The sequence below is a fragment of the Ensifer sp. 1H6 genome (assembly GCF_001976035.1).
GTDB lineage: Bacteria > Pseudomonadota > Alphaproteobacteria > Rhizobiales > Rhizobiaceae > Ensifer > Ensifer canadensis.
In genome coordinates this window covers 228,076-343,418 of sequence record NZ_MOAI01000001.1, presented here as the reverse complement: position 1 = coordinate 343,418, position 115,343 = coordinate 228,076, and the positions used below count along the sequence as shown (strand labels likewise).

99 protein-coding genes and 4 pseudogenes (2 of these 103 only partly in view) are annotated in these 115,343 nt (G+C 61.4%); 58 read left to right on the top strand and 45 right to left on the bottom strand.

Annotated features, from left to right (window positions below; genetic code table 11):
* On the top strand, positions 1-280 hold the end of the coding sequence (locus BKP54_RS01520; RefSeq protein WP_057207045.1) for a mandelate racemase/muconate lactonizing enzyme family protein. The gene continues 857 nt to the left of window position 1, outside the view; the window shows 280 of its 1,137 coding nt (coding positions 858-1,137); its start codon lies beyond the left edge, outside the window; its stop codon occupies positions 278-280.
* Positions 281-418: 138 nt separating this feature from the next.
* On the opposite strand, the gene BKP54_RS01515 is transcribed toward BKP54_RS01520, so the two are convergent.
* Positions 419-1,345: a helix-turn-helix domain-containing protein gene (locus BKP54_RS01515; RefSeq protein WP_025430400.1), complete on the bottom strand. Its 927-nt coding sequence runs from the start codon at positions 1,343-1,345 to the stop codon at positions 419-421.
* A 202-nt stretch (positions 1,346-1,547) separates the two neighbouring features.
* Here BKP54_RS01515 and BKP54_RS01510 point away from each other — a divergent pair, with 202 nt between their 5' ends.
* The 6 genes from BKP54_RS01510 (at position 1,548) to BKP54_RS01485 (ending at position 8,459) form a co-directional block, all read left to right on the top strand.
* Positions 1,548-2,429: a sugar ABC transporter permease gene (locus BKP54_RS01510; RefSeq protein WP_025430399.1), complete on the top strand. Its 882-nt coding sequence runs from the start codon at positions 1,548-1,550 to the stop codon at positions 2,427-2,429.
* A gap of 6 nt (positions 2,430-2,435) precedes the next feature.
* Entirely contained in the window at positions 2,436-3,320 is an 885-nt protein-coding gene (locus BKP54_RS01505) for a carbohydrate ABC transporter permease (RefSeq protein WP_025430398.1), read from the top strand.
* 2 nt (positions 3,321-3,322) lie between these two features.
* Positions 3,323-4,417: a sn-glycerol-3-phosphate ABC transporter ATP-binding protein UgpC gene (gene ugpC / locus BKP54_RS01500; RefSeq protein WP_025430397.1), complete on the top strand. Its 1,095-nt coding sequence runs from the start codon at positions 3,323-3,325 to the stop codon at positions 4,415-4,417.
* A 40-nt stretch (positions 4,418-4,457) separates the two neighbouring features.
* Positions 4,458-5,723, top strand: a complete 1,266-nt coding sequence (locus tag BKP54_RS01495; RefSeq protein ID WP_057207048.1) for an ABC transporter substrate-binding protein — start codon at positions 4,458-4,460, stop codon at positions 5,721-5,723.
* A gap of 73 nt (positions 5,724-5,796) precedes the next feature.
* Positions 5,797-7,362 carry a glycoside hydrolase family 28 protein gene (locus tag BKP54_RS01490; RefSeq protein ID WP_084814072.1) on the top strand — a complete coding sequence of 522 codons (1,566 nt, stop codon included), beginning with the start codon at positions 5,797-5,799 and terminating at the stop codon, positions 7,360-7,362.
* Positions 7,359-8,459 carry a glycoside hydrolase family 88 protein gene (locus BKP54_RS01485; protein WP_025430394.1) on the top strand — a complete coding sequence of 367 codons (1,101 nt, stop codon included), beginning with the start codon at positions 7,359-7,361 and terminating at the stop codon, positions 8,457-8,459. The genes BKP54_RS01490 and BKP54_RS01485 overlap by 4 nt, the downstream gene beginning before the upstream one ends.
* Before the next feature lie 10 nt (positions 8,460-8,469).
* Here BKP54_RS01485 and BKP54_RS01480 read toward each other — a convergent pair whose 3' ends face one another.
* Positions 8,470-9,486, bottom strand: a complete 1,017-nt coding sequence (locus BKP54_RS01480; RefSeq protein WP_025430393.1) for a LacI family DNA-binding transcriptional regulator — start codon at positions 9,484-9,486, stop codon at positions 8,470-8,472.
* Positions 9,487-9,622: 136 nt separating this feature from the next.
* Between BKP54_RS01480 and BKP54_RS01475 the strand changes: the two genes are divergently transcribed.
* From BKP54_RS01475 to BKP54_RS01450, 6 genes are all read left to right on the top strand, one after another.
* A complete protein-coding gene (locus tag BKP54_RS01475; RefSeq protein WP_128090347.1) occupies positions 9,623-10,657 on the top strand; it encodes a Gfo/Idh/MocA family oxidoreductase in 1,035 nt (344 codons plus the stop codon).
* 9 nt (positions 10,658-10,666) lie between these two features.
* A complete protein-coding gene (locus BKP54_RS01470; protein WP_084814071.1) occupies positions 10,667-11,569 on the top strand; it encodes a sugar phosphate isomerase/epimerase in 903 nt (300 codons plus the stop codon).
* A gap of 59 nt (positions 11,570-11,628) precedes the next feature.
* A complete protein-coding gene (locus BKP54_RS01465; protein WP_025430390.1) occupies positions 11,629-12,861 on the top strand; it encodes a sugar ABC transporter substrate-binding protein in 1,233 nt (410 codons plus the stop codon).
* A 306-nt stretch (positions 12,862-13,167) separates the two neighbouring features.
* On the top strand, positions 13,168-14,070 hold the full coding sequence (locus tag BKP54_RS01460; protein WP_025430389.1) for a sugar ABC transporter permease: 903 nt from the start codon (positions 13,168-13,170) through the stop codon (positions 14,068-14,070).
* On the top strand, positions 14,067-14,894 hold the full coding sequence (locus BKP54_RS01455) for a carbohydrate ABC transporter permease (protein ID WP_025430388.1): 828 nt from the start codon (positions 14,067-14,069) through the stop codon (positions 14,892-14,894). The genes BKP54_RS01460 and BKP54_RS01455 overlap by 4 nt, the downstream gene beginning before the upstream one ends.
* Positions 14,891-15,961: an ABC transporter ATP-binding protein gene (locus tag BKP54_RS01450; RefSeq protein WP_025430387.1), complete on the top strand. Its 1,071-nt coding sequence runs from the start codon at positions 14,891-14,893 to the stop codon at positions 15,959-15,961. Before BKP54_RS01455 ends, BKP54_RS01450 begins: the two co-directional genes overlap by 4 nt.
* A 76-nt stretch (positions 15,962-16,037) precedes the next feature.
* Here BKP54_RS01450 and BKP54_RS01445 read toward each other — a convergent pair whose 3' ends face one another.
* From BKP54_RS01445 to BKP54_RS01420, 6 genes are all read right to left on the bottom strand, one after another.
* The gene (locus tag BKP54_RS01445; RefSeq protein WP_057207066.1) at positions 16,038-16,919 is read right to left on the bottom strand and encodes a dihydrodipicolinate synthase family protein; all 882 of its coding nucleotides are present in this window, start codon (positions 16,917-16,919) and stop codon (positions 16,038-16,040) included.
* Positions 16,920-16,946: 27 nt separating this feature from the next.
* The gene (locus tag BKP54_RS01440) at positions 16,947-18,566 is read right to left on the bottom strand and encodes an ABC transporter ATP-binding protein (protein WP_057226011.1); all 1,620 of its coding nucleotides are present in this window, start codon (positions 18,564-18,566) and stop codon (positions 16,947-16,949) included.
* Entirely contained in the window at positions 18,559-19,482 is a 924-nt protein-coding gene (locus BKP54_RS01435; protein WP_025430384.1) for an ABC transporter permease, read from the bottom strand. The genes BKP54_RS01440 and BKP54_RS01435 overlap by 8 nt, the downstream gene beginning before the upstream one ends.
* An 11-nt stretch (positions 19,483-19,493) precedes the next feature.
* Positions 19,494-20,405, bottom strand: coding sequence for an ABC transporter permease (locus tag BKP54_RS01430; protein WP_084814070.1), 912 nt, complete (start codon positions 20,403-20,405; stop codon positions 19,494-19,496).
* Between the two features lie 91 nt (positions 20,406-20,496).
* Positions 20,497-21,996, bottom strand: a complete 1,500-nt coding sequence (locus BKP54_RS01425; protein WP_057216823.1) for an ABC transporter substrate-binding protein — start codon at positions 21,994-21,996, stop codon at positions 20,497-20,499.
* A gap of 27 nt (positions 21,997-22,023) precedes the next feature.
* Positions 22,024-22,908 carry a DMT family transporter gene (locus BKP54_RS01420; RefSeq protein WP_084814069.1) on the bottom strand — a complete coding sequence of 295 codons (885 nt, stop codon included), beginning with the start codon at positions 22,906-22,908 and terminating at the stop codon, positions 22,024-22,026.
* A gap of 237 nt (positions 22,909-23,145) precedes the next feature.
* Between BKP54_RS01420 and BKP54_RS01415 the strand changes: the two genes are divergently transcribed.
* From BKP54_RS01415 to BKP54_RS01405, 3 genes are read left to right on the top strand one after another with little or no spacing between them, the layout of a single operon-like run.
* Positions 23,146-24,342, top strand: a complete 1,197-nt coding sequence (locus BKP54_RS01415) for an exo-alpha-sialidase (protein ID WP_084814068.1) — start codon at positions 23,146-23,148, stop codon at positions 24,340-24,342.
* A complete protein-coding gene (pdxA, locus tag BKP54_RS01410) occupies positions 24,339-25,295 on the top strand; it encodes a 4-hydroxythreonine-4-phosphate dehydrogenase PdxA (RefSeq protein WP_084814067.1) in 957 nt (318 codons plus the stop codon). The genes BKP54_RS01415 and pdxA overlap by 4 nt, the downstream gene beginning before the upstream one ends.
* 7 nt (positions 25,296-25,302) lie before the next feature.
* Positions 25,303-26,421, top strand: coding sequence for an iron-containing alcohol dehydrogenase (locus BKP54_RS01405; protein WP_084814066.1), 1,119 nt, complete (start codon positions 25,303-25,305; stop codon positions 26,419-26,421).
* A gap of 173 nt (positions 26,422-26,594) precedes the next feature.
* Here the strand turns inward: BKP54_RS01405 and BKP54_RS01400 are convergent, their stop codons facing one another.
* The 11 genes from BKP54_RS01400 to BKP54_RS01350 all read right to left on the bottom strand — a co-directional run bounded on the left by BKP54_RS01400 (position 26,595) and on the right by BKP54_RS01350 (position 39,411).
* Positions 26,595-27,296: a FadR/GntR family transcriptional regulator gene (locus BKP54_RS01400; protein WP_025430377.1), complete on the bottom strand. Its 702-nt coding sequence runs from the start codon at positions 27,294-27,296 to the stop codon at positions 26,595-26,597.
* 2 nt (positions 27,297-27,298) lie between these two features.
* On the bottom strand, positions 27,299-28,327 hold the full coding sequence (locus tag BKP54_RS01395) for a four-carbon acid sugar kinase family protein (protein WP_084814065.1): 1,029 nt from the start codon (positions 28,325-28,327) through the stop codon (positions 27,299-27,301).
* A gap of 293 nt (positions 28,328-28,620) precedes the next feature.
* Positions 28,621-29,967: an adenylate/guanylate cyclase domain-containing protein gene (locus tag BKP54_RS01390; protein ID WP_057216838.1), complete on the bottom strand. Its 1,347-nt coding sequence runs from the start codon at positions 29,965-29,967 to the stop codon at positions 28,621-28,623.
* Between the two features lie 200 nt (positions 29,968-30,167).
* On the bottom strand, positions 30,168-31,082 hold the full coding sequence (locus tag BKP54_RS01385; RefSeq protein WP_084814064.1) for a LysR family transcriptional regulator: 915 nt from the start codon (positions 31,080-31,082) through the stop codon (positions 30,168-30,170).
* Positions 31,083-31,152: 70 nt separating this feature from the next.
* Positions 31,153-32,697 (bottom strand): ABC transporter ATP-binding protein, encoded by a 1,545-nt coding sequence (locus BKP54_RS01380; RefSeq protein ID WP_084814063.1) that lies wholly within the window; start codon positions 32,695-32,697, stop codon positions 31,153-31,155.
* Between the two features lie 5 nt (positions 32,698-32,702).
* Entirely contained in the window at positions 32,703-33,635 is a 933-nt protein-coding gene (locus BKP54_RS01375) for an ABC transporter permease (RefSeq protein ID WP_057221098.1), read from the bottom strand.
* Positions 33,636-33,685: 50 nt separating this feature from the next.
* On the bottom strand, positions 33,686-34,780 hold the full coding sequence (locus BKP54_RS01370) for an ABC transporter permease (RefSeq protein ID WP_084814062.1): 1,095 nt from the start codon (positions 34,778-34,780) through the stop codon (positions 33,686-33,688).
* Positions 34,781-34,855: 75 nt separating this feature from the next.
* Positions 34,856-35,782, bottom strand: coding sequence for a BMP family protein (locus BKP54_RS01365; protein ID WP_041693040.1), 927 nt, complete (start codon positions 35,780-35,782; stop codon positions 34,856-34,858).
* A gap of 118 nt (positions 35,783-35,900) precedes the next feature.
* The gene (locus BKP54_RS01360; RefSeq protein WP_084814061.1) at positions 35,901-37,211 is read right to left on the bottom strand and encodes an amidohydrolase family protein; all 1,311 of its coding nucleotides are present in this window, start codon (positions 37,209-37,211) and stop codon (positions 35,901-35,903) included.
* Between the two features lie 176 nt (positions 37,212-37,387).
* Complete coding sequence (locus BKP54_RS01355) at positions 37,388-38,158, bottom strand: aldolase (protein WP_128090346.1); 771 nt, start codon at positions 38,156-38,158, stop codon at positions 37,388-37,390.
* A 356-nt stretch (positions 38,159-38,514) separates the two neighbouring features.
* Positions 38,515-39,411 (bottom strand): LysR substrate-binding domain-containing protein, encoded by an 897-nt coding sequence (locus BKP54_RS01350; protein WP_084814060.1) that lies wholly within the window; start codon positions 39,409-39,411, stop codon positions 38,515-38,517.
* A 160-nt stretch (positions 39,412-39,571) separates the two neighbouring features.
* Between BKP54_RS01350 and BKP54_RS01345 the strand changes: the two genes are divergently transcribed.
* The 10 genes from BKP54_RS01345 (at position 39,572) to BKP54_RS01300 (ending at position 51,055) form a co-directional block, all read left to right on the top strand.
* Positions 39,572-40,957, top strand: coding sequence for a nucleobase:cation symporter-2 family protein (locus BKP54_RS01345; protein WP_025430367.1), 1,386 nt, complete (start codon positions 39,572-39,574; stop codon positions 40,955-40,957).
* 73 nt (positions 40,958-41,030) lie between these two features.
* A complete protein-coding gene (locus BKP54_RS01340) occupies positions 41,031-41,894 on the top strand; it encodes a xanthine dehydrogenase family protein subunit M (protein ID WP_057216850.1) in 864 nt (287 codons plus the stop codon).
* The gene (locus tag BKP54_RS01335) at positions 41,891-42,373 is read left to right on the top strand and encodes a (2Fe-2S)-binding protein (protein WP_025430365.1); all 483 of its coding nucleotides are present in this window, start codon (positions 41,891-41,893) and stop codon (positions 42,371-42,373) included. Before BKP54_RS01340 ends, BKP54_RS01335 begins: the two co-directional genes overlap by 4 nt.
* Positions 42,370-44,676, top strand: a complete 2,307-nt coding sequence (locus tag BKP54_RS01330; RefSeq protein ID WP_057221094.1) for a xanthine dehydrogenase family protein molybdopterin-binding subunit — start codon at positions 42,370-42,372, stop codon at positions 44,674-44,676. The genes BKP54_RS01335 and BKP54_RS01330 overlap by 4 nt, the downstream gene beginning before the upstream one ends.
* Positions 44,673-45,806 carry a GTP-binding protein gene (locus BKP54_RS01325; protein ID WP_084814059.1) on the top strand — a complete coding sequence of 378 codons (1,134 nt, stop codon included), beginning with the start codon at positions 44,673-44,675 and terminating at the stop codon, positions 45,804-45,806. The genes BKP54_RS01330 and BKP54_RS01325 overlap by 4 nt, the downstream gene beginning before the upstream one ends.
* 402 nt (positions 45,807-46,208) lie before the next feature.
* Complete coding sequence (locus BKP54_RS01320; protein WP_025430362.1) at positions 46,209-47,132, top strand: amidohydrolase family protein; 924 nt, start codon at positions 46,209-46,211, stop codon at positions 47,130-47,132.
* An 18-nt stretch (positions 47,133-47,150) separates the two neighbouring features.
* On the top strand, positions 47,151-48,095 hold the full coding sequence (locus tag BKP54_RS01315) for an amidohydrolase family protein (protein WP_025430361.1): 945 nt from the start codon (positions 47,151-47,153) through the stop codon (positions 48,093-48,095).
* Between the two features lie 61 nt (positions 48,096-48,156).
* Complete coding sequence (locus BKP54_RS01310) at positions 48,157-49,530, top strand: UbiD family decarboxylase (protein ID WP_025430360.1); 1,374 nt, start codon at positions 48,157-48,159, stop codon at positions 49,528-49,530.
* Between the two features lie 3 nt (positions 49,531-49,533).
* Positions 49,534-50,121: a UbiX family flavin prenyltransferase gene (locus BKP54_RS01305; protein WP_025430359.1), complete on the top strand. Its 588-nt coding sequence runs from the start codon at positions 49,534-49,536 to the stop codon at positions 50,119-50,121.
* 1 nt (position 50,122) lies between these two features.
* Positions 50,123-51,055: an XdhC family protein gene (locus tag BKP54_RS01300; protein WP_084814058.1), complete on the top strand. Its 933-nt coding sequence runs from the start codon at positions 50,123-50,125 to the stop codon at positions 51,053-51,055.
* Positions 51,056-51,099: 44 nt separating this feature from the next.
* On the opposite strand, the gene BKP54_RS01295 is transcribed toward BKP54_RS01300, so the two are convergent.
* Positions 51,100-52,104, bottom strand: a complete 1,005-nt coding sequence (locus BKP54_RS01295; protein WP_025430357.1) for a substrate-binding domain-containing protein — start codon at positions 52,102-52,104, stop codon at positions 51,100-51,102.
* Between the two features lie 133 nt (positions 52,105-52,237).
* Between BKP54_RS01295 and BKP54_RS01290 the strand changes: the two genes are divergently transcribed.
* The 4 genes and pseudogenes from BKP54_RS01290 (at position 52,238) to BKP54_RS01280 (ending at position 55,702) form a co-directional block, all read left to right on the top strand.
* Positions 52,238-53,602 (top strand): uracil-xanthine permease family protein, encoded by a 1,365-nt coding sequence (locus BKP54_RS01290; protein WP_084814057.1) that lies wholly within the window; start codon positions 52,238-52,240, stop codon positions 53,600-53,602.
* A gap of 86 nt (positions 53,603-53,688) precedes the next feature.
* Positions 53,689-54,186 (top strand): annotated as a pseudogene (locus BKP54_RS37050) (amidohydrolase family protein); the annotation flags it as partial.
* Between the two features lie 74 nt (positions 54,187-54,260).
* Positions 54,261-54,998, top strand: coding sequence for an amidohydrolase family protein (locus BKP54_RS37045; RefSeq protein WP_280951604.1), 738 nt, complete (start codon positions 54,261-54,263; stop codon positions 54,996-54,998).
* A complete protein-coding gene (locus tag BKP54_RS01280) occupies positions 54,995-55,702 on the top strand; it encodes a sulfite exporter TauE/SafE family protein (protein ID WP_084814056.1) in 708 nt (235 codons plus the stop codon). Before BKP54_RS37045 ends, BKP54_RS01280 begins: the two co-directional genes overlap by 4 nt.
* A 453-nt stretch (positions 55,703-56,155) precedes the next feature.
* Here the strand turns inward: BKP54_RS01280 and BKP54_RS01275 are convergent, their stop codons facing one another.
* The 3 genes from BKP54_RS01275 to BKP54_RS37240 all read right to left on the bottom strand — a co-directional run bounded on the left by BKP54_RS01275 (position 56,156) and on the right by BKP54_RS37240 (position 58,205).
* Complete coding sequence (locus tag BKP54_RS01275) at positions 56,156-56,860, bottom strand: GntR family transcriptional regulator (protein ID WP_025430353.1); 705 nt, start codon at positions 56,858-56,860, stop codon at positions 56,156-56,158.
* 188 nt (positions 56,861-57,048) lie between these two features.
* On the bottom strand, positions 57,049-57,912 hold the full coding sequence (locus BKP54_RS01270) for an MFS transporter (protein WP_348626714.1): 864 nt from the start codon (positions 57,910-57,912) through the stop codon (positions 57,049-57,051).
* Positions 57,807-58,205 carry a hypothetical protein gene (locus BKP54_RS37240; protein ID WP_348626713.1) on the bottom strand — a complete coding sequence of 133 codons (399 nt, stop codon included), beginning with the start codon at positions 58,203-58,205 and terminating at the stop codon, positions 57,807-57,809. The genes BKP54_RS01270 and BKP54_RS37240 overlap by 106 nt, the downstream gene beginning before the upstream one ends.
* Between BKP54_RS37240 and BKP54_RS35995 the strand changes: the two genes are divergently transcribed.
* Entirely contained in the window at positions 58,195-58,410 is a 216-nt protein-coding gene (locus BKP54_RS35995; protein ID WP_198956819.1) for a hypothetical protein, read from the top strand. The genes BKP54_RS37240 and BKP54_RS35995 overlap by 11 nt on opposite strands.
* A gap of 106 nt (positions 58,411-58,516) precedes the next feature.
* Here the strand turns inward: BKP54_RS35995 and BKP54_RS01265 are convergent, their stop codons facing one another.
* From BKP54_RS01265 to BKP54_RS01250, 4 genes and pseudogenes are all read right to left on the bottom strand, one after another.
* Positions 58,517-60,256, bottom strand: a complete 1,740-nt coding sequence (locus BKP54_RS01265) for an ABC transporter ATP-binding protein (protein WP_084814055.1) — start codon at positions 60,254-60,256, stop codon at positions 58,517-58,519.
* 1 nt (position 60,257) lies between these two features.
* Positions 60,258-61,154 (bottom strand): ABC transporter permease, encoded by an 897-nt coding sequence (locus BKP54_RS01260; RefSeq protein ID WP_084814054.1) that lies wholly within the window; start codon positions 61,152-61,154, stop codon positions 60,258-60,260.
* A pseudogene (locus BKP54_RS01255) lies at positions 61,154-62,118 on the bottom strand (ABC transporter permease). Before BKP54_RS01255 ends, BKP54_RS01260 begins: the two are co-directional and overlap by 1 nt.
* 160 nt (positions 62,119-62,278) lie before the next feature.
* Complete coding sequence (locus BKP54_RS01250) at positions 62,279-63,853, bottom strand: ABC transporter substrate-binding protein (protein WP_084814053.1); 1,575 nt, start codon at positions 63,851-63,853, stop codon at positions 62,279-62,281.
* Positions 63,854-64,018: 165 nt separating this feature from the next.
* Here BKP54_RS01250 and BKP54_RS01245 point away from each other — a divergent pair, with 165 nt between their 5' ends.
* The 11 genes from BKP54_RS01245 to BKP54_RS01195 all read left to right on the top strand — a co-directional run bounded on the left by BKP54_RS01245 (position 64,019) and on the right by BKP54_RS01195 (position 77,260).
* On the top strand, positions 64,019-65,395 hold the full coding sequence (locus BKP54_RS01245) for an amidohydrolase family protein (protein ID WP_084814052.1): 1,377 nt from the start codon (positions 64,019-64,021) through the stop codon (positions 65,393-65,395).
* Between the two features lie 26 nt (positions 65,396-65,421).
* Positions 65,422-66,618, top strand: coding sequence for an amidohydrolase (locus tag BKP54_RS01240; protein WP_084814051.1), 1,197 nt, complete (start codon positions 65,422-65,424; stop codon positions 66,616-66,618).
* Between the two features lie 214 nt (positions 66,619-66,832).
* Positions 66,833-67,549: a GntR family transcriptional regulator gene (locus BKP54_RS01235; protein ID WP_025430345.1), complete on the top strand. Its 717-nt coding sequence runs from the start codon at positions 66,833-66,835 to the stop codon at positions 67,547-67,549.
* Positions 67,550-68,309: 760 nt separating this feature from the next.
* Positions 68,310-68,966: a flavin reductase family protein gene (locus tag BKP54_RS01230; RefSeq protein ID WP_057216884.1), complete on the top strand. Its 657-nt coding sequence runs from the start codon at positions 68,310-68,312 to the stop codon at positions 68,964-68,966.
* Entirely contained in the window at positions 68,966-69,781 is an 816-nt protein-coding gene (locus BKP54_RS01225) for an aspartate/glutamate racemase family protein (RefSeq protein WP_082523568.1), read from the top strand. The genes BKP54_RS01230 and BKP54_RS01225 overlap by 1 nt, the downstream gene beginning before the upstream one ends.
* 102 nt (positions 69,782-69,883) lie before the next feature.
* Positions 69,884-71,281: an amidohydrolase family protein gene (locus BKP54_RS01220; protein WP_244496045.1), complete on the top strand. Its 1,398-nt coding sequence runs from the start codon at positions 69,884-69,886 to the stop codon at positions 71,279-71,281.
* Between the two features lie 553 nt (positions 71,282-71,834).
* Positions 71,835-73,412, top strand: coding sequence for a nickel ABC transporter substrate-binding protein (locus BKP54_RS01215; RefSeq protein WP_025430341.1), 1,578 nt, complete (start codon positions 71,835-71,837; stop codon positions 73,410-73,412).
* A 12-nt stretch (positions 73,413-73,424) separates the two neighbouring features.
* Positions 73,425-74,360, top strand: coding sequence for an ABC transporter permease (locus BKP54_RS01210; protein ID WP_025430340.1), 936 nt, complete (start codon positions 73,425-73,427; stop codon positions 74,358-74,360).
* Positions 74,351-75,259 carry an ABC transporter permease gene (locus tag BKP54_RS01205; protein ID WP_084814050.1) on the top strand — a complete coding sequence of 303 codons (909 nt, stop codon included), beginning with the start codon at positions 74,351-74,353 and terminating at the stop codon, positions 75,257-75,259. Before BKP54_RS01210 ends, BKP54_RS01205 begins: the two co-directional genes overlap by 10 nt.
* Entirely contained in the window at positions 75,252-76,247 is a 996-nt protein-coding gene (locus tag BKP54_RS01200) for an ABC transporter ATP-binding protein (protein ID WP_084814049.1), read from the top strand. Before BKP54_RS01205 ends, BKP54_RS01200 begins: the two co-directional genes overlap by 8 nt.
* Positions 76,244-77,260: an ABC transporter ATP-binding protein gene (locus BKP54_RS01195; RefSeq protein WP_025430337.1), complete on the top strand. Its 1,017-nt coding sequence runs from the start codon at positions 76,244-76,246 to the stop codon at positions 77,258-77,260. The genes BKP54_RS01200 and BKP54_RS01195 overlap by 4 nt, the downstream gene beginning before the upstream one ends.
* Positions 77,261-77,438: 178 nt before the next feature.
* Here the strand turns inward: BKP54_RS01195 and BKP54_RS01190 are convergent, their stop codons facing one another.
* Positions 77,439-78,371 (bottom strand): LysR family transcriptional regulator, encoded by a 933-nt coding sequence (locus tag BKP54_RS01190; RefSeq protein ID WP_025430336.1) that lies wholly within the window; start codon positions 78,369-78,371, stop codon positions 77,439-77,441.
* A 91-nt stretch (positions 78,372-78,462) separates the two neighbouring features.
* On the opposite strand from BKP54_RS01190, the gene speB reads away from it, so the two are divergent.
* The 5 genes from speB (at position 78,463) to betA (ending at position 84,428) form a co-directional block, all read left to right on the top strand.
* Complete coding sequence (gene speB, locus BKP54_RS01185; protein ID WP_084814048.1) at positions 78,463-79,434, top strand: agmatinase; 972 nt, start codon at positions 78,463-78,465, stop codon at positions 79,432-79,434.
* A 27-nt stretch (positions 79,435-79,461) separates the two neighbouring features.
* Positions 79,462-80,970 carry an aldehyde dehydrogenase family protein gene (locus tag BKP54_RS01180; RefSeq protein ID WP_057207132.1) on the top strand — a complete coding sequence of 503 codons (1,509 nt, stop codon included), beginning with the start codon at positions 79,462-79,464 and terminating at the stop codon, positions 80,968-80,970.
* Between the two features lie 120 nt (positions 80,971-81,090).
* Entirely contained in the window at positions 81,091-81,261 is a 171-nt protein-coding gene (locus BKP54_RS34825; RefSeq protein ID WP_107027011.1) for a hypothetical protein, read from the top strand.
* Position 81,262: 1 nt separating this feature from the next.
* On the top strand, positions 81,263-82,726 hold the full coding sequence (locus BKP54_RS01175; RefSeq protein ID WP_084814047.1) for a cytosine permease: 1,464 nt from the start codon (positions 81,263-81,265) through the stop codon (positions 82,724-82,726).
* A 16-nt stretch (positions 82,727-82,742) separates the two neighbouring features.
* The gene (gene betA, locus BKP54_RS36325) at positions 82,743-84,428 is read left to right on the top strand and encodes a choline dehydrogenase (RefSeq protein WP_057221077.1); all 1,686 of its coding nucleotides are present in this window, start codon (positions 82,743-82,745) and stop codon (positions 84,426-84,428) included.
* A gap of 203 nt (positions 84,429-84,631) precedes the next feature.
* On the opposite strand, the pseudogene BKP54_RS36320 reads toward betA, so the two are convergent.
* Positions 84,632-85,966, bottom strand: a pseudogene (locus BKP54_RS36320) (PLP-dependent aminotransferase family protein); the annotation flags it as partial.
* Positions 85,967-86,267: 301 nt separating this feature from the next.
* Here BKP54_RS36320 and BKP54_RS01160 point away from each other — a divergent pair.
* From BKP54_RS01160 to BKP54_RS01135, 6 genes are all read left to right on the top strand, one after another.
* Positions 86,268-87,386: an ABC transporter substrate-binding protein gene (locus tag BKP54_RS01160; RefSeq protein ID WP_084814045.1), complete on the top strand. Its 1,119-nt coding sequence runs from the start codon at positions 86,268-86,270 to the stop codon at positions 87,384-87,386.
* Between the two features lie 71 nt (positions 87,387-87,457).
* A complete protein-coding gene (locus BKP54_RS01155; RefSeq protein WP_057221074.1) occupies positions 87,458-88,342 on the top strand; it encodes an ABC transporter permease subunit in 885 nt (294 codons plus the stop codon).
* Positions 88,339-89,127: an ABC transporter permease subunit gene (locus BKP54_RS01150; RefSeq protein ID WP_025430328.1), complete on the top strand. Its 789-nt coding sequence runs from the start codon at positions 88,339-88,341 to the stop codon at positions 89,125-89,127. Before BKP54_RS01155 ends, BKP54_RS01150 begins: the two co-directional genes overlap by 4 nt.
* A gap of 2 nt (positions 89,128-89,129) precedes the next feature.
* The gene (locus tag BKP54_RS01145; protein ID WP_084814044.1) at positions 89,130-90,188 is read left to right on the top strand and encodes an ABC transporter ATP-binding protein; all 1,059 of its coding nucleotides are present in this window, start codon (positions 89,130-89,132) and stop codon (positions 90,186-90,188) included.
* 63 nt (positions 90,189-90,251) lie between these two features.
* Positions 90,252-91,274, top strand: a complete 1,023-nt coding sequence (locus tag BKP54_RS01140; RefSeq protein ID WP_084814043.1) for a TIM barrel protein — start codon at positions 90,252-90,254, stop codon at positions 91,272-91,274.
* A complete protein-coding gene (locus BKP54_RS01135) occupies positions 91,271-92,062 on the top strand; it encodes an inositol monophosphatase family protein (RefSeq protein ID WP_084814042.1) in 792 nt (263 codons plus the stop codon). Before BKP54_RS01140 ends, BKP54_RS01135 begins: the two co-directional genes overlap by 4 nt.
* A gap of 137 nt (positions 92,063-92,199) precedes the next feature.
* Here the strand turns inward: BKP54_RS01135 and BKP54_RS01130 are convergent, their stop codons facing one another.
* Together BKP54_RS01130 and BKP54_RS01125 are read right to left on the bottom strand one after the other, a co-directional pair.
* Positions 92,200-92,574 (bottom strand): VOC family protein, encoded by a 375-nt coding sequence (locus tag BKP54_RS01130; RefSeq protein ID WP_025430324.1) that lies wholly within the window; start codon positions 92,572-92,574, stop codon positions 92,200-92,202.
* 346 nt (positions 92,575-92,920) lie between these two features.
* On the bottom strand, positions 92,921-93,625 hold the full coding sequence (locus BKP54_RS01125) for an SDR family oxidoreductase (RefSeq protein WP_025430323.1): 705 nt from the start codon (positions 93,623-93,625) through the stop codon (positions 92,921-92,923).
* 107 nt (positions 93,626-93,732) lie between these two features.
* On the opposite strand from BKP54_RS01125, the gene gcvA reads away from it, so the two are divergent.
* On the top strand, positions 93,733-94,632 hold the full coding sequence (gene gcvA, locus BKP54_RS01120) for a transcriptional regulator GcvA (protein ID WP_084814041.1): 900 nt from the start codon (positions 93,733-93,735) through the stop codon (positions 94,630-94,632).
* 234 nt (positions 94,633-94,866) lie between these two features.
* Here the strand turns inward: gcvA and BKP54_RS01115 are convergent, their stop codons facing one another.
* The 6 genes from BKP54_RS01115 to BKP54_RS01080 all read right to left on the bottom strand — a co-directional run bounded on the left by BKP54_RS01115 (position 94,867) and on the right by BKP54_RS01080 (position 101,327).
* The gene (locus BKP54_RS01115; protein WP_051509330.1) at positions 94,867-95,736 is read right to left on the bottom strand and encodes a DMT family transporter; all 870 of its coding nucleotides are present in this window, start codon (positions 95,734-95,736) and stop codon (positions 94,867-94,869) included.
* Between the two features lie 830 nt (positions 95,737-96,566).
* A complete protein-coding gene (locus tag BKP54_RS01105; protein WP_025430319.1) occupies positions 96,567-96,812 on the bottom strand; it encodes a DUF982 domain-containing protein in 246 nt (81 codons plus the stop codon).
* Between the two features lie 126 nt (positions 96,813-96,938).
* Positions 96,939-97,241, bottom strand: a complete 303-nt coding sequence (locus BKP54_RS01100; protein ID WP_025430318.1) for a DUF982 domain-containing protein — start codon at positions 97,239-97,241, stop codon at positions 96,939-96,941.
* A gap of 817 nt (positions 97,242-98,058) precedes the next feature.
* Entirely contained in the window at positions 98,059-98,322 is a 264-nt protein-coding gene (locus tag BKP54_RS01095; protein ID WP_025430317.1) for a hypothetical protein, read from the bottom strand.
* A gap of 346 nt (positions 98,323-98,668) precedes the next feature.
* Positions 98,669-99,037, bottom strand: a complete 369-nt coding sequence (locus BKP54_RS01090) for a hypothetical protein (RefSeq protein ID WP_025430316.1) — start codon at positions 99,035-99,037, stop codon at positions 98,669-98,671.
* Positions 99,038-100,364: 1,327 nt separating this feature from the next.
* Positions 100,365-101,327, bottom strand: coding sequence for a LysR family transcriptional regulator (locus tag BKP54_RS01080; protein WP_084814038.1), 963 nt, complete (start codon positions 101,325-101,327; stop codon positions 100,365-100,367).
* A 139-nt stretch (positions 101,328-101,466) separates the two neighbouring features.
* Here BKP54_RS01080 and BKP54_RS01075 point away from each other — a divergent pair, with 139 nt between their 5' ends.
* The 3 genes from BKP54_RS01075 (at position 101,467) to BKP54_RS34820 (ending at position 103,731) form a co-directional block, all read left to right on the top strand.
* Positions 101,467-102,069, top strand: coding sequence for an NAD(P)H-dependent oxidoreductase (locus tag BKP54_RS01075; RefSeq protein WP_084814037.1), 603 nt, complete (start codon positions 101,467-101,469; stop codon positions 102,067-102,069).
* A 61-nt stretch (positions 102,070-102,130) separates the two neighbouring features.
* Positions 102,131-103,150 (top strand): NmrA family NAD(P)-binding protein, encoded by a 1,020-nt coding sequence (locus tag BKP54_RS01070; RefSeq protein WP_158071664.1) that lies wholly within the window; start codon positions 102,131-102,133, stop codon positions 103,148-103,150.
* Positions 103,135-103,731, top strand: coding sequence for a DUF1629 domain-containing protein (locus tag BKP54_RS34820; RefSeq protein ID WP_128090344.1), 597 nt, complete (start codon positions 103,135-103,137; stop codon positions 103,729-103,731). Before BKP54_RS01070 ends, BKP54_RS34820 begins: the two co-directional genes overlap by 16 nt.
* A 384-nt stretch (positions 103,732-104,115) precedes the next feature.
* Here the strand turns inward: BKP54_RS34820 and BKP54_RS01060 are convergent, their stop codons facing one another.
* Both BKP54_RS01060 and BKP54_RS01055 read right to left on the bottom strand, forming a co-directional pair.
* Positions 104,116-104,790 carry a DUF1275 family protein gene (locus BKP54_RS01060; protein WP_025430309.1) on the bottom strand — a complete coding sequence of 225 codons (675 nt, stop codon included), beginning with the start codon at positions 104,788-104,790 and terminating at the stop codon, positions 104,116-104,118.
* Between the two features lie 256 nt (positions 104,791-105,046).
* Positions 105,047-105,739 (bottom strand): hydrolase, encoded by a 693-nt coding sequence (locus BKP54_RS01055; RefSeq protein WP_084814034.1) that lies wholly within the window; start codon positions 105,737-105,739, stop codon positions 105,047-105,049.
* A gap of 162 nt (positions 105,740-105,901) precedes the next feature.
* Between BKP54_RS01055 and BKP54_RS01050 the strand changes: the two are divergent.
* Positions 105,902-106,210, top strand: a pseudogene (locus BKP54_RS01050) (LysR family transcriptional regulator); the annotation flags it as partial.
* Between the two features lie 1,118 nt (positions 106,211-107,328).
* On the opposite strand, the gene BKP54_RS01045 reads toward BKP54_RS01050, so the two are convergent.
* From BKP54_RS01045 to BKP54_RS01020, 6 genes are all read right to left on the bottom strand, one after another.
* Positions 107,329-108,018: a helix-turn-helix domain-containing protein gene (locus BKP54_RS01045; RefSeq protein ID WP_245317755.1), complete on the bottom strand. Its 690-nt coding sequence runs from the start codon at positions 108,016-108,018 to the stop codon at positions 107,329-107,331.
* Between the two features lie 304 nt (positions 108,019-108,322).
* Positions 108,323-109,585 (bottom strand): patatin-like phospholipase family protein, encoded by a 1,263-nt coding sequence (locus BKP54_RS01040; RefSeq protein WP_245317754.1) that lies wholly within the window; start codon positions 109,583-109,585, stop codon positions 108,323-108,325.
* A gap of 980 nt (positions 109,586-110,565) precedes the next feature.
* Positions 110,566-111,756, bottom strand: a complete 1,191-nt coding sequence (locus BKP54_RS01035; protein WP_057207155.1) for a serine hydrolase — start codon at positions 111,754-111,756, stop codon at positions 110,566-110,568.
* A 28-nt stretch (positions 111,757-111,784) separates the two neighbouring features.
* Entirely contained in the window at positions 111,785-112,705 is a 921-nt protein-coding gene (locus tag BKP54_RS01030) for a MurR/RpiR family transcriptional regulator (RefSeq protein ID WP_239637612.1), read from the bottom strand.
* 5 nt (positions 112,706-112,710) lie between these two features.
* Entirely contained in the window at positions 112,711-114,078 is a 1,368-nt protein-coding gene (locus tag BKP54_RS01025; RefSeq protein ID WP_245317753.1) for an amidase, read from the bottom strand.
* A gap of 75 nt (positions 114,079-114,153) precedes the next feature.
* Positions 114,154-115,343, bottom strand: partial view of an ABC transporter ATP-binding protein gene (locus BKP54_RS01020; protein WP_128090343.1) — the 3' portion only. Its footprint extends 466 nt past the window's final position; only the last 1,190 of its 1,656 coding nucleotides appear in the window; its start codon lies off the right edge, out of view — the gene reads right to left on this strand; its stop codon occupies positions 114,154-114,156.

Here is a 115,343-nt window from a genome sequence, read left to right as displayed (position 1 = left end):
GACACTTCATGGTATCCGCGTCGTGCCACATGTCTGGGGGACAGGCGTGCAGATCGCCGCGGCACTGCAATTCATGGCAACGATGGTGCCCGATCCGGTCCGCGCCAATCCGATCGAGCCGATCCTGGAATTCGACCGAACGGAGAATCCATTCCGGCAGGCGGTGCTTAAGACACCACTGGAGGCGGTCAATGGCGTCGTCACTATTCCAGATGGTCCAGGTCTCGGGATCGAGATCAATCGTGATGCCCTCGTCGAATTCAAGATGCTCCAATCGTGAAACGAACGAGCGCAGTCTTCCAGCACGCGTACCGCGTTTGCAAAGCGGCGCTTTAGACGCAGCGTGGCCGTGAACTAGGCTGACTCCGATGGATCTAAGGGGTCCTGGCCCGCTAGCTTCATAATTTCGATCGTCCGTTTATCGCTTCTCGATCGTGCGGGCGGTTGCAAGGCGTATTTCCTGCTCCGGTTCGTCGAGTTGCATCAAGTCGCCATGCCGGCTCTGATGAACCTTGTTCAGGTGGTCGCGGGGGCTGAGCCCAAGTGTGCGCTTGAACATGCGCGAGAAGTAATAGGGGTCTGCATAGCCGACCTCCGCAGCCGCTGCCGCAACCGAAAGCCCTCCTTCCAGAAAATGCATCGCGCGCTCCATTCGCTTGAGCTCCTGGTATTTGCGTGGCGTGCGGCCGACGCGCTTCTGGAATTCGCGCAGAAAATAATCGTAGTTGTAGGGTGCGGCATCGACCGCCCTCATGGCGATGTCGGTTTCAAGCGGATTGGCCGAGATCATCGTTGCTGCCTTCATCACCGCAAGGTCAATCGCATCCGCGCCCTCCGGCTGGTAGGTCGCGTGGTCGCGCCACCCGAGAAACGCATCCTCGATGAAGGCGATGAGAAGGACCATGAAAAGATGGTGCTGGCCGAGCGATACCGAGGAAGGGGGCGCGCTCTGACGGTAGTGACGGGCAATCGGTTCCAGAAACGGCCAGCGGCTCAGTTGCAGTTTGGGCCTGAGTTGCATCTGCTCGATGAGATTGTGACGACCATAGATGTCGAGCGTAAAGTGCTGCGCCACGCCTATATAGGTTTCGCGCCCTTCATTCCAGCCGATGAAGTGTTGGCCGCCGCTGATCAGCATGGCGTCGCCCCGCTCCATCACGCGTGGTTCGCCGTCGATCAGATAATGACCGCGGCCCTCAAGGCAGATGACGAGATCGTCGACCGGATTGGATTTGTCGATCCGCCAGGTTTGCGAATGCTCCATGCGGATCGCCGCGCGCGTCAGGTTGAGCGTCAACGCCGCGGCGGGAATCGCCGATAGAATACCACCTTCGATTTCGTCCATCTTTTTCCTTCCCTTTGTGAATTCATTCTGATCTGAAAATAGCCCAATGTCACCGAATAAACCGTGTCTTCTGGGGAGGAGATCGGTTCGTGGTATAGAAACGTGGCATTCCGCCCATTCTTCCTGCACCGAATTGGGAGCCAGATTTGTACAAAATTGCATCTATGCAGGCTGCGCTCAAGGGCTGCCCGGGAGGGATGTCATGAAGATGCAGCGCCTTATGGGGCTGGGCTATCTCGCCCCGTATATCATCGGCCTTCTGGTCTTCACGGCGATCCCTTTCATCGGGTCGCTGTACCTGAGCTTCACCAGCTATGACCTTATGAGCGAACCTCGGTGGACAGGGATTGCCAATTACGAACGGCTCTTCACTCGCGATCGCACCTTCACGAAGTCGCTGAACGTCACGCTGCTTTATGTGTTCCTGACGGTACCGTTGAAGCTTGCCTTCGCGCTCTTCATCGCCGCGATCCTAAACTACAAGCTGATGTTCATCGGTCTCTTCCGAACCGCCTTCTACGTTCCCTCCATCCTCGGCGGCTCAATCGCCATTGCCGTTTTGTGGCGCTACATCTTCGCCACGGAGGGGCTTGCCAACATGGCGCTGACGACGGTCGGTTTTTCTCCGGTTGACTGGTTTGGTGATCCGACGAACGCGCTGTTCACCATCACGCTATTGCGATGCTGGCAGTTCGGATCAGCCATGGTGATTTTCCTCGCCGCTCTGCAGTCGATTGACAAGTCGCTTTACGAGGCAGCAGCCATCGACGGCGCGGGCAAGGTGCGCACCTTCTTCTTCATCACGTTGCCACTGCTGACCCCGGTCATTTTCTTCAACCTCATCATGCAGATGGTTCAAGCATTCCAGGAGTTCAACGGACCTTACATCATCACACAGGGTGGTCCGCTGAAGGCGACGTATCTGCTGCCGCTCTACATCTACGACGAGGCCTTCAAGAAGTTCAACATGGGCTATGCCTCGGCCATAGCATGGGTGCTCTTCACCATCGTCACCGCCCTGACCCTCGTTGCCTTCTGGTCATCGAAGAAATGGGTCTTTTACGCAGGCGACAAGAGGAGCTGACCGCAAATGACCGATCTCGCAACCTTCAACGATCTCCAGGCCGCTCGCAGGGCAAGGCTCCGTCTCGTCTCGACGGCGGTCCGCTATGTTCTGCTCTTCGCAGTCGGCTTCGTCATGCTCTATCCGCTCATCTGGCTGGTTGGAGCGAGCTTAAAGACAAATTCCGAAATCTTCGCAGGTGCAGGCTTCCTGCCGGAGAACCCGACTGCCGAAGGTTACATCAAGGGCTGGCAGACATCGACACCCTATACGTTCGGCCGGTTCTTCTGGAATTCCTTCCTGATCATCCTGCCAAAGGTGATCGGGACGGCCATCTCCTGCACGCTGGCGGCCTATGCGTTCGCCCGGTTCGATTTCCCATTCAAGAAGATCCTTTTCGGCTCGGTCATTGCAATCCTGCTGTTGCCCAATGTCGTCACCCGCATTCCTCAATATATCCTGTTCCGTGATCTTGGCTGGCTCGACAGCTTTCTGCCGCTCTGGGTGCCGTCAGCGCTCGCTGGCGACGCCTTCTTCGTTTTCATGTTGGTGCAATTCCTGCGCTCATTGCCAACAGACATGGAGGAGGCGGCACGGGTGGATGGTGCCAATAGCATCCAGACGCTGATCTATATCGTGGTCCCGATGCTCGCCCCGGCACTGATTTCGGTGTGCCTGTTCCAGTTCATGTGGACCATGAACGATTTCCTCGGGCCGCTGATCTATCTGTCCTCGGTGGACAAGTATCCGGTCAGCCTCGCCCTCAAGCTTTCGATCGACACGACCGAAGCTTTCGAATGGAACCGCATCCTCGCGATGTCGGTGCTCACGATCGCCCCTGCTCTGATCGTGTTCTTTGCTGCGCAACGTTACTTCATTGAAGGGATCTCCTCCGGGGGGATCAAGGGCTGAACATGGCTAAGGTTCAACTGAAAAATCTCGAAAAGGTCTATGGCAACGCCTTCAAGGCGGTCCATGGCATCAATCTCGACATCAACGACGGCGAGTTCATGGTTTTCGTCGGCCCGTCGGGCTGCGCCAAATCGACGACGCTGCGCATGGTGGCGGGGCTCGAGGAGATTTCCGGCGGGGAAGTCCTCATTGGGGACCGGCGCGTCAACGATCTGCCGCCGGGCAAGCGCTCAATTGCCATGGTCTTCCAGAACTACGCTCTCTACCCTCATATGAAGGTTCGCGGAAACCTGGCCTTCGGGCTCAAGATCGCCGGCAAGCCGAAGGCGGAGATCGAGGCCGCGATTAAGCAGGTGGCCGAGATCCTCGAAATCGAGCCGCTTCTCGACCGCCTTCCCAAGCAGCTTTCAGGCGGTCAGGCCCAGCGCGTGGCTCTCGGTCGCGCGCTCATCAAGAAGCCGGGCGTCTTCCTGTTCGATGAGCCACTATCCAATCTCGACGCCAAGTTGCGAGCCTCGATGCGCGTCCGCATAACCGACCTGCATCGCCAGCTCAAAGCGGAGGGCTTGTCGTCGACGGTCATCTACGTGACGCATGATCAGACCGAGGCCATGACGATGGGGGATCGCATATGCGTAATGCAGGCGGGTCACATCATGCAGGTGGCCACGCCCAAGGAACTCTACGATCGCCCGGCGAACCTGTTCGTGGCCGGCTTCATCGGCAGTCCGGAAATGAACCTTGTCGACGCCCGGCTCGACGGATCGTCCTTTTCGATCGGCAGCCAGACCTTGCCGCTCGGACCACACCTTGAAGGCCGGCTTTCGGCCCGCCCGACAGAAGCCGTGATCGGCACCCGACCACAGCATCTATCGCTGGCGGCGGACGGGCCGGCGCTCACCGCGAAGCTCACTAATGCTGAGTTCATGGGGCACGAGGTCTATCTCCACGCTGATCTCGAGGGTCGCAAGGTGGTGAGCGTCGTCGGCGCAGCCGAGTTCGAGGCACTGGGAGGGTCGGAGATCATCCGCCTTCGTCCCGATCCGGAACGATTGCACATTTTCGACAAGACTGACGGTCGCAACGTGTCGCTTTGAGGAGGCGGCGTTGGGCCATACACCAAGAAGGAGGAGAACCATGAAGACTGCGAAAACCTTGCTTGCATTGACCGGCGTCGCCTATGGCGCGCTCACGTTCGGTGCCACCGCTGGCGCCGCCGAACTGCGCATGGCGTGGTGGGGCGGTGATAGTCGTCACGTAGCCACTCAAAAGGCGACAGCTGCCTGCGGCCAGAAATACGGCCACACGGTCAAGGGCGAGTTCACCGGCTTCGACGGCTACCTCGAAAAACTGACGACGCAAATGGCCGGCAGGACCGAAGCTGATATCGTTCAGGTCAACTGGCCGTGGCTGCCGCTGTTTTCCAAGAATGGCGAGGGGTTCGCCGACCTTCGCACGCTGAAGGCAATCGACCTGTCCAACTGGACGGAAGGCGATCTCGCGGCCGGTTCGATGAATGGGGTCCTGCAGGGGCTATCCGTCTCGACGACGGGTCGTGTCTTCTTCTTCAACGCGACGACCTTCGAAAAGGCAGGCGTCGAAATTCCGAAGACCTGGGACGAGTTCTTCGCCGCAACCGCGACCATCAAGGACAAGCTCGGCAAGGACCACTACACCTTCAACGCGGTGAAGGAGACTGCCCAATTGCTGGTGACCCTTGCCGTCGTGCAGAAGACTGGCGAGGATCTCGTCGATCAGACGAGCAACCGCGTAGCATGGACGCCAGAGGAACTCGCCGAAGGCATCTCCTTCCTCGGCAAGCTGGTGGAAACCGGCGCGATCCGCTCGCAGAAGGAGGAGGCCGCCGACGGCAACGTCAATCTGTTTGAAAAGCCCTCCTGGGCCGAAGGCAAGGTCGCCGGCTCCTACGAATGGGATTCAACTTACTCCAAGTATGCCGACCCGTTGAAGGATGGTCAGGTTCTCAAGCCTGTACCAATGCTGAAGCTTTCGGATGCGGTTACCGAAGGCGTCTATCGCAAGCCTTCCATGGTGTTTTCGATCTCCAAGAACTCGAAGAACCAGGATGCGGCGGCGCAGATCGTCAACTGCCTCCTGAACGAGCCGGAAGGCATCGATGCTCTAGGCACCTCGCGCGGTCTTCCCGCGTCGAAAGCGGCCGCCGCCAGGTTGGGTGACAAGGGCGAACCCGAGGTTCGCGCCGCCAATGCGATCGTCATGGCCGCCACGGGGCCGATGGTTTCGCCCTTCAATGAACACCCAGAAATTCGTGCCGCTTTCATCGATACGCTTGAGGAGTACGCCTATGGCCAGATCAGCGCAGAAGATGGCGCCAAACAGATCATCGACACGGTGAACGACGTCCTGGCCGAGTTCGACTGACCATTGATACTGCCCGCCGCGGATGCCGCGGCGGGTCCTCCGTCTCTTGGCGGCACGCAACACGAGGCACGACATGACCCGACCTTCCATCATCGCGCGCTCGGCGCGAACGGCGGCGCTATGCCTGCCGCAGCCCGGAGCCCTCTACCGTTTGAAATCGAGGACGGTCTGGCGGCTTTCATCCCCGGATGAGACCGGCGTTCTGCAACACGGAGAAGCCCAAACGGTCGTCACCCTTCTGCACGGGCTTCGTCCGGCTACCCGTTATCTTTTCGAGGTGGAGGGATTTCAGCCGCTGTCGTTTCAGACTGCGCCCTGCGCAGGTGTCGTGGAAGCAACCGATTTCGGACTCGTCGCCGATATTGCGCCTGACGATATTGAAGGCGCGCGCAGCAATGCTGCGGCCCTTTGTGAAGCGGTCGCAGCCGTTCCAACCGGAGGTACGCTCCATCTCGGTCCAGGCCTGTGGACGTCCTTTCCACTTAGGCTCAAAAGTCAAATGACTTTGCACCTTGCCGAAGGGGCGACCCTCCAAGCGCCTTCGGTGCGCGCGGGCTGGCCTGTTCTCCCTTCCCACGATCACAACGGCAGCATGCTTGGAAGTTGGGAAGGTCTGCCGGCGGCCTGCTTTAATGCCCCGGTAAACGCGGTGCAGGCGGATAACCTGGTGATCGAGGGCAGGGGCGTCTTCGACGGATCTGGCGACAGGGGCGATTGGTGGAGTTGGCCGAAAGAGACGCGTGATGGTGCGCGTCGCCCGCGTGGCCTGCATCTTATCAACTGCCGTGATGTGACACTGCTCGGTTTTACGATCCGCAATGCACCGTCCTGGACGATCCATCCGCAAGGCTGCGCTCGGCTGACCGCTGCCGGACTAACCATCGTTGCCCCAGCTGACAGCCCGAACACCGATGGGTTCAACCCTGAGAGCTGTCGTGAGGTCGTGATTGCGGGCGTGCGCTTTTCAGTCGGCGACGATTGCATTGCCGTCAAGGCAGGAAAACGCGGCCCGAACGGCGAGGCTGATCACCTTGCCGAAACGCGCGGCGTCCGTGTCAGTCACTGCCTGATGGAGCGTGGCCACGGCGGCTTGGTAATTGGCTCGGAGATGTCCGGCGGCGTCGATGACGTCTCCGTCGAGGATTGCGAGATGATCGGCACCGATCGCGGCCTGCGGCTGAAGACCCGTCGCGGTCGCGGCGGGTCGATCACCAATATCGCAATGCGCCGCGTACTGCTCGATGGCGTCGAAACCGCGCTGTCGGCCAACGCTCACTATCATTGCGACGCGGATGGCCACGATGACTGGGTGCAGTCCCGTGAGCCGGCGGTCGTCAATTCTGGAACGCCGCTCATCGACGGCGTCACCATAGAAGACGTCGAGATCCGCGGGCTCGCACATGCGGCAGGCGCGTTTCTCGGACTGCCCGAAGCCCCGATCCGCAACGTCCGTATCCGCCGCCTTAAAATCACCTCGAGCAATCCCGCAGCCGTCGCAACGCCACCCATCATGGCCGACCGCGTGCGAGCCATGCGCCATGAGACGATTGTCAGCGAGCGGGCAGAGGTCGATTGCGACGATCCCTCCTTGTTGAGCGCCGCCCCCGTGTCCCTTCCTTTCGATGAGATGCTCTCGTGAACCCGACAGAATATTTCGACGAATTCGCCAAGCGCTACAACCACTACAAGGGCGGTAGCTGGTGCTACGAGGATGGATGCGTCTATCGCGGCCTCAGTCTTCTTTTTGATGCAACAGGCGACACGCGCTGGAAGGCGCATCTTCATCGTCTCGCCGATCAGCAGATCGGGGCCGATGGCGCGCTTGCGGGCTACCACCCCCAGGAATACAACATCGACAATATCCTGGCCGGGCGCGCCCTATTCCCGCTGGCTGAAGGTGCCGACGAAGTGCGCTACCGATTGGCCGCCGATCGACTGGCTAGGCAGTTGGAAACGCACCCACGCATTTCCGCCGGTAACTACTGGCACAAGAAGCGCTATCCGCACCAGGTCTGGTTGGACGGGCTGTATATGGGGCTGCCCTTTCAGATCGAATATGCGACGATGACCGGCCGCAAGGACCTGATCGCCGATGCGTTGCAGCAGTTTTCAACGGCTTTAGCACTCACGGCGACTACACGCGGCCTCTATGTTCATGGCTATGACGACAGCCGCCAGCAGCGCTGGTCTGACCCTGTGACAGGCAAGTCTCCCGCTGTCTGGGCACGGGCCGTGGGCTGGCTGGCAATGGCAGTGGTCGATGCTCTGGCGACACTTCCTGTTGACCAGGCGACCGCCTCGTTGCGCCAGCGCGCCCGCTTGCTGCTAAAGGAGATCATGGCCCGTCAGGCAGCCTCCTCCGGCCTTTGGCATCAGGTGCTCGACGCGCCGGATCTGAAGGGCAACTACCTCGAAAGCTCTGCCTCGGTCATGTTTGCCTATTCGCTTTTGCGCGCCGCTCGTCTTGGTCTAGTCGAGGCGGACACTGCTGCGGGGGCGGCTGCGGCCGGGCAGCGCGCCCTTGACGCGCTGTTGAATACCCGGCTCGTTGCCGATGCCGAAGGGATCACCCGCTTCACGACCATTGTCCATGTCGCCGGTCTTGGAGGTTTCGAGGGCAACTATCGCGATGGTTCACCGAGCTACTATCTCACCGAACCCATCGTTTCGGATGACGCCAAAGGTGTGGGGCCCTTGATGATGGCATATGCGGAAAGCCTGATGGCCGCTTCGTGAAGCCGCTTGATCAGTCGCTTTCACCAGGAACGAGATCCATGGGCCACAGGCATCGCGCGGATCTCTCGCGGTATATCTCGGCGAAGGCCGGCATCGTCGCAAGCAGGGATTCGGCAAGTGCAATGCCAAGGTCCCGTAGCGACAGGCTGAACGATGTCAGTCGTGGCGACAGAAACTGCGAATGCGGGCTTTGACGCCCGATGATCGCCAGGTCGCGCCCGGGTTTTATTCCGGCTTCGACCAGTCCGCGATAAAGCCCGACGGTAATGGCCTCGTTGATGAGGACGATTGCCGTCGGACGTGTCTCAAGCGCACTCAGTTCCCGGGCGATCTGGTAACCCCCGGCCTCGTTGGGTGTCGAGCGAAAGATGTGACGTGCGTCGAGGTTGAGGCCGTGCCGGGCGAGGGTGGCGCGGCATTGTTCTTCGAACACATAGCCAAGGTTCATGTCGTCGTGCGGACGGGTGACGGCGATATGCTTGTGCCCGCGGGCAACCAGCCGGTCGATGGATGCCTCGGCCATGCCTTCGAAATCGAGGTCCAGCCAGGGCTGGCCGACATCGGTCAGACTTCGTCCGAGCGTGATGAAGGGGATCTTGCGCTTTGCCAGCAGTTCGAAGCGGGCATCGTGGCGCCGGGTGGCCGACAGGATGATGCCGTCGGCAAAGCCGCGGGCGACGACGCGTTTCAGATAGTCGTTCGGGTCCTCTTGCGAGGAGCAGAGCAAGGCGACCAGATCGAGCTTGTGACGAGCAAAGACCGTCTGCACACCGTCGAAGACGCTCATGAAGAAGGTGTCGCCCTGGCCGGTGATTTCGGACCCCGTCTGCATCATGAAGCCGATGACGCCGGTCGTGCCCTTCCTCAGCGCACGGCCCGATTGGTTGGCGACATAGCCAAGGGATTCCGCCGCTTCTAGAACCCGCTTGCGCGTCTCTTCGTTGACGTCGGGCTTGCCATTCAGCGCGCGGGAGACTGTGCCGATCGAAATGTCGAGATGTTCGGCAAGTTGGCGAATCCCCTTCATTTTTCCGCGTTCCTCCCCAGACCCGCGACTGGCCATTTTCACACCTCTTGACACAAAAACCCTTTGCCGCATAGTATCGTAAACGTTTACGGAAGCCAACTGAGGAGTTTCGGCTTTCGTTCCTGGAGGAAATCACGTGAGACACAAGGCCGTTTTGTGCGGGTGCGGAGCTATGGCCAAAGGCTGGCTGAAGGCTCTGACGGAGAGCGACTTTCTGAGGGGGAAGGTGGAGGTTGTGGGCCTCGTCGATCTCGATCAGGCGACCGCGCAAGCGCTCGCTGCCGAGTTCAAGCTTCACGACATCATCATCGGTACAGACCTGCCGGCAGTCCTGCGCGAGAGTAGGGCCGATCTGCTGTTTGACGTCGTCGTTCCGGCCGCTCGGCGCGCGGTCGTGGCGGCCGGTCTGGCCCATGGTTGCCACGTGCTCAGCGAAAAACCGATGGCCGCCACGCTCGATGAGGCGCGCGAACTGCGCCGGCTCGCAACTGACGCTTCACGTGTTCACGCGATCGTCCAGAACCGCCGTTTCATCGACGGCGTCCGCCGGATCCGCCGCCTCATCCAATCCGGCAGCCTCGGTGAACTGACGGCGTTGCATTGCGATTTCTTCCTCGGTCCACACTTCGGCGGCTTCCGCGAGCAGATGGACAACGTCCTGCTGCTCGACATGGCCATCCACACCTTCGACGCGGCGCGCTTCATGTCAGGCAAGGATCCTCTTGCCGTCTATTGCCACGAATACAATCCGCAAGGCTCCTGGTACCGCCACGGCGCTGCAGCCAATGCGATCTTTGAATTCTCCGACAATGTCGCCTTCACCTATCGCGGATCCTGGTGCGCGCAGGGCGCCAATACCAGCTGGGAAAGTGCGTGGCGGATCACCGGCTCCAAGGGAACGCTCATCTGGGATGGCGGCGAACGCTTCGAAGCCAATGTCGTCAGCGGTCGCGAAGGTTTCCTGCGGGCGGTCGAGCCGATCACGGTTCCCGAGGCTGAAGACGGTGCCGACACGCACGGCCATGTAAGCGTCATCGAGCGCTTCATCGGCGCGATCGACACGGGAACCGTGCCGGAAACGGACGGTAGCGACAACATCAAGAGCCTTGCCATGGTCTTCGGCGCGATCGACAGCGCCCGTGATGGCAAACGCGTCACCATTGCAGCCTAGGAGCCTATCTTGACGAACCCTGCAAAATCCATCCGCATCGGCACCATGATCTCGGCCACCAAGGGTGGCGCCGACAAACGCATCGACCAGATCGCCGAAATGGGCTTCGAAAGCTTCGAACCCTTCTTCTGGCAGACGACCAATGGTCAGGACCTTGCCGAGCTCGGCAAACGTTGCGTGGAGGCGATCGGCGGCCGCGACATCACCATCTCGACGCTCGGCATGTTCGGAAACCCGCTTGAGACCACCGCGATCGACGAACAGACATTGCAGGGTTGGCGAGACTGCATCGACAATGCCCATCATTTCGGCGCTACTTGCGTTGCCGGCTTCACCGGCCGCATCCGCGGCAAGCCGTTGACCGACACTCTGCCGCGCTACAGGGAAATCTGGTCCGAACTGTCAAAGCGCGCGGCCGACAAGGGTGTGAAGATTGCCTTCGAGAATTGCGCCATGGACGGCAACTGGCAGACCGGTGACTGGAACATCGCCCATAATCCGGATGCCTGGGAACTGATCTTCAACGAGACGCCGGACGACCACATCGGGATCGAGTGGGAGCCCTGCCATCAGATGGTCTATCTGATCGATCCACTGCCGCAGATCCGCAAATGGGCGACAAAGATCTTCCACGTGCACGGCAAGGACGCGACCATCCGCTGGGACGTCATCCGCGAACACGGCATCTTCGGCAAGGAGAAATTCGTCTTCATGCGCACGCCGGGCTTCGGCGACACCAATTGGACCGACGTGATTTCCGAGCTTCGGCTGGCCGGCTGGTCCGGCTCGATCGACATCGAGGGCTGGCACGATCCGGTCTACCGCGACGCATTGGAGATGACCGGCCAGGTCCATGGCCTGAACTATCTCAAGGCTTGCCGGGGCGGCGACTTCGTCGCCGATCCGGTCTGAGGTGTGCATATCGGCCGGCATGGAGGATGCCGGCTGCGGGATGACCAAAGGAGGAGAAAATGGCTATCCGCGGATCCGCAATCCTGGGCGTTCTCGCCCTTGCAGGTGTCTCTTTGTTCGGGCTCTCGGCCAAAGCCGAAGACGTCACGATCAACGTCTGGTCGCTCGATCGCGACATCCAGCCGGCACCGAACCTGATATCGGACTTCAACAAGTTGAACGCCGGCATCAAGGTCGAATATCGCCAGATCCAGTTCGATGATGTCGTCAGCGAGGCGATGCGAGCCTATTCGACCGGCCAGGCGCCGGACATCATCGCCATCGATAATCCCGAGCATGCGCTGTTTTCGTCGCGCGGCGCCTTCCTTGATCTCACCGACATGATCGCCAAGTCGACGGTGGTCAAGACGTCGAACTATTTCCCCGGGCCGCTCGCTTCCACCATGTGGGACGGCAAGAACTACGGCCTGCCGAAGGCAACCAATACGATTGCGCTCTACTACAACAAGGACATGTTCAAGGCGAAAGGCCTTGATCCGGACAAGCCGCCCCAGACCTGGGACGAATTGGTCGATGCGGCGCGCAAGCTGACGGATCCCGCTGCCAACGTCTATGGTCTCGCCTTCTCGGCCAAGGCGAACGAGGAAGGGACATTCCAGTTCCTGCCCTGGGCGCAGATGGCTGGCGGCAGCTACGAGCACATCAACTCGGACGGCGCGGTCAAGGCGCTCGAGGTCTGGAAGACGATCATCACCGAGAAACTGGCCTCGCCGGATACGTTGACTCGCGGCCAATGGGATTCGACCGGCACCTTCAATTCAGGCAACGCCGCCATGGCGATCTCCGGGCCATGGGAGCTCGACCGCATGGTGAGCGAAGCGAAGTTCGATTGGGGCGTGGCACTGCTACCGGTCCCTGAAGTTGGTGCGGAGCGCTCTTCGGCCATGGGCGACTTCAACTGGGCGATTTTCTCCAACACGCAACATCCGGCCGAAGCCTTCAAGGTGCTCGAATATTTCGCCTCCCAGGATAACCGAATGTTCAAGGACTTCGGGCAACTGCCGGCCCGCTCCGACATCGCCATTCCTGAAACCGGCGTGCCGCTCAAGGACGCCGCCCTCAAGGTGTTCAACGAGCAGCTCAAATACGCAAAGCCGCGCGGTCCGCACCCGGAATGGCCGAAGATTTCCAAGGCGATCCAGGATGCGATCCAGGCGGCCCTGACCGGGCAGATGGCGCCGAAGGAAGCGCTCGATCAGGCGGCCGAAAAAATAAAGGCGGTGCTTGGTTAAAGCATATCCAGGAAAAGTGCGAAGCGGTTTTCCGTCGGGGAATGCGTGAAAACAAAGAGCTGGAGCGGTTCTGTGGCGCGTCAAAGCCGGAAACGCTCTAACCTCTTGAATGGGGCGAACGTGCTTCTGGGCGTGCCTTGAAGTGCGTTCGCCACCCCGATCAAGCAATGCTCCATCGTACTTAGGCGCTGGAGCGGAAAGCCAGGAAATTTGTGCCGGCTGTCGGCATCAGTTCGGTCGTTCTAGTTTTGCAGGTCGAGACGCGTGCCGCCGATGTCGGCTGCCATCTCGGCGGCGGAGGAGCCCATGAAACGATTATTGTCCAGCATGATCGACGGTCGCGGTTTCGATATCGGCCTCGTCAGCCTGCCGCTTGCGTTCCTGCTCACTCTGTCCGGGCTGCCGCTGCTCTACAATATCATCATGAGCTTCCAGGAAGTCGACATGTTCAGCCTTGGCAGTTTCTGGCGCCCTTTCGTCGGCCTCAAGAACTACCGGGATTTGTTCGCCCAGCCGGAAACTTGGCCGATCCTTGCCAACACGGCGACCTTCGTCATCGCCTCGATTGCCGGCCAGTTCCTCGTCGGATTTGGCCTGGCATTGTTCTTCTGGACGAACTTTCCGGGCGCCTCGTGGCTGCGCGGCCTCTTTCTGGTCTCCTGGGTGATGCCGGGACTTGTCGTTGGCGCGATCTGGAACTGGATCCTCTCCGGCGACTTCGGCGTGCTCAACTTCATCCTGCGTGAAACCGGTCTCATCAGTGGCAATATCTTCTGGCGCTCGGACCCCGATTTTTCCCTCTGGGCCGTGATCATCGCCAATATCTGGCTCGGCACCTCGTTCAACATGATCCTGATGTCAGTTGGCCTTTCGGCAATTCCGCGCGATCTCTACGAGGCGTCCGAACTCGATGGCGCCAATGTCTGGCAACGCTTCTGGACGATTACGCTGCCGATGATGCGTTCGTCCATCGGCGCGATCATCGCGCTGGGGCTGATTTTCACCCTGCAGCAGTTCGATCTTTTCGCGGCAATCACCTCGGGAGGGCCGAACAATGCCTCGAACGTCACGCAATATTGGGCCTGGGACCTCTCTTTCCGGCAGTACGACTTCGCCAAGGGCGCGACCATTTCGGTGATCATGATCGTCTTCGTAATGATCGCCTCGGTCGTCTACGTGCGCTCGACACGGCATGAGGTGCGCGGATGAATACCGTATCCCGCGACCGGTTGATGCTGGCAATCGCAATCGTTCTGGCCGGCATCTATCTGTTCCCGCTCTACTGGATGTACATCACCACGATCAAATCCGGTTCAGAGATGTTCGCCACCCCGCCGACCTTTTGGCCGACGGATCCTCAATGGCACATTTTCGGCGACGTCTGGCTAAGTCGGAACATGGGCCGCTATATCTGGAATTCGCTGGTTATCGCCTGCGGCGCCGTCGCGGTCATCACCGTGCTCGGTGTCGGCTGTGCCTATGTCCTGGCGCGCTATCGCAACATATGGGTCGATATCGGCCTTTTCCTTGTCCTCATGCTGCAGGTGCTTCCGGCATCGCTGATGGTGACGCCGATTTTCGTCGGCTTTTCTCAGGTCGGGTTGCTCAACTATCCCAGGCTTGCGGTCATCCTGGCGATTGCCGCCAAGAGCATGCCGTTTTTCGTGGTTCTGGTGCGCGCGACCTTCATGAGCGTGCCGCAGGAACTGGAGGAGGCCGCGCTTGTCGACGGCAATTCGCGCGTCGGTGCCTTCTTCAACATCGTCCTGCCGCTCGCGCGCAATGGTATTCTCGTCAGCGCCATCCTGATCTTCATGCAGGCCTTCGGTGAGTTCGTCTATTCGAAATCCATGATCCAGGCTGTCGAACTGCAGCCGGCAAGCGTCGGGCTGAATTCCTTCATGGGGCCGAACACCAACGAATGGAACAACATCATGGCCTATGCGGCGATCTACGTGACCCCGATCCTCGCCATCTTCGTCCTCCTGCAACGCCGCATCGTCTCTGGCCTTACCTCGGGAGCGCTCAAATGACCGCCCAGATCGAACTGACCAACGTCAACAAATACTATGGTGCCTACCACGCGCTGAAGGACATCGAGCTTTCGATCCGCAAGGGCAGCTTTACAGCGCTGGTCGGTCCATCTGGCTGCGGAAAGTCGACGCTGCTGCGGTCCCTCGCAGGGCTCGAGAGCATATCGTCCGGCACCTTGAGGATCGCCGGCGAGGTGATGAACGCCGTGCCGCCGCGCAAGCGCGATGTGGCGATGGTGTTTCAGTCCTACGCGCTCTATCCGCATATGACGGTCGAGGAGAACCTGACCTACAGCCTGCGCATCCGGGGAGTTGCGAAGGCCGAACGCAAGAAGGCCGCAAACGAAGTCGCAGCCGTCACCGGGCTCACCCATCTGCTCGGGCGCTATCCGCGGGAGCTTTCGGGCGGCCAGCGCCAGCGCGTGGCGATGAGCCGGGCAATCATCCGCCATCCCAAGGCGTTTTTGTTCGACGAGCCGCTTTCGAACCTCGATGCAGCACTGCGCGTTCATATGCGCAAGGAAATCCGTGCGCTGCACGATCGGTTGGGCGCCACATCCGTCTACGTCACCCATGACCAGATCGAGGCCATGACGATGGCTGACCACGTCGTCATCATGCGCGATGGCGTCATCGAACAACAGGGGAGCCCGCTTGAACTCTACGATCGGCCGGTCAACAAATTCGTCGCCGGGTTCATCGGATCCCCGGCAATGAATTTCATACCCGCCGTGGGGGGCCAGGATGGACGCTCGGTCATCCTCGACGTCGGTGTCAAACAGGCGATCGTCCTCGATCGGCCTGTGCAACCGGGGCAGGCCCTCACCGTTGGATTGCGTCCAGAGCACATCGAGATTGCCGAGCCCGATAAAGGCGCTCTCTCTGTCCCGGTCGCGCTGCTCGAATCGACAGGGGCGACGTGTTTCCTGACGATGGCAACGACGCCGGAGCTTTCGGTGGTCTTCAATGGTCGATCGAGTGTGACTGCGGGCGACAAGGTCGGCCTGACCTTCGCGCCCGCCAACATTCACCTCTTCGACGCGCAAACCGAACGGCGGTTGCCCTAGCGCCTATGCGGCGAGGGCATGGCTCCGGCCGCTCGGGGGAAACGCTTATGCGTGTGGTGCTGTTTCGGCACCCGCTTCAAAGGAGCCCATACCGGTGCAGGATCTCCTCGATCTGGTCGTCCTGGGTCTTGTTGGGCAGCAGGGCCGGCTCGCGGCTGGCACCAACGGAGCTGTCCTGTAGAAAGAGCGATCGCTTCACCATCGCAGGCGCAAAGCCAAGCGCGTAGAGATCCGTGCGGAAGGCCGAATAAATCGCCTGCTGTCTTTCGGCTTCGGCAATGTCGCCTGAATTGAAGGCGTTCAAAATTCCCGCCAGCACGTGCGGCATGGCATTGCCGAGGCCCGATATGCAGCCGGCCGCACCGTTTTGCAGCGCCCACAGCACCAGATGATCAGGGCCTGAGTAGACTTCGAAACCCTCAACGTCCCTGGCCACTTCGAGATAGGCTTCGAGCGTCTCTTTTGCTCCGCCGGAATCCTTGATGCCGGCGATGTTGCCGTGCCCGGAAAGCCTGCGCGCGGTCTCCGGCTCGATATGGTTCTGGGTGCGGGCCGGAATATCGTAGAGATAGATGGGGGTTTCGACCGCGTCCGCAACGGTCGAGAAGTGACGGATCAGACCATCCTGGGTGCAGGCGATGAAGAACGGGGTTATCACGGCAATACCATCGACGCCGATGCGATCGAATTCGCGTGCGAGTTTCAGCGTTTCGAAGGTTGCGGGCATGCCGGCATTGACGATGACCTTGACGCGGCCGGCGACCTCATCGACGACCTCCTCGGTCAGGCGCACTTTCTCGTCGTAGGTCAGGGCGCTGAAATCACCGTTCGTACCGGCGCACATGATGTTGTTGCCGGCGTCCACCTGTCGGCGGACCTGAGCGCGCGTCGCGTCGTAGTTGATCGTCTCATCGTCGTTGAAGCAGGTAACGAGCGCGACAAAGGCTTGCTTGGACATTGTTATCTCCAGTGATGGGAGCGCTCTCTAGGAGGCGCATTCGAGGCGGGCGGCGCGATTGGCCGCCTGGACGTCGGGATCCGGATCAAGTCCGGCAGCCAGAAGCGCGCGCGTATAGTCTTGGCGTGGGGTCTCGAAGACCTCACGCACGGTGCCGAGTTCGACGACATTGCCCTTCTGCATCACCATGACGTGGTCGGCGAAGTCGCGAACGACCGGAAGATCGTGGGCGATGAAGATGAAGGCAATGCCAATGTCCTTGCGAAGCTTGTCAAGGAGGGCAATGACCTGGGCCTGAACCGAGACATCGAGCGCCGAGACGGCCTCGTCGCAGATGATCAATTGCGGCTCGAGCGCCAGCGCTCGGGCAATGGCGATGCGCTGGCGCTGACCGCCGGAAAACTGATGTGGATATCGCCCCATATGTTCCGGCCCAAGGCCGACCTGAACCAGAAGCTCGGCGACGCGCTCTCGCCATTTCGCCTTCGGCAGGATGTCCGGATGGATCACCCATGCCTCGGAGATCAGCTGGTAGACGGTCATGCGCGGATTGAGCGACTGGGTGGGGTCCTGAAACACCATCTGCAGGTCGCGCCGCAATTTGTAGAGTTCCGCCGGCGACAGCTGGAAAAGGTCACGGCCCTTCCATAGCGCGCTGCCGCTGTCGGGCTCGTCCAGCCTCAGCAGGATGCGGGCGAGCGTGGATTTTCCCGAGCCGCTTTCGCCGACGACGGCCATGGTCTCGCCTGGCATGAGGTCGAAGGAGATGCCTTTCAGAGCTTCGAAGCTGCCATAGTGCTTGCGGACGTCGCGAACCGACAGGACGGGCTCGCCGCGCGCGCCCGGCGAATGCATCTTGCCCTTTCCGGGGGCAGCGGCGATCAGCTTACGGGTGTAGGGATGTTGCGGGTTCTTGTAGACATCGCGAACCGTTCCCGCCTCGACCAGTTCGCCCTTTTCCATCACCACGACGCGGTCGGCAACCTCGGCGACGACGCCAAGGTCATGCGTGATGATCAGGACTGCCATGCCGGTTTCCTGCTGCAACTCCTCCAGAAGCGCCAGCACCTCGGCCTGAACAGTCACGTCGAGCGCCGTCGTCGGCTCGTCGGCGATCAGCAGATCGGGGCGGAGTGCAAGCGCCATGGCGATCATGACGCGCTGGCGCTGACCGCCGGAGAACTCGTGCGGATATTTGTCGAGCGATTTCTCCGGGTCGGGAATGCCGACGCGGGTCAACAGCCGCAGAGCTTCCGCCTGTGCCTCGGTGCTTCCCGTGCCGTGGGTCGTCAGTGCCTCACGGATCTGCCAGCCGACCGAATAAACCGGGTTCAGGTGGCTGAGCGGATCCTGAAAGATCATTGCGATGCGGCGACCGTTCACTTCGCGGCGCTTGTGTGTCGGCATCGTCAAGAGGTCGACGCCGTCAAGCAGGATCTCGCCCGAGCTGATACGGCCGGGCGGCATGTCGATCAGGTTCATGATCGCCGACGACGATACGGACTTGCCTGATCCGCTTTCGCCCAGGATCGCCAGCGTCTCGCCGCGATCGAGGTGATACGAGATGTTGCGGACCGCTTTGACCACACCCATCACGGTGTGAAATTCGACCGAGAGGTTGCGGACTTCCAGCAGATGGTCAGCCATTCTTGCGACCTTTCATTTCCAGGCGCCAGCGCTGGACGGGATCAAGGGCGATGCGCATCCAGTTCGAAAGCAAGTTGAGCGACATGGTCGTCAGGATGATTGCAAGGCCGGGCCAGAAGGACAGCCACCAAGCATTGGTGAGATATTGCCTACCTTGAGAAATCATCAGACCCCAGGTGATTTCGGGCGGCTGAATGCCGATGCCGAGGAAGGAAAGCGCGCTTTCCGCCAGCATCACATAGGCAAAGTCGAGGGTCGCCAGCGTCGTCAGCGTTGGGAGGACCACGGGCAGGATGTGCCGGAAGAGGATGCGCTTGCTGGAGGCGCCCATGACGCGCGCAGCTTGCACGAACATGCGCTCGCGGATCTCCAGCACCTCCGCGCGGGTGGTGCGCAGATAGACCGGAATGCGTGTGATCGCGAGAACCAACATCAGGTTCAGGATCGACGAGCCGAGGACATAGAGCACGATAACCGCGATCAGCAGCGACGGGAACGACATGATGACGTCGGCCAGCCGCATGATGACCTGGTTGACGCGCTCGGAGGAAAAACCAGCGATCAGACCGAGCGTGGTGCCGACGATCGCGGAGATCGCGACGGCGCCTGCGGCAACCATCAGCGTGTTTTGCGTTGCCACAATGATGCGGGCAAACAGCGGACGTCCAAGCGCATCCGCCCCCATCCACCAGACCCAGCCGCGTTCCCATTCGAACGGCGCTGCATTTCGGCCGCGCAGGTTTTGCTTCGTCGCAAGGTCGCCAAGCCAGCTCGGCCCGACGATCGCCAGAATGAGGACTGTGATCAGAAAGATTGCAGCGCACAGGGCGAACTTGTCCGCCCACAGCATGCGCGCCATGCGAACAGCAAAGGTCGGTTCCTGGGTTATCGCCGTATCTGTCGTCTGTAAGGTCATGGCTGAACTCTTCAATGACGGATGCGTGGATCGAGAAGCGTATAGGCAAGGTCGATCAACAGGTTCATGACGAAAATCGCCAGCGCGGTCACGAGAATGGCGGCCAAAACGACGTTGAAGTCACGCTGCAGGATGCTGTCGATCATCAGCTTGCCGACGCCGGGAAAACCAAAGATGGTTTCGACGATGACCGCACCGTTCAGGAGGCTCGCGGCCTGGTCGCCGATGACGGTGATGACGGGAAGCATGGCGTTTCGCAGCGCGTGGATGAAGATGATCGGTCCGGACTTCACGCCCTTGGCGCGTGCCGTCTTCACGTAGGCAGACGAAAGCGCGCTGATCATCGAACCGCGAACGACCTGGACGATGATCCCGAACGGGCGGACGAACAGCACGCCGATGGGCAAAATCCAGTGCAGGAGCGAGCCGGTGCCGGATGTCGGAAGCCAGGCAAGGTTCACCGAGAAGACGACGATCGCGACAATGGCAAGCCAGAAGTCCGGGACGGCCGCGCCGATCAGCGATATCACCGAGGAGAGGCGATCGAAAAAACCGCCGGCGCGGAACGCGGCCAGTGAGCCGACGACGATGGCAGCGCCCGTCACCAGCGACATGGTGATAGTGGCAAGCCAGAGCGTCCACACGAAAGCTTCCAGAACCACATCGAGTGCCGGCCGTGCCTTGCGCAGCGACTCGCCGAAATCGCCGGTTACGATGTCGCCAACGTAGCGGGCAAACTGAACCATGATCGGATCGTTAAGGCCGTGGATCTCGCGAAACTGGTCCTTCATCTCCGCCGAGGCTTCGACGGGAAGGAACAGGGCGGCGGGATCTCCCGTCAGGCGCGAGAGGAAAAAGACCATCACGATCAGCCCGATAAGGGAAATCAGGCTGGCCAGGGCCCGTTTGCGAATGAAGCTCATCTTTGTGCCTCTCGATTGCATAGGGCGGCGGGATCCTCCCGCCGCCTTGATTGCGTCTGTCACTGGCGGATTTCATCATCGCCAGAACGGATCACTTGATGCCGATCTCCGAGAGCTGAAGCATCGAGTTGGTCGCCATGGTGGGCTTGAAGTCCAGGCGTTCGGAAACGCGCGAGAATCCAACCATGTGGAAGAGCAGCACGTCAGCCACCACTTCATCATGCACATAGGCAATGGTTTCAGACCAGAGCTTGGCGCGTTCTTCGCCGACAGCCGCCGAGGCGCGCTTGATCAGATCGTCGACCTTGGGGTCTGAAAAGCCCGACTGCGTGCCCTCGGTCGCGTATTTGAAGAACATCGAGAAGGACGGGTCACCCTTGGAGTTGTCATGCATGGCAGCAACGAGCTGCGGCCCGCGACCTTCCTTGAACGGCTTGGAATAGTAGCCTTCATGTTCGGCCACTTCGACGAACTTGAGATCGATCTTGAAGCCGACTTCCTGCAACTGCGCCTGGATGGCTTCCATGATCTCGGTCACGTTCGGGAAGTTTGCCGAGCGTGCGATGATGGTGATCGGTGTATCGACCTTCACGCCTGCGGCCTTGGCTTCCTCCAGAAGTTTTTTCGCGGCTTCTGGATCGAAGGGGAAGACCTTCACGTCGGGGTTCCAGCCGAGCGTCGGGGGCGGCACGATCGCGGTGGCGAGCAGCGCGCTATCGGGAACCAGAGTACCCAGGAACGCCTGACGGTCGATGGCCATGTTAAGGGCACGACGAACGCGCACATCGTTCAGAGGCTCGATATTGTGATCAATGCGCAGATAGACGGTCTCGCTGTCGAGATAGGAGAAGTCGGTCTTCGGGTTGGTTGCGTCGAGCTGCGAGATCGAGGGCGAGAGATCGGCTTCGCCGGCCTGAACCATTGCGGCTCGGACTGACGGATCTGCGCGGAACAGGTAGGTTGCTTCCGTGACCTGCGGCTTCTGGCCCCAATAGTCATCGCGCCCGGTCAGGACGATCTGCTGGCCCGGCGTCCAGTTGGTCAGTTTGTAGGGGCCGGTGCCGATCGGCTCGCGGATGAACTCAAGTGGCGTTTCTTCCGGAACGATCGTGACGAGCGACATCAGCAGCGGCAGGATCGGCTGAACCGGATCCGCGCTGAAATCGATCGTGTGATCGTCGACGACATTGGCAGTAACCGTCATCCCGCCGAAGTATCGACGAGACTCACAGGCATTCTTGTCGCTCATGATGCGGTCGAAGCTGTGCTTGACGTCCTTGGCGTCAAAGGTCGTGCCATCAGAGAATTTCACCCCCTGGCGAAGATGGAAACGCCAGCTTCCGTCTTCATTCTGCTCCCACTTTTCGGCAAGGCGCGGCACGACGCCCTTGTCGCCGCGAACGTCGAGCTCGGTCAGGGTCTCGCTGACATTCTGCATGATGACGCGGCCGATGTTCGAGCGGGTTGCCATGCAGGGCTCGAGCAGATCGGCCTCCTCGGCCAGCACGATCTTGATCGGTCCCGATGCGGCAAAAGCAGGCGACATGGCGGAGCCCAACAGGAGCGCCCCCAGGATAAGCGTTTTCTTCATTGCATTTTCCTCCCTAGAAAGTCTCGTTCAGTCCGGCGTCTTGCCAGACCTGAATTTTCCGGAACGCGCGGCGATCAATGCGGCGCAGCATATGAGTGCGCCGCCGCCGATGGTGGTCAGCGCGACGGTTTCGCCGAACAGGGCAAATCCGCCGAAGGCCACAAGCGGCAGGCGTAGAAAGTCAACCGGTGCCACGACAGTCGCCGGCGCCAGCGAAAAGGCATGGGTCATCAGCCCCATGCATGCGGTGCCGACCACGCCCTGAAGCGCAAGCAACCCCATTTCCCTTGGGCCAGGAATGGCGAAAAACGGGATGGCGAGCAGCAGGGCGATCGGCACGGTCAAGAGAAGGTTCCACACGACGAGCGTCGACGTGGCGTCGCCTTTCGACATGGATTTCAAAATTAGCTGGATCGCTGATTGAAGCACGGCGCCCGCAAGCGCCAGCGAGATCGCCAGCGTGAAGCCCGTCGCGGACGGGCCGATCACCAGCATGGCTCCGGCAAAACCAAGGGCGACCGCTGCAATCATCGCCGGGCCCGGACGTTCGCCCAACGTCAACGCTGCACCCAGCACGACAAAAATCGGAGAGGTGAAGGCGATGGCGGTGACGTCGGCGAGCGGTCCCCAACTGAAGGCGGCGAACAGCGCGATCATCGCCAATAGTTTGAAGCCGGCGCGCAGGGCGTGCTGGCGCACCGGATGCGTGGTGCGAAGAACGGATGGGCGAAGCGCAATCCAGGGAAGAAGGATGAGTGCGCCGAAGAACGCCCGGAAAAATCCGATGACGAACGGGTGCACGGCGCCGCTCAGCGCACGCACGATCACGGCATCTGTCGCGGCGAGCGTTGCTGCTCCTGCTGCAAAGACGACGGCCGTCGTAGCCTGGTGGCGACTGCTGGCGCTGTACATGAAGGTCCTCCGTCCCCGGCATCCTTGCGCCGTGTTGTCATGACCATCTATCTTTCGGCAAAGTTTGTCAAATCGTTTTCTTATGTAAAATTATTGATCGCGGCTATTGTTTACAAATAACAAGCAATATCAGATAGTTGCGTATGATAGCATGGTTGATGTGAGAAATTAAATGACATTAAAGAACTTGACAACTTTGGAATTTGGATGATTTTCGAACCTGACAGGAGGGCCTAAATGCATCCCGATGAAATCGCTCGCAACATGAACGGCGTGCTTCGATCCGTGTCCCCGGGGCGCGGCGAAGCCTTGTTGCCTTCGCCAATGATCCAGAACCATGCGGCATTCCTGCACTTGCTCGATGACGGTGCGCTCGTTTGCACCTGGTTCGGCGGCACGCTGGAGGGCAAGTCGGATATCTCGATCTTCGCGTCTGTACTGACGCAAGGCTCGACCGCCTGGGGACCGCCGCAGCGACTGAGTGACGATCCTTCACATTCGGAACAGAACCCGGTGTTGTTTTCCGCGCCGGACGGCACTCTCTGGCTGTTTCATACCTCCCAACCATCAGGAAATCAGGATGAATGCCGGATCCGCATGACTGAGGTGGTGCGCGATCCCGCCGACCCACTGAAGCTCGCAGCGCCAAAGGGGCGCTACCTCGACCTGCCGCGCGGGTGTTTTGTCCGCGCCCCTGTCGTCGTGCGCGACGATGGTGCGTGGCTGCTGCCGATTTTCCGATGCGTGCAACGCCCCGGCCAGAAATGGAACGGCAGCCATGACACGGCCGCAGTGGGTGTCTCCCATGATGCAGGCAGGACGTGGCGGCTCGAAAATATTGAACAGTCCACCGGCTGTGTGCACATGTCGCCGGTCGCACTCGGAGGGGAGCGCTACGCCGCCTTCTTTCGGCGCCGTCAGGCCGACTTTGTCTACCGGAGCGAGAGCGTCGACGGGGGGCGGTCCTGGTCCGTGCCTCATGCCACGGAAGTGCCGAACAACAATTCGTCGCTAGCGGCAATCCGCCTGCGCGACGGCCGCATCGCCATGATCTGCAATCCGGTGAACGCGCTTCTGTCGTCCGACCGACGCGCCTCGCTCTATGACGAATTGGGCGAAGATGATGGCCGGCCCGATGCGGATCCAAGCGGAGGCTGTGTTCCCGTCTGGGGGGTGCCGCGCGCACCCGTTGCACTTTGCCTCTCCAACGACGGGGGGCATTCCTTTGCGCTTCGCCAGTCGATCGAAGATGGCCCGGGAACCTGCCTGTCCAATGACTCGACCGATGGCCGCAACCATGAAATGTCCTATCCCTGGCTGCTTGAAGGTCCCGACGGCGCAATGCATCTCGCCTACACCTATCATCGGCGCGCGATCAAATATGTCCGCCTGGCTCCCGGTTGGGACAGTGCGGCTCGACGGAGTGTTTCATGAGCAATATCATCGGCATAACCATGGGCGATCCCTGTGGGGTCGGCCCCGAGATCTCGGTGCGGGCCCTGGCTGAAATGTCCAGCACAGATCGCGCGCAGACGCGCATCTATGGCAATCTGACGACACTGGAGGCCGCTCGATCTGCGCTCGGCCTGGACATCGACCTCACTCCTCATGTCGTTGATCTGCCGATCGAGGGTGCACCGCTGCCCTGGGGGCAACTGAGCCCGGTCGCCGGCGATGCCGCATTCCGTTTTATCGAGAAAGCGGTGCGCGACGCCGAATCCGGTGCGATCGGCTGCATCGTCACCGCACCGATCAACAAGGAAGCGTTGAACCTCGCAGGCCATCACTATGATGGCCATACCGGCATGCTGCGTAGCCTCACCGGGTCGAAGGCTGCCTACATGCTGCTCGCTTCCGAACGACTGAAAGTTATCCATGTGTCGACGCATGTCTCGCTGCAGGAGGCAATCAGAAGGGCGACGACAGAGCGAGTTCTGGCAACGATCAGGGCCGGGGACGCTCATCTCAAGCGCACCGGCTATGCCGCGCCCAGGATCGCTGTTGCCGGCATCAATCCGCATTGCGGCGAAAATGGCCTGTTCGGCACCGAGGATGACGACCAGATTGCGCCTGCGGTTGCGGCCGCGCGCGCCGAGGGTATCGACGCCTACGGGCCGATTTCGGCGGACACGGTTTTCTATCGTGCCTATTCCGGCGCTTTTGATCTGATCGTCGCGCAATATCACGATCAGGGACACATCCCGATCAAGCTGGTCGCCTTCGATACCGCGGTCAACGTCTCGGTCGATCTGCCGATCGATCGTACCTCGGTCGACCATGGCACGGCCTTCGACATCGCCGGAAAGGGCATCGCCGACCACGGCAATATGAACTCCGCCATCGCCTACGCGCGCAAGCTCGTGGCCGGCAGCGCCAAGCAAGGATGACCAGGCCATGACAATTGCTCAAATCACCCTTCATCAACCACGCCGGCTAATAGTCGGCGCAGGTACGGTCGGAGAGGTCGGTGCCTGGGCTGCCGAAGCCGGCTCCGCACTCGTGATCGCAACGCCGATCACGGCAGGCTTTGCAGATCGATTGCGGCTTTCCGGCCGCGTCACTGTCTTCGATGCGATACCCGGAGAGCCCGACATCGCAACGCTGGACGCAGCGCTCGAGGCCGCAAGGCGGTGCAAGCCGGACCTGATTGTCGGTCTTGGCGGCGGATCGGTGCTCGACGTCGCAAAGCTGGTTGCAGCGCTTTGGGATTCGGATCAAACGCTCGTCGATGTCGCTGGCCCCAATCGCGTCGCCGGCCGCAACACTCGCCTGGTTCAAGTCGCGACGACGGCTGGAACCGGCTCTGAAGCGGGCATTCGCTCGCTGATTACCGATCCCGGCAAAGGTAACAAGATCGCAGTGGAAAGCCCGCACATGATCGCGGACTTTGCCGTTCTCGATCCGGAGTTGACCTATTCCGTACCGCCGGCCGTCACAGCGGCGACGGGTGTCGATGCGATGGCCCATTGTGTCGAGGCCTTCACCAATCGTCGGGCGCATCCGATGATCGATGGGTTTGCGCGAATGGGCTTCCATCTTGTCGGCAAATATCTGGCACGCGCGGTCAAGGACGGGACAGATACCGAGGCCCGCGAAGGGCTGATGCTTGCCTCCTATTACGGCGGCATATGCCTTGGGCCGGTAAACACGGCCGCTGGCCACGCCATCGCCTATCCGCTGGGAACCAGGCTCCGCCTGCCGCACGGGCTGGCCAACGCCATCATCTTCCCACATGTACTTGCCTTCAATCGTTCCGTTGCAGCAGAAAAGACGGATGAGGTCGCACAGGCGCTGGGACTGGGCGAGGCTCTTTCGGCGCCGGAACTTCTGAGCGCTGCTCGCGGATTTTGCAGTGATCTCGGCATCGAGATGTCGCTTTCAGCTCACGGCGCGACGTCGAAAGATCTGCCGCTCTATGCCAGCGAGGCGCATGCCAACCGTCGCCTGATGGACAACAATCCTGTTGATATGAGTGTCGACGAGGTGCTGGAGGTCTACAGGGCGGCTTTCTAACGCATGTCGCGGAAATGTGCGCAGCGGCGAGAACGACATGCGCAACAAACAAGTGCCTAACGCGCAGTAGGCGAACCTGAGAGGCTACTGCGCTTTAGGCGCCTTGGGCCATTGCCCAATTTCAAGCGCCTCGGCCAAAGGTCGGGGCGCTTCGCGTTGCGAGTGTCGCCGATTTACCGGGTCGTCTGAAACAACCGCTCGCGCGAGCCGGTCAAGTGATCGTGCATCAACTGCTTTGCCTGCGTGCCGTCACCGGCAGCGATCGCATCGCAGATTGCTTCGTGCTCGGCGAAAACACGCGTGAGGCCGGTTGTCTCGCGCTTGACTGACGCGCCATGGAATTTCATGCCGACGGCAATATGGTCCTTGAGGGCTTCCATCGCGGTCGAGAAATAGCTGTTCTGGGCAGCGCGCGCGATCGCCAGATGGAATTGGAAGTCCGCGTCCTCGCGATGCGACTGTCGGTTGGTCGCGTCCCGCATCAACTCCAGCGCCTGGCGAATGGCGCCAAGACTGGCGTCATCATGGCGTGCCGCTGCTGCGGCTGCTGCTGCCGGCTCGACCGTCAGCCGGAACTCGTAGCAGTTCAGCAGATCCGCGACATTCTCCAGTTGTCCGAAGCCAAGTGGCTCCTTCATGCCGACGGCACGAACAAAACTGCCAGCGCCCCGGCGAGAATAGATCAGGCCCTGGTCACGGATGCGGCGAAGCGCCTCGCGGATGACCGGTCGGGACACTTCGAATTCGGCGGCGAGGTCGTGCTCCGTCGGCAAGCGTTCATCGGGCTTGTAGGCCCCCGATTTAATGGCGCGATGCATCCGCTCGAAGACGAGGTCGGCCAGGCTCTTGCGTGTCGTTCCGTTCTCCAGTCCCATTGTCATCCCATGTTGCGGAGCATTCTGCCCGCAATCTCCCTCAGCGTCCCCGCGTGACCGAATCCTCCGGATTTCGCGATGATGCAATGTCCGTTGGCGAAGGCCAAGCCCAGACCTGGCATGCACTCACCCATTAGCCGGAAACGTTTAATCCCCATCTTGTCCAGCACGGCTTGTGCAGTGGCACCACCGGAAAGAAGCAACGTCGAGGCGGCCTGTGTCAAAGCTGGAAAGACGCTTTCCGCTAGAAGACGGGAGACTTCCTGGGAGGTAATTGCGACATCTCCGTCAACTGCCTGCACAAGAGTGATCAAGCTGCCATCCGAAGACGTGTCGCTCAGGCGGCCATTTGGTGCCGGCAGATAACGCGACTCGAGCGTGGCACGCAATTCTTCAATCTGCGCTAGCGTGATCGGATCACGCGAGCCGATGACAAAAAGTCCGGGCCCTTCTGGGATCTCGGCAGCTAGCGCCTTTGCGTCGCCGGTCATTTGGCGTGCCAGTGCCTCGGCCAATCCGCGCGCACCGATCAGCAGGTCCACTCCCGATTCCTGGGCCGATTGAAGCGAGCGGCTCATTTCTTCCGCGGTCGCGATATCCGGGATCGTCATGTTCCCCGCGTGCCTGCCAAGTTTTTCGGCAATCGATATCGGCGTATCCACCCCAAAGCCCTGTACATGGCCGGCCCTTACCATCCGTCCGAAATCCGGAATGGCGGGAGCAACCAGCGCTGAGCGAAAAGGGATAATGTCGAGCTCGGCAGCGATGTGGCCCTTGAGGCGCGAGTCGATCTTCTTGAAAAGGCGCGAGCCCGGCGGCAACGCGGCAAGCGCCGCAGCAGTTGCTTGCTGCGCTGATACGACATCCATTTCCCGCGAGCCAATATTGACGGACATGACCTGCGGGTGCTCGCTCAACGCCCCGGGGATGGCTTCGACGGTAAGCGCAATCTCAGTATGCAGGCCCCTGCTGGCGAATGGGGCGGCTGCATCCAGGGCGCCGGTCAGATCATCGGCGACAATGGCCAGCATGAAACAAGCTCCAAGAATTTGTTGTTATCTTAATTCCTTCGTTTTTGATTGAAATGTCAAGGAGTTTTGGCTTGCTAATTACAAATAGTTCCTGATAGACCCGGCAGTTTGAAGGCCGTCGAGGAATGACGCGGTGACACGAAATCTAAAGCAGCGTTCGTCAGGTGATCGCGGTCCAGATGGAACCCAGATCAAGAATGCAGTGGCCGGCAGTGGCGCGTGCCAATCGATCTTTGGCGAGTCTTTGCCCGAACGATAGATGAGCTTGTCAGGACCACCGCGAGAGGGATTGATTATCCAATCCCGACGTCTGGCGCTGTAAACGGCGAGGACTGGAGGGAAGGCCTCTGGAGGGGTGTCTTTGCACCGCCGGCTACGGGGGAAGGGACACTGCTATCCACCTCGGTCTGCAAGTACCAGATGTCAATCGGCAACCGCCGGCCAGCGAGCGCAACCTCATTCTGTACCGTCCACAGTGCAGATGGCGCAGGTTTGCGCAATTGTTTGACCAGCGCCGATGAGACAACAAGCGGTGAGCCCAGAACCTTCGTAAGGGCTTCAAGTCGCTGGGCGACATTGACCGCATCCCCTATGACTGTGAATTCGCTATGACACCCGCTGTCCAGGACGCCACCGACGACGGAGCCATAGTGCAAGCCTATGCCAGCGCTTAGGGCAGGATACCCGCCAACCAAATTCTGGTGCTTCCAGTCATTCAACGCATCGACCAGGTCGAGAGCGCAAGCGAGCGCACGGTCTGCGTCATCCTTCATTGCTGTAGGTTGGCCGAACACGGCCATCACGCCGTCTCCGATGAACTTGTCGACGGTTCCGCCGTGGTCGAAAATGATCCCCGAAACGAGATGACGGTATTGAGCCAGCACCGCTGCCAATTGGCGAGCGGGTGCTGTCTCGGCAAAACTGGTGAAGTCACGCAGGTCGACAAACATGATCACGGCATTGCGCCGTTCGAGTTCGAGAGCCGAACTTCCTTCCTGAAGGTCGGCGACAACGAGTGGCGAGAAGAACCGCGACAGATTGAGGCGTCGCCTGTCTGCCAACAGAGCCTCCTTCCGCGTCTTATCGTGATCCTTGGCGAGGAGATAAATTGCAAAGGCGGTGAAGCCATAACTCACCGTCAGACCAAGATCCTGATTGAAAAAGTACGCAACGAACGAGACAGCGTCAGCCGTGTGATGCCTGGCGGCGGTAACCGCGAGCATGCCGATCCAGGCAACAAGGACGATGCCTGAAAAGACAAGAACCAGCCGACGGTCAAGCTTGAGGCCAACATGATTGAGGAGAATGAAAGCGACGACGAGGCTGCTCGTCGTAACATTGTGGTTCTCTGTGACCGGGCCGCCAAGGATATGGGCATAGAGGATCAACGCGACCAGCAGTGCGTCAAGAACGACAAATAGCGTTTTCAGCCAGGATCGTCCGGGCAGGAAGCGGGCGCTCATCACAGATGCGATGCTGATAACCAGATAGCAAATAATGACGGCGAAATGGGTCCCTTCAGCCTCTGCACCCCCGCCCAGCAAGAGATTAGCGAGAAGTATGGCGAAGGCGACGAACCGCAGAAGGATTGAACGGGTTTCCCGCTCGAAGTCCCAGTCAGCGCTGAGTGAAGATCTCATGTTTTCCTCTGGACATGCGGGCAGGCTTCGGGACCTCTCACGGTCAGCCGAGCTCGCATGCTCTCGGTACCATGAAGGGTAACGCGACCCTTATGGGGCCTCCAACGATGGTAAGGTCAAGAGCTTGTGGGATCGCGCCAGGGGCTTTGCATCTGTCGTGCGCATGCATTGCATTGCGGGTTGGGAGACTTGCCGTGGTTTCAATCGCGGACAGAGGATCCAGTACGGTCAGCAGCCCAAGCGACGAAGGCCGCTTTGAGATGCTCGGCCGCGGGCGAAAGGCTGTGCTGGCGCCGCTGCAATAGCGAGACATCTCGCATCACCTCCGGTTCGATCAGGTCGATGGTCGTGACGTGTACGGCGGATGCGAGTTGGCTGGAATTCTCCGGCAGGACGGCGACGCCCATGCCGGCGGCGATCATGCTGATGGCGGTCGTTGAGAAGCGCACTTCGTACTTCGGCCGGAAATTCGGAGCGACGCGGATGAGGTTATGCTCAACGATGCTGCGCAATGGATTGGCGGCGGCCAGCGTGATAAGCGATTCGTCTTTCATCTCCTCCCACCGCACGGACTTCCGTTTGGCGAAACGGTGGTCCTCCCGGCACACAAGCATCAGCTTGTCGCGCAAAAGCGGGGTGGCCGTGATCTCCGGATCCTCTTCAGACAGTGTGCCAACGGCGATGTCGACCTCGTTGCGCTTGAGCGCCGGGCTGATCGCCTCCTCGGGCATGTCGCGGATGCTGACGGAAATCTCCGGATACATGCGCAGGAACCGGGCGATGATCGGCGGCACGATGGTTGCGGCGAGCACGATGGCCGCAGCGACGGTGACCTGGCCGCGCTTCAGCGAGGCATTGTCGCGCACGTCGCCGACGGCGAGCTCCAGGTCCTTCAATATCTTGCGGGCCTGCGGCAGGAATTCCTGCCCGACGAGCGTCAGCGACACCATGCGCGTGTGGCGGTCGAACAGGCGCACACCGATTTCCGACTCCAGGTCCCGGATGAGGATGCTGACCGCCGACTGGGTGAGGTGAAGGTTCCTTGCGGCGATGTTGAACTGGCCGAGTTCGGCCACCGCGATGAAGGCCCTGAGTTGCCGCAGGGTTATATTCATGGACGCGACGCCCTCCTTCGAACATGCCGGTTGTGCGGTTTACATCAAACGATGGCGCGGCCTCTCCTGTCTAGCCCGCAGGTGTCGGTTGCTCAAGGCGATCCGCAGCTTTCCCTGCCATCAGCAGTCCCAGCTCCTCGAGGCGAGAACGGTCCGGCGGCAGTTCCCCAAGGATTTCGCCGTGGCACATCACGAGGATCCGATCGCAGATCGCGAAGAGTTCTTCGAGTTCCGTCGAGATCAGCAGGATCGCTCTGCCGCTGTCGCGCTGCTTCAGCATCTCCTCCATGACGAATTCCATCGCGCCGATGTCGATGCCACGGGCGAGCTGGTTGACGAGAATAAAATCGGGATTGCGCGCCAGTTCACGCGCGACCACCAGCTTCTGCTGGTTGCCGCCGGAAAGGTCGCCGATCCGCTGGTTCTCATCGCGGGACTTGATGCGGAAGCGCTTGATGAGATCGCGGGTATGCGTGCCGATCGTGCGCCGATTGAGCATGCCGCGGGCGGCAAAGGGCGGTTGGTCGTATCGCTGGAGGATGGTGTTCTCGCTGAGCGAGAGCGAAAGCACGATGCCATGCTTGTGCCGATCTTCCGGGATGTGGGAAAACCCACAAGCATTGATGCGGGCGGGGTCCAGGCCGGTAATGTCCTTGCCGTTGAGTACGACGCGGCCCGAATCCACCGGCAACAGGCCCGCAAGCGCCAGTGACAATTCGCTCTGGCCGTTACCGGAAACGCCGGCGATGCCGACGATCTCGCCGGCGTGCACATCAAGGCTGATGCCGCGCACGGCCGGAAGCCCGGTTTCGCTACGACAGCTGAGGTTTTCGACCGACAGCACGAGCCGACCGGCGGCGGCAGCGTCGCGGACCAGCTCCATGCCAACGTCGCGCCCCACCATCATGCGGGCAAGGCCTCGCGCATCCGTGTCGTCGACGCCGACGGTATTGACTACGCGCCCGTCGCGCATGACGCTGATACGGTCGCTGACCCGCATCACCTCGTCGAGCTTGTGCGAGATGAAGACGACAGTCTTCCCGTCGGCGGCCAGGTCACGCATCAGGCCAAGCAGGCGGTCGGTCTCCTGCGGCGTCAGCACAGCGGTGGGCTCGTCGAGGATGAGGAGATCGATGCCGTTGAACAGAGCCTTCAGGATTTCGACGCGCTGCTGCTCGCCGACGGAGAGATCTTCGATGAGGGCGTCAGGGCGGACGTCGAGCGCATAGCGATCGCTGAGCTCGCGGATTTTCGCATGGATCTTGTCCATGTCGTTGATGATCCGGAACGCTGATCCCTGGCCGAGGATATAGTTTTCCGCGACGGTGAGGTTCGGCACGAGCATGAAGTGCTGGTGTACCATGCCGATGCGCTGGCGGATCGCCTCGCGCGGGCTGTTGAAGCGAACGGGCGCGCCTTTGTAGACGATCTCGCCCGCGTCGGGTCGCACCATGCCGCAGATCATACTCATCAGCACGCTCTTGCCGGCGCCGTTTTCACCGAGCAGCGCGTGGATCTCACCCTCCTCGATTTGCAGCGACACGCCGTCGCTGGCGATGATGGGGCCGAATCGCTTGTGGATATTATCGATGCGCAGGAATGGTTTGGGGGACATGTCCGTTACCTCATCTCGTAGGGCTGGCCGAGCTTGCTCGGCGCGGCGCCCTTGCCGCGAACCACGACCAGCGTGATGATCGTCATGATGTAGGGAAGGGCTTGCAGGACCTGGTAAGGCACCACGATTGACGCCTGTGCCTGGAGCATCAGTTGCAGGGCATAGAAGAGGCCAAACAGCAGCGAGACGAAGAAGGCCCCCATTGGCGACCACCTCGCAAAGACCACGACGGCAAGCGCGATGAAGCCGCGCCCGGAGGTGATGCCCTCGACGAACTGGTTGGAATGACCGAGCGTCAGGAATGCGCCGCCGAGACCTGCAAGACCTGTGCCGACCATCACTGCGGCGTACCGGTAGGTCGCGACGTTGCGGCCGGCGACGTCGACGGCCTTGGGGTGTTCACCCACAGCACGCAGTGTCAGTCCGAAGGAGGTTCGATTGAGCACGAGGGTGGCGAGGATTGCGACAAGGATCGTGCTGTAGACGATGAAGTTCTGCCGGAAGAAGGCTTCTCCCAGGAAGGGCAGATCGCTGAGCCAGGGGATATGGACCGGCTGGGCGATCTCGATGCCCTTGCCGGTCGAGACATAATAGGTGCGGAACAGGAAGGCGGTGAGGCCCATGCCAAGCAGGTTGAGTGCCGCGCCTACCACGATCTGGTCTGCCTTGATGGTAATTGTGAAGAAGGCGAAAACCAGCCCGAACAGCATGCCGCCGCCGACGCCGGCAAGAAGGCCGAGCGGGATGCTGCCGGTGGCGAAGGCGGCCGCGAAACCGCAGAACGCGCCGACCAGCATCGTGCCTTCCAACCCGATGTTGAGCACCCCCGCCCGTTCGGAAAAGACCTCACCGATCGAGGCGAAGATGAGGGGCGTCGCGAGCCTCCAGGCCGCGCCCATCAGCGCCGCGAGGAAGGTGAAAAACATCATGTCGTCCATGGTTGCGGACCTCTCTTGATCATCTTCATCCCTTGCGGGGAGCGGTTTGGCTAACGCAGGCTCGTCAGCACACCGCGGAACTTGGCGAAGGCCACGACTGACAGGATGACGATGCCCTGAATGACGAGGACGAGAACCTGCGGGACCTGCGATGTAATCTGGAGGACCTCAGAGCCGGACCGTAGCATCGCGAAGAGCCCGCCCGACAGGATCGCGGCCAGGGGATTGTTGTTGGCGAGCAACGCCACGGCGATGCCTTCGAAGCCGTAGCCCGGTGAGATGTTCTGATAGAGCCGGTGGGTGACACCCGCGACCTCGAAGGCGCCGGCAAGCCCGGCCATCGCGCCGCTGATACAGATGGCGATCATCACGTTGCGGCGCACGTCCATGCCTGCATAACGCGCCGCATCCGGGTTGAGGCCGACGACGCGCAAGGCAAAACCGCGGCTGCTGCGTTGCAGGAAAATATAGAGTGCGACCGCCAGCACGATGGCGACGAGGATACCGATATGGAGGCGCATGTCCGAGACGATGCGCGGCGTCCAGGCCTCGCGCACCAGCCGGGCCGATTGCGGATAGGCGGCGCTTGCGTCCCTCATCGGCCCGGTGACGAGATAGCTCGTCAGGATGAGGGCGATGTAGTTGAGCATGATCGTGGTGACGATCTCGCTCGCCTGGAAGCGTACCTTGAGATAGCCGGCGATGCCGGCCCAGGCGGCGCCTGCCAACGCGCCCGCCAGCATGACGAGCGGGGCATGGATCCAGACAGAGAGGCCATCGATGCTGGTGCCGACGAAGGTGGCGGCGATCGCACCGACATAAAGCTGCCCCTCAGCGCCGATGTTCCAGATGCTGCACCGGAAGGCGACACAAAGCCCTGCGCCGATCAGGATGAGCGGCGTCGCCTTCAGCAGGATTTCGCCGATCGAGCGCGCATCCTGGAAGGAGCCCATGATCATCACCGTAACCACGTCGGTCCCAGTGAAGCCGTTCAGCCACAAAAGCGCCGCGCCGAACGAAAGGGCGACAAGGACCGCGGCGATCGGGGTCGCAGCGCTGATACCCGCCTGCGAGAGCGTCCGGTAGAGAGCGTGGGCTGCTTGAGGATACACGTGATCACGCGCTCCCTGGTTTACCTGTTCCATGGATCGGTCCCGATAATTGTGTGGCATTGAATGGTTCGCTGCGACCAGGCATGGCCGGTCGCAGCGAAAGGCCCGTCACTGAGTGTCTGTCTTGATCTCACCGGCGGCGATCTTGTCGCTGATCGCTTTCACTTCAGCGCGGATGTCTTCCGGCACCGAGACCGGGCCGTCATCGCGGAAGGTGAAGGAGATGACCTTCGGGTCCTTCAGCCCGAAGACGACGTTTTGCGTGGGCGGGCTGCCTTCGTGAATTGAGCGCACAACTTCCACCACGCCCTGCGCATAATCGGCGACGTAGAGGCCGAGAATGTTGTTGGGCGCAACCTCGGTAAAGTCGCTGAAGATCGAGAAAGAGCGCACGTCCGGCCCGGATTCCGAAATCGCCTGGTAGCCGCCGACGGTGGCCCCCGAGGCGTTCGGCACGACGAAATCGGCACCCTGCGAGATCATGCTAAGCGCGGCCTCCTTGGCGGCCGTCGTATCGGTGAAGTTGCCGATATAGGCCTCGCTGATCGGGAAGTCCGGGTTCACACTCTTGGCGCCGTTTTTAAAGCCGGCGAAGGCCTGCTGGATCGGTGGGATCTCCATGCCGCCGACGAGGCCCGCTTTTTGGCCCATCTTCGCGGCGATGACGCCCATCAGGTAGAAGGGCTGGCTCGTATCGGTGTTGAGGCCGATGACATTGCCTTCATGGATACTGCTCGACGAGATCAGGAAATAGGTGTCCGGATAATCGAGTGCGACTTCGAGTGCTGCGTCCTGGAATTCAAATCCGTGGCCCAGGATTACCTTGTAGCCCTGGCTCGCGTAGTCGCGAAAGGCCTTTTCGAAGGATGCCGGATTCTGTTGCAACTCGACATAGCTGATCTTGGCGCCGAGCTGGTCTTCAACGCCCTTCAGCGCATTGTAGCCGATCCGGTTCCATCCCTCTTCCGAAACGCTACCGGGCACGAGAAGGCCCATCTTGAAGTCTTCGGCATGCGCAATGTCCGGCCGGATCATTCCGGCGAGGGCCAATCCGAAAATGGACGCAAGCAGCGAGCGACGTGAAAATGCAGTTTTCTTCATTTCATTCCTCCCATTAGATTGTCGTTTCAATCCCCCCGGAGTCGCCGATCGGTTATGCGTCCTCCTTCAAGCGGCTGTTTTCGACGCGCATGAGCGCGGTCGTCGTTTCTGAGACGAGGCGTCCCCTTGAGAAGACAAAGGCCTGATCCGGCCCGCCGGCAATCAGCGTGTCGGTGTCGAGGCAATCTGTGACCACGAAGTCGGCCCGGGCGCCTGCGCGCAGCCCATAGTCCTTGCCTAGCCCCATCAGACGGGCTGGCGCCGTGGTGATCATGCGGTGGGCCGCGGCAAGCTCGTCGCCGCGCAGGTGCCCCGCAAGCAGCGTCCAGCGGGCGATTTCGAGCATGTCGCCCGAGCCGGTCGGCACGAACGGATCCTGGATATTGTCCGAGGCCGTGGCGATTGTGATGCCGGCGCGATGCAGTTCGGCGACCCGGGTCAGCCCGCGCGGCGGCAGCATCTCGTAATCACGCCCCTGCAGGTAGAGGTTTGCGGCCGGAAGGGTAACGACACCGACGTCGAGGGCAAGGATGCGCTCGACGATGCTTTCGAATTTCCGGCGAGGCAGGGCGCTCAAGACCGAGACATGGCTGAACACGGTGCGTCCCTGCATGCCGAAGCGCTCCACCCGGTCGAGGGCGGCATCAATGAGGTGGACACTGGCGTTGAGGTGCTCGTCGAGATGCAGATCAACCGGCTTGCCCGCCTTGACGGCGGCCGAAAACAGGATGTCGAGATAACGTGGCGGGTCCTCGGAAACGGCCGGCGTTCCGCCGACGGCATCGGCGAGCGCCACCGCGCCGTCGATGTTTTGGCCCAGCCAGTCGAAGTCCTGGCCCGGGTGCGGCGTCATGAACGCAACGAGCTGGAGGGTGATGCGGTCTTTCGCGCCATCGCGGATGCCCGCCAGCGTCTCGATGCCGTGGAAACCGGCATCCTTGTCGACGTTGATATGGCTGCGAATGGCCGTCGTGCCGCGGGACAGGCATCGCTCAACCGTGCGCGTTGCCCGCTTGTGAATGTCGTCGGGACCAGCGGTGCGAGCATACTTGGCAAAAGCCTCGCGGGCGCCCTGGAGCGTTCCTGATGGATTGGGCGTGAACCGCAGCACGCCGGTCTTGTCGAGATGCTGGTGCGCATCGACGAAGCCCGGCGAAACCAGCATGCCGCTGATGTCGACGCAGGCGCTGCAAGAGATCGTGTTGAGAAAGGGTTCGACGACAACGAACCGCCCGTCGGCGCCCACGATGATGTCGCTGATCGATTGCGTGCCATCGTCATGGATGATGGTGCCGCCAGTGAGCGCAAAGGACTGACCGGCGGCCAGGTTTGCGAGCGACGCAATTGAATTGTCCCGTGCCATTCGTCCCCACCTTTTTGTTGTGAGGCGAAACTAAACACGCACCGTTAATTTAAACAAATTCATTATTTCAATGTTTTAATGAATAATTCGTAACAATCGGGGGCGCCTTGCCCGTTCGCTTCGCGGTCGGGGTCGCACGCCCACCTATCCAGGCCAAGACGTGCGACGTCCGATGTTCAATGTCGATATTGCGGTTCTTCCGCGTTCAGCTGTCGACGGATGGCGGCGAGATGCGCACGCGCGGAGGCGGCATCTCCCTCCCGTATCTGCCGATAAGCGGCTTCAGCGATTGCCGGATCGACGGGGCAGACCGTGCGGCCCGTGGACATCGCAAGGACCTGCACTTGCGCCGCCCGTTCGAGGTAGTAAAGGTCATCCCAGGCCTCGGCGATGGTCGGTGCGAGCACCAGCACGCCGTGATGTTTCATGAACAGGATGTCCGCATCGCCCAATGTTCCGGCAATGCGAGCGCCTTCGCGGTGATCGAGCGCAAGGCCGTTGTAATTTTCGTCGACGGCGGTGCGGCCATAAAACTTCAATGCCGTCTGCCCCGCCCAGATCAGCGGCGGACCGTCCGTCATCGACAGAGCCGTCGCATAGGGCATGTGCGTGTGGAAGACGACCTTGGCGCGCGGCAGGCGCCGGTGGATCTCGGCGTGGATGTAGAAGGCGGTAGCCTCCGGCTCGCCTTCACCCTCGACGACGGTGCCATTTAGATCGCAGATCAAGAGTTTCGAGGCGGTCAGCTCGCGGAAGGCGTAGCCATAGGGGTTGACGATGAAGAGATCGTCGTGCCCCGGCACAACTGCGGAAAAGTGGTTACAGATGCCTTCCTCAAAGCCATTGCGCGCCGCCATGCGGAAACAGGCGGCGAGCTCTTCCCTGGCGGTTCGGATGGTGTCTGTGGAAAGGTCGGGGGGGGGTCGGTCGGCCGGAGGCCTCAGAATGGTCGGCGCGGTCTTTCAGGGAGTGGGCCATGGGTGCTCCTGATCGGGTGTGGCTGGGAGCGGCGGCTGGCCGAGGTGCGATGGTGCGTCGGAAGCCGCGCGCAGAAAAAGACTACAAAGTCCTCTGCGCCCTGCCTGCCCACGCAATGCGCAGTCCAGCAGCGATACCAGATAGCGCTGAATATTTTGTCCGGTCAACCACGGTATTTGTGCAGCGCCGGATGATGAATTGCTGGACTGCAATGGATTTGCTTCAAGCATGTCGCGCAACAGCGTGCAGCGGTTTTGCGATAACGACATGCGCAAAAACAAGAGCTTAAAGCGCGGAAAGCGAATCTGAAAGATCGCGACGCGCTTTAGTGCACGGCCTTCAGAAGGAAGTCGCGGAAGCGTCGGGCGGCAGGCGAGAGCGAGCGGGCCTGTTTCTGGATGAGGCTGACCTCGCGCCGGATGAGTGGTTCGGTCGGCGTGCGCACGATCAGCCCCATCGATGTCGCCAGCCGCACGACCGCCGAGGTCATGATCGCGACGCCGAGGCCGGCTTCGACCATGCCGATAATGGTCAACGGCAGCGCCACCTCCTGCATCGTCTTGTCGAGCGGCAGCACAATGCCGTTACGGGCCAACTCGCTTTCCAGACGGTCACGAATGGGGTTGCCGCGCTGCGGGCCGATCAGCTTGCGCTCAGCAAGATCGGTCCAGCGAAGCTCAGGGCGTTTCACCAGAGCATCTTCACAATGCAGTACCACCAAGAATTCGTCAGTCGTCAGCCGGGTGCCGACCAGGTCGGTGTCTTCCTCCGGCACCGTGCCGACGCCGAGGTCGGCAGTTCCGTTGGCGACATAGTCCAGCACCGCCTTTTCGGCAACGTCATGCAGGGCGACGGTGATTTCGGGGTAGAGCTTGCTGAAGGCATTGATCAGCGGGGGCAGCAGCAGCGCGGCCTGCACGGTGCCTGCCGCAATCGAGACCTTGCCGCGTCGAAGCGCGTTGAGCTCCCGTGAGCTTTCCACCATGCCCTCGATGTCCGCCACGGCGCGCGACGCGACCGGCAGAATGTCGATGCCGGCCTGGGTGAGGCGCAGGAGACGGGTATGTCGGTCGAAGAGGCGGAGATTGAGATTGGTTTCAAGTTGCCGCACCAATGTGCTGACCGCCGACTGTGATGAGCCGAGCTTGTCGGCGGCCAGCGTGAACTGCCCGAGATTGGCCACCGTGACGAAGGCCCGAAGCTGTTTCAGCGTAATGTCCATGCTGTCTCATTCATTCAGTTACTAGATGAATAAATATAATTATGCCGATTGTTTGCTGATTTGGCCAGCCGCATGATCCTCCTCGTACGGCGTGCGGTGACATAATCACGAGGCCACGAAGCCCCACCGCGCCGGAAGCTATTCGCTGGGAGGAAAGCGAATGTCCAATCCTGCAACGACGGATCCCGTCGAAAAGATGTATCCGATCCCGAGCCTTTTTGCTCTGGGCCTGCAACACGTTCTCGTCATGTATGCCGGCGCAGTTGCCGTGCCGCTCATCATCGGCAGCGCCTTGCATCTGCCGAAGGAACAGATCGCCATGCTGGTCAGCGCAGACCTGTTCTGTTGCGGTCTGGTGACCATCATCCAGGCGGTCGGCATCGGCAATGTCGGCATTCGCCTGCCGATCATGATGGGCATCGCTTTTACCGCGGTTCCCTCGATCATCGCGACGGGCACCAACCCGGAGCTTGGGATGCCCGGCGTCATCGGCGCCGTGATTGGATCCGGCGTCTTCACGCTTCTGGCAGCACCCTATTTCGGTCGATGGGTGCGGTTCTTCCCGCCGATCGTCACCGGAACGGTCATGCTGATCATCGGGCTGTCGCTGATGCGCGTCGGCGTGAACTGGGCGGCCGGCGGGCAGCCGATGATCAAGGGGCCGGACGGAATGATCCCCAACCCGGCCTACGGTGCGCCTTTCGCGCTAGCCGTCGCAACGATCGTGCTCGTCGCGATCCTGCTCATGACGCGGTATCTCAAGGGCTTCCTGTCCAATCTCGCCGTGCTGCTCGGCATCGGCGTCGGTTTCGCCATCGCGATTGCCGCCGGCAAGGTCAGCTTCAGCGGTGTGGGGGATGCCGATTGGGTCCGGATCATTCATCCGCTCGCATTCGGCTGGCCAATATTCGAGTTCTGGTCGATCTTCTCGCTCTGTGCGGTCATGACGGTGATGATGGTCGAATCGACCGGGCAGATCCTTGCGGTCGGCGACATGACGGGCCGCAAGATTTCCCAGGCGGATCTGGCGCGCGGCCTGAGGACAGATGGTGTCGGCAACATCATCGGCGGCATCCTCAACACCTTCACCTATACGACCTACGCGCAGAATGTCGGCTTGTTGCAGATCACCGGCGTCATGAGCCGCTGGGTGGTGGCGACGGGCGGCGTCATCCTGATCCTGCTCGGCTCGCTGCCCAAGGTCGCCTTCATCAGCGCATCCATCCCGAGTTATGTGGTGGGCGGTGCGGCTATCGTGATGTTCGGCATGGTTTCGGCCACCGGCGTCAAGATCCTGAGCAAGGTGGATTTCACCAACAACCGGCGCAATCTCTATATCGTGGCGGTCAGCGTCGGTCTCGCCATGGTGCCCGTGGTCGCCGACAAGATCTTCGACCAGCTGCCGCAGGCGCTCGAAAAGTTCCTGCATAGCGGTGTTCTCGTCGGCACCTTTGCCGCGGCACTTCTCAACATCCTCTTCAACGGCATTCCCGCCAAGGAGCCGGAGGAGCCTGAACTTAAGAACGCTGCGCCCGACGCGATTTGAAGAGCACCCGACACATGTCCGGCGGCATCGCGTCGCCGGAACCCCGCCGGAACCCCGAACGAAGGGAAATCCCATGAGACGCTTTGAATACCATCGGGCGGAAACGCTGGAGCATGCCGCTCGTCTACTCACCGAGCTCGGCGACGACAGCTTTTTGTTCGCCGGCGGTACGGACCTTCTGGTTGAGATCAGGGAGAGGCTGCGGCGCGTGCGCAATGTCGTCGATATCAAGCAAATCCCCGGCCTTTCCGAAATCACCTATGACGAAACGCGGGGCCTGACCTTCGGCGCGCTGGTGACGGTCGGTCGCCTCGAGCGTCTGCCGTTGGTGGGCGCGCGCTATCCGAACCTTAGGGCCGCGTTCGCTTCGCTGGGCTCCATCCAGGTGCGCAACCGCGCCACTGTTGTCGGCAATATCTGTCGCGCCTCACCCTCGGCAGATACGATTCCGCCGCTAATCGCCGACGGGGCCTTCGTGCACATCTACAGCCGCACGAACATGCGTGTGATCCCGCTTTCGGAATTTTTCACAGGCCCTGGCAAGAGCGTGCTCGCCAAGGGCGAGATCGTCACCGGCATTACCGTGCCGCCGGCGCTCGAAAACAGCGGCAAGGCCTATCTGAAACACGGCCGCCGAAAAGCGATGGAGCTCTCCACGGTCGGCGTCGCCGTCAGCCTGACCATGGAGGATGGCGTGTGCAACGACATCCGCATCGCGCTTGGTGCCGTGGGTGCAACGGTACTGCGTGCGCGACAGGCCGAAAGCGTGCTGCGCGGCACGGCGCTCGACGCTGCAACAGTCAAGAGTGCCGCCGCGAAGGCGATGGAGGAGTGCACGCCGATCAGCAATGTGCGCGCCAGCGCCGATTACCGCCGCGACATGGTCGGCGTGCTGACCGGCCGCGCCATCAAACAGGCATTGGAGGCTTTCGCATGAAACGGATCGTCGAACTCACCATCAACGGCGAGCCGCGCGACATGGCGGTTGATCCCTGCCGCTCGCTCCTGGACGCGCTTCGCGACGACGTCGGTCTCACCGGCACCAAGAAGGGCTGCGACGTCGGCGACTGTGGCGCCTGCACCGTGCTCGTAGACGGCGAGCCGGTCAACGCCTGCTTGATGCTTGCCGTCGAAGCGGAGGGCCGCGCGATCGAGACGGTCGAGGGGCTTCAGCCGGGCGTCGATACGCTGCATCCCCTGCAGGATGCCTTCATGCGGCACGGAGCCTCGCAATGCGGCTTCTGCACACCGGGCATCCTGATGATGGCCAAGAAGCTGCTCGACGACAATCCGCGGCCCACCGACGAAGACATACGCTTCGGGCTCAGCGGCAATATCTGCCGCTGCACCGGCTACACCAAGATTTTCGACGCGATCAAATCCGCCGCGCGCGAGATGGAGGCAGCAAGATCATGAACATGACGACCCCAATCGAAAAGCGCGACTTCAAGATCGTCGGCAAGAGTGTTCGCCGCGACGACGTGCTCGAAAAAGTGACGGGCGAGGCGCAGTATACCGGCGACGTCAAACTGCCCGGCATGCTGCACGGCAAGATCAAGCGTGCGGCAATCGCCCATGCTCGCATCAAGAGCATCGATATCAGCAAGGCGCTCGCCTATCCCGGCGTCAAGGCCGTGTTGACGCATGAGACCGTGCCGCGGGTTCTGCATTACGGCTCGCCACACCCGCGTTCGGCCTCCTGCACCAAGGACCAGTATATCCTCGACGACCGTGTGCGGTTCTGGGGCGAGGGCGTCGCCGCCGTCGCCGCGATCAGCGAGGAGATCGCCGACGAGGCGCTGGACCTGATCGAAGTCGAATACGAGCCGTTGCCGGCGGTGTTCGAGCCAGAGGAGGCCGCACAGCCTGGCGCACCACTGATCCACGAGGTCGGGCCTGGCGGTAACCTGGTGCTCGATCCGGTGCGCGTCAGCCGCGGCGATGTGGAAGCCGGTTTTGCCGAGGCGGATTTCGTGCTCGAAGGCGTCTTTTCCGGCGGGCGACCACATCCGGCCTACATGGAGCCCAATGTCTGCATTGCCGACTGGGACGGTTCGAACAAGCTCACCTTCTGGACCTCGACGCAGACCTCGTTCATGGTGCGCGGCATTCTTGCCGAAGTCCTCGGCCTGCCGCTCACCAAGGTGCGCGTCATCGTCGACCATATGGGCGGCGGCTTCGGCGCCAAGCAGGACCTCTTCCAGCACGAATTCCTCTGCGCGCTGCTCGCCAAGGAAACGCGCAGGCCGGTGAAGATGGAATTTACCCGGCACGAGACCTTCGTTGCCGGCCGCGCCCGCCATCCCTGCAAGATCTGGCTGAAACAGGGTTTCCGTAACGACGGCACCATCGTCGCGCGCGACATGAAGCTCGTCTACGACTCCGGCGCCTACGGCTCGCACGGGCCGGGAGTGACAATCGTCGGCACCACTGCTGCCACCTCGCTCTATCGCTGCGAGAATGTGCGGCTGGAGGGACGTTGCGTCTACACCAACACGCCGATCAACGGCGCCTTCCGCGGCTATGGCGTTGTGCAGAGCTATTATGCGCTCGACATCCAGATGGACGAGGCGGCCGAGCGTCTGGGCCTGGACCCGGCCGAGCTGAAGCTGAGAAACGCGGTGCGTGCGGGCGACATTGCGCCCTCCGGCCACCCGATCATCGGCCACGGGCTGGAAATGTGCATCAAGCACGGCGTCGACGTGGTCGACTGGAAAGCATTGCGCAATCGCGACCGCACGCCGGACCCGAAGCGCCCGCACATCCGCAAGGGCTGGGGCATCGGTTGCGAGATGCACGGGTCGTCTGCATACCCGGGCATCAAGGAACAGGGCAATGCCACCGTGAAGGTCAACGAGGACGGGACCGTGACCCTCCTGACCGGCGCTGCAGGCCTTGGCACCGGTGCCCATACCGCGCTGGCACAGATTGTCGCGGAGGAACTTGGCGTGCGCTTCGAGGATGTCGGCATCATCCACGGCGATACCGACGTGGTGCCGTGGGATATCGGCGCGTTTGCCAGTCACACGACCTATCTCGTCGGCACAGCTGCGAAGATGGCCGCCAGCAAGGTCCGCGCTGCTGTTCTGGAGCGGGCGGCAATGAAGCTGCAGGTTTTGCCCGCCGACGTCGATCTCAGTGAAGGAAAGGTCTTCCTGATCACGGATCCCACCAGCGTTATGACAGTGGCCGAGGCGATGGGTCCCTCGCGCGGCATTCCTGCAGCCAATATCGTTGCAAACGGTACCTATGAGCCGACCAAATCCTACTCCTTCGCCGCGCATTTCACCGAAGTGGACGTGGATACCGATACTGGCATCGTCGAGGTCAAACGTGTCGTGCCGGTGCATGACGTCGGTCGCGTCATCCACCCCATCGCCGCGCAAGGTCAGATCGAGGGCGGCATCCAGCAGGGTATCGGCCATACGCTCACGGAGGACTACGTGATCGACAAGACGACCGGCCGGTCCCTTAACGCCGGCCTCGTCGACTACAAGATGCCGCTGTCGATGGACATGCCGGAGATCGAGACGATCATCCTCGAGGCGGCCCCTGATCCGGGCGGCCCGTGGGGGGCAAAGGGCGTCGGCGAGGACCCGATCATCGCGATCGGTCCGGCCATCGCCAACGCCATCCATGACGCCATCGGCGTTCGCTTCCGCCACTATCCGATCACTCCGGAAGACATTCTGAAAGCCTTGAGGGAGAAGGGCGCATGAACATCCATATCGAAGCTGCGAACCAGCAGAAGCTCCCGATCACGATCCTGACAGGGTTCCTGGGATCGGGAAAGACGACGCTGCTCAACTACATCCTCACCGAACGGCACGGCCACCGCATCGCGGTGATCGAGAACGAATTCGGCGAGGTGGACGTCGACAGCGACCTGGTGCTTGCCTCGGACGAGGAAATTTTCCAGATGCAGAACGGCTGCATCTGCTGCTTCGTCGACGTGCGCAACGACCTGATCGACGTGATGAAGAAGCTCCTCAGCCACAAGGACAAGTTCGACCACATCATCGTCGAAACCTCCGGACTTGCCGATCCGACGCCTGTGGTCACCGCCTTCTTCGTTGACCGCACCGTCGCCGACGAGGTGGAGCTGGATGCGGTGGTGACGCTGGTGGATGCTAAACATATCGACCAGCACCTCTACGATCCGGTGCTGGACGGCAGCGACAACCAGGCGGTCAACCAGATTGTCGCGGCCGATCGGATCATCGTCAACAAGATCGACCTTGCCGGCGAAGAGGCGCTTGGTTCGCTGGAGAGCTCGCTGCGCAAGCTCAACCAGACGGCGCCGATCCTGCGGTCGAGCTACGGCGTCGTCGAACTCTCCAACATCCTCGGCATCAACGGCTTCCGGCCGTCCTATGTGCGCGACCGTGCGGAAATCCTCGACATCGACCTGGACGAAGACCACGACGCGCATCACCACATCCACGCGGACTGCCACGATCCAGCCTGCGACCACCCCGACCATGACCACCACCACCACCACCATGATCATGGCCATGCGCACGAGCCCGTTCGCCGCCCGCACCAGCACGACGCGACGGTGAAATCCCATTCCTTCGTCTATCCGGACCCCTTCGACCGCGAAAAGCTTGCGACCTTTCTGAAGGGCTATCTCGGTGCGCACGGCGACGACATCTTCCGCACCAAGGGCATCGTTTCGGTCGCCGATGATGATCGCTTCTTCGTCCTCCAGGCGGTGCACAAGCTGGTCGATTTCCGCCCGGACCACGCATGGGGCGAGGACAAGCGGAAGTCGAAATTCGTCTTCATCGGCCGCAATCTCGACCGTGACGGCATAGACAGAAACTTGCGTGCATGCCTGGCGATCTAGCGGCACTTCTCCCGCCGCGAACACCGCTTGCGCAAGTCCCTCTGTCTGAACCGCCCGCGCGCCCTCCAGCGCGCGGGCGGTCGCTGCCGTTGGCGGAAAAAAAGCATTTAAAAACAATACGTTAGATTGATTTTTTTATTGACATAAAGCCCGTCACGTGGTTTCCTCGACAGCGAGTAGAAGCACCGACAATTGCTCACCGTCTGTTGGAAGATGAGGCCGCGATGTCGATGCTCACGAAGAATGGAATACCCGTTGGTTGCAGCCGCGCTGCTGCATCCGCACCAGCTTTCCTTCCCCGTCATCGGCATTTCCTGAGATCGCGGATCCACGCCCGCTTCGGCCGGCCTGGTTCACTGCGCGGCCCCGCATCGACCGGACCCTCTACGACAGGAGAACGCAATGATAATTGATCTAAGCTGCTACCCCACCGATTTGGTGGATCTGGCTTGGCGCCATGACGGGGCGCCGTTCACCGGTGAGCGGCTGCTGCAGATGATGGACGGCCCCTATTACGTCAACGGCAAGCCGCGCCGTATCGACAAGGCCTTCATCCAGCCGCCGCAGGGCAACACCATTTATACCCACGAGGTCATGGACCTGGAAGGCAAGGCCGCCATCCGCCAGTACATGGCCTATACGGAAAAGATGGTGACGGAGCATCCCGACCGTTTCCTCGGCTGCTTCGTCTACAACCCGCGCTACGGCACGGCAAATGGTGCCGAAGAGATCGAACGCTACGCCAAGGAGTTCGATTTCAAGATGGTGCAGCTCCAGGCGAACATGCACGCCTACCGCCCGGACCGCGCGCTCGATTGGCTGCGCCCGGCCATGAAGAAATGCGCCGATCTCGGCCTGATGGTGAAGGTGCATACCGGGGACGGTCCGTATTCAATCCCGACGGAGTTCTACCCGATCATCCGTGAGTTCCCGGAAGTGAACTTCATCCTGGCGCATTTTGGCGTCCAGACCGGCGGCGTCTATGTGTTCGAGCCGATGCAGATGGCGCTCGACACGCCGAGCGTCTACGTGGAATCCGGCTGGTGCCTTCAGTCGCGTATCGTCGAATTCGCCAAGGTCCTGCCCAAGCACAAGATCCTCTTCGGTTCCGATACGCCGCCGAACGAGCCGGGCATGTGGATCAACCTTCTGGAAGTGCTGTGCCACGAGCCGCCGCAGGGCCTCAACCTCGATGAGGATACGCTCGAAGATTATCTCGGCAACAACGTCGCCCGGATGATCGGGCTGGAAGCGACGAAACCACCGGCCACCGTCGAGGAAGCCGAGGCGTATCTGCGCCAGCACGGCGTAGCACTTGCCGCGTAAATTTGAACGGAGTGAACAATGATCATCGATACCCATCTTCACCCGACCAACCTCGTCGACGAGGCGTGGCGTCATACCGGCGAGCCCTTCACTGGCGAGCGCATGCTCAAGCTGATGGACGGCCCCTATATGATCAACGGCAAGCCGCGCCGGATCGACATGGGCTTCATCCAGCCGCCGCCGGGCAATACCGGCTACCGCGACGGCAACCGCAAGGGCCGCGACGGCATTCGCGACTACATGGCCTATTGCGCCGAGCTTTGCCAGAAATACCCGGACCGCTTCATCGGCAACTTCAACTACAACCCGCGCTGGGGGCCTGAAAACGGCGCAGCGGAGCTGGAATTCCATGTCAAGGAATACGGCTTCAAGATGCTTAAGCTGCACGCCAACATGCACGGCTATCGCCCCGACCGCGCGCTCGATTGGCTGCGTCCAGCAATGAAGAAGTGCGCCGAACTCGGCGTGGTTGTGCTGATCCACACCGGCGACGGGCCCTACACGATCCCCACGATGTTCTACCCGATCATTCGCGAATTCCCGATGGTCAACTTCATCATCGGCCATTTCGGAATTCAGACGGGCGGCAACTATTCGTTCGAGTCGTTCTGGATGGCCATGGACACGCCCAATGTCTATTGCGAATCCGGCTGGTGCTTCCAGTCGCGCATCGTCGAGTTTGCCCAGCAACTGCCGAAGAACAAGATTGTCTTCGGGACGGACAGCCCACCGAACGATCCGGGCATGTGGCTGCGCGAACTCGAGGTGCTTTGCAAGGACCCGCCGCACGGCATCAACCTCTCCGAGGACGATCTGGAAGGCTATCTCGGCAACAATATCGCAAAGCTCGTAGGCATCGACCCATCGCCGCCGCCACGCGACCTGAGGGACGCCCAGGCGCGCCTGAAGGACAGTTATGCCGGTGTCGATCGTGCCACCGGCCGGCATCTGGAATTCGCCTGATTTGACGACAGCGGCGCCCTTTGGGGGCGCCGCCACCCATCCGCAGCATCGAGGCCGAGACATGACCAAGTATCACAAGCAAGACGTTCGCCGTTTCCTGGCCGACTACCGGGAAGACCATGGCCAGGACGTCATCACCATCGACCGGCCCGTCTCGGACGATCAGGACGTGACCGCGCTGATCTGGACCCTTGCCAACAAGGGCCAGCATCCGATGCTGCACCTCACGAATGTCAGCGGCATCGGAGCTGAGGTGCTCTCGAACATCTTCGCCTCGCGTGACCGCATCGCCCGTCTTCTGGGCTCTACCGCCGACGCCCTGCATGAAGCCTATCAGGCGCGCGCCAACCGGCCGTTCACGCCGGAGCTTCTGGAAAGTGGCCCGGTCACTGACGAGATCATTTCAGGCGATGCCGTCGATCTCCACGCGCTGCCCATGCTCAAGCACTTCGACACGGACCGCGCGAAATACATCACCAGCGGTATCATCATCGGCGAGCATCCCAAGACCGGTGCCGGCAATCTTAGCTACCACCGCGCGATGATCCATTCGAAGAATTCGCTCGCGACCTCGCTGCATTCACGTGGCCATCTCTGGCGGTTGATGAACATGGCGAAGGAGAGGGGCGAGCCCATGCCGGTCGCCATGGTGATCGGCGGCCATCCGCTGTTCATGCTCGCCGCCTCTGCCCGTCTTGCCTTTGGCGAGGATGAGCGCGATGTGGCGGGCGGCCTGATGGGCGAACCCCTGCAGGTGGTCCGCACGCCGAAATATGGTATCCGCGTTCCCGCCCATGCCGAAATCGTGCTGGAGGGTGTGCTGGATCCTGAAGCCCATGTGGAAGAGGGGCCGTTCGGCGAATTCACCGGCTATTCCTCCGACCGCTCGACGAACAATCTCTTCACCGTCGAAACCATTATGCGTCGGCGTGATGCCATCCTCGTCAGCGTTGCGGGCGGCAATTCCGCCGAACACCTCAATCTCGGCCGTGTGCCGCGTGAGGCGGAAGTGGTGGAAAAGCTGAGGGCTCGCTTCCCTTCGATCACGGCAGTGCATTACCCGTCCTCTGGCACTCATTTCCACGCCTATATCGCGATGAACCAGATGCGCGAGGGTGAGGCCCGACAGGTGATGCTCGGCCTCCTCGGCTGGGACCAGTATCTCAAGACCGTCGTCGTCGTGGATGCAGATGTAGACATCACCCGCGACAGCGAAGTGCTCTGGGCGCTTGCCACCCATTTCCAACCGCACAAGGACGTCGTCATCATCGAGGGCCTGCCGGGCAATGCGCTCGATCCCTCGGCAAGCGGCATCGGCACGACCTCGCGCATGGGCCTCGATGCCACGCGCGGGCCGAATTTCCACGGCGTGCGCGCCCGCATCAGCGACGAGGCATCCGCCCGTGCTGCAGCGCTCCTCGAAAGTGTGGGGTAGGCGATGACGACGCGGCCCAGACGTATGATCGTCGGTATTTCGGGTGCTTCCGGCGTGGTCTACGGCAAGCGCATCCTCGAAGTGCTGCGCGACCTCGACATCGAAACGCACCTGATCATGTCGCGTGCGGCCTGCATCACGCTTGCGGCCGAGGCGGATTTTTCGAAGCAGGATCTCGAGGCGCTCGCCACGACCACCCATTCCAACAAGGATATCGGAGCCGTCTGTTCCTCCGGCTCCTACAAGACGCTCGGCATGATCGTCGCGCCCTGTTCGGTAAAGACGCTGGCAGAGATCGCGACCGGCACGACCGACAACCTGCTCTCGCGCGCCGCCGACGTGGTGCTGAAGGAGCGCCGCCGCCTCGTGCTGATGCTGCGCGAGACGCCGCTCCATCTCGGCCACATCCGTAACATGGCGCAGGTCACGGAGATGGGCGGTATCATCTATCCGCCGGTGCCGGCCTTCTACGCCAAGCCCCAAAGTCTCGGCGAGATGGTCGACCATACGGTTGGCCGCGTGCTCGACCTCTTCGACCTCGACCCTGGCATCGTACGGCGCTGGCAGGGAACGCAGGCAGGGGACGAATAGCATGACCGCCCGCATTGCTCCCGACCTGGAACCGATCGCGCAAGTTCCCCGCGCCGCTTTCCTGTCGGACGATGCGATCGACATCCTGCGCTTTGCCGCAAAGTCTCTTGAAGACGGCTACGTTGCCGCCCTGGTTACGCTCGTTCAAATCCACGGCGGTGCGGCCCGCGCTATCGGCGCGCAAATGGCGGTGCGGCAAGACGGCCTCTATTGCGGGTTTGTTTCCGGCGGCTGCACCGAGGCGGCGGTTGCGGCTGAGGCCGTGATCGCCCTGCAAAATGGCACGGACCGAAATCTCCGGTTCGGCGAAGGTTCGCCCTTCCTCGACATCGTGCTGCCCTGCGGCGGTGGCATCACGCTCGCGATCCACGTCATCCGCGATGCAGCCGTTCTGCTCCGGACACTTGCGGCCTTACAGCAGCGCACGCCCGTTCGCCTGCGCTACCATCCCCGCCAACGGACGCTCGTCTTCGAGCCGGGCGAGGGGGCGACCGGTTGGGAAGGGGATTGCTTCGTGCGCGCCTACCGCCCACGGCAGAGGCTTCTCGTCGCCGGTACGCCGATGGAAGCCGGCGCCGTGGCACGCGTCGCAGCCGCGTCCGGCTACGAGATCATTGCCGCCGAGTGGGGCCGGATGCCTCCGCAGGATCAATTGGACGGGGATACCGCGGTCGCGCTCCTGTTCCACGATATCGACCGGGAATTGGCATTGCTCGAGCGTGCCTTGGCATCGCCGGTCTTCTACATCGGAGCACTCGGAAGCCGGCGCACCCATGCCAAGCGCTGCACGGTCCTACGGCAGCGCGGTTACGGTGAGGCCGACCTTGCCCGCATCAGGGCTCCAATCGGAATCTTCGACAAGGCAAGGGACGCGAATTCGCTTGCCCTTTCGGTCGTTGCAGATGTCGCGAAATCACGCGTTGCGTCCGAGTAGTCAGGGAAATGTCCGGTGCCCCTCCAGGATTGCAATGTACAAACCTACACCGGTGACGCCCCCGACGAAGCTCGCGGCACCAGCGTTGGTGGCGACACAACGCCTGGTTCGTGGTCGTGGTGGCCCAGACGGGCCAGGAGCAGATCGACCGCCGCCGCCGCCACCTGATCGAGATGAAGATTAACCGCCGTGAGGGGCGGGGTGGCCAACTTGGCACGCATGCCGTCATAACGGGTCGCAAGGCGGAGGTCCTGGGGAACCTTGCGTCCGACGGAGCGTGCCGCGTCCAGAACGCCGGTCGCAAAGGCGTCGACCGGCACGCATAGGGCAGAAATGGTGGGGTCCGCCCGCAGGAGAGCTTCGGCGGCCACGGCCGCTGCCTGTTCGCCCCCCCGTTCGTCAACGCGAACGGCAAGGGGTGAGAGCCCGGCTTTCGCCATGCGCTCCGCATAGATTGTTTCCATCTCGATATAGGAATTGCGTCTTTGCACGCCGGTTATCAGCCCGACGCGACCGCCGCCTGCGAGCAGGTGATCGAGCATTAGGTGGGCCGTTGCCCCACTCTGCAGATCCACGAAGGGAAGGTCGTCCCGACCGGGCGCGCGTCCGATGGACACGACATCGACGCCCCGATCGAAGAAGAAATCCAGCACCGGATCATTGAGTTCCGGCTCGACGACGATGGCGCCATCCACTTCAAGCGCGTCCAGGCTGTCGCTCGGACCAAGTGGAGGCACGAGGCACAGCGCGATGCCGCGCGAAAAGGCTGCGACGGCGGCGGCCGCGGCGATCTCCATCAGGAAACCCAGGCGCGAGGGACCAGCAGCAACCGCGAATGGCATCGATGAGACGAGCGCGATCGATCCGGCCCTTCCGGTTCGCAAGCGTTGCGCACGGTGGTTGGGCCTGTAGCCAATTGCGTGTGCGAGTGCCTCGATGCGCTTGCGTGTTTCCGGCTCAACATAGCGGCGCCCGCTAAACGCGTGCGACACGGTGGTGACAGACACGCCCGCCGCCTTGGCTAGGTCGGCGATAGTAGGTTTTCCCATGATGCCTCCAGTTTGCCCGTCTTAGCATGTCGCCGGCACTCTGCAAAACGATTTGCATTCGACGAATTCCATGGTACGAGTCGCGTCATGCAAAACGATTTGCATGACGGCTTGAGGAGGCCGGGAGGAGGAAATGATGCAAAATGAAATGAATGGAGTGGTCGATCCGGCCGATGAAAGGCTGCCATTGCGCAGCCTGGTCTTGTTTGGCGTTCAGCACGTCCTGTTGATGGCGGCGTCTCCTATCACCGCCGTTTTTCTGGTGAGCAAGGCTCTTGGCTTTTCCGAGGCCGTGACGGTCTCGCTCATCAGCGCAACCTTTTTTGTCTGCGGCCTCGGTTCGATGCTCCAGAGCTTTGGTCCGAAGGGTTTTGGCGCGCGCTTGCCCTTTGTCATGGTACCGGGCGGCGCGCCGATCGCCATCTTCCTGGTGATTGCGCAGCAGACCGATGTCCAGACGGCGGTGGGCGCTGTCATTGTGACGGCCATCTTCTATTTTCTCGCGCTGCCCGTCTTTCGCCGGCTTCTGCGCTACTTTCCGCCAATCGTCGTTGGAACGATGCTGCTCTTGGTCTCCGTCAACCTCGTGCGCATCTATGGCGTGACGATCACCGGCAAGCCCGGAACTGAAGGCTTCGCGGCGCCGATCGAGGTTGGTCTGGCCCTGATCACCATCATTCTGACGGTCGTCGCTGCGCGCGTCTTTCGCGGTACGCTCCAGCGGCTTGCCGTCATGCTCGGTCTGGTAGGCGGTTCACTCGTCGCTCTCACCCTCGGCCATATGGATTTGTCCGGCGTCCTCGTCGGCCCGGTCGTCGCCGTTCCGCAGCTGTTTCCCTTCGGCATGCCGAAGTTCGATCTTATCGCGGCCGTGCCTCTCATCGTCTTCTCGATCATTTCGATGGCGGAGGCTACCGGTCAGACCATCGCCACCGCCGAGATCGTCGGGCGGAGGGGAGATGTGCATGCGATCGTTCCGGCAACCATTCGCGGCGATGCGTTGATGTCTCTCGTCGGCGGCCTGTTCGGCACGTCCTTGATCATCACCAGCGGCGAGAATGTCGGCATCGTGCGCGCCACCAATGTCAAGTCGCGCTACGTAACCGCCATGGCGGGCGCAATTCTCGTCCTGATCGCTCTCGTCGCGCCGGTCGGACGCATGGCCACGGCGTTGCCTGGTGCTGTCGTCGGCGGCACGGCGGTCATCGTCTTCTCGATTATCGGCGTCATCGGGATCGACCTTTTGCGTCGTGTCGATCTGCGCGAACATGGTCCGATGTTCACCCTGGCCTCAGCCCTGTCGATCGGCCTTCTGCCGATTCTGGTGCCTGGCGTCTACAGCCAGTTTCCGCAATGGACGCAGATGGTCCTCGGCAACGGGCTTGCCGCCGGCACCATCACGGCCGTCGTCGTCAACGCCTTCTTTTCCCACTATGGCGCCGGCACTGCGGCATCGGCGCCATCACTGCAATCCACTGCCCAGGGAGCAAACGAGTGACCGCAATCCGCCAAAAACTGTCGACAACCGATGACCTGCTTCTGCGTCCAGGTTACATCCTGCTGCCGGAAGGGCCACGGGCCGGTATGGCCGTCGTCATACGCGCCGGCAAATTTCACAGGGTCGACACGGCGCAGGCGATAACCAGGGACTATCCGGAGCTCGCGCCGACCGACCTGCCGGGTCATCTGCTGATGCCCGGCTTCGTCGACACCCATACGCACCTGACCCAGTCACTCGGCAAAGCCCTGGTATTCGGGGAGCCGTCCGAGATCTTTCGGCGGATCTGGGTGCCGCTGGAAGGCAGTCTGGACGAGCGAATGGTCTATCTCTCTGCCAAGCTCGCCGCACTGGAGTGTCTGCGCGGTGGCTTCACCACCGCCGTCGATGCCGGCACCCGTTCGCAGGGCCATATCGGCGCGCTCGTACGCGCCGCGCGCGAAGTCGGGCTTCGCAGCGTCGTCGGCTTTATCTGCAATGATCTTGGCGGCGCCGCGCACATCCCTGAACCAGACGTCATCCTGCAACAGGCCGAGGAGCACCTGTCGACCTTTGGCAGTGATCCGCTGATCCATCCCTCTCTGGCGATATCCATTCCGGAAGCCGCCAGCGATGCGGTGTTGAAGGCGGTTTCCGACATGGCGCCGCGGCCGGGGTCGTGTTCCAGACCCATGTCAACGAACATCTCGTTGCCGTGGAACGTTCGCTGGTGGCGAGGGGCCGCCGGCCAATCGAACACCTGGACCACCTGGGGGCCCTCGGCCCCCAGGTTCTGCTGGCGCATTCAACGCTCGTCACACCGCATGAACTCAACCTCTTGCGGAAAACCGACACCGCCGTCGCCTACAATCCAGTGGCAAGTCTGTGGAAGGGCAATGCGGTGGCGCCAGCGCTGCATATGGCAGCCCTCGGCATCCGCTTCGGGCTGGGCACCGACGGTACCCGCGCCGACGGGTTTCGGCTCATGGATGCGGCCGAAGGCTTGCAGCGCGCGGGCATTGGCCTTGCTACGGGAGATTCGTCCTGCGGGGGCGGCTCACTCTGGCTGGATCGTGCGACATCCGGTGCTGCGAACGTGGCGGGCCTATCGGCGGTAACCGGTTCGATTGCCGAAGGCCTTGCCGCCGACTTCCTGCTCGTCGATCTCGACCGGCCGGAGTTTACCCCCTCGCACGATCTCATGTGGGAGCTTGTCCGTTACGGCAATCGCGACCAGATCGATGCCGTCTTCACCGGCGGGCGCCTCAGGCTTTGGCAAGGCTGGCCCATCGACTGGGATGCGCGGGCATTGTTGGCGGAGATAAGGGGGGAGGCGGCTGCTGTTATCGCGGCGGCGCCGATCCAGAGAATTCACCCGCTCTCCGAAACGCATCGCGGTCTTGGGCACTATCAATGAGCATTAGCCTTATCGCCATTCTGGCCATCGTGACGTTCGTCTCCGCGTTCATCCAAGGCGCACTCGGGATCGGCTTTGCCCTGATTGTCGCGCCGGTCGTCGGGATGTTGAAGCCTGAACTGCTTCCAGTGACACTGCTCCTGTTGATGCTGCCGCTCAATCTGCATGTCGCGCTACGCGAGCGCGCGCACGTCGACTGGTCGGGCGCGACCTGGATCACCGTTGGCCGGTTTGCTGGAACGTTCGCCGGTCTCTGGTTGCTGGCCGCGCTTTCACTCGACCAGCTGGACCTTGCGGTCGGTATTTTCACGGTGATTGCCGCCGCCGCCGCTCTTGTTGCCCCACCGTTTACGCCGAACAAACCGAGCGCCCTCGGTGTCGGCCTGTTCACGGGCGTCACCGAAACCGCCACTGGCATCGGTGGCCCACCTCTCGCCTTGCTCTACCAACATGCCAAGGCACCGGTCTTGCGCGCAACGGTCGCCTTTTGCTTTCTCGTCGGGGAGGTGATGTCGCTGGTCGTGCTGGCTATCTCCGGACGACTGGGTTTTGAGCAGCTGCTGGCGGCGCTCTATCTGACACCCGCGGTACTGCTTGGAAGCGCTGTCTCCAGGTTGGCGCATCATTGTATCGGCGGACGTGGTCTTCGAGTTGCCGTTTTGAGTTTTGCCATCGTCAGCGGAGTGTTCCTCATTGTGCGCTGAGGCAAGGAGCACATGCGCATGGGGGCCGGAAGGCGCTCGCTGGGTCTTGCAGAATGCTCTTCATTGGCTACAGGCCGCCCGGGAAAGGTTAGGGTATTGGCTGTTTCGGCGGAGAGTTCCGTACTTTTCGGTGGCTTTGTGCGGATTGAATACAAGATTATAGGAGAAATGCATTCAATTTGGTTGGAGTTGCACGCCAGGCTACGTTGCAAGGAAGATGCTTGGCGTGGTGCCGGTCATCCTCCTCGTCTTCGTGCTCTTGCGGCTCAGTCTGGGTGATCCGGCGATCCTGACGTGTCGGAGCGCAGCGCTCAGGGATACGAGGTCGTCACCCGTCTCACCCTGTTTCGTCTAGTGCGCTTCCGATTTAGACGGAACCGCACAAACGCTATAACCCTTTGTTTTTACGCATTTCCTGGCGGAAAACCGCTTCGCACTTTTCCTGGAAATGCTCTAGGCAAGGCCCTCCGCCGCTGCGTAGGCGGACAGCACCTCCTTGATGTTTCTGTCGCCATCCGTGGGAAGGAGTGCGCGTGTCGTAACCGACTCGAGGTGATGCCCCATAAGGGTGGTCGCCTCGTCGGTCTTGCCAGCAATCAAGTTGTCCAGAAGGTCCCGGTGTTCCGATACGGCGCATTCCGAAGAATGCGGTCGGCCATAGAGCGCGAGGATCAGGGAACTTCGGGCGACCAGTTCGTTCACGTAACGAATTAGGCTCGTGTTGTTCGTCATCTGCGCAAGGAGGGTATGGAACTCGCCCGCCAGCCGGATCGACGGAGCCCGCTCCTTCTTAGCGGCTTCCTCGAGCGAAATATGCGTGGAAAGCACGTCGATTTGCTCGCTGGTCAATTTGCCCGAAAGTGTTTCCACCACGAGCCGTTCCAGCGCCATCCGAGTAAGGAACAGATTGCGCCCTTCTTCGAGCGTCGGCCGTGAAACCATCGCCCCCTTGTTCGGGCGTAACTCGACCAATCCCTCCTGGCTAAGGCGAACCAGCGCCTCGCGGACCAGGGTTCGGCTGACACCAAGCCGTTCGCCGATAGAATCTTCCGGCAGTTTTGATCCTGGCGAAAGCGCCTGGTCGAGGATTGCGCGTTTCAGGACACGATGAACGGCCTGAGCGCGGCCACCGCCTACATCGCTCTCTTTCTTTGCCATTCTGATTTCTCCAAATCCTGGTGATTGTCACCTCGAATTGCATACAAAATGGCGGCATGTCCAGTGCCTTGGTATCTCGAGAGGCAAGCTGTTTCGACACCCGTCCTGTGCGAGGTCCGAGGCATCAACGTCGACCGAACGTGACGAGGCCAAAGTGCCACCGCCGATTCAGAGCAAATCATTTTCGCTCAGATCGGTGATTGCATCGCTTGCGCATAGCGTGATGGGTTGAAGCGCATGTAAAGGAAGAACACGCTGGCGACGCAGAGAAGATGCATCACCCAGCCAGGGGCGAAGCTGCCGCTGACGTCGTGCAGGAATGCGGTGGCGAAGGGGCCGAGGGACGCGATCAGGAAACCGCCACCCTGCATCAACGCCACCAGCACGCCCGCCTCCTCCGGCCGCGGCAGGTGATCGAGGGCGGTGACGATCGCCAACGAGAAGCTGCTGCCGAGGCCGGCGCCGCACAAGGCTGCCCAGACGGCGGGCGCTGCCTGCGGCATGAAAGCGAAACCGGCAAAGCCGACTGCCTGCATCGCCAGCGTCATGCGGAGGAACGCTCGCCGGTCGATGCTGCGGCGGGCAAGAACCGGCAGGGCGAGGGCCGCCGCTGCCTGACAGATTGCCATCAATGCCACGAGATTGCCGCTGTCGCCGCTGCTCCAGCCAAGAGATTGGTAATAGGAGGCCAGCCAGGCGACGGCGGAGGAGTAACCGGCGTTGACCAACCCGAAGGCGACGATAAGCGTCCATGTACGCGGCCGGCGGAGCAATCTGCCGGTGAGCGCTTTGTCTGGACGGTCGCTGCGCGAGTCCGACAGGATGAAACATGCGGCGCAGAGAGCGACAAGTGCGGGCGCCGCGAGCCAGGCCAGCGCTGGGCGCCAGCCATAACCGTGATTGACGAGAAGTGGCGTCAGCCGCGCGCCTAAGGCCCCACCACCCATCAGGAACGCGGAATAGAGTCCAGTGACAACCGGGATGCTTTGGGGAAACTCCGCCTTGATGATGCCGGGAAGGGCCGCCTGGATGAAGGCGCGCCGGCGCCACAAAGGGCGGCGGTTGTCACCAACGCTGCGCCGCCGGGCGCGACCAGCCGCAGCAGGGAGCCGGCGGCTAGCACAAGCAGGGCGATGAGAATACCGCGGCGCGTGCCGATCCTGGCCTGCAGCGAGGGCGACACGAAGGCGCCGACGCCCATCAGCATCATCGGCAGCAGCGTCAGCAAGGCCAGACTGCCATATCCCATTCCGGTTTCGGCGACGATCTCGGACAGCACGGGCCCCGGTGCGGTGAGAAACGGCCGCAAATTGACAGCAACCAGCAAGACGAGAATGAGCAGCATCCATTGCCGGCCCGTCGCGGGCTGGGTTGATTTCGACATGATCGGGTATTTCCTTTACGTCTTCTTTTTATTTGCTGTGGCCCGAAAAGGCATGCGCGCGGCGGTGCATCAATTCGTTTGCGACGTGCAACGGCTCTGGCACAGCGGCAAAGCCGCGCCGTGCCGGGCACGGGCTTATTCCATCAAATCCGTATCTCGGCTGTGACACAGAAGATGCGCGGCGTTTCGCAGCGTATCGCCCAAACCTGACGGGTCGATCATGGGATCGGCTTCAAGCTGGCGGCATCGAGAACTGCGTGCCGGCAAGATTCTCATCCGTCTTGCCATCCACGGCCAGACTGAGGCGAGTTCGCGCCCAGGATGCGCTCAAGTGACGGGGCAAGACGAAGAAGCTCGCGGGTATATTCGTGTTTCGGCGCGGTGAAGAGGGTTTCGGTATCGGCAAGCTCGACGATCTGCCCTGACTTCATGACGGCCACGCGGTCGCACATCTGACGGATCACCGCGAGGTCGTGGCTGATGAACAGCATGGAGAGGCCGGCGAGATCGCGCAGATCCTTCAGGAGGTTGAGGAGCTGCGCCTGTACCGAGACGTCGAGCGCGGAGGTCGGCTCGTCGCAGATGAGCAGCGAAGGGCGCGGCCCGAGCGCGCGCGCAATGGCGATCCGCTGGCGCTGACCGCCGGAGAAAGCATGCGAGAAGCGCGACCCGGCGTCGGCGGGAAGGCCGACAGCTTCGAGCAACGTCCTGGCGTCCTGCCGGGCTTCCTGCGCATTGGAAGCGAGCTTGTAGAACAGGATGGGCTCGGCAATCGCGGAGTTGATGCGCAGGCGCGGGTTGAGTGCCGAATAGGGGTCCTGGAACACCATCTGCAGGGACTGGCGCACCGATTTTTCACGTCGGGCGCCGAGCGCCGTTCCCTGAAAATCGATGGTGCCCGAACTCTGGGTGACGAGGCCGGCTATGGAGTTGGCGACGGTGGTCTTGCCGCAGCCGGATTCGCCGACGAGGCCGAAAATCTCGCCGCGCCGGACGTCGAATGAGACGCCCTTGACCGCCTTGAAGACCGACGCCTTGCGGCCTGGGATCAACGAACGGCTGCCATACTCCACCGCAAGGTCGCGCACGGAGAGTACCACGTCGTCGCGGCTGCCCGCTTCGGTCTTTGCACTCTTGCGGCGCACGGTGGCGCGGGCGTCGAGCGACACCTGCGTTTCCTCACTTGGGACCGGTAGACGCTCAAGGCGTGTTTCGATGGGCGGCACGGCGGCGATCAGCGTGCGGGCATAGGGCGCCTTCGGCGCGGTCAGCACCTCGCGCGTCGGCCCGCTTTCCACCACCGCGCCGTTCTGCATGATGGTGACGCGGTCGGCGATCTCGGCGACGACACCCATATTATGCGTGACGAGCAGAATGCCGACGCCGCGCTCGTCCGCAAGATCGCGGATGAGCTTGAGGATCTGGGCCTGCACCGAGACGTCGAGCGCCGTCGTCGGCTCGTCGGCGACGATAAGCTGCGGATTGCAGGCGAGCGCGGTGGCGATGACCACGCGCTGGCGCTGTCCGCCGGAAAGCTGGTGCGGATAGCTGCTGAGCCGGCGTTCGGGCTCCGGAATGCCGACGGCCTTCATCAGTTCCAGTGCGCGGGCCTTCGCCTCCTTGGACGAAAGCTTCAGATGGGTGAGCATGCCTTCGCAGAGCTGGCTTTCCACCGTGAAGAGCGGGTTGAGGCTCGTCATCGGATCCTGGAAGATCGCGCCGACATCGCGCCCGGGCACAATGCCTTCGGTGCGGCCGGTGCGTAGGTCGATCTGCTTGCCGGCGATGACGATGGAGCCGGATGCGATTCTGCCGGGGGCCTGCAGGAGACCCATCAGCGCATTGCCGACAGTGGTCTTGCCGGCGCCGGATTCACCGACGAGGGCGTGGATTTCTCCGGGGCGGATCATGAGATCGGTGTTCTTGACGGCCTTAAGCGTGTTGCCGTTGGCCAGCGGATACTCGACGCAGAGATTGCGGATGTCGAGGACGGGGAGCGTGGATTCGGTCATCTCAGCGAACCATCAGTTTCGGGTTGAAGTGGTCGCGCAAATAGTCGCCGATCACGTTGACGGCCAGCACAAGGACGACCAGTACAGTCGCCGGCATCACCGCAATCCACCAGAGGCCGGAGAACAGGAACTGATTGCCGATGCGGATCAACGTGCCGAGCGAGGGATAGGTCGGCGGCATGCCGGCGCCGAGGAAGGAGAGCGTCGCCTCCGTCAGGATCGCGCCCGCAAGGTTGATGGTGGCGATGACCATCACCGAACTCATGATGTTTGGTAGAATGTGGCGGCCCATGATGCGGCCGGACGGCAGGCCGATGACCTTGGCGGCGCGCACGTAGTCGCGCGCGACTTCCACCATGGTCGAGGCGCGCACGGTGCGGGCATATTGCACCCATTCGTTGACGGCAATGGAGAAGATCAACACCAGCGGCGCCCAGGCAAGCATCGTTTCGGCGCTGAGCTGCGCGCGGGCGATGCCGCTGATGAGCAGCGCGACGAGGATGGTGGGGAAACTGACAAAGACATCGGCAACGCGCATGACGATGCCATCGATCAAGCCGCCGAAGAAGCCGGCGACGAGACCGAGCACGACGCCGACCACGGCCGCGAAGACCACCGCGCCGACGCCGATGACGACGGAGATCCTGAGCCCGAACAGGATGACCGAGACGAGGTCGCGGCCCTGGTTGTCGGTGCCGAGCAGGAAGCGGGGATCACCGCCCTCCATGAACGCCGGGGGGATTTCCATGTCGATCAGCGAATAGGATGAGACGTCGCGAGGATCCATCGGCGCGATCAGCGGGGCGAAGATGACGAGGGTCAGCATGATGAAGAGCACCAGGCCGGCGATCATCACGGAAACCGGCGGAAGCCGGCGCATCAGGGATTGCGTAGCCATTATCGTGTCCTCAGGCGCGGATCGATGAAGGTGTAGAGAATGTCGACGATCATGTTGATCATGACGAACAGGAAGCCGACGAACAGAAGGTAGGCAGCCAACACCGGCACGTCGGGATAGCCGACGGCATTCGTGAAGAGCAGGCCCATGCCCGGCCACTGGAACACTGTCTCGGTGACGATGGCGAAGGCGATGAGCTGGCCGATCTGCAGGCCCGTAACGGTGACGACCGGCATCAGCGCGTTGCGTAGAGCGAGCCGCCCATAGATATAGGTGCGCGGCAGGCCACGGGCGAAGGCGAAGCGGATATAGTCCGACGACAGCACGTCGATCATCTCCGAGCGCACCAGCGCATGATCAGCGTGAGCTGGAACAGCGCCAGCGTGATCGACGGCAGGATCAGCGATTTCAGCCCCGAAAGGGTGAGGAAGCCGGTCTTCCAAAAACCGATATCGACGAGGTCTCCGCGTCCGGAGGACGGCAACCAGCGCAGGTTCACTGCGAAAACCAGGATCAGCAGCAGGCCGGTGACGAAGGTGGGCATCGAAATACCGACAAGTGTCGCAGACTGGGTCAGCCGGGAGAGAAAGGAACGCGGTTTTAGCGCGCAGAGCACTCCGAGCGGAATGCCGAGCGACAGGGCCAGTACGGTGGCGACGACAACCAGTTCCAGCGTGGCAGGAAGACGGCTGAGCAACAGGCTGGTCACAGGCTGCTGGTAGCGGTAGCTCGTGCCGAGATCGCCGGTCAGCACGTGGCCGACGAAATCGACGAACTGCACCACGACCGGCCTGTCGAGGCCGAGCGCGACACGGACCGCGTCCTTTTCCGCCTGGGTTGCGCCTTCGCGCACCATCGAGGCGACAGGATCGCCGACGAAGCGGAACATGACGAAGGCAATGGCAGTCACTGCGACCATCACGAGGATGGCCTGAAGCAACCTGACTGAAAAGAGTCTGATCATCGGATAGTCCTTGAGGGAGCGACCTTGCCCGAAGGGGCGAAAACCGGGCTGTTGCGCTCCCGCGTCCCCCGCGCCGCCAGCGACGCGGAAGGGTTGACCCGGTTTGAGCGCAGTCCCGGCAGGCTTCGCTTGCCGGGACTGCGCCTTGGGAGAATCCCGACTACTTCTTCATCTGTGCGAACCACGGACGCACGTACTCGTCCGGGAACTGCGGCATGTCGAGCTTGCTGCTCATCGCCCAGGCGACCGGCTGCTGGTGCAGCGGCAGGTAGAATACCTGATCATGGGTGATGCGGAAGGCTTGCTTCAGCATCTCGATGCGTTTGGTTTCGTCGAGTTCAACGGCTGCGGCATAGGCCAGCTTGTCGATCTCGGGATTGGAGAGCCCATCGGCGTTGCTGCCGCCGAAGGTGCCGTCATTGGTCGCCAGCAGCGCTTGCAACGGGCTGAAGCCGTCCATCGGCGGCAGCGAAGCCCAGCCGAGAAGATAGACGTCGAACTCACCCTTGTCCGTACGCGGGAAATAGGTCGTCTTGCTCTCGACACTCACATTGGCCTGGACGCCGATCTGCGCCCACATGGAGGCGACCGCAAGGCAGATCTGCTCGTCGGCGATGTAGCGGTCATTGGGGCAGGCGAGCCCCGTTTTGAAACCATCCGGATATCCGGCCTCAGCGAGCAGCGCCTTGGCCTTGTCGACATCATAGGGGAGCGGCACGTCGATGGTTTCGTCGTAGCCGGTCACCGCCGGTGCGACGAGCATCCCGGCCGTACGCGACTTGCCGCGCATCAGGCGCTTCTGGATCGTGTTGGTATCGATCGCGTGCCAAAGGGCCTGGCGCACCCGCACATCGAGCAGCGGATTGGGCTTGCCGGGGGTCGCATGAAGTTCCGGCCGGTAGCTGAAAATGAAGAATATGGTGCGCAGCGACGGGTTCTCGACGACCTTCAGCCCATCGGTGGCGGCGATGCGGTCGACGTCCTGCAACGGAACGGGCGCAATCATGTCGACTTCACCCGATAGCAGCGCCGCGACGCGGGTCGCGTCGGAGGCGATCGGACGGAACTCGACCTCGTCCAGATTGTGCTGCGGCTTGTCCCACCAGTCCTTGTTCACTTCGAAGACCGAGCGCGAATCCGGTTCGTAGGTCTTCAGCTTGAAGGCGCCCGTGCCGTTGGCATGGTTGCTGGCATAGGTGACGACTCCGGTCGAAGCATTGCCCGGCTTCAGCGCGTCATGCTCCTCCATCCAGGGCTTGCTCATGATGTAGATGGCGGCAAGGTCGTTGAGGAGCAGCGGATAGGGTCCGCGTAGGATGAGGTCGACGGTGTACTCATCGACCTTCTCGACGCCGACGACGGTTGAAAGGTTCTCGCGGTTGCGCGCGCCGGGGTCGATCTGGCGCTGGATGGTCGCCACGACGTCGTCGGCGTTGAAGGGCTGGCCCTCATGGAATTTCACGCCCTGGCGCAGCTTGAAGCGCCAGCGGGTCGGCTCGATGACCTCCCAGGAGGTGGCGAGCGCCGGCTCGAGCTTCAGGTCCTTGTTACGGCGCACCAGAGGGTCGAAAACCATATGGTGCACGCTCTGGGTAAAGCTGTCGACCTGTGCGTTGGGGTCGTAGGAAATGACATCGCCGGATGAAGCCCAGCGCAGTGTCTCGGCGAGGGCGGGGGCGGAAAGCGGCGCCACAAGGGCGAGACCCGCCAAGAGGGTCTTCAAAGAGGTTTTCACTGGTTTCTCCCATTTAACGTATACATATTATCTGTGTTATTGGATACGAATACTCCCAGTAATAGTGTACATCTGATGCAAACAATATCAAGATGGCAAAAGTGGTTTTGGCGACGCTTCTCAAAAAAAGAACGCCAGGCCCGACAGCCGGAAAGGGAACTTCCGATGACGAGTGCACTGCTGATTGAAAACGCCACGATCGTTACCATGGACGCGGACCGTCGCGTTCTTGAGCGCGGCCATGTTCTGGTCGAGAACGGGCGCATCGCCGGCATCGGCGAGGGAAGCTTTGCCGGAGAATGGCAGGCCGAGCGCATCGAGGCTGCCGGCATGGTTGCGATGCCTGGGCTGATCGACACACACGCTCATGCCGGACATATGCTGACCAAAGGGTTGGGCAGTGCAGCCGAGGACTGGATGGACGTGACCGGCCGCATTTACGCGACTGCGACCGACCTTGAGTTCTGGGCAGCGGAAGCGGCGCTGTCGGCGGCAGAGAGGATCAAGTGCGGCACGACGACTGCGGCGCTGCTATTCGGCGGCGGCCCGGATATCATGCGCACCGAGGCACCGGAGGCGGCGGAGGCGCATCTCGCTTCGATTGCCGCCATGGGAGTGCGTGAGGTTCTGGCCGTGGGGCCGAACCGATCCGGGCAAAATCACGTGTATCGCCAGTATACGCCGACGTCCCACAACGACATCGTCGTCTCCCCAGACCGGCAGATAGACGTGGCCACCGAGTTGGTCGATGCCTGGGCTGGACGCGACGACCGGCTGCAGGTCGTGTTTTCGCTACCGGTTTTCGATGAGCAGGAACTGCGCGGGGAAACGGTATACAGGATTGCATGCAAGGTCCGCGACCGCGCGCGTGAGAGGCGAAGCCTTCTGGTGCAGGACGGTCATCGCGACGGATCCATCGCCGCCAACGATGCGCGACTTGGTCTCTTTGACGAGCGGTCGCTCCTTGCCCATTGCATAGACCTGACCGAGGCCGACCGGGCGGTCCTGAAGCGGACCGGTGCCAAGGTTGCGCACAATCCGAGTGCGCTGATGTCGGTCTATGGCCGCTGCCCGGCACCGGAGCTGATGGAGGACGGCATAGTGGTTTCGCTCGGCACCGATGCCGCGGCGCCCGATCGGTCCTTCGACATGTTCCGCAACATGTTCCAGGCCCATCGCTACCACGCGCGACATTTCTCAGATGATACCGTGCTGCCGCCGCTGCGGCTGCTGGAGATGGCGACGATCGGCGGCGCGCGCGCCCTGCTGATGGAGGATGAACTCGGTTCACTCGAAGTTGGCAAGCGCGCCGATATCGTCCTTGTGAATATGCGTCAGCCCCATCTCTGGCCACCGCACGAGCCGGTGCAGCGCCTTGCTCGCTTCGCCAATGGGGCGGACGTGGACACCACCATCGTCGGCGGGCGTGTTCTGATGCGCGGGCGACGCCTCGTCGGCCAGGACGAAGACGCGATCCTCGACCGTGCCCTGCGCGCTTTTCGGCTGGCGATGGCGCGGGCCGGACTTAGTGATCGCACGTAAGGCGCTTGGACAATCGAGGATCTACAATGACTGCAGACCTTCTTATCCGTAATGCCCGCCCCTTCGGTGGGCCTGTTGAGGACCTTCTCATCAGAGACGGTCGGTTTGTTGCGGCAGATTGTGCCCGTCCGGTGGCCGAGATCGACGCAACCGGACATGTCGCCTTGCCAGGGCTTGTCGAGGCACATACGCATCTCGACAAGACACTTGTCGGCATGGACTGGTTCGAGAACCGGATCGGTCCGACCCGCAACGACCGAATCCTGGCCGACCGCAATGCCAAGCGCGAACTTGGCATCAACGCCCGTCGGCAATCGGCCCGTCAGATCCTTCAGACGCTCGCCCATGGCGTTTTGAGCATTCGCAGCCACGTTGATGTCGACACCGAGATCGGCATCGCCAATGTCGAAGGCGTGCTGGAAACACGCGAGGCAATGCGCGATCTGGTCGATGTACAGATTGTGGCTTTCCCGCAAAGCGGCATGCTGCCGCGCGAGGGGACGCTCGAGTTGATGGATGCGGCCTTGAAAGCCGGCGCCGATATCGTCGGCGGCATCGACCCCGCCACGATCGAGCGCGATCCGGTGCGTCACCTCGATGCAATCTTCGCGCTCGCGGATCGTCACGGAAAACCTGTCGACATTCATCTGCATGAACCGGGCGACCTCGGTGCCTATTGTCTTGAACTCATCGTCGAACGGACCCGCGCCTTGTCGCTGCAGGGGCAGGTGATGGTGAGCCACGCCTATTGCCTCGGGACGCTCGACGCCTCACGGCAAAACGCGTTAATCGGCCAGCTCGCTGCAGAACGCATCGCGGTGATGACCGTCGGCAGTCCCTCTGCCCCGGCATTGCCATTGCGACTGATGCGCCAATGCGGTCTCACGGTTGCCTCCGGTTCTGACGGCATTCAGGGGACCTGGGAGCCGTTTGGAAATGGTGACATGCTAGAGCGGGCGAAGTACCTGGCGCAACGCAACGGTATGACCAACGATGTTGATCTCGAAGAATCCGCCCGCATCTGCACTTTCGGCGGTGCTGAAGGTATCAGTCTCGGCGGTTACGGTCTCTCTGAAGGCTGCTTCGGCGACCTGGTGCTGGTGCCCGCGCGCACGTTGGCGGAAGCCGTCGCCCTGACGCAGCATAGACGCACCGTCATCCGGCGCGGCCGCGTGGTTGTGAATGGCGGCGAATTGGCTGGCGATTTGCCGGCCATCGAATGAAGCTTTTTCGATGAAAGGCGAAAAGTCGGGAATTTGGTGTTCGCAGTGGCGGGCTGCGATCGGTCGAGCCGTCAGTATGCAACGGCCTAACCTGCCGGTTCAGCGGGCCGCCGACCGCGGCTTTACGGTTCGGCTTGCGTGGTGATAGTTGTTTGCGATCCAACGCTTGGCAATCGCTATCAATCGCACGCTTTGGCTATTTTCGAGGAAAATCATGACTCCCAAACCCAGCGACAGCAATGCAAGATCGGCGGTCCCCAAGTCAGATGCGGTCTATCGTATCTTGAAGCGTGCCATCCTCGACCAAGCATTCGCTGCGGGCACGAAACTTCCCGAGGATTCGATCGGTGAGCGGCTGGGCGTCAGCCGCACGATCGTGCGGCAGGCTCTGGCGCGACTGAACGGTGAGGGTCTGATCGAATTGCGGCCGAACAAGGGAGCATGCGTCAGCCACCCCAGTCTGGAGGAAGGGCATAATATCTTTGCCGTGCGCCGAGCGTTGGAGACGTTGGTCGTCGATAGCCTGATCGGCAGTCTGACGGCCCCGAAGATCAAGGAGCTTGAAGCGCACGTCGACGCCGAAGACAAGGCAAGGCTCGACAATCCGTCGGCCTCGATCCAACTCGCCGGTGAGTTTCACGTCCTGCTCGCACAGCTGACGGAGAACGCCATCCTATCGCGATACGTTACCGAGCTCGTCTCGCGCTCGTCCATGATTTTGTCGCTCTATGGTCGCCCTCATTCGTCCGATTGCGCCGTGTCGGAGCACCGCGAGTTGATTGCCGCACTTGCACGGAACGATCGCGAAAAGGCGTGCAAATTGATGGACCATCACATCGGGGCCATCACAACGCGCGCTCTGCTGAAAAGCAACTCGGAAAACGACTTGCCGGATCTCCTGGCTGCCTACGCAAAAGAAGAGGGCCTTTAGACCGTTTTGCCGCCTTGTGACCAGCGTGATCACTGGCGCTCCCTGCTGGACGTCAATGCCCGTTTTCCATGCGCGGACGAAAGTCAGGACTCCTACAGCGCCGCGCGTCTTATTGGACGCGCAAAGGTTGCTGTAGCGCTTTGACGGCTGCACTCATAAGATAATACAATATTCGGCATATATAGTATACAGCTGGCCGCCAGCAGATTGGGCGGAAGGTGAGCAGATTTCGGCGCGCGCCGTATGCCACTCTCGCTTATACCCTCGCGTCGAGCAGCGCACCTACAGCGCCGCGCGTCTTATTAGACGCACAAAGGTAGCTGTAGAACTCTGAATTGCTGCATGTTTTTACATCGAATACGATTTAACGAAACATGCAGTCGGTGATTGGCAACATCGTTGCGACCTTTTTCGCGGCAGCGCATTAGTTAAAACGTCTTCCCAAACATTCCTTTGTGCCAGCGGTTCGCGCCGGCAATGTGGCGCAGGCACGCCTGAGATTGATTGATAATATTGTATGCATTAATTGGATGCAATATTGACACAAAAATGGATGCGATATAAATCAAAGATGGTATTCGCCGACGCCGGGAGCGCAACGTGCCAGATACACCGGTTTCCGTGCGGAAGCTTGGCGAGGTTCTCCTGTGCGTGGGTGTTTGCCGTGCCTGCGACTGCACGCTGGGACGTCCCAGCCGGTCGACGCGCCGTGCGTCGGCGCAGTGATAAGCGGTTGAACGGTCATGGAGGAGAACCGGACATGAATATCGATTTCACCACGCTACCCCCTCCCGATCGTTATCGATTGCTGACCAATTTCATTGGTCCGCGCCCCATCGCGCTTGTTGGAACCCGGTCGCCGGCCGGACACAACAATGCGGCGCCAATGAGCTTCTTCAACGTGTTTGCCCACGAGCCGCCTTTGGTTGTGCTCGGCATCCAGAACCGCGGCAATGGTGATGAGAAGGACACTGTCTCGAACATCCGCCGAACCGGCGAGTTCGTTGTCAACATGGTCGACATGGCGCTCGCCGAGGCGATGATCGTCTGCGGCGTCAACTTCGCCTCAGAAGTGGATGAACTCGATTTCGCCGGTCTGACACCGGTGCCGTGTGACCAGATCGACGTCGCTCGCATCGCCGAAAGTCCCTGCAGCTTCGAATGCAGGGTCGATCGCATCCTCGACTATCACAAGCGCGTGCTCGTCATCGGCAAAGTCGTGCACATGCACATCCAGGACCGCTGCCTTGATGCCGAGGGGCGCTATGCGAATCCGGAAACCTACCAGCCGATCGCCAGGCTGCATGCCGACAACTACATCACTTCAGATCGCCAATTCGAACTTAAAAAGCCGGAAGAGCTACTGCGCTTCGAGTTTGCACAAGTGAACCCCAGGCCAGAGAGAGCCACCCGATGATCCGCATACACGTCATCAATCCGAATTCGACATCCTCAATGACCGACCAAATCGCACGTGCGGCCGAGGCAGCGCGATCGGAGGGCACAGTCATCGAGGCGGAGACCGCAACGGACACGCCCGCCTCGATCGAAGGCTACGCGGACGAGGCGATGGCCGTGCCTGCGATGTTGGCCGCGATCCGTGCCGCCGAGAAGCGGGGCGCATCGGCGCACGTGATAGCCTGCTTTGATGATCCCGGCCTTGCCGCTGCGCGCGAGGTTGCCTCCGGTCCCGTCATCGGTATCTGCCAGGCGGCGGTGCAGGTCGCAGTAACCGTAGCGACCCGCTTCACAGTGATCACCACGCTGCCGAGGTCGGTGCCGGTGATTGAGGATCTTGTCGCGCACTACGGCGCTGCCTCGCGCTGCCGCCGTGTGCGCTCGGTCGACCTGCCGGTACTAGCACTCGAAACCGACCTGGCAATCGCGCGCGCGAAACTCCTCAATGAGGCGCGCGCTGCGATACGCGAGGATGGTGTCGATGCCATCGTCCTTGGGTGCGCCGGCATGGCAGAATTGTGCAATTGGCTATCGCGCGAAACGGGGGTCCCCGTCATCGACGGCGTGGCGGCAGCTGTCAAGCTCGCCGAGGCATTGGTGAGCGGTGGCTTTCGGACCTCGAAGGCTGGCGCCTACGCTTATCCCCGCGACAAGTCCGGTGATCTCGTATCGGCTTGCCACCCCATCATTGATCAACGGATGGTTCACACGCCCATTTCCCAAGAAGTGATCAATTCGGCCGAAACGGCAACGTTTTGCAGTCTGCAACCGTAGCACATCTTGTCCCGTAGCTCGGCAAGATGCGACAGCTACAGGCTGTCCGTGCAAATCGAATTGTCATCATTACGCAAACTCCAAACCCATGATGAGGGAACGATGTTGGAACAGACACTGTCGCAAAGCCGCCGGGCATTTCTCGGCCAAACGGGGAAGCTGACCACCGCTTGCGCGGTCGTCGGGCTGACTGGCGGACTGGCTCACGAGGTATCTGCGAATACGGCCGAACCTGTTGCCGAGATTGGAGCAAACATGCTGACGGATCGTCACTACCTGCTGGCTGACGTGCGGCTGGAAGAAGGTTTCGAATATGACGGCGACACCGTCATCGGCACCCGCACCGCGCTGTACACCGTCGAGATCAAGGACGGCAAGATCGCCGCGCTTCATCCCGCGAACGCAACGCTGCCCAGCGGTGTCGCGCGCTATCAGGCGCATGGCCAACTGATGCTGCCGGCCATGCGCGATATGCACATCCATTTGGACAAGACCTTTTACGGTGGTCCCTGGCAGGCGCCGCGGCCGCGCCAAGGCAAGACCATCATGGACATGATTGCGCTGGAAGAAAAGCTGATCCCCCAATTATTGCCCACCTCGCAGCAGCGAGCCGAGGGCCTGATCGCGCTGCTTCAATCCAAGGGGAGCACCGTCGCGCGGAGCCATTGCAACATCGATCCGGTCAGTGGCCTGAAAAGCCTTGAACACCTGCAGCGCGCGCTGGAAAATCACCGCGACGACTTCGTTTGCGAGATTGTCGCCTTCCCACAACACGGTTTGTTGCATTCCAAAGTCGACGGCTTGATGCGCGAAGCGATGCAGATGGGCGTGCACTATGTCGGTGGGCTGGATCCGACCAACGTCGATGGGGCGATGGAGAAGTCACTCGACTCCATGTTCCAGATTGCCCTCGATACCGGCAAAGGGGTGGACATCCACCTGCATGAAACCAGTCCGGCCGGGATGGCGGCGATCAACTACATGATCGAGACCACGGAGAAGAATCCCGCGCTGCGCGGCAAGGTAACCATCAGCCATGCCTTTGCCCTGACTACACTGGCTCCTGAAGCATTGGAGGAGACTGCCTCCCGCCTGGCGGAAAATCAGATGACGATCGCCTCGACGGTCCCGCTTGGTGCTCTAATGATGCCATTGCCACAATTGAGCAAGGCAGGCGTGTTCGTGATGACCGGAACGGATAGCGTCATCGATCACTGGTCGCCGTTCGGCAGCGGCGACATGCTGGAAAGGGCCTATTTCTACGCGCAGCTTTATCGCGGGTCGGATGAGTTCCACTTGTCACGGGCCATGGCCATCGCCACCGGCGGCGTTTTGCCGTTGGATGATGAAGGCAAACGTGCCTGGCCAAATGCCGGAGATGACGCCGCCTTCACGCTTGTCGGTGCGAGTTGCTCCGCGGAGGCGGTGGCTCGCGTGCCGGCGCGCACCGCCACCTTCCACCAGGGGCGTCTGGTGTTCGGCAGTATCGGCAAAGCCTGAGGCCGACCCGCCGTTGCGAGCGCTCTCGCGTTCTGCACCGGCTGCGATACGCTTGATTACATCAACGGCGGCCGCATACGCAGGCCGCCGTTGTCGAGATTCCATCCAAAACCACACATGAACGACTGCGGCGACCGAACTCGGCCCGCGCATTTATCTTGGGCCTGCCTATCGCGCGGGCCACGCCGATCAGCGCACCTTATTGTGCGGCCTCCTTCTTCCGGAAGCCGATGGTCTCGTCAGCATTCAACTCCACTCGCATTGTATACAAGTTCTGCCGATATTGTTGAGGTGGAACGGCGTCGCAGCTGCCAGGATTCGCGCCAACAGCGTTTCGTCGCGGGCGAAACGCGACGATAACGTCGGTTGTGCCAGCGCATTCTCATCCCAATTCTCGTCTGCATACCGCTTTGTCGGCTAAAATGTCGACAATCTAAAATGCGATCTTGACGCAAGATTGTATACATGAGACAGTCAATTTGTCTATACAAAACGGCGTGGAGGCCGCGATGTCTAGGCGGGCGCAGGGAGCGCCAAAGAGGAGAAAAAACTCATGTCAGTAAACAGACGTACGTTCCTGCAAGGGGCGGCCGGCGCTATCGGCTTGGCCATGGCGCAGGGTGCTTTGTCGAAAATCGTTTATGCGCAAGGTGCCGCCGGCACGCTCCGAGTTGCCATCGCCAAACCTGCCGGCAATCTCGATCCGCAGAGTCACTACGCGATCTGGGCCATTCAGGACCTCATGTTCGAGCCGCTCGTGAAATACGGCAAGGGCGGTCAGATCGAACCTTGCCTGGCAACCGACTGGAAGATCGAAGACGGCGGCAAGACGCTGCATCTGACGTTGCGCGAGGGCGTGACATTCCAGGACGGCACCAAGTTCGACGCTGCCGCGTGCAAATGGAATCTCGAGCGCTGGATGGGCATCGACCAGTTCAGCTGGATGAATTGCTCAAAGCACTTCCAGTCGCTCGACGTGGTCGACGACTACCACGTCACCCTGCATTTCAAGGAGCCGGTGCTCGCGCTCATGCAGGAACTTTCCTACACGCGGCCGACGCGCTTCCTGTCGCCTAAATCCGTAGGTGCCGACGGCAAGTTCAAGGAGCCTGTGGGTACCGGGCCGTGGCGTCAGATCAGCGCGGACGACACCCAGAGCGTCTTCGAGCATCACGAAGGCTACTGGGGCGAATTGCCGTCCTATGAACGCCTTGAAGCCAAGGTTATCCCTGATGCCCGTTCGCGGGTTGCGGCATTGCGTGCCGAGGAACTCGACCTGATCGGCGGTTTCTGGATCGCGCCCTTGACCCCGGAAGAGGGCAAGCAGCTTGAGGCGGCCGGTTTCAACGTCGTCGTCGATCCGGGCAACGTCACGCTGGTGATGGCCTATAATCCCGACCGTGCTGAGGCGCTCAAGGATCCGCAAGTGCGCAAGGCCGTCAGCATCGGCATCGATCGCGCCGCGATTTCCAAGGTGCTTTACCATGGCTACGCCAAGCCCGCCGGCAACATGTTCTCGGGCGCCTTGCCTTATGCCGGAACGCAAAGTGATGCCCCTGTCCGGGATGCTGCGGCCGCATCGGCGCTGCTCGAAAAAGCCGGCTGGACGGGAAGCCCCATCCGATCCAAGAACGGCAAACCGCTGACGCTCGAATTGGTCGTCAGCCCGGACGCCGTGCCGGGATCACGTGTGATTGCCGAGGTCATCCAGTCCGAGATGAAGGAGATCGGTATCGACCTCGTCATCCGCTCGGTTGACCATGCCTCCAAGCACACGGACATGCTCGAACAGAAGTACGATCTCGGCTTCTTCCTGACCTATGGCGCACCTTACGATCCGTTCGGCTCGATCGTCGGACTGTGCCTGTCGACCTTCCACAACGACGTCGAGGGCAAGCTGGTCACCGATCCGGTCAACCTTGATCCGTTGATCAATGCGGCGATGGCCGCGACCGGCGATCAGATCCAGCCGACCATTCAGAAGGTCTATGACTGGCTGCGGGACAACGACGCGATTGCGCCGCTGGTCTACGTGCCGAGCATCTGGGCGCATTCCAAGCGGCTCCATGGCTTCAGCAGCCCGGTCACCGAATACGACATGCCCTACGAAAACATTCTGCTGGCCGAGTAGGAGGAGGGTACCTTGATCCACTTCATCAGCAAGCGGCTGAAGCATTCCCTGGTCCTTCTGTTCATGGCGTCCCTGGTTTGCTTCACACTCGTAGTGTCGGCACCCGGCAATGTTGCCGTCCTGATCGCGGAGCTTCGCGGGGCGGTCGCTACACCGGGCTATGTCGAACAGGTCGCCGAAGAGATAGGACTGCACAAGCCACTGCTGATGCGCTACGTGGATTGGCTTGGCGACGCTGTTCGCGGCGACTTCGGCATTTCCTACAGAACGGGACAGGACGTCAGCGCAGACCTGGCGAACCGGATGCTCGTGACCGGCCTCCTGATTGCAGGCTCGGCTGTGATCGCCGCCCTCATCAGCCTGGCTTTGGGTTTCCTCGGGGCCTTCTGGCCCTACAAACTGCCGGACCGCGTATCGCGCGGTCTGGCGCTCCTCGGCGCATCGACGCCGACGTTCTTCGTCGGGGCGCTGATGATCTATGGCTTCTCCGTCACCTTCCAGCTTCTACCGTCGTTCGGTTTCAACGGCCCCAAAAGCTGGATCCTGCCATGGCTCACCGTCGCCGTTCTGCCGGCCGCCGTCCTCAGCCGCGTCGTGCGGGTCGGTCTGGAGGAAGCGATGACGAGCCCCTTCGTTCTGACCGCCAAGAGCAAGGGTCTTGGTCGCACGGCCATATTGCTCCGTGAGGCGTTGCCCAACATCACGCCCCTCTTCATCAACGCGCTCGGCACCCAGGTCGGGCTGATGACGGCCACTGCGATCATCGTCGAACCGCTTTTCGCCTGGCAGGGCCTTGGGGATTACTTCCTCGCCGGCGTCCGCTTTCGCGACTTCATGGTGGTGCAGGCATGCCTGCTCATCTTCCTCACCTTCTTTATCGTGGTGAATCTGATCGTCGATCTAGCGGTTCTTTTGACCGATCCGCGCATTCGCCGCCAATGGAGCTGATCATGAACATGCTCAATCCTATCCTGGCCCGATTGAACAAGATGCCGCGGGCGGCATTGATTACCATCGGCCTATTCGTTGCTCTGGGTACTTTCGCGCCCTGGCTGGCGCCCCAGGACTCGAGCGCCCAAAACCTGCTGGAGGCCGGTCTCGGGCCAACGGCCGCACACTGGCTCGGAACCGATCACCTCGGTCGTGATACGTTTAGCCGTTTGATTATCGCTGCCAACACGTCGCTGGTGAGCGTCGGTTCGGTTCTCGGTATCGCCATGACCATCGGTATCGTGCTCGGAACGATCGCCGGTTACCACCGGGGCTGGGTGGACGACCTGCTGATGCGCATCGTTGATGTGGGTCTGTCCGTACCGAGCCTGATCATCTCGCTGGCCGTGATCGGGATCGTCGGTCCCGGATACTGGACGATGGTGCTGGCGCTGGCCCTTGCCTGGTGGCCCATGAGTGGGCGTATCAGCCGCGCCGTGGCAGTCAGCATCATGAGTAAGCCTCATATCGAGGCGCTGCGGGTGCTGGGAGCCAGTCCCTGGCGCATCTATTTCGGTCATCTCCTCCCCGGTACGATCGGTTCGGTGATGGTCTATGCGACGGCAGACGCCGGCACGGCCGCTCTGGCGGTTGCGACGCTGAGCTTCCTCGGCCTCGGCATTCAGCCGCCAACGCCGGAATGGGGCCAGATGCTCGTCGACGCGTTGCCCTATCTCGAATCCGACCCGCGTCAGGTTCTGTTGCCCGGGCTTGCCCTCACGGCCGCCGTCATCGGCTTCAACACCCTCGGGGAGTCCATCGCTCTCAACCGGATTCCAAAACCGCTCACTCGGCGCATGCTCGCAGCGCGTCGGCTTGAGGTCGCAAACTGGGGCAAGGAGAATTCCGATGCGTGACGAGCCGCTCTTGAACGTCAGCAATCTGACGGTCGATCTCCTAACCGCGAAATCGGCGGTGCGCCCCGTCGACGGTGTCAGCTATTCGGTCCGGCAGGGCGAATGTCTCGCCATCGTCGGCGAAAGCGGCAGCGGAAAGACGGTGATGAACTTCGCACCGCTCGGCCTGATGCCGACGGGCGTGACGACGATGCTGTCCGGCTCTGTCAAGCTAGAGGGGCGCGAACTGATCGGCTTGCCTGAGCCTGAAATCCAGAAGCTGCGCGGCAAGTCCGTCGGCTTCATCTTCCAGGATCCGATGAGCGCGCTTAACCCGGTGCGCCGGATCGGGCGGCAGATTGCCGAGATGGCCGAACTGCATCTCGACATGACGCCGAGGGCAGCCGAGGCACGTGCCCTCGAGCTCGTGAAGCTTGTCGGGATCTCCGATCCCGTGGCCCGGCTCCGGCAATACCCGCACGAGCTTTCGGGCGGGTTGAGGCAACGCATCGTCATCGCCATTGCCCTTGCGGGCGAGCCGAAGCTGCTGATCGCCGACGAGCCGACGACAGCCCTCGACGTGACGGTTCAGGCGCAGATCTTGCGGCTGCTGAAGGACGTGCAGCGTCGTCTCAACATGGCGATGGTGCTGATCACGCACGACATGGGGGTGGTCGCGGGTGCCGCCGACAACATCGTCGTCATGTACGCGGCGCGTGCCGCCGAATGCGGTCCGGTGGACAAGGTCCTCGTCAGCCCGCGTCACCCCTACACCAGGGGGCTGATCAACGCGATACCGAGGCGGGAGGATCCAATTGGGTCGGAGTTTCGAGGGCTCCCCGGCATTCCGCCGACGCTCGGCGCGCCGATCAAGGGCTGCGCCCTTGCGCCGCGTTGCGAGCTTGCCGTCCCCGCATGCAGCAATAGCCGCCCCCCTTTGGTCCGGTCGGACGACGGTGCGGTTCTCGTGGCTTGCCCCGTCGTCAATCAAGGAAAGGCTGCCGCATGACACACGCACCGGTTCTTAAAGTCGAAAATCTCCAGACGCGCTTCAAGAGCGTTCAGCGGGGCAAATTTGTCCATGCCGTCGACGATGTCTCGATCGAACTCTATCCCGGTGAGATCGTCGGGCTGGTCGGTGAATCCGGCTGTGGCAAGTCGACGCTCGGGCGCACCATCGTCGGCCTCGAGAAGGCGAGCAGCGGACGGGTGTTGCTCGACGGCGTCGACCTCAGCGGCCTTTCAGGCGCGGCCCTGCGCGATAGCCGTAGGGCGCTGCAATACGTCTTCCAGGATCCCTATTCGTCCTTGAACGATCGCCAGACGGTGGGGGAGGCCATCGATGAAGCGCTTGTCATCGCCGGCACCAGATCACCCGAGGAGCGGGATCGTCGCACGAAGGAGCTTCTGGATCAGGTCGGTCTGGCGTCCGCGGTCAGGGACCGTCACACGCGCGAGCTCTCGGGTGGTCAGCGCCAGCGTGTGGCAATCGCCAGATCGCTCGCCGTCAACCCGCGAGTGCTGATCTGCGACGAGCCGGTGAGCGCACTTGATCTTTCCATTCGTGCGCAGGTGATGAACCTGTTCCTGCGCCTGCAGAAGGATCTGGGCGTGGCATGCCTGTTCATCGCCCATGATCTTGCACTGGTGCGGCAGGCGGCTTCGCGGGTCTATGTGATGTATCTCGGCAAGATCGTCGAGCATGGTCCGTCCCAGGAACTTTACGACCATCCGGGCCACCCCTATTCGCAGATGCTGCTGGCGTCAGCACCGGAGGTGGATCCGCGTGTCGAGAAGCTCCGCAAGGGGCCGTTGATGATTGGCGAAGTCCCCAGTCCGACAAACCCACCGTCCGGCTGCCGGTTCCGAACGCGCTGCCCCCTGGCGGTGGACGACTGTGCCAAGGCTATACCGCCGTCCCATGGCCTTTCGCCGGGCCACAGCGCCGCCTGCATTTTTGCGCGGGATCTTCATCGAGGCAAGCGATCGGCGCTCCTTCAGCCCGAGGCATCGGTCGCGTGAAGCGCGAGGGCTGCTCGCCGACGAAGCGTGGTCGGCGGCGCTTTCTGCGACTTTAGAAGTTGCCATTCCCTCGCGTCCCCCTGATCAGGACGCGCGCCTGCCCCGCCATCAGGCGGGGCTTTTTTTTGTCCGACAATCGCTCAATCCAGATCCGCCATTTCCCAGAACGTCATCGGTGTCAGCTCGGCTTACGCACGCTTTCGGTAATCGCCTGCGCCATGGTCTCGGCTGCCCGGGAGGGTTTGTTGCGCGGGTAGGCGATGTGGAAGAGGTCTTCGAAGCTCATGCGCTCGGGGGCGAGCAGCCGCAGGCGGCCATCGCGCACCCATTCGTCTGCGTAGTGGTCGGGCAGGAAGCCGATATAGGCGCCGGATAGGAGCAGCAGCAGGGTCCCTTCCATATGCGGGGTCGCGGCCGCCCAGGTGAAGTTCACGCCGCAGATCGTCTCGTTCAGCATGTAGGTGCGCCCGGCGAAGGATTGTGTCTCCAGAACGGCGTCGGTTAGGTCGCCATCGGGTGTCGCGAAGAGCGGATGCCCCTCGGCGCAGTAGAGCTTCTGCATCTCGGAAAACGCCGGCTGGCTGCGGAAATGCGGCGTGACGCTGCCGACGGACGGCATGAGCACGATCTGGTAGGTGCCGTTCAGCAGGCCCTGATGCAGTACCTGCGGCGCGGCGACGTCGATTTCCAGGTGCACCCGCGGCGCCTTGGCATGAAAGGCGGCGAGCGCGCCCTGGAGGTCGAGGTTGCGGTTGGTGATCATGGCGTCCACGGTGCCGAAGCTGAGGCTGCCGGTAAGCTCTCCCTGCGCCTCGCCGATACGGCCCTGGAATTTTTCCAGCGAGCCGAAGAGTTCGAGGGCCGCTTCGTAGACGAGCCGCCCCTCGTCGGTGAGCAGGAAGCCGCCGCGTCCACGGCTGCACAGGCGCAGGCCGAGACGTTCTTCCAGATGGCGCATATGGGTGGAGATCGTCGCCTGCGTCATGCCCAGCGCTGATTGCGCGGCGGAAAAACCGCCGTGCTGCACGACCGAAGCGAAGACCCGCAGGAGCCGAAGCTCGGCATCGCCGAGCGAGAGATGGAGGACGCGGTGGCGGACCTTGTTGATCATTCATTGATTAATGCACAAGTGAACATGCAATCATAGATGCTTTTAAATGTATCTCCCTCCGGCACACTCCTTCCACCTATGGAGGGGTGACATGGCCAGCAATTCCTACGAAACCGGACGTTTGAACCTGCCGTTCGTCGGCATCTGCACGTTCGGCAAATATCCCTATCAGCCGGACTGGGACGCCATCGACGCCGATGTGGCGATCCTCGGCGCGCCGTTCGACTGCGGCACGCAGTGGCGGGCGGGCACCCGCTTCGGTCCACGCTCGATCCGCGAAGCTTCGACGCTGTTTTCCTTCGGCCACGGCGGCGCCTACGATCACGAGGACGACGTCACCTATCTGCCGAGCGGTGAGGTCTCGATCGTCGATATCGGCGATGCTGACATCGTCCACACCGACACGATGAAGAGCCACGCCAATATCGAATTCGGCGTGCGCAAGATCCTGGCTGCCGGCGCGCTGCCGGTGGTGCTGGGCGGCGACCATTCCGTCAACATCCCCTGTATCAATGCCTTTGCCGAGGACTGCGAAAAGAACGGCCCGATCCACATCGTCCAGATCGACGCCCATCTCGATTTCGTCGACGAGCGCCATGGCGTGCGCTACGGCCACGGCAACCCGATGCGCCGCGCCGCCGAAAAGCCCTATGTCAGCGGTCTGTCGCAGTTCGGCATCCGCAATGTCTCCTCCACCGCCAGGGAAGGCTACGAGGATGCCCGCAAGATGGGCTCCGACATCCTCTCGGTGCGCCAGATCCGCGCGCTCGGCACGGAAGCGGTGGCCGAACGGGTGCCGCCCGGCGCACGCTACTACGTCACCATCGACATCGACGGCTTCGATCCGTCGATCGCGCCGGGCACCGGCACGCCGTCGCATGGCGGATTCATCTACTACGAAGTGCTGGAAATTCTCGCCGCGCTTGTCAAGCGCGGCACGGTCGTCGGCATCGATCTCGTAGAGGTTGCACCGGACTACGATCATTCCGGTTCAACATCCACTTTGGCCGCACAGGTGCTCATGAACCTCATCGGTCGCGTCATGCATGCAAGGGGAACGTGAGGCCCAGGCCTACGAGGAGGACACGACATGGACGAAAACGTCCGCAATTATCTGGATCAATACGGCGTCAGCGACGCGACCCGGCGGTTTCTGGCGAAGCCCCAGAAGATGTTCATCGACGGAGCCTGGGTCGACAGCGGCAACGGTGCAACCTTCGACGTTTTCGAACCTTCCACGAGCGGCCTGGTAACCCGGGTGCCGTCAGGCACGACCGAGGATCTCGACCGCGCCGTCAAGGCCGCGCGCCGCCAGTTCGATGGGGGCGCCTGGCGCCGCCTCAAGCCGCTCGAACGCGAGCGCCTGATCCACCGCCTCGCAGACCTGATCGAAGCGCACGCCGACGAACTGGCGGAGATCGAAGCCATCGACATGGGCAAGTCGGTGACATTCGCCAGAGAGGTCGACGTTCAGGGCACGATCGATACCTTCCGATATTTCGCCGGCTGGGCCTCCAAGTTGCATGGGCGCACGGTCGAGCCGTCCCTGCCGGGCAATTACCTGGCCTATACCCGCAAGGAGCCCCTGGGCGTCGTCGCGGCCATCGTGCCGTGGAATTTCCCGCTCCAGACCATGGCCTGGAAGCTTGCAGCTGCCCTTGCAGTCGGCTGCACCACTATCGTCAAGCCGGCCGAGCTGACCTCGCTTGCGACCCTGCGCTTCGGCGAACTGGTGCAGGAAGCCGGCATTCCGGACGGTGTGGTCAACATTGTAACGGGCCGGGGCAGCGTGATCGGCGCGGCCATGTCGGCCCACCCCGGCATCGACAAGGTCACGTTCACCGGCTCGACGCCGGTCGGCCAGGAGGTCGGGCGCACGGCCGTCGGGCATCTCAAGCATGTGACGCTGGAACTGGGCGGCAAATCCCCCGTCCTGGTGCTCGACGATGCGGATCTGGCAAGTGCGGCCCGCGCGGTGGTCAACGGCGTATTCTTCAACTCCGGACAGGTCTGCGACGCCGGCACGCGCGTCTATGTCCAGCGCTCGGTCCATGACGCCTTCCTCGACGAATTGGTCGCCGTCACCCGCACGCTGAAGGTCGCGCCCGGACTGGACCGCGACTGCTATATCGGCCCCCTGGTGTCGGCGCAGCAGAAGAAGGTCGTTTCTGCGTATATCGAGGCCGGCCGCCGCGAAGGCGCCGAACTGATCCATGGGGGCGGCAGCCCCGATCGGCCGGGCCATTTCATCGAGCCCGCCATCTTCGCCCGCTGCAAACCCGAGATGAGCATCGTGCGGGAGGAGATTTTTGGCCCGGTGCTTGTGACCGATGCCTTCGACGAACTGGACGACGCGGTCGCGCTGGCGAACGACTCCGCTTTCGGCCTCGCCGCCGCCATCTACTCGAACGACTTGTCCCGTGTGCATGGGCTTATTCCGCGCCTTAACGCCGGCTCGATCTACGTCAACGCCCACAGCACCATCGATCCCTCCATGCCGTTCGGCGGCTTCAAGGCATCGGGCTTCGGCAAGGATCTGGGGCCGGAGCAGCTGGATTACCTGATGGAAACGAAGGCTGTCTGGATCACGCTGCCATGAGGCCCTGACCCATCGCCCGGCCGTCGCCCATGGGCGGCCGGTTCCAAGGATCGGCGGCTGATGGAGCCGCATTTCTCGCGGAAAGACGCCAGAAGGCGCGACGCGACAAGGGGAACGACAATGGAAGACAACGATACCGCCTGGCAAAACGAGCTGGCGCGCCGCGCCCGCATCTATGAGGATATCGAGGCGGGGCACCGCTTCGAGGGCACGATGACTGCGCTCGACTATACCGGCATGACCGTGTTGACGGTCGTGCTCGTCGCCGCCTTCTGGATCTGGGGGGCCTGAGATGACCGATCATGTCGCCCGTGGCGGTCTCTCGGCCGCAGAAATCGAACGCGAGGACGCCGCCCGCCACAGCGCCGCTGCCGAGCGCGGTGATGCGCCGCTCCTGCCCTCCGAGAGGCTCTGGGGCTTCTGGGAATTCACCTATGCCAATTCGGCGCTTGCCATCGCCACTTGGGCCTTCCTCATTGGCGGCGCGATTGGCCTGTTCGTCGGGCCGAAGGAAGGTATCGCCGCGATCGTCATCGGCAACATCGTTGGCGTGGTGCTGACGTCGCTCGCTACCACCTGCATGTCCGGGCGCTACGGTGTCGAACAGTTCATCGCGCTGCGCAGCCAGTTCGGCTACAACGGTAGCCGTGTTGTCTACGTTCTGGCCGTGGTGCTGCTCACCATGGGCTGGCTGGCGGTGCTCGCCATGATGTTCGGCCGCTCGATCGACGGCCTGATGGCCCTCAGCGCCGGTGAGGCGGCCAACCCGACTGGCGTCAAGATGGTCATTGCCGCGATCGGCGCCATCCTCGTCACCTGGTTCATCGTCGCCAAGGGCCCAACCTCGATCAAGTTCTTCAACATGGTCGTGTCACCGGCCCTGGTGATCCTGATGGGCGTGATGCTCTACCTCATCCTCAGTCAGCGGTCTTTCAGCGAGCTTCTGGCGCTGCCGGCGCTCGATCCGCCCTTCGAGGACAATACGCTGAACTTCATCGTCGCGGTGGAGGTCAATCTGGCCACCGGCTTCTCCTGGTGGCCCTATATCGGCAACCTGGCGCGCCTCACCAAGAACGAACGGACCGCCTTCTGGCCGAACATCCTCGGCATCTTCGGGGCGGCTGCCCTTGGCGAAATCGTCGGTCTGCTTGCGGCCGTCTCACTCGGCGAAAGCGATCCGACGATCTGGATGACCAAGATCGCCGGTCCGGTCATCGGCATCATTGCCCTGCTCTTCGTCGCCTTCGCCAACATGACCTCGATGGCGAACATCCTCTACACCTCCATCGTCGGGCTGCGCCAGGTCGGCACGGCGTCTGTGCGCCGCATTCCCTGGGGCACGGTCCTCTTCCTGTTCTGCCTCATCCCGCTCGGCCTGGTGGTGTTCTATCCGCAGATGTACGACGGCTTCTTCATTTTCCTCGTCTGGACCTCGGCGCTCAATTCTGCGCTCGCCGGCATCGGCATCGTCGACTACTTCTTCCTGCGCGGCCAGAAGCTCGACATGCGCAGCCTGCATGGCCCCCAGCAAAACGGTCCCTACCGCTTCTGGGGAGGCTTCAATCCCATCGGGCTCCTCGCCCTTGCCGTCGGCTGCATCGTCTACGTCGTCATCTTCAATCCGCAGACGCTCGCGAGCCTGCCGGCCTTCAAGTACCTGACCGCCTCCATACCCGCCTGTGTCGCGGCAGGTGCGGTCCACTACGTCCTGACCCGGCTCTTCGCCCGCGGGCGCGGCTGGGGCCAGTATCCGTAACCTTGGGAAAACCGTCATGACCGACACATACGACTACATCATCATCGGTGCCGGTTCGGCTGGCTGCGTGCTCGCCAACCGGCTCTCGGAAGACCCGGCCACGAAAGTCCTCGTGCTGGAATACGGCGGCAGCGACAAGTCGATTTTCATCCAGATGCCGACGGCGCTCTCCATCCCGATGAATGGCACGAAGTACAACTGGAAATACATGACTCTGCCGGAACCCGGCCTCGACGGTCGCCGGGTACACTGCCCGCGCGGGAAAGTCATCGGCGGTTCGTCCTCGATCAACGGGCTCGTTTACATGCGCGGCCACGCCCGCGACTTCGACGAGTGGGAGGAGCGGGGCGCGCGCGGCTGGCGCTATGCCAATTGCCTGCCCTATTTCCAGCGTGCCGAAAGCTGGCAGGACGGGGGCGACGCCTATCGCGGCGCTTCCGGTCCGCTCGCCACCAACGCCGGCAACCGCATGCAGAACCCGCTTTACCGCGCCTTCGTCGATGCCGGCCGCGAGGCCGGCTACATCGCCACCGCCGACCCGAACGGCCATATGCAGGAAGGCTTCGGGCCGATGCATATGACGGTGAAGGACGGCGTGCGCTGGTCGACGGCCAACGCTTATCTGAAGCCGGCGATGAGCCGGCCGAACCTCACGGTCATAACCCACGCCATGACGCGGCGTGTGATCCTTGAGGGGAAACGCGCCGTCGGTGTCGAATATGAGTTTGGCGGCACGCGCGTCGTGGCGAAGGCCAGCCGCGAGGTGCTGATCTCCTCCGGTCCGATCGGCTCTCCGCACCTGTTGCAACGCTCTGGCATCGGCCCGGCGGCGGTACTGCGAAAGGCGGGTGTCGCGGTGCTGCACGATCTGCCGGGCGTCGGTGAGAACCTGCAGGACCATTCCGAGGTCTATATCCAATATGCCTGCAAGGAGCCGATCACGCTCAACGGCAAGATGGGCCTTCTCAGCCGTGCCCTGATCGGTGCGGAATGGCTGCTGTTCAAGAAGGGACTTTCAGTCTCCAACCATTTCGAGAGCGGCGGTTTCATCCGTTCCGATGTCGCGCTCGAATGGCCGGACATCCAGTTTCATTTCCTGCCCGCCGCCATGCGCTACGACGGCAAGAAGCCGCTCGAGGGCCACGGCTTCATGGTGCTCACCGGGCCGAACAAGCCGAAGAGCCGGGGCCATGTCCGTCTGCGTTCGCCGGAGGCGCACGAGCAGCCGGACATCCTCTTCAATTATCTCGACCGCGAGGAGGACCGCGAAGGCTTCCGCCGCTGCCTGCGACTGACGCGCGAAATCATCGCCCAGCCGGCCTTCGACCGCTTCCGTGGCGAGGAGATCGCTCCCGGCACCAATGTGCGCAGCAATGACGAGATCGACGCCTGGGTGCGCGAGACGATGGAAAGCACCTATCACCCCTGCGGCTCCTGCCGCATGGGCGAGGATGCCATGGCCGTGGTCGACAGCGACCTGAAGGTGCGCGGCATCGCGGGACTGCGGGTCATTGACAGTTCCGTCTTCCCCACGGAGCCGAACGCCAATCTCAACGCGCCGACGATCATGCTGGCCGAGCGCGCCTCCGACATCGTGCGCGGCAATCCGATGCTCGCCGCCTCCAATGCGGACGTGGGTATTGCGCCCGGCGTCGGGGTGACCCAGCGCAGCGGTACGCCCGTGCGCGCCGTCCGGCACTGAGCTCGGTGGCGGCGATGTTGCGCGGCATAGGCTATATAATCGCCCGACGGGATTGCGACGACACCGAGGAGCCGCAGGACTGGGCTATCGCCATCGAGGCGTTCCTGAGCCGCATGGTCGCCCGTTGCGCCGTCATGTGCGGGCGATCGCCTCGCCAGGCGAAGAAGGTGAGGCTTCATGCGGTCTGTCGGAACGCCCGCATAGCCGAGGATGAGGGCGCCCGGCCGGGGTGTTGCGATCGTATAGTCGGACAGTGGGTAACATTGCAGCCCGGCATCGCGGACGGCGGCGTGCACGGCCCGGTCGTTCCGGCCATCCTCCAGCCAGGCAAGCGCGTTGAGCCCGCTGTCGGAGCAGTCGATGCGCGCGAGGCCGGCGAGCGTCGCCCGTCCGGCCTCCACGAACACCGCGCGGCGCTCCGCATAGAGGCCGCGCATGCGGCGCAGGTGGCTGGCAAAGTGGCCGCCGCCGATGAATTCGGCAAGGGCGAGCTGGGTTTCCACCGGGACGCTGCGGTGGATCAGTCCCGAAAGGCTGCGGAAGGAGCCGACGAGCTGCGGCGGCAGCACGAGATACCCGACGCGAATGCCGGGATAGAGCGCCTTGCTGAAACTGCCCGCATAGATGACCCGGTCATGGCTGTCGATGGACCGCATGGAGGGGAGTGGTGCACCGTCGTAGCGGAATTCGCTGTCATAATCGTCCTCGATGATCCAGGTGTCGTTCGTTCGTGCCCATTCCAGGAGCGTGAGCCGGCGCGGCAGCGACAGCGTCACCCCGAGCGGGTGGTGACGCGACGGCATGACGAAGGCGAGACGCGCGTCGGGATGGCGCGCCATGGCGCCCGCGATGTCCATGCCGTCGGCGTCGACATCGGCAGGGCAGAGGCGCAGCCCGAGCGTTCGAAACAGGTTGCTGGTCGTCACCGGGCCGGGATCCTCGAACCAGATGCCGTCGCCGGGATCGGCCAGCGCGAGCGCAGCGAGCGTGAAGGCGGCATGCCCGCCAGGGGTGATGACGATCTGTTCCGGATCGCAAGGGTCGCGCCGGTGAAGCGCCAGATATTCGGCGATCCTCTGGCGCAGCACCAGCTCGCCGGCGATATCGCCATAGCCCATGGCCACCGCCTTGCCGCTGCGCGTTACCGCATTCCAGCACTTGCGCCAAACGGCGAAGGGAAAGCGGTCGAGCGCCGGTTGGTTGGGCAGGAAGGGCTTATGCTCCATCTGGCCGATTTCGGCCGACACCGCGCGCGACAGTTCGCCGATCCGCGACAGCCGGGGCGCTGCGATATCCGGCGCGTCGCTACGGACAGGTGTGAGGCGCGGTTTCGTCAGTTGGCGCGGCAGGGCCGCCGAGACGAAGGTGCCAGCGCCCTGCCGTGCTTCCAGATATCCCTCCGCCCTCAGGTTCTCCAGCACCCGCACCAGGGTCTGGCGCGACAGGTCCAGTTCCTCGGCAAGGATGCGGCTTGCCGGCAGGCGCGTCCCCGCGCGCAGGTGCCCGCGCAGGATCGCCATGCGCAATTGGTCCTGCACCTGGCGGAATTTCGGCAGGGCGCTTGCAGCGTCGAGGCGAAGGAAGGGCAGGATCGGGCCTTCGAACTGTTTGGCCAAGGCGTGCCTCCGAAAATTGGTACAGTCAAATGCACCATAATGGACGTTTGATTGTTGTCCAATTGTTACATCCTGCCCTTACATAAAAACGCACCGATGCAGCTCCCGAGGACGCAGACAGGTGCAAGGGGAACCGGACGGGCGGCGACGCCGACGACCGGATGCAAGGACAGCACGCAGCCATCGCCCACGAACCGTCGCAGACGGTCAACAGGAGGACTCCATGAAACGCTACGTATCCCGCGCCGCGAGCCGCGCGTTCGTCTCCACGCTTGCCATTGCGGTCGCGCTACCGGGGCTTGCCCGTGCGGAAGCCCCGCAGGACCTCGTGGATGCCGCCACCAAGGAAGGCATGCTGACGGTGATCGCACTGCCACATGACTGGTGCAATTACGGCGAAGTCATTACCGGCTTCAAAGCCAAGTATCCGGGCATCACCGTCAACGAGCTGAACCCCGACGCCGGCACAGCCGATGAGTTGGAAGCGATCCGGGCCAACAAGGGCAATACCGGTTCGCAGGCGCCCGATGTCGTCGACCTCGGCCTCGCCTTCGCGCCGGCCGCAGCAGAAGAGGGCCTGCTTCAGCCCTACATGGTGGCGACCTGGGACGAGATCCCGGCCAACATCAAGGACGAAAAGGGCTATTGGTACGGCGACTACTACGGCGTCATGGCCTTCGGCGTGAACAAGGACCTGCTTGCAACCGCGCCGGCCGACTGGTCGGATCTCGCCAAGTCCGAATACTCCGGCGCCGTGGCGCTGACGGGTGATCCGCGCTCCTCGGCGCAGGCGATCCTCGCGCTGATGTCGGCGGGCGTTTCGCGCGGTGCCAAGCCCGGTGCCGATTCCGGCGCCAAGGGGCTGGAACTCTTCGCGGAGCTGAACAAGGCTGGCAACTTCGTGCCGGTACTCGGAAAGGCCGGCACGATCGCGCAAGGCCAGACCCCGATCGTCGCGGCCTGGGATTACAACCTGCTCGCCTGGCGCGACGGCCTGAAGGGCAACCCGCCAATGGACGTGGTCGTTCCGTCAAGCGGCGTGGTGGCCGGTGTCTATGTGCAGGCGATCTCGGCCTATGCGCCGCATCCCAACGCCGCCAAGCTCTGGATGGAGTATCTCTATTCCGACGAGGGCCAGATCGGCTGGCTGAAGGGCTACTGCCACCCGGCGCGCTTCAACGCCATGCTGAAGGCCGGCAAGTTCCCCCAGGCGCTTCTGGACAAGCTGCCGCCGGCGGAAGCCTATGAGAAGGCCATCTTCCCGAGCGTCGAGGAGCTCTCCGCCAACAAGACCGCCATCGTCGAAGGCTGGGACAAGGTCGTCGGCGCCAACGTGAAATAGGGTTCGCGTTTGCTACAGAGGCTCCGCTTGCCGCGGAGCCTCCCGCGGCTCCACCCTCAGGGAAAAATCCGATGACGACAAGCGCCGCATCCCTGCCGGCCGCCCTCAGGCCGCGGCAGGTTCGCAATTGGTTCGGGGTTGCCCCCTTCTTCATCTTCGCTCTGCTTTTCCTGATCCTGCCGACGTTCAACATCGTCGTCGGCGCGTTCCGCAATTCGGACGGGCAGGCAACGCTGGAAAACATCGGCAAGCTCTTCTCGCCGTCGATCCGGGGAGCCTTCTGGATCTCCATCGAACTCAGCCTGCTGACGGCGGTGCTCGGCTGCGTGATCGGTTTCCTTATCGCCGCCGCCATCTCGCTCGGCGACCTGCCGCGCCCGCTGCGCAACGGGATACTCACCTTTTCCGGCGTCGCTTCGAATTTCGCCGGCGTGCCGCTCGCCTTTGCCTTCATCGCCACACTCGGTCGCCTCGGTTTCGTGACGATGCTGCTGCGCAACTGGTTCGGCATCAACCTCTACGGCTCCGGCTTCAACATCGTCTCGTTCCTCGGCCTGGCACTCACCTATCTCTATTTCCAGATCCCGCTGATGGTGCTGATCATCACGCCGGCGCTGGACGGGTTGCGGCGCGAATGGCGCGAGGCGGCCGAAAGCCTGGGCGCGAGCGGTTTCCAGTATTGGCGCCTGGTGGCGCTGCCGGTGCTGTGGCCGTCGCTGCTCGGCACGCTGGCCCTGCTCTTCGCCAATGCCTTCGGCGCCGTTGCAACTGCCATCGCGCTCACCGGCTCGTCGCTCTCCATCGCGCCCATCGTGCTCTTCGCCCAGATCCGCGGCGACGTGCTCAACGATCCGCACCTCGGTTATGCCATCGCCTTTGCCATGATCGTTTTGACCGGCATCGCCAACGGCATCTACATCCTCCTGCGCATGCGCGCCGAACGGTGGGTAAAATGACGGGAAAACGCCTCTGGTCCTGGCTCGCCGTCGCTCTCGGCGGGCTCTATTTCCTGCTGCCGCTCCTCGGCATGTTCGATTTCTCGATGCGCATGACGCGCGGCGAATACAGTTTCGAGGCCTACCGTGTCGTGCTGGCCGATCCGCAGTTCCAGCAGACCTTCGGCTATTCGGTCGTACTGGCGCTCCTGACCATCGTGCTCGGCATCCTGATCGTCGTGCCGACGGCCTATTTCGTCAGGCTGCGCCTACCGGGCCTGCGCCCGGTTGTGGAATTCATCACGCTGCTGCCGCTGGTCATTCCGCCGATCGTCATCGTCTTCGGCTATATCCGCATCTACAACACTTCCTCGATCCTGCCGCTGACGGGAAGCTGGTGGGGCACGAACATCCTGCTGCTGTTCGGCTACGCGACGCTGTCGCTGCCATATATGTACCGCTCGGTGGACACCGGCCTTCGCACCATCGACATCGCGAGCCTCACCGAGGCGGCGCAAAGCCTCGGGGCCGGCTGGGCGCGCATCCTCGCCGCCGTCATCCTGCCGAACGTCTTCGTCTCGGTCATGTCGGGGGCATTCCTGACCTTCGCCATCGTCATCGGCGAATACGTCTTCGCAGCACTCCTCAACGTCAATTCCTTCGGTCCCTACATGGTGTGGATGGGCGGCAACCGGGCATACGAGCCCTCGGCACTCGCCGTGGTCGCCTTCGCCATCACCTGGGCCTGCATGGGATTGATGCAGCTTTTCACCCGCTTTTCCAAATTCTCCACCGTGAGGCGCTGACCATGGCCTTTCTCGACATTCATCATCTGGAAAAATCCTTCGGCGCGACGCGCGTCGTCAAGGATTTCAATCTTGGCATCGAAAAAGGCGAGTTCGTCTCCTTCCTCGGTCCTTCCGGCTGCGGCAAGACCACGGTGCTGCGCATGGTGGCGGGGTTCGAAACGCCGACTTCCGGTTCGATCCGCATCGACGGGCGGGACGTGACCCGCATTGCCGCCAACCGGCGCAACATCGGCATGGTGTTCCAGGCCTACGCGTTGTTCCCCAACCTGACGGTGGCCGACAATATCGGCTTCGGCCTCAAGGTGGCGGGCGAGGGCAAGGCCGCGATCCGCACCCGGGTCGCCGAGATGCTTGAGCTGATTGGCCTGCCGCAGCTGGGCGGCCGCTATCCCTTCCAGCTGTCCGGCGGCCAGCAGCAGCGCGTGGCGCTGGGCCGAGCGCTTGCCGTGCGCCCGCAGGTGTTGCTTCTCGACGAGCCCCTCTCGGCGCTCGACGCGAAAATCCGCGTCAGCCTGCGCGAGGAGATCCGCCGCATCCAGCGCGACCTCGGCATCACCACCATCTTCGTCACGCACGACCAGGAAGAGGCGCTCTCCATGTCGGATCGCGTCGTGGTCATGCATCAGGGCGTGGCAGACCAGGTCGGAACCCCGTTCGAGATCTACAACCGGCCGACAACGCGCTTCGTGGCCGAGTTCGTCGGCACGCTGAACCTCATCGACGCCGAGCTCACGGACGCCGCTGCCGGCCGGATCCGGCTGGGCGACGTGCCGGTGGCGCTGAACCGGACGCTGGCGGGGCGTTCCGGCGACCGCATCAGCCTGGCGCTTAGGCCGGAAACGGTGGCGTTGGGGCGCAAGCAGGACGGCAATGTCGTTCTCTCCGGCCATATCGCCGAGGTGCATTTCCTCGGTTCGGTGATCCGCGTCCGCGTCGCGGTCGCCGGCCAGCTCCTCTCGCTCGATACGTTCAACCAGCCCGACAGGCCGCCGCCGGCGATCGGCGCGCCAGTCGAGGTCAGCGTTTCGGAGCGCGACCTTCTGGTGCTGGCCGCCTGACGGCGGCGGATCGCCCGTCAACCAACACGATTATCTTGCGGAGGAACCGGCACCGTGAAGGATATGCCATGGAACGCCATGCCGCGCCCGGACTGGCGGGCGAAAATTGCAGCCCTTGCCGCTGAAAGCCGCGGCCGACTTGCCACGCGGGCGAGGAGCGCCCCGCTGTTTGCGCATGCCTATGCCTTTCATCTCAACATGCGCTTCGGCGGAATGACGCCGCTGCATCTCATCGAATTCGCCCAAGCGCAGCAGCTTTGCGGCATCAAGATCCATGTCGAGGACGGCGAGCAGGCAAGCCTGAGCCGGATGCCGGACGCGGCTCTGCAAGCCTTTGCGGAGGCTGTCGCGCGCCACGGGCTGGAACTGCATGTCGAGACCAGCACGACGGAAGCGGCCGGGCTCTCGGATGCCGTGCGCATCGCGCTTGCCGCCGGCGCCACCTCGCTGCGCTGCTATCCGCGTTACGAGGGTCGCATTTCCGAGATCGTCGAGTGGACGATCGCAGACCTGCGGCGCCTCGCCGATTTCGATCCGCAGGCGCAGCTGCGCTACACGCTCGAACAGCATGAGGACCTGACGTCCGAAGAGCTGATCCGTATCCTGCGGGCAGTCGACAATCCGCGCCTCGGCCTGCTGTTCGATTTCGGCAACATGATCAATGCCTACGAATTGCCGCTGCCGGCGCTGGCGCTGCAGGCGCCCTACATTGCCGAAGTGCATGTGAAGGATTGCCTCGTCCAGCCGGATCGTGGTGGCTGGGCCCATCTTGCCTGCCTGTCCGGCGAGGGGCATCTGCCGATGGCGGCGATGTTTGTGGAATTGCTGCTTCTGGGCGAAGACCGACCGCAGGTTCTGGCCTTCGGGTTGGAGGAGGAAGAAGGGTATTTCGCGCCCGCCCTGCGGTTGCCTTCGGATGGGCCGGACCCGTTCATTGCCGCCCGCCCGGCGAGCTTTACCGATATCGGGCCCGGCAATCTGACAGCGCGTCTGCGGCAGGAGGCCGCCGCCGCCCAAAGGCAGGTCGAGACTGTCAGAACCCTGTTGCGTGAGATTGCGACCGAAGCCGAAAGGAACCAAGCATGACGCCTGCACAAACCTGCCCGCCGGCCTTTCTGGCGCTCGCCCACGCCATGGCGGACGCTGCCGCCGATGTGATCCGCCCGTATTTCCGCCAGCGCCTTGCCATCGACGCCAAGGCCGATGCCAGTCCCGTCACCATCGCCGACCGCGATGCGGAAGCAGCGATGCGGCAAATGATCGAGGTCCATTTTCCCGATCACGGCATCAGGGGCGAGGAGTTCGGCGCCTGCCGGACGGATGCCGAATGGATCTGGGTGCTCGATCCCATCGACGGCACGAAATCCTTCGTCTCCGGCTCGCTCGCCTTCGGCACGCAGATCGCCCTTCTTTATCGCGGTGAACCCATGCTCGGCATGATCAATCAGCCGATCACGGACGAACGCTGGCTCGGCCTGCCCGGCACGCCGGCGACCCTCAACGGCGACCCGATCCGAACCAGCGATCGAACGGCTATCGACCGGGCGATTCTCTACACCTCTGCCCTGGAACAGTTCGATCGCGAACGCCATAGCCAATTCGCCGAGTTGGCCGCAAAGGTCCACTTCACCCGGTTCTCGCACGACTGCTACGCCGCCGGCCTCCTGGCCTTCGGCAGCATCGATCTCCTCGTCGAAAGCAATGTCTTCGACTACGATATTCTCCCGCAGATGCCGATCGTGCTCGGCGCCGGCGGCATTGTGACGGATTGGGAAGGCAGACCACTCGCGGACGCGCGCCGGTATGACACCGTGTTGATGGCGGCGAACGAAAAAATCCATCGGGCCGCACTGGAGGCTCTTCGTCGAGCGTGATGTCCGACGCTGAACCCGGCCAAGGCGTTGATCCGGTGTCGGTTTTTGGGTCTGGAAGCAGACGGTCAACGCTTGACATGAGCGGCGGCGGCCGGTGGGGGGGAGGTCCGCTTGTGGTCGTCCCCGCGATGGAAGGGTTAGGCCCCCGGTTCGTGGCAAACCACTTCGATATTGTGCCCGTCCGGACCAATGACGAAAGCTGCATAGTAGTTCGCGTGGTAGTGCGGGCGCAGACCGGGCGCACCATTGTCTTTGCCGCCCGCCTCCAGAGCGGCGCGATAGAAAGCTTCGACCTGCTGGCGATTGTCGGCCGTGAACGCCAAATGAAGATGCGCCGGCTTCTCCTCGGTTTGGTACAGGCACAGTGAAGCCTTGCCCTTTGGGCTAAGCTCGACACCGTATGTCGGCGGCCCCTCCGCGACGACAGCTACACCGAGCGGTTCGAGTGCGCTCAGGAAGAACGCTTTGCTCGCTGCATAGTCGCTCACTCCGAATTTGACGTGGTCAAACATGAGTTCTCCTGAAATGTGTCGGCCGTGCCTCACGGAGAAGCAGCCGGAGCGTGCCGCCTGCTGCGCCTTGCGCTGCAAAGCGGTCCTTCGCGGCCGTTTTGCGTGTCAGAGCTTAATGGCATGGCTCAGCCATCAATGGCAAGGAACAGGGGCGGGGTGCCCAGAAGGGTAGCGCCCCAATGAGTGAGCCCGCAGTGCACGCAGACTGAGCCGGCCATTGAGGTTGTACAGGCCCGTAGACCGGGCCGGTAAAATGCCGGTCTCTCAGGCCTGGATGGAGGAAATCGGGATCCCACCCAACAATCCTTGACCCGAACCTTCTCACATGACGATACAACAGCAGCGATCACACGGAGCGCGTGATGCCGCCGTCAACACGAATGTTCTGGCCCGTGATGTAGGCCGCACCATCGGAGGCAAGAAATGCCACCGTTGCGGCGATTTCGTCGCTGGTGCCATACCTTTTCATAGGCACGCCTTCGCGCCGTTCCTCGGTGGCCGGAAGGCTGTCGATCCAGCCGGGCAGGATATTGTTCATGCGGATATTCTCGGCCGCATAGGTGTCGGCAAACACCTTTGTGAAGGAGGCAAGGCCCGCGCGCGCCACCGCCGAGGTCGGAAACATGGCGCTTGGTTCGAATGCCCATGCGGTGGAGATGTTTATGATCGAGCCGGATTTCTGGCCTTGCATTATGGGCGTTACCAGCCGTGTCGGTCGCACGGCATTCAGGAAGTAAACGTCGATTCCGGTGTGCCAGTCCTCATCCGTAATCTCAAGGATCGGCTTCCTCGGCCCATGCCCTGCGCTGTTCACCAGCACGTCGATCCGGCCCCAACGGTCCACCGTACCATCCACCAGGCGCTTCAGGTCGTCGTTGGATTGGTTCGATCCGGTGAGGCCAAATCCGCCGAGTTCCTGCGCCAGCGCCTCTCCCTTGCCCGAGGATGACAGGATGGCCACCTTGAACCCGTCAGCGGCCAGACGCCGGGCCGAGGCCGCACCCATACCAGAACCACCCGCCACGACGATCGCCACTTTTTCTGCTGACATATTCGTTTCCTTCATCGGGATTTGCGTTAATTGCCCACAGTGATAGCATCTTTCGTCTAGGCTCACGAACCAGAACAACACTTATCATCCAGTAGAAAAACTATCGCATGGCTGACGGTAATCGGCGACTTCCGCCGCTGAACGCATTGCGTGCCTTCGAGGCCGCATCGCGACATCTGAACTTCCGCCTCGCCGCTGAAGAGTTGGGAGTGACGCAGGGTGCAGTCGCGCAGCAAGTGCGCGGTTTGGAAACCTCCCTCGGCCTGAAGCTATTCGAGCGCCATACGCGGACGCTTGCGCTCACCGACGTTGGGCGCAGCTATGTGGGCAATATCAGCCGCGCCTTCGAACTGATTTCCGATGCGACGGAAGCCCTGAAACCCGAACCACGGCATCTGACCATCAGCGTGACGCCAACCTTCGCGTCACGCTGGCTGATCCCACGGTTGCCGGACTTCACGGAGATGCATCCCGACATCGGCCTGCGCATTCTGGCGACCGACCGGATCTCCAATTTCCAAACCGACGCGGTGGACTTGGCGGTGCGCTACGGGCGTCCGCCCTTCGGACCGGGTCTGATCGCCGACCTCCTGTACGAAAACGTGATCGTTGCTGTCGCAAGCCCTCTGTTGATCGAGAAGCTTGGACCGCCAACACAGCCTGAAAATCTCAGCCATTATGCGTTGCTACATGATGCCCATGATTTCTGGCCCCAGTTTCTGGATGTTGCCTTTCCCGCAGGGGTCGCCACCTCGGGCAAGAACATCCGGTTCAACCAAACCTCGCTCGCGATCGAGGCAGCGGCGGCAGGGCAGGGCCTCGCTCTCGCCAGCCTGTTCTTCGTGACGGACGATCTGGGTTCCCGTCGTCTTGTCCGCCCGTTCACGCCAGAATTGCGCGTTGGAGCGGACTTCTATCTGGTCTCGCCTCGCAAGCCGCGCCACCCGGCCGCTGTTCTGGAGGTTCGAGAATGGATGAGCGCGGCCAAGGCGGGTAGGATGGGCTGAGACATCGGATCAATCACAGCGGTTATGTGATTGTGTTCCCGCCATCGCGGTTGGACGTTTTGCAACGTCGCGGCACAGGGACTTTTGCCGCCGCCGATTGTCTCTCTTGCTCCGCTCCTCTCGTTGTTATGCCTTTCTTGGAAAAAGGTATAACTCGAATGAAAACATACCAACGTCGAAATCACCCGCCGCGAGGCACTGGCCTTTGGACGCGGATGGCGCCCACAATCCTGCCTACGACCGCTTCGTCAATTGATGTTCTCGCCAGATGGTGAAAAGGCCCGCGCCGACGACGATGAGAGCGCCTGCGATCATGTTGTGCGTTAAATTCTCGTCGAACAACATCACCGCTACAATGACATTGAGAACCAGCTGAAAATAGGTGACAGGCTGAACTTCGGCGGCAGGCAGCAGCCCATACGCCCTGATCAGGAAGTAGTGACTGAGCGTACCGCAGACGCAAAGCGCTGCCAGCGCAAGCCAGTCGAAAGTCTGGACTTCGGTCCAATAGAAGGGGCCAATGAGTGAAATCGCGAGAGCACCGACGACGCCGGCATAAAAGAGGCTTGTGACTGCCGAATCCTCATGGCTGACCGCGCGCGTGGCGATGCTGTAGAGCGCAAACAGCACGGATGCTGCGAGCGGCAGAAGAAGCGACATGTCGAAGTGAACATCTACGGGGTTTATGATCACCAAAACGCCAATCAGTCCAACCAGTACCGCCGTGCCGCGCCGCCATCCTACCGTCTCTCCCAGCAGCGGAATTGACAGGACCGTGATGATCAGCGGCGTTGCCTGAAAGATCGACTGGCTCATGGCGAGCCCGGCATGAACGTAGGAAAAGACGATGATGACGATTTCCGCGACGAGCAAAAGTCCGCGTGCAATCTGTAACCAAGGATGACGCGTCTGAACGGCGCGGCGATATCCGCCCGGTGACGATGCGGCGAAACAGAATACGAAGAGCGCAAACGCCCAGAACCGTATCATGGTTATGAAAAGCGCCGGGTAACGGTCACCAAGGTACTTGGTGATGGCGTCCTGGGCGGCGAAAATGCAGATCGCCAGGAAGGCGAAGAGGTAGCCGCGGGTCTTGGAGCTCATCACACACATACTCAGAATCGTTGACGATCCTGAATAGCATAGTCCTTGGGTCAAAGTCCGGTGCGAGCCGGCATGTTGTCGACGGCGCGGTGATGAAGCCAATGAAAAAAGGCTTGCAATCGTCACTCGGTCGCATGCGGCCGTGGCGGTCGACGCCAGCCCACCCTTTTCTCACATAAGGTTCGAGAGGAGGCGTCCTGTCCGCTTTAGCGCCGCTCATAATTCCGACCGGGAAGGTCAGGGCGGAAAATCTCTGCCTTTGAGCGTGAGGTGGGCCGGGAGGGGGAAGGCGAAATCACTGCGCGCGCGTCATTTGCGCTTTCCGAGGCAGCGCTTCCCGCGTGTCACGTTCGGTACTTGTATCAATCGATATTGACACCGTCACCGACGGGGGCTGCCCAGTGGTAAAAGAGGTCGCGTCGCTGGCGACTCCTATCGGTAACGAGGCGCCTTCCAGCGTATTGGTTCGCGGGCCACTTTCACACTCGTCAAACGATCTGCACCGCAGTTGGGTCAACGAAAGCGCGGTCGTTTGGGCGGGGCGTTGGTTTCGAGCTCATGTCTGCTCGCGAACTTGCCCAACAGGGAAAGGAGCCTGCCCTGATCCCTGCTGCTTATGCTGTGGCGGATGCAATGCTCCACGACGTCGAACACAGGTTGGTGGGGCTGCGAACGCAGTTTTTGATCATTGATATGTTTGGACATGAGCGTACCTCCGGCCAGATAACGCCGGGAAGGGCCGACGAGTTCCCTTCGTGCGGCCGCTTTCGGCGCCTCGTTTTCACGACGCCGCAATTCAGTATGTGCAAGACGAAGGCGGCAGCGTGATGTCAGTGCAGTTTTGTAATCTTGGCCTCGGCGATTGCCTCGACAAACGCCTCACGGGCTTGTTCCCAAGGGTAGGTACCAAGCATTGCGTCCGTGCACTTGTTGAGGGCGTCGGTGAAGGCGACGCCATAGTCTACCGGCCAGCTGTCGTTAAGCAAAGTAGCTGCCCGCGCGGGCGTCCAAACCATCTGCACTCCGTCGAGGTCGGGAAGCTGGATGATGACGCATTCGTTCCAAGTTTCGATCATCGCCCTGTCCTTTTCTTAGCAGGGATAACGATCGGATGCAGCCTTCGTTCCGAAGCGGTCCCGGCAGAAGCAGGGCCCCGGTTTGCGTGGATCGCCGGAGGTCGTTCCGTGATCGCCAATGTAACCTTACGCAGCCCTTTGAGGATTGCTGCCCCGGGGCACCTCCACCTGCTCAAATGCAGCAGTGGCCGGCAAACCGGCTTCAAGACACGCTGCGATGAACGCTTCGCGCGCGACGGCGACTGGGGTCGCCCGCTGAAGTGCACCGCGGCAAGTCCTGACCGCGCGCTCGTAGCGCTGTCCTCGACGAAGCGGCCACTCATTTTCCAGGAAATCAAGAGCCTCATAGACGGACGAGAAGACGTGATGCGTGCCGTTCTGAAACTTTACCAAGAGCGGCACAGACCATGGCATTTCCGCAATGAACATGGGTTCCTCCTTCACATGCAAGCGGATGAAGAAAGACAGTTTAAATTAGGTGCAGCGAATGGATGTTCAAGCGGGCAATTGACGCCCGCAAAGAATCGGCCCCTGCGGGAGGGGCCGAGAGAACGACAGCTGTTGCCGGGGGGCTGCCAGCTGTCATGGGGTGTCCATAAAACGCGGGCGCTGGCGAATTGTTCCAAACCTGCTGACCTCGCACCGGGCTGCTCCAGATATCCCTGGCGCGCATAAACATCTAGCGTCCGTGACCTTGCCCCTTTGAAATCCATCTTGAATTAAGCTCCGGCCGATAGCGCGTGACGGTGCTTGGCGAAATTTAAGAGATTCTCACATCACCTTCATGTGCAGCGGTGGACCGGGCTAACTCCCGTCTGCAGGGTCACCGTTTGGGTTCGGCGCTGGCATCTCTCTTATATCTCGCGCGGGATGTTTGCGGTCGTCGGGCTCCGATGGCGCTTCCTTGTCGTCGGGACGGCGGATTGGCTGTGCTCTAGGGTCGACCCTCTTGGGTGGGTCAGCAGTCTTCTTGGACATGTCCAGTTCCTCCAGGTTCAATGACAAGAAGCGATTGACGGGACTGAAGGTTCCGGGACCGCTGGGAGGGGTGGATGGTCAAGGGACTTGAAGCTCGGGCGGCCGAAATGTCGCTGCTGCGGGCAATTATCTTCAAGGCTTCCTCGGCCTCGTCGGCGCTGACGACGCCCCAAACCGCCAATCTCTCATGAAGCCCTGTAAGCGCGCCTGCGACGGGCCGCCGATCCATGTACAAAGCGAAAACCAGCATTCTCTTTCTCGATCGGCGTCACTTGGTTTCTGGTAGATCCAGCGGGCAACCAATGCGGACGACCACGCGCTCGGCCCCGGCAATCTCCTCGGCTATCCGTCGAATGGTTTGCGAAGCGTCCCGTTCCCGCAGTACGCCTTCTATAATCACCACGTCGCCGAGCGCACGAAAACAAAGGCCTCGTGTGTCGAACGGTGCCTCGGAACTCACGGCACCGCGTATCGAATCCAGCAGCGCGCTGTATCCATAAAGTCTATCACCATCGGGCGCGATCAGGATCATTGCGAAACTCCTTTCATCATCATATGAGCAAACCCTAATTGTTAAGGAAAGTTCCCACTGAGCGTTCCGAAGTTTCTTGCATACCCGATCGTCAACACGCCAACGGCTGCGACGCATGGCAAGCCGGGCGACATCCTCGATGGTTGGATGGCGCACGGCACGGCTCGTCAATTGCGCTGTGGAACTGCCGCAGCGTCAATCGTGTTTGAACAGGAGAAGTTGCTCCATCAGGAAAGTGCTCTTCCTACAGCCTCAATATCCCCGAATGCGGCGCAGCCACAAAACCTGATGATCGGCAGTGGAAAAGTTTGGCGCGGTCTCTCATCGCAGCCGTCCGGGTCCCGGGCTATTTTTGTGATCGCTCCAAAAGGATACGCATCTCATCGAACCGCCTTTTTCGCGCAGCGTCCTCCTCCTGGGGCGTATAGCAGGTGTTCGATTGGCAAAACCGGACCAATGCAAAGGGCGGCTTTGCGTCACTGAATTCACATTCAAACGTGTCCGACATTTCCGATTTTGCCACGTTGGCACGAGTCGAATAGGTCAGCCGCACGCCCGGCGGCTTCAGTTCCGGGAAGGACTGAACAATTCCAAGATGCAACACATCGGTCAGAAGGAAGTTTTTTGCGACCGTGGCGCATATCGCTTCCAGATCCCCTGACTGGGCGAAAGCTGGAGATGCGACCAGGTTCAGCAAAAGCACATAGCGTATCATGTAGTTCCTCCAGGGCTTTACCTTGTAGGTAACTAGAGGCGGAACAATAATATCAATTGGTCGTTGCGCGAAATTTCGACCGCCAGGAAGAAGTCGGCAGAGGGTTTGACGCCGGTAGGCGGGAAGCCCTCGCGAGCCGATCGTTGGATGGGAACAATCCTGCGCTTTCGCCATTATATTAGTGCACGCGCAAAAGCGATCCCGAACTTAATCCCTCCGGATCGTGTGCAGGATGGCCTCCTCGAAAGGAGGCCATCTGTCTATTACAGCGGCCGACACGCCCATGGCCGGATGATTTGCGAGATTGTCCATCACCGACACGATGCGCGCTACAACGCGGCCGGCCGCGTCGGGGTGTGGCCGAACATACGGCGAGCATCGGATGACGTTGCAGCAATTGCCACGGTGAAAAAGCGACTTCCTTGCGGCGATTACGTCCGCCTTGACGTTCCCGAATGACCGTTCTCGTGCAACCACGGCGGCTTCCGCTAAGGCCGATCACCATGTCTGTGCTCTTCGGGGGCTGGTCCTAGTTTGCTGTGCCGGAGTTGAAGCGACGAAGCAGGGCCGTAAAGAGGCGTAGATCCGCCTCGCTCCAGCCGTGGAGACGACGGCGAAAACTTCGCCCTTAATCCGGTAGCCGCTGAACAACCTCAACAATGTCTCGCGTGCGTGACGCCCGCCCGCCCCATTTGGTATCAAATTCGTTGCCCGCGGATTGAATAGCGGCGTTCGCCGCCTCTAAACTAGAGAACTCATAGAAGGCAGTGTGCTTCGAGGGATCGGTTCGGCTCCAGGTGCGCCAAGCCCGGAGCGCCCCAAACACGCGCAATGCGTCTGGCATATGGCGATCGTACCATTGGTCGAAGAGGGCTCGGTCCACTTCATTCGGAACATCGGCATTCACTATTAGCAGCGCTTGAGTGGACATTTCGCCCCCGCTTTTCTCAGATCGCATATGACAAGACGCGCTCCGATAAGCATACAAGAGTTTGGCGCGGTTCACGAGACCGCGGCGCAAATCGGCCGCCGGACTGCGGACGCGGCTGGTGGCATTTGCTACATAATACCGGATATTTCTCGGTGGAGGATGCAACGCCGCTGGAGCCTGTCTCGCCCGCCGACGACCCGAATGCGCGGCAGGCATTGTGGGCCATAACCCACGACGTGCTTGGGGCGATTTCCTGAGGCGGACGAGTCTTCGCGGCTGAAAGGACCCGACGAGCGTGCCCGGAGTCCTGCAGGAGCGCGTACGGAGCGGAACACTGACATAGGCCCCGGAAAACCGGGGCATCTTGACGTCTATTGCCGACCTACCGATGCTATATCAGAGCCGTGGGTCGGGCCCTTCTGAAGTTGGATCGGCAGCTGGCGCGAATTGCTGCAATCCTTGTTCGCTCGACAATTCGGCACGTATCTTGCCGACGACGGAGTCGATGAAAGCCGAAACCGCCAGTGGCAAGTGGGCCCGGTTGGGGTAGACGACGCTCATGCCGAGATTGCGGCGCATGTATTGGGGCAACACCGGCACCAGTCGGCCGACCGCGAAATCGGCTGTGCCCAGGATTGGTGTCAACGCGATGCCGAGGCCTGCTATCGCCGCCTTTCGGATCGCCTGTGCGGTATTCGCCATCACGCGGCCGGTGACAGTCACCTCCTCCTCGGCGCCGTCGGGACCTTGAAGGCGCCAGGTCGCATAGTCCCGGGCCTGTGGCATGAACAGACAGTCATGACGGGTCAGCTCCTGCAATGTGGCAGGCGTCCCGCGCGCGGCAAGGTAGGAGGGGCTGGCGACAAGTCCGAACGAGCGGGTTTGGATCTTGCGGACAACATAGTTCGGACCACGCGTTGCGTTCCCTCGGAAGGCGACATCGATGCCTTCTTCGATAAGATCAACCGTGGCGTCGCTTAACACGAACTCGATACGCACTTGTGGGTGCGAGGCCAGGAACTCGGCTATCCATTCCATTTTGTAGAAGTCGAAGAAGTCGGCGGGCATCGCCACACGTATCAGCCCCCTCGGCACCCGCGCGCCGGCAATCAGATCCTCTCCCGCTTGTTGCAGTCCATCCACGGCCGCAGCGCTATTATCGTAGAGTTCATGTCCGGCATCGGTGAGTTTCAGCTTCCGGGTGGATCGCTGCATGAGCCGGGCGCCGAGCTGCTCTTCCAATTCCTGAATGCGCCGGCTGACCGTATTGGCGGGAATCCCCAAACGACGTCCGGCCTCCGCGAAACTGCCAAAGCGAACAACCTGCACGAACAGGCCGATGTCGTTCAGGTCGAGCATCGTCGATATTCCTTCTAAAAATGGGGGAGTTAAATCCGATAGCCCCGCCTAGTCAATTAAATATGCGGCGAGCATTTTAGGGACAGCGGGAATTGCACGCAGTCCCGATTGTTCGACAAGCCTGAAAGGAAGCACCCACATGTCCAAGAACCCACATATCGGCATCGTCGTCGGCTCGACGCGAGAGGGCCGCTTCAGCGAGCGGGCGGCCGCATGGTTTCACAAGATTGCCGCTCGGCGCAGCGATCTCAGCGTCGAAATTGTCGACCTGCGCGACTACCCGATGCCATTCTTCGATGAGCCGGCATCGCCGGCCTGGATGCAGCCGAAGGATCACGTCGCAGAGCGTTGGGCGGCGAAGCTGGCCGCGTTGGACGGGTTCGTCTTCGTCACGCCCGAATACAATCACGGATACAGCGCAGTGCTGAAAAACGCGATGGACTATGCCTTCCAGCAATTCAACCGCAAGCCGGCCGCCTTCGTCGGGTATGGCGGCGTCGGGGCCGCACGCGCCATCGAGCAACTGCGCATGGTTGCCGTCGAACTTCAGATGGCGCCGATCCCCAAGTCCGTGAACATCGGCATGGCCGAGTTCCTTGGCATCTGGCAGCAGGGCAAGGATTTCGCGGATTTTCCGCATCTCGAACAGGCGGCGGGCGTTCTGTTGGATGACTTTTCCTGGTGGAGCCACACGCTGCAGACAGGGCGTCAGGCCACATCCGCACTGGCTTCAGTCGGCTGAACGCGTTGGGTCGCCGCTCGGCCCAACCGGCGGCGGCCCAATCTGGTCCAGTGAAAGGGGATTGGTCATCAGTCGGAAGCTTGCTGTCGTCGTCACGGGAGCCACAGGCCAACAAGGCGGCGCTGTCGCGAAGAACCTGCTGGAGCGCGGCCACGAGGTTCGCGCCGTCACGCGCAATACCGACTCCGCGAAGGCAAGGAAGCTCGCAAACGCTGGCGCCACGCTCTTCCGCGCCTCACTCGAAGCCACGGCCACGCTCACCAAGGCGCTCGAAGGAGCGACCTCTCTCTTCGTGATGACGACGCCATTCGAAGGAGGTCCGCAAGCCGAGACGCGGCAGGGCAACTCCGCCGCGGACGCATCCAAGGCCGCAGGCGTACACCTCGTCTTCAACTCGGTCGGCTCTGCCAATCGACAGACGGGCGTCCCGCACTTCGACAGCAAGTACGAGGTCGAAAAGCACATCGCCAAGATCGGCGTGCGTGCCACGGTCCTGACAGCGTACACGTCCCTGCGCGCCGTGCTTGCCGAGCACACTACCTTCGACCCGAAGGTGGGTGCGCTCACCCTTGCGGCTGCGGCCGGGGTCGGCAACGCCTACATGACCCGTATCGCCAGTCGGCTCGCCCAGATGAATGGCTGGACCGAAGAGCAGGTCGGTGCCTTAACGGCGGGCACCTCGACAAACGACGTCAAAATCGATGTGCTCGCCGGCCTGGCCAGGGAAGCGGCTGCCAATTCGGGAAACGTCGCCGACGTCACCTGGAAGGCCGCTCAATTCGCCGGCTGGAGCGATGAGCAACTAGCCGACGTGTTTGCAGAATTATGTAGCAAATGCCACCAATGTCCGCTTCCGGCCGGCCCATTGCTGCCGTTCGCCCGCGTCGGATCGAACGGCAGCAATGGGAAGAAGGTCATTCGTTTCGCTCAACGTAATGAGCAGGGTGCGCCAGGAGGAGACATTGCGCCGTTTGCAAGAATCCCTATTCTGCGGCGTCGCAAATGTCTGACGCAAGACCGTCGTTTTAATCGGGATATTTGCCACAGGGCGAAGAGCAGGGGCCAATGGTTTATTTCCTGAGTCACAAGAACGAAGAGATTTACAGCTACACCTACCGCGCTCTGAGTGGTGACGTTAGCAAGATACAAGCTGTCGATCTCACTCGGGATGGTGGCGTTCGAATTCGGCCCGGCTATTCGTATTATGGCAGGCCGTTTGAACCCGTACACGTCCCAACGAAAATCGAGTTCTCAGGCCCCAAGCGGCCAATTCCGGATATTTACGACGCGTACGGTTTGCTCGTGAGCGCTAGGTTCAACGACGTTGTCGAAAGATTCGAGCCGAACGTTCATCAGTTCTTTCCCATCGAGCTTGTGTGGGAAGATGGCAGTCATGCCGCCGACCGGTTCTGGTTCGTCCCCTGCAATCGCCTGGATACAGTTGACCGCGCGAAGACGACGTTCGAATTCCGCAATGTCTGGTTCCTGGACGGCAGCAAGAAGGAACTGGTCTTCAATCGGGCGCAGATCGGTGACCAACACGTTTGGATCGACAAGTTCATCGTGATGCCGACGCCCGCGATCAGCGAAGCGTTGAAGGCGGCCTTGGATGCGGCCGGCATTACCGGCGCACACTATCAGCATTTTCGGGAGACTGACTGACAGCTGTTTCGAGCCGAATTGGGAAGTTGTCTTGACGCATGACCGCTGGCTGCTCACGGCTGCCAGTGCCGCAGCGCCTTCGGTTGGTGGCATTTGCTACATAATTCCGCGTGTTTGCTTACTTGGGGGCGACGGTATTTACGGGGTACTTCCTCAATTACGCACAAACGGATTTGGATGTCTAAGTGCGTCAAGGGGTCTGCGACAGGTCATTCCTTCAACCGCGGTCGATGACATTGTTGAGAGATCCAACAGAGTAGCGACGTGGTGAGGCTCATTCGCATAGGGGGTAGGTCCAGACGTCTGCCCGACGAGCGGTCGTGCGGTCTCCGTCGAGCCGCAGCGATCGCACCTTCGGGCGACAAAATGACAGCGACCATCCGCTTAGCTCGACTTCTGTGCGCTCTGAGGCGAATAGAAAAGGCCGATCAGGAGCAACAAAAAGGCTGGCAAGAGCATGCCGGCAACGCCAACCGTGACTTGCGCAAACGCGCCGGCGGCGCACCCCAGCACAAAGCCAAGCACCAGGATGGTCGAGGTCAATGATTGCCCCCACTCTTCCGGCTTCTCGGTGTAGCCGATGAGGCGACGAGCAGCGGCGGCGGCGAGCCCGGCGATGTTGCCTGTCATCAGCGAGAACGGCGGGCCGAGCCTGGTGTCGAGACGCTCGATCGCCGTCAACATCCCCATCGCGACGACGGCGAGAAGTGCACAGGCGGATACCGGCCCGGCATCGAAGATTGCAAGAAGAGCGGACATCGCGAACGCAGCTGCGGCGACCATTAGCGTCCAGAACGTCGCGCGTTCGAGAGGCTTGATCGAGGTGACCATGATCGCCGCCAAACCCGCGCCCACCATGAAGAGAGGGAATGACATGATCTGAAGACCACGCAAACCACCTCTTTCGTGACCGACCAGCCCCAGCCCGAGGAGCACGACATTGCCGGTGACCAGTCCAACGAAAAGGCCGCCCAAATGAATGAAGAAGAGCGCGTCCGCGAATCCGGAGACGAATGCCAGTACCAGTGAATTGCTTTTCCCGCGAAGTATATTCAGCATTGTCTGCGGTGACCCTTATTGGTTGAGACTGATTCCGGCCCTTCTTGCAAAGCGGGCGCAGCAAGCGATCCACGCTTGTCCTCCGACGACGGCCGGGTGAGGCGATTTAACGACGCTATTCAGGTGCTGCGTGCTTTCTCCTTAATACCGGTCCGGTGCTCCAACGTGTGCTCGAAAGGGAAATCGAACCCTGTGGTCAGCGCCTCCACCTCCCTGGTGCGTCTCGACGACAAACCAGGGAGACGACCGGTGATGATTATTTTGCGGGGTTCGGACCGATGCGCTTGCCGTGATGGACGCGCTCCTCGCCCTTGTGGACCATGGTCACGGCGTAATCGATGCCCATGCCATAGGCGCCGGAATGCTCCTTCACCAGCGTGGTGACGGCGTGATAGGTTTCCTTCCGCGCCCAGTCGCGCTGCCACTCAAGGAGGACCTGCTGCCAGGTCACCGGAATGACGCCGGCTTGAACCATGCGGTCCATTGCGTATTTGTGTGCATCGGCCGAAGTGCCGCCGGACGCGTCGGCAACCATGTAGATCTCGTAGTCCGGAACATCGCGGAGAGCCGAGAGTGCGAAGGTCGTGTTGCAGACTTCGGTCCACAGACCTGACACGACAATCTTCTTGCGGCCGTTGGCAGCATTCTTCGCCAGCGCATCGCGGACGTTCTGATCGTCCCAGGAGTTCATCGAAGTGCGCTCGAGAATGTCGTTTTCCGGGAAGACGGCGAGCAGTTCAGGATAGGTGTGGCCGGAGAAGGATTCGGTCTCAACGGTGGTGATCGTCGTCGGAATATCGAAGACCTTGGCGGCCTTGGCGAGGCCCACGACATTGTTCTTCAGCACCTGGCGGTCGATCGACTGCACGCCGAAAGCCATCTGCGGCTGCTGGTCGATGAAGATGAGCTGGCTGTTTTGCGGGGTCAGGACTTCGAGTTTGCTGGACATGGGTTATCTCCTCTTTGAGTTGGTGGGAAGCAGGGCGTCTGCCGCCGCCTTCGCCGGTTTCTGCGGTAAACTTGTTTGGTGAGAATAGGTGTAGTCCCGTTGATTGCGTCGAGTAATTGCAATAAAAATTGCGAATGAATTGCGGTTTTGGAAATAATCAAGATTAACGACTACAAGGCCCTGCGCATCTTCCTGCTTGCCGCCGAAAAACGAAATTTTGCCCAGGTAGCGGGGGAGCTCAACTTGGCGCCCGCCGCGATCACACGGGCCATTTCCATTCTGGAAGACGATCTCGGCATCCAGCTTTTCGTGCGCACGACGCGGCAGGTGTCGCTGACGACGGACGGGGCGATCTTCGCCGCACAGGTCCAGCCCGCCATGCCGGCGCTCGAAACGGCGCGCAAGGACGTGATCGACGCCCACAAGGCGGATCAGGGGCGGCTTCGCATCAGCGTGCCGACCTGGTTTGGCAACAGTATGTGCCTGCCTTCGTGGTGACGCTGCAGTAGGCCACGCAAACTCATGGGCAGCCAACCCTCCTTCTCTGGCGGTCTTCATCTTAACGTGGGGCGAGTGCCACCACCCTCATCGGATCTGCTGCCATTCGAAGCTGCGAACGCGGTCGAGGATATCCCCTTGTAATAGGCGCCACGCTTCGGCGTCGGATGGTTCACAACGACCTTCGCCCAAGAGGGGCGGGCCTTGCCCGTTGCTGGGGCACGGTCATCGCCGAGAGCGACAGATGAACAGATCAAGATTGAGACTGCCGCTATTGCGGCAGGTCCGGCCATGGTTTTCATTCTTTGATCCTTTGCGGGAGTTTAACTAACGATGCCGTGCGTACCTCTGTCGCTGAACGGCCCTGCAGGCGCAGCCGAGCGCGGCGAAGAAGCCCTTGAGATCGGCGATCGGCAGGCGTGATGTCCAGGCGCCGGCGCCTTCCGGTTCGCCCCAGGCGCATAGCCACCGAAGGTCCTGACCGGCGACCAGTCGGGCATGACGGCGGCGTGACTGCCAGGATCATCGGCTTCTCCCCGAGTAAATGCCGGTTGCGGAAGTGGTTCCCCGATATTGCTTCTATCCCGCTCCAGGTTCTTGTCCGGAATGTCTGCTTTTTGAAGATTCTCCCGTTTACCCGCAACGAAGGGAAACTCGGCGGACGGCAGGGATACACCGTTCACATAACGGCGATTGCGCTCAACGCTGATGGCGCTGCCGGCATCCCGGCGTGGTGCCGACCACACGCGAGCCCGCGTGAAGTGGCTTTGGTCGGCAAAGCCACACGCCATTGCAATCTCGGCGATTGGCAGCGGCGAGGAGACGAGCAGGTCGCGAGCCTAATCGACGCGTTCCTGCATGAAAAATTGCGTGATAATGTTGAAGGCCTCGTCGCGCGCGTTGGCCGGGCTCGGCGCCAAGTCTTCGCGATCGGATCTCAGTCGTATGATGGAGATTGGGGATGCGCCGACGATCGATCGGCGAATGGCGTCCGGCTCTTGGGTGCTTTCCGGGGCGGCCTCCCTATCGCACGGCTCCCAACTAAGAGGCGAACGAAAGACTGCCCAAGTTTCTTCGTTCAAGCAATTGAACTAATGGAGGCACCCCCGCCGCCAGACCGAAGGCGTAACGCCCGTTTCGCGGGCAAATGCCTTTGCGAAATGTTCAAGGCTGCCGAATCCGCACGCGCAGGCAATGTCCTCCAGCGAGAGGGTATGATTGGCGAGGTACGCCTTCGCCCTGTCGATCCGTGTGGCGATTGGCAATAGCGCGGTGCCGAGATCTTCCCGCAGGAACACCCTTGCCGCCTTTCCACCGCTCGCCTCAATCGGCTCGCCATACCGGTGCAGGAGGTGGGCGCAGATAGCGACTGCTACAGGCCCCAGGGGCGCCGGTGAAGGCGCTTTTCCGCTACCGGCGAAAAATGCCAGCAGCGCCGTACCGAGATTGCAAAGCACCGAATCCGGTTCGCCACGACGGCACACCAGGCGGCGTGGTCCGGTGTCCGGCGATAGCTCCGCCGTCTCGCCGAACAGGGCCTTGGGTAGCACGAAGGCCAGCGAGCGCAGTCGACTGTTGAGGCGAATGGCCGCCCCGTCCCCGAGATCGACGATGCAGATCGTGCCACGCCCAAAGCGGCGAACCGGAGCGCAGGAGCCGTCCGACCGGATGTCTGCGTGTTCGGCGTCCTCTAGATAGAGCATGAGGAAGTAGGACTCGCAGGCCGGAAGTCGAACGTCGTTTGCGTCACCCGCCCAAAGCTCCCGGCAAATGCTGGTCACGGAAAAGCTCGCGGCGCGGATTGGTACGGTGGTCAGGCACGGGGCTTCAGGCGTCCCGAAGCAGACGCCCACGCATGCCATGTCTTTACTATATAAGCTCAAACGACAATCTCTTCGCGACTTCTATGGAACGAACCTACCGAAACAAGGCCGGATCTATTCCTAGACTTTATTCCAGCCTGTGTTCGCGTGCAACGTGAACGCGAATCGGATTCGCATTCTGCGGGTTTCACACGAGCGCGCCCAAATGCGGCTTTCAAGCTCGGCGACAGTCGGCGCAACCGTGCTGCCGTAGCGGATCGCGCTACGTGGTGGACTTGTCCATGCTGTCGCCACGGACTTGGGTCGGGCCCTTCTGAGCTGAGGTGCCCAGCACCGCGTGGAGTGCCGGGTCGTTCTGGCGCAGGCGTTCGTCGATCCATCGGATGGCCCAGTCGTAGGCCCCGGCAAACAATTCGGAATGCCGGCTCCAATCCATGAAGCTCACCGCGCTCGAACCCGGCGGACAAACCAAGACATCCTCTGGGCCAATGGCAATGTCCTGCGGCCGGTGTGCCAGCATGCTCGCAGCAATCACCTGAATCATGCTCGGCACCTTTGGCAAGCTGGCGCGACCGAAAGGGTTTAGCCAGGCGAGCGCCAACTCGGAAGCTCCGGGGATGCGGTCATAGTCGATGTGGTATTTCTGTGGACCACCTGACTCCAAGCTCGCGACGACATTGGGCCCGGTCTTGAGTTCCTTCATCTGTTCGAGCGGCAGATTGTTCATGATCGCGCCATCCACGAGCATATCGCCGTCACCCGTAAAGAATGGCGGCAGGACACCGGGGATCGAGCCTGACGCGCGAACCGCCTGCCAGAGCTTTCCGCGGCGATGAACATGAGGCTGACGAGTGCTGAGATTTGTCGAAAGCGCAAAGAACGGAAGCCACAGATCCTCAATCAGAACGTCGCCGTACTCGGCCTGAAGGGCCCGATCGAACACCTTGTGATCCAGGAGAGCGAAATGCGGCAGGGTGGGACGACGAAACGCTCGACCCTTGATGAATATGTTGTGCGTGCCTTGGTCGATCTCATCGGCATTCAGCCCTCTGGCGAAACCGGCCATCATTGCCGCTCCGGAACTTGTCCCACCGAGATAGTCGAAGCAAGCGCCCGCCTCGACGAAGGCCTTGCAAACACCAAGATGCGTACAGCCGAGGGACCCGCCCCCCGCCGCTACGAAGCCCCTTGCCTTGCCGGAAAAGAATCGGACCAGGCGTTGGATGTCAGACCCGTCCCCCAGTGCAACATGGTGATGATGGCCAACATGAGGACGCTCGTTTAGCCATTTCGCCGTACCAGAAACCGTTGCCGAGCGTTTGTCGTGAATAAGGATGAGCCGCGCGGTCGAGGGTGAATGAACCGATAGCGCCAGTTCCTCGGACCGGTTCAGGCGGGGCGAGCAGGACGCGTCGGCGAGCAGCAGGACGCTATCCGCCTGGCGAATGCAGACCCGTGTCCATTCACTGGGCTCTTCATCGGCAACATAGACGATGATCTCGGTCTTGGCCTCGAGTTCGTTCAACCAGTTGAGAACCGACTGATCGTCGATCGGACGACCGGCGAACCGCGCTTCAATGTCAGGCCGGGCAAGGAACTCAGCGCGCACTCCCGCCGCGAACGCCGCTCGCAGGTGATGGACGAAGACTGGTGAAATGCGACTTCCGCCAGCTGGAATGATCGCAAGCGTTCGGATCTTGGCAGGTTCCTTTGGGCGCGATGAATTCGGAGACTGCATGGCGAACCGGCGCGCGAGAAACGTGGTGACCGCCTGCCGCAGGCTTGGCAAAGCCTTGGCCGCTTTCTCGAACTGGCTGCCGCGGATTTCAAGGACGATCGAATCGCGGGCAGCCAGCACGGTCGCCATGCGGGGCAGCCCTGCAAAAAAACCGACCTCACCGACGAGCTCGCCCTGGCCGATCTCAGCGACCGCACCAGCATAGTCTTCCTTATGCACCGTAAAGCGGCCCGATAGCACGATAAAGAACCGATCCGATGGCTCACCTTCGAGAACCAGAGCCTCCCCACGTCGCAATATCCGCCTGTCGGATTCGGCAGCCAAAGCCTCGAGTGCCGCCAAAGACGCCCGATCGAACATCAATGTCGCTGACAATAATCTCGCTGCAAAGGACTCGACGGAAGACATTTGCACCACTCCACGAGACGCGATCGCTCCCACCAACAATAATGCGTTTCGCTCAAATGCGCTTCAAGGCGCAGTGGCTCAAAAAAAGCGATGCCACCCCTGTGGCAGCCAAGTTTGTAATCCGTCCTACCGCAAAGCAGACGGGTCGATCGTTGATGTCAGCCTCGTGATTGATGGACGAATGACGTCGTCGGCCGAGGGGAGACTGCTGGCAATGTGATGAAGCTGCCGGTCGTGGAGTTGCACACAATCGGCGCAGGAAGCCGCCGCTACAGGCGTGCTTGCCGTCGCGAAGGGCACGATGACCAAGGCCATCAGAACGCTTACCATGCGCCGCGGCTGCCCTCGTCCGAGAGCACTTAATTCAAGGCATCACGGATGGCATGTATCGCACTTAGTGCCGTCCGCGTCCGATCCGTGCTGAGGAACTGTGGCCAACTTGAGAGGATCACAGCGGCGAAGTCGCCTTCCGGGTCGATATAGATCAACTGACCGAACACGCCGCGTGCCATATAGGCGCGTCTTTTCTGGTCCTCGATCCAAAACTGGTTATGATAAGTGCCGTGCGGCAAGGTCTCGCAATAGTTGTCTCCAAGCGGGTACGATTTTCCGTAGCGAGTTTCTTCGATCCATCTTGAGGGAACAACCTGCCGACCACCAATGTTGCCTTGCCCGAGGTGCAACAACGCGAAGCGTCCGTAGTCACGCAGCGTGGCATTGAAGCCACCGTCACCAAGCGCATAGCCTGCGGGATCCACCGTGAAATAGGCATCCTCCTCAGCCCCCATACGCGACCACAATTCGCGGCTTACGAGCTCAGATAGCATCAGACCGCTTACCCGCTGAAGAACGAAGGCGAGTGCGTCTGTTTCGATTGATCGATAGCGGAACGAAGCCCCGTGTGGGCACTCGGCCTCCTTCAGCGTGAGGATCAGTTCCCAAACGTTCGTCGGCCAGTCTGGCTGATGTCCGTCTTTCCAACCGCTTGCGACATCCAACTGCGCCATGTGGGAATCTTGGGCAGTGTAGGTCTCGTCGAATACCACGCCACTGGTCATATCCAGCACATGTTGAACGGTAGCACCCCGGTACGCCGTGGTTTCGAGTTCGGGGAGATACTGGGTGAGTGGAGCGGCCGGATCGATTTCACCGCGTTCGATAAGAATGCCCGCCACGGTGCCGACAATGGATTTGGCCACCGATTGCGAGAGGTGCGGCGTCCTGGCGGTCATGCCGCTGAGATACCTCTCCGCGACGACTTTCCCGCGGTGCAGAACGAGAAACGCGTTGGTATACTGCGCTTGCATGAAGTTTGCGACCGTCCGGCGGGTTCCGTCCAGCTCGAACTCCAAGCGATCAATATCCTGATGCGCACTGAGCATTTCCGTTGGTCCACCCTGACCTCGCCAAACCTGTGCTGTGGGCACGATCGAACGCACGTTCTGGAAGGTCCAGCGATTCCACGGCGCGCGATCCCACTCCGCCCGCGGGACAAGGGGTGCGCCGGGTTTGCTGGGATCACGGAAGGTTGGCGTAGAGCTCGATGTCATCAGTACTTCTCGCATTTCCTTGATACTACTAGTCTTTTCGCCTTAGGTACGATCCGCCGACGAACTCGCCGAACAACTGACCCATCTCGCTCATTGTCGCAAAATTGCGCTTCGCCTTGGGGCCGAGCTTCACAGCCACAGAGTCGATCATGAGGTTGAGGATCACTCCAAGGCTCGCCGTCGAGTCCCAGAAGGTTTTCACGTGTGTGTGCCCCTCAAAGACAAGCGGCGTGTAGGTGAAGCCCCAATGACTGTAGCGGTCGGTCACAATGATAAGTGGAATTCCGAATGCTTTGAGCTTGTCAGCCAGCTTGATCCCTCGGGCGGCGTAGGCCGCAGTATCAACCAGTACAACCACGCTCTGTTTGGGATCGCTTGAGAGGACTTCGCCAAAGGTGCCTGTAGCGTTGTCGGCGAAGAGAACGTTTGGGCGCGCCCATAGCAGGCGGCTCGAGAAATCCATCGCCAAACCTTTGGACGCCTGGAATCCGACGACATAGACGTGGCGGGTCTTGGCAAGAAGCGTTGCTGCCTCATCCCATTGTTCAGTCGCAGTCAGCCCATACGCCTTCACGATCGCGTCCAGCTCGAGTTTCAAGCTCTCTTGGAGTTCCTGCTGTCGGCTGTTGCGGACCTGGAAACGCGCCATGTAGTCATCGACTTCTCCGTCTCTCTCTACAACAGAGCTGCGCATCCGGTTCTTCAGATCGCGAAGATTTTCAAAGCCAAGAGATCGTACGAAACGCGTCACCGTCATCTCGCTCACGCCTACTGCGCGCGCGATGGTGCTGCCCGTCTCAAAGGGCAACAATTGAACATTATCGAGCATGTAGACAGCGAGGCTCTGCTCCGAGGGAGAGAATTCGTTCATGCGCGCGCGGAGGATCGCTTCAATGTCGATCTTCTCCGCACCAGCCTCGTTCGAGCTTTCGTCATTGGCAAATGTCACTGTCATCACTCCCGCATGCTACCTGCAAAGACAGGGGGAAATCCTTGTCCCCATATGCCGTTGTTACGATCCAGACCTTCTTCGAGCTGGCGTCCGACTGCAAGCAGCAAGTCCTCGCGCCCGAACCGGGCCACCAACTGGCTGCCAATCGGGATTCCGCTTGAGGATGTTCCCGTTGGAAGCGAGATTGCTGGCTGACCAGTGCCATTGAAAAGAGCTGTAAACGTTTCCTTCGGTTCGAGGTCGGCGAAGACATCGTCCGCATCGATTTCCGGCCGCGCGGGGTCAAATGTCCCCACGATCTCCGGCAGAATGGCGCTGGTCGGCGTCAAGAGGAGATCGTATTGATTGAAGAAGCGGCCGATTTGGCGCGTCACATCGTCATAAGTGGCAAGCGCACCGATCAGCTCCGCGCCGCTAAGCGTCGTTCCGTAGCGATGCAAGGCCAGGACAGTGGTGCCAACAGTTTCAGGGCCGAGCTTCCTTTGCATGTGTTCTGCAATTTTCGACAATCCCGAAGCGCTATCGGCTGCCCAGATGATTTTCTGGGCATGGAGAAACGCGGCGTAGTCGAATTCTGGCCGCGCTTCCACGACGTGATGACCAAGGGCAGCTAACAGTCCCGCCGTCATTCTTACAGCGTTCACGACTTCGGGATCACATTGGAATCCCGACCAGGAGTCTGTGCAGAGTGCGATGCGCAAGCCCTTCGGCGGACGCTGAATTGTCTCGCTATAGCTGCTGGTCGGCCTGCAAATCTCGTATCCATCCCCAGCGTCAGGGCCATTGCATAGATCCAGCAGGAGGGCCGTGTCGCGAATTGATCTCGTCAACATGAATGCCGTGGCGAGTCCCAGAAGCGGAGCGTTGGCGCGTGGAGATCCGGTAATGCGCCCGCGTGAGGGTTTGAGCCCGATCAGTCCACAGAAGGAGGCGGGATTGCGGATCGATCCGCCACCGTCGCTGCCCTGCGCGAATGGCACAATGCCTGCTGCAACTGCCGCGGCCGCACCGCCGCTTGACCCCGCGACGCCGCGCTTGGGATCCCATGGATTAGAGGTGTTGCCGTAGAGCAGCGTTTCTGTCGTTGCGGCCACGCCGAACTCCGAGCTGGTCGTACGGCCGACATTGACCAGGCCCGCGTTTCTAAGTCGTTCCCAATAAACGGCGTCCTGCGTCGTCCGGTTTCCCTCAGCAAGCCGACTGCCGAACTCGGCAGGGCGCCCCGCCTCGACCGGAAAGTCCTTTGTCAGTGTCGGGATCCCGTAGAACGGCCGGCCGGCTTCTCCGGAAGGCAATCCAAGGCGTCGGAGTACAGTTCTATGACGGCATTGATCTTTGAGTTCACTGCCGTCACCGAGCTCGTAATGCACCGCCCCAAATCTCTCGGGCTTACGTCACCCTTTGCCAAGAGTTGCGCAAGGCCGACGCCATCGTAGGTGACGTACTCATCGAGGCGCATGGCACATTCCTTGTCTTGCATGGGGCTTTAGGTGGGTGACTGAACCGACAAGCTCGCGGGTGTAGCTATCTTGTGGCTTGTTCAGGACCTGTTGTGTCGGGCCGCTCTCAACGATCCTGCCTCCCTTAAAGACATAGACCCGTTGGCAAATGCTGTTGACGACGCCGAGATCGTGGGAAATGTAGAGCAATGCGAGTTGCCGCTCGCGCTGAAGTCTGCCCAGGAGTTCCAGGATTTGTGCCTGTGTTGTCACGTCCAAAGCGGACGTGATTTCGTCTGCGATCAACAATTCTGGCTCTAGCGAGAGTGCCCTGGCCAAGCCGACACGCTGGCATTGGCCGCCAGATAGCTGTCGGGGGCGACGCTCTCGCAACGCCCTCGGCAGCTCGACCATCTCCAGAAGGTCGTCTGCGCGAATTAGAGCCGAGCGTCGGTCTGACAGGCCGTGCCTCCATATCGGCTCGGCGACGGCGTCCCGGACACTCATTCGGGGGTTGAGTGAATCGTACGGATTCTGGAAAACCATTTGCACGCGCCGTTGGAAACGCCTGAGCTCCGCGCCGCTCAACTCATGCACATCGCTGCCATCGAAACTGATCGCGCCATTGCTCGGCTTGTTCTGCCGTACAATCGCCCGCGCGAGCGTGCTCTTGCCCGATCCGCTTTCGCCGACGATGCCCACCGTTTCTCCGGCGCTGACCTGAAGATCGACTTCGTTCAGGGCAAGGAATGGGATTCGTTTGGATGCCGAACCGGTTAGGAGATTGCCTCGCGGCACGAACGACACGGAAAGCTTGTCAACGCTGATCAGGGGGGTGGACCGCGATGCAGGCGCTTGATCACCGGTGTTGCTCCAGCCGTTTGGCTGCGACGCGATCAGGAGCTGTGTGTAGCTGCTTTTGGGGCGGTTAATGATTTCCTCAGTCGTGCCCTGTTCAACAATTTCGCCGTTGCGCATGACGATCACGCGCGAGCAGGTGCTGGCGATTGCGGCTAGATCATGAGAAATCAGGATGATCGACAAGCCGCGATTTCGGTTCAGATCGCGCAGAAGCTTAAGGATGCGCGCCTGGACAGTAACGTCTAGTGCTGTGGTCGGCTCGTCGGCGATCAGTAGCTTCGGTCCACAACCGATTGCAGCGGCGATCATGGCCCGCTGTTTCATTCCGCCGGAGA

Coding starts and splice junctions, on each gene's coding strand:
- BKP54_RS01515 (WP_025430400.1), bottom strand. CDS start 1,345: ATGGACGAAATCGAAGGTGGTATTCTATCGGCGATTCCCGCCGCGGCG.
- BKP54_RS01510 (WP_025430399.1), top strand. CDS start 1,548: ATGAAGATGCAGCGCCTTATGGGGCTGGGCTATCTCGCCCCGTATATC.
- BKP54_RS01505 (WP_025430398.1), top strand. CDS start 2,436: ATGACCGATCTCGCAACCTTCAACGATCTCCAGGCCGCTCGCAGGGCA.
- ugpC (WP_025430397.1), top strand. CDS start 3,323: ATGGCTAAGGTTCAACTGAAAAATCTCGAAAAGGTCTATGGCAACGCC.
- BKP54_RS01495 (WP_057207048.1), top strand. CDS start 4,458: ATGAAGACTGCGAAAACCTTGCTTGCATTGACCGGCGTCGCCTATGGC.
- BKP54_RS01490 (WP_084814072.1), top strand. CDS start 5,797: ATGACCCGACCTTCCATCATCGCGCGCTCGGCGCGAACGGCGGCGCTA.
- BKP54_RS01480 (WP_025430393.1), bottom strand. CDS start 9,486: ATGAAGGGGATTCGCCAACTTGCCGAACATCTCGACATTTCGATCGGC.
- BKP54_RS01465 (WP_025430390.1), top strand. CDS start 11,629: ATGGCTATCCGCGGATCCGCAATCCTGGGCGTTCTCGCCCTTGCAGGT.
- BKP54_RS01460 (WP_025430389.1), top strand. CDS start 13,168: ATGAAACGATTATTGTCCAGCATGATCGACGGTCGCGGTTTCGATATC.
- BKP54_RS01455 (WP_025430388.1), top strand. CDS start 14,067: ATGAATACCGTATCCCGCGACCGGTTGATGCTGGCAATCGCAATCGTT.
- BKP54_RS01450 (WP_025430387.1), top strand. CDS start 14,891: ATGACCGCCCAGATCGAACTGACCAACGTCAACAAATACTATGGTGCC.
- BKP54_RS01445 (WP_057207066.1), bottom strand. CDS start 16,919: ATGTCCAAGCAAGCCTTTGTCGCGCTCGTTACCTGCTTCAACGACGAT.
- BKP54_RS01440 (WP_057226011.1), bottom strand. CDS start 18,566: ATGGCTGACCATCTGCTGGAAGTCCGCAACCTCTCGGTCGAATTTCAC.
- BKP54_RS01435 (WP_025430384.1), bottom strand. CDS start 19,482: ATGACCTTACAGACGACAGATACGGCGATAACCCAGGAACCGACCTTT.
- BKP54_RS01430 (WP_084814070.1), bottom strand. CDS start 20,405: ATGAGCTTCATTCGCAAACGGGCCCTGGCCAGCCTGATTTCCCTTATC.
- BKP54_RS01425 (WP_057216823.1), bottom strand. CDS start 21,996: ATGAAGAAAACGCTTATCCTGGGGGCGCTCCTGTTGGGCTCCGCCATG.
- BKP54_RS01420 (WP_084814069.1), bottom strand. CDS start 22,908: ATGTACAGCGCCAGCAGTCGCCACCAGGCTACGACGGCCGTCGTCTTT.
- BKP54_RS01415 (WP_084814068.1), top strand. CDS start 23,146: ATGCATCCCGATGAAATCGCTCGCAACATGAACGGCGTGCTTCGATCC.
- pdxA (WP_084814067.1), top strand. CDS start 24,339: ATGAGCAATATCATCGGCATAACCATGGGCGATCCCTGTGGGGTCGGC.
- BKP54_RS01405 (WP_084814066.1), top strand. CDS start 25,303: ATGACAATTGCTCAAATCACCCTTCATCAACCACGCCGGCTAATAGTC.
- BKP54_RS01400 (WP_025430377.1), bottom strand. CDS start 27,296: ATGGGACTGGAGAACGGAACGACACGCAAGAGCCTGGCCGACCTCGTC.
- BKP54_RS01395 (WP_084814065.1), bottom strand. CDS start 28,327: ATGCTGGCCATTGTCGCCGATGATCTGACCGGCGCCCTGGATGCAGCC.
- BKP54_RS01390 (WP_057216838.1), bottom strand. CDS start 29,967: ATGAGATCTTCACTCAGCGCTGACTGGGACTTCGAGCGGGAAACCCGT.
- BKP54_RS01385 (WP_084814064.1), bottom strand. CDS start 31,082: ATGAATATAACCCTGCGGCAACTCAGGGCCTTCATCGCGGTGGCCGAA.
- BKP54_RS01380 (WP_084814063.1), bottom strand. CDS start 32,697: ATGTCCCCCAAACCATTCCTGCGCATCGATAATATCCACAAGCGATTC.
- BKP54_RS01375 (WP_057221098.1), bottom strand. CDS start 33,635: ATGGACGACATGATGTTTTTCACCTTCCTCGCGGCGCTGATGGGCGCG.
- BKP54_RS01370 (WP_084814062.1), bottom strand. CDS start 34,780: ATGGAACAGGTAAACCAGGGAGCGCGTGATCACGTGTATCCTCAAGCA.
- BKP54_RS01365 (WP_041693040.1), bottom strand. CDS start 35,782: ATGATCCGGCCGGACATTGCGCATGCCGAAGACTTCAAGATGGGCCTT.
- BKP54_RS01360 (WP_084814061.1), bottom strand. CDS start 37,211: ATGGCACGGGACAATTCAATTGCGTCGCTCGCAAACCTGGCCGCCGGT.
- BKP54_RS01350 (WP_084814060.1), bottom strand. CDS start 39,411: ATGGACATTACGCTGAAACAGCTTCGGGCCTTCGTCACGGTGGCCAAT.
- BKP54_RS01345 (WP_025430367.1), top strand. CDS start 39,572: ATGTCCAATCCTGCAACGACGGATCCCGTCGAAAAGATGTATCCGATC.
- BKP54_RS01340 (WP_057216850.1), top strand. CDS start 41,031: ATGAGACGCTTTGAATACCATCGGGCGGAAACGCTGGAGCATGCCGCT.
- BKP54_RS01335 (WP_025430365.1), top strand. CDS start 41,891: ATGAAACGGATCGTCGAACTCACCATCAACGGCGAGCCGCGCGACATG.
- BKP54_RS01330 (WP_057221094.1), top strand. CDS start 42,370: ATGAACATGACGACCCCAATCGAAAAGCGCGACTTCAAGATCGTCGGC.
- BKP54_RS01325 (WP_084814059.1), top strand. CDS start 44,673: ATGAACATCCATATCGAAGCTGCGAACCAGCAGAAGCTCCCGATCACG.
- BKP54_RS01320 (WP_025430362.1), top strand. CDS start 46,209: ATGATAATTGATCTAAGCTGCTACCCCACCGATTTGGTGGATCTGGCT.
- BKP54_RS01315 (WP_025430361.1), top strand. CDS start 47,151: ATGATCATCGATACCCATCTTCACCCGACCAACCTCGTCGACGAGGCG.
- BKP54_RS01310 (WP_025430360.1), top strand. CDS start 48,157: ATGACCAAGTATCACAAGCAAGACGTTCGCCGTTTCCTGGCCGACTAC.
- BKP54_RS01305 (WP_025430359.1), top strand. CDS start 49,534: ATGACGACGCGGCCCAGACGTATGATCGTCGGTATTTCGGGTGCTTCC.
- BKP54_RS01300 (WP_084814058.1), top strand. CDS start 50,123: ATGACCGCCCGCATTGCTCCCGACCTGGAACCGATCGCGCAAGTTCCC.
- BKP54_RS01295 (WP_025430357.1), bottom strand. CDS start 52,104: ATGGGAAAACCTACTATCGCCGACCTAGCCAAGGCGGCGGGCGTGTCT.
- BKP54_RS01290 (WP_084814057.1), top strand. CDS start 52,238: ATGATGCAAAATGAAATGAATGGAGTGGTCGATCCGGCCGATGAAAGG.
- BKP54_RS01280 (WP_084814056.1), top strand. CDS start 54,995: ATGAGCATTAGCCTTATCGCCATTCTGGCCATCGTGACGTTCGTCTCC.
- BKP54_RS01275 (WP_025430353.1), bottom strand. CDS start 56,860: ATGGCAAAGAAAGAGAGCGATGTAGGCGGTGGCCGCGCTCAGGCCGTT.
- BKP54_RS35995 (WP_198956819.1), top strand. CDS start 58,195: ATGAGCAGCATCCATTGCCGGCCCGTCGCGGGCTGGGTTGATTTCGAC.
- BKP54_RS37240 (WP_348626713.1), bottom strand. CDS start 58,205: ATGCTGCTCATTCTCGTCTTGCTGGTTGCTGTCAATTTGCGGCCGTTT.
- BKP54_RS01265 (WP_084814055.1), bottom strand. CDS start 60,256: ATGACCGAATCCACGCTCCCCGTCCTCGACATCCGCAATCTCTGCGTC.
- BKP54_RS01260 (WP_084814054.1), bottom strand. CDS start 61,154: ATGGCTACGCAATCCCTGATGCGCCGGCTTCCGCCGGTTTCCGTGATG.
- BKP54_RS01245 (WP_084814052.1), top strand. CDS start 64,019: ATGACGAGTGCACTGCTGATTGAAAACGCCACGATCGTTACCATGGAC.
- BKP54_RS01240 (WP_084814051.1), top strand. CDS start 65,422: ATGACTGCAGACCTTCTTATCCGTAATGCCCGCCCCTTCGGTGGGCCT.
- BKP54_RS01235 (WP_025430345.1), top strand. CDS start 66,833: ATGACTCCCAAACCCAGCGACAGCAATGCAAGATCGGCGGTCCCCAAG.
- BKP54_RS01230 (WP_057216884.1), top strand. CDS start 68,310: ATGAATATCGATTTCACCACGCTACCCCCTCCCGATCGTTATCGATTG.
- BKP54_RS01220 (WP_244496045.1), top strand. CDS start 69,884: ATGTTGGAACAGACACTGTCGCAAAGCCGCCGGGCATTTCTCGGCCAA.
- BKP54_RS01215 (WP_025430341.1), top strand. CDS start 71,835: ATGTCAGTAAACAGACGTACGTTCCTGCAAGGGGCGGCCGGCGCTATC.
- BKP54_RS01205 (WP_084814050.1), top strand. CDS start 74,351: ATGGAGCTGATCATGAACATGCTCAATCCTATCCTGGCCCGATTGAAC.
- BKP54_RS01200 (WP_084814049.1), top strand. CDS start 75,252: ATGCGTGACGAGCCGCTCTTGAACGTCAGCAATCTGACGGTCGATCTC.
- BKP54_RS01195 (WP_025430337.1), top strand. CDS start 76,244: ATGACACACGCACCGGTTCTTAAAGTCGAAAATCTCCAGACGCGCTTC.
- BKP54_RS01190 (WP_025430336.1), bottom strand. CDS start 78,371: ATGATCAACAAGGTCCGCCACCGCGTCCTCCATCTCTCGCTCGGCGAT.
- speB (WP_084814048.1), top strand. CDS start 78,463: ATGGCCAGCAATTCCTACGAAACCGGACGTTTGAACCTGCCGTTCGTC.
- BKP54_RS01180 (WP_057207132.1), top strand. CDS start 79,462: ATGGACGAAAACGTCCGCAATTATCTGGATCAATACGGCGTCAGCGAC.
- BKP54_RS34825 (WP_107027011.1), top strand. CDS start 81,091: ATGGAAGACAACGATACCGCCTGGCAAAACGAGCTGGCGCGCCGCGCC.
- BKP54_RS01175 (WP_084814047.1), top strand. CDS start 81,263: ATGACCGATCATGTCGCCCGTGGCGGTCTCTCGGCCGCAGAAATCGAA.
- betA (WP_057221077.1), top strand. CDS start 82,743: ATGACCGACACATACGACTACATCATCATCGGTGCCGGTTCGGCTGGC.
- BKP54_RS01160 (WP_084814045.1), top strand. CDS start 86,268: ATGAAACGCTACGTATCCCGCGCCGCGAGCCGCGCGTTCGTCTCCACG.
- BKP54_RS01155 (WP_057221074.1), top strand. CDS start 87,458: ATGACGACAAGCGCCGCATCCCTGCCGGCCGCCCTCAGGCCGCGGCAG.
- BKP54_RS01150 (WP_025430328.1), top strand. CDS start 88,339: ATGACGGGAAAACGCCTCTGGTCCTGGCTCGCCGTCGCTCTCGGCGGG.
- BKP54_RS01145 (WP_084814044.1), top strand. CDS start 89,130: ATGGCCTTTCTCGACATTCATCATCTGGAAAAATCCTTCGGCGCGACG.
- BKP54_RS01140 (WP_084814043.1), top strand. CDS start 90,252: ATGCCATGGAACGCCATGCCGCGCCCGGACTGGCGGGCGAAAATTGCA.
- BKP54_RS01135 (WP_084814042.1), top strand. CDS start 91,271: ATGACGCCTGCACAAACCTGCCCGCCGGCCTTTCTGGCGCTCGCCCAC.
- BKP54_RS01130 (WP_025430324.1), bottom strand. CDS start 92,574: ATGTTTGACCACGTCAAATTCGGAGTGAGCGACTATGCAGCGAGCAAA.
- BKP54_RS01125 (WP_025430323.1), bottom strand. CDS start 93,625: ATGTCAGCAGAAAAAGTGGCGATCGTCGTGGCGGGTGGTTCTGGTATG.
- gcvA (WP_084814041.1), top strand. CDS start 93,733: ATGGCTGACGGTAATCGGCGACTTCCGCCGCTGAACGCATTGCGTGCC.
- BKP54_RS01115 (WP_051509330.1), bottom strand. CDS start 95,736: ATGAGCTCCAAGACCCGCGGCTACCTCTTCGCCTTCCTGGCGATCTGC.
- BKP54_RS01105 (WP_025430319.1), bottom strand. CDS start 96,812: ATGATCGAAACTTGGAACGAATGCGTCATCATCCAGCTTCCCGACCTC.
- BKP54_RS01100 (WP_025430318.1), bottom strand. CDS start 97,241: ATGTTCATTGCGGAAATGCCATGGTCTGTGCCGCTCTTGGTAAAGTTT.
- BKP54_RS01095 (WP_025430317.1), bottom strand. CDS start 98,322: ATGATCCTGATCGCGCCCGATGGTGATAGACTTTATGGATACAGCGCG.
- BKP54_RS01090 (WP_025430316.1), bottom strand. CDS start 99,037: ATGATACGCTATGTGCTTTTGCTGAACCTGGTCGCATCTCCAGCTTTC.
- BKP54_RS01080 (WP_084814038.1), bottom strand. CDS start 101,327: ATGCTCGACCTGAACGACATCGGCCTGTTCGTGCAGGTTGTTCGCTTT.
- BKP54_RS01075 (WP_084814037.1), top strand. CDS start 101,467: ATGTCCAAGAACCCACATATCGGCATCGTCGTCGGCTCGACGCGAGAG.
- BKP54_RS34820 (WP_128090344.1), top strand. CDS start 103,135: ATGGTTTATTTCCTGAGTCACAAGAACGAAGAGATTTACAGCTACACC.
- BKP54_RS01060 (WP_025430309.1), bottom strand. CDS start 104,790: ATGCTGAATATACTTCGCGGGAAAAGCAATTCACTGGTACTGGCATTC.
- BKP54_RS01055 (WP_084814034.1), bottom strand. CDS start 105,739: ATGTCCAGCAAACTCGAAGTCCTGACCCCGCAAAACAGCCAGCTCATC.
- BKP54_RS01035 (WP_057207155.1), bottom strand. CDS start 111,756: ATGACATCGAGCTCTACGCCAACCTTCCGTGATCCCAGCAAACCCGGC.